We start from the raw sequence: 113,730 nt of genomic DNA on the forward strand, positions 1-113,730 counted from the left end.
GCGCTGGAGCTCCAACTGGCGCTCCGGCTCTTGCTGTTGGCCGGGGAGTAATCAGGGTGCGAAACCGGGGGCGCGGAGAACTGTGCGAAGCGGAAGGCGAGCGTCGGCAGGATCGCGCCCCCGACGGCCAGTTGCGTGCGGGCGCGACCAACGTGCAGGAAGGTCGCGCCCGAGCGCAGGCGTACAGTGGCGAGGTTGGGCTGAGCCGGCCGGCAGGGAGCATGCAGTGAGCGAGAACGTGCGGTTCGTGCGGATGGGGATAGGCGAACGGACCGTCCCCTACCAGGAAGCGTGGGCGGAGCAGCAGCGGCTGCACGCGTTGCGGGTCGCGGACGAGATTCCGGACACGGTGCTGCTGCTGGAGCACGACCCGGTGTACACGATGGGCAAGCGCACCAACCCGGAGGACCTGCCGCTGGACGGGACGCCGGTGGTGGAGGTGAACCGTGGTGGGGAGATCACCTGGCACGGCCCGGGCCAGCTGGTGGGGTACCCGATCGTGAAACTGCCGGACCCGATCGACGTGGTGGCGTACGTGCGGCGGCTGGAGGAGGCGCTGATCCGGGCGTGCACCGAGTTCGGGGTGGAGACCACCCGGATCGAGGGCCGCAGCGGGGTGTGGAAGCTGGGCGCGGAGATCCCGGGCGCGGTGGTGGACCCCTCGCAGGTGGTGGAGATCGGCAAGCTGACGCTGCGGATGGGCCTGCCGCTGGGCATCGACCCGCGTCTCGCGGGCCCCGAGTACGCCCCGTCCAACGCGGGCCAGCGCGGCGACGACCGCAAGCTCGCGGCGATCGGCGTGCGGGTGGCGCGCGGCGTGACCATGCACGGCTTCGCGCTGAACTGCGACCCGGACATGACGTACTTCGACAAGATCGTCCCGTGCGGCATCCGGGACGCCGGCGTGGCCTCGCTGAGCGGCGAGCTGGCCCGTCCGTTCGCGGTCGCGGACGCCGTCGGGACGGTGGAGCGGACGCTGACCGAGGTGTTCGCCGAGCTGCCCGAGCCGGCCGTCAAGGTCTGATCGCGGGCCGGTCGCGGAATCGGCGCGCCGCGCCCGGTGTTGCCTTCCGAATAAAGGCCCGGGGCCGGGCGCAGGCCATCGAAGCAACGGCGTACCCTTTGGGGTACCCCGTCTAGTTCTAGGAGTCGCACGTGTCCGCTGTCGCACCCGACGGCAGGAAGCTTCTCCGCCTGGAGGTCCGCAACAGCGAGACCCCCATCGAGCGGAAGCCCGAGTGGATCAAGACCAGGGCGAAGATGGGGCCGGAGTACAACGCCCTGCAGTCCCTGGTGAAGAAGGAGGGGCTGCACACGGTCTGCCAGGAGGCGGGCTGTCCCAACATCTTCGAGTGCTGGGAAGACCGCGAGGCGACCTTCCTGATCGGCGGCGACCAGTGCACCCGCCGCTGCGACTTCTGCCAGATCGACACCGGCAAGCCCGCCGAGTTCGACCGGGACGAGCCGCGCCGGGTCGCCGAGTCCATCGTCACGATGGACCTGAACTACGCCACCATCACCGGCGTCGCCCGCGACGACCTGGAGGACGGCGGCGCGTGGCTGTACGCGGAGACCGTCCGCCAGGTGCACGCGATGACGGCGGCCCGCGAGGCCGGCCGTACCGGCGTCGAGCTGCTGATCCCGGACTTCAACGCGGTGCCGGAGCAGCTCGCCGAGGTGTTCTCGTCCCGTCCCGAGGTGCTCGCGCACAACGTCGAGACGGTGCCGCGGATCTTCAAGCGGATCCGCCCCGCGTTCCGCTACGAGCGCTCGCTGGACGTCATCACCCAGGCCCGGGCGGCCGGGCTGGTCACCAAGTCCAACCTGATCCTGGGCATGGGCGAGACCCGCGAGGAGGTCAGCGAGGCGCTGGCCGACCTGGTCGACGCCGGCTGCGAGCTGATCACCATCACCCAGTACCTGCGGCCCTCGCTGCGCCACCACCCGGTGGAGCGCTGGGTGAAGCCGCAGGAGTTCGTCGAGCTCCAGGAGGAGGCCGAGGAACTGGGCTTCGCCGGTGTGATGTCCGGGCCGCTGGTGCGTTCCTCGTACCGGGCCGGCCGGCTGTACCGGCAGGCGCTGGAGCGTCGCGAGCAGGCGGCGGTCTGAGCACAGTGCTTCTGAAGGGCGGGCCCGATCGGGCCCGCCCTTCGGCGTGCGGGGAGGTACCCGCGGGCCCGGGCGCGGGCGGGGCCGACCGGACTAACCGCCGACGTTTCACGTGGCATTGACGGTCGGGTCACCGTACGGTAACGGACGTCCGGGACGCTCGAGCGGTACCCGGGTCGAGGAGTTGGTGTGGTCATGCGTACCGGACTCAGGACCGCCCTGCGGCGGGCCGAACAGCTGTTGCTGATCCGCGGCGCGCGCCGCAACGCGTGGGCGGCGGTGTGCGAGAACCGCCGGCTGGCGGGCGAACGCGAGCGGTCCGAACGGGTGCCCGAACGCAGCGCGTGAACCGCTGGTGACGCCGGGGTCGGCATCCGGGAGAGTCCAGGGTCACGGAACCGGCACCGCTTGGATGATCGCCCCTTATGCCACGTACCATGAGCGGTATGGCGAGGCAAAAATCCGATACTCCTGGGCGGCTCGCACAGATCCGCCAGGCATATGTCATGACCAAGCAGGTCGACTCCAAAATCGGCCTGATCATCGCCGGCGTCGGCCTGCTGACCTTCGGCGTGTTCCTCGCCATCGGCTTCGCCCTGGATCACCCGGTCTACCTGGGCATTCTCGGCTTTGTGGTGGCGGTGCTGGCAGTCGCGATCGTGTTCGGCCGTCGCGCCGAGCGGGCCGCGTTCGGGCAGATGGAAGGCCAGCCGGGCGCGGTCGCCGCGGTGCTGGGCAACATCCGCCGCGGCTGGAGCGCCAACCAGACCCCGGTCGCGGTCACCCGCAGCCAGGACGCGGTCTACCGCGCGGTCGGCCGGGCCGGCATCGCGCTGATCGGTGAGGGCAACCCGAACCGGGTGCGTCCGCTGCTGGCGTCCGAGAAGAAGAAGATGTCCCGCGTCGTCGGCGACATCCCGGTGCACGACATCATGGTCGGCAACGGCGAGGGCGAGATCCCGCTGAAGAAGCTGCAGATCCACCTGATGCGACTGCCGCGGTCGATCTCCGCCGCCCAGGTCACCGAGACCAACGACCGGCTGCGGGCGCTCGGCGACCTGCTGTCGAAGGCGCCGATCCCCAAGGGCCCGATGCCGAAGGGCGCCCGGATGCCCAAGGGCGGCGCGCGCTAGCGTTCACTCCCCCGTAGGACACCACGGCCCCGCTCGCGAGATTCCTCTCCGCGAGCGGGGCCGTTCGACGTTCCATGGCCTTGGCGGGCCTTGTGGCGGGCCTTGGCGACGTTCTATCGCTCTGGCGGCGTCAGATCCGGACCTCGACGGTGCCGACGGCCTTGTCGTGCAGGCCGCGGGTGTCGCGGTCCCAGACGGCGGCCGGGATGATCAGGCACAGCAGGAAGGTGCGCAGCAGCACCTGCGGGATGGTCGCGCGGCGGCCGTCCAGCCGGACCACCCGCAGGCCGAACAGGCGCTTGCCGACGGTGGTGCCGGTGGTGGCCAGGAACAGCACGGTGACGGCATAGAACAGCGGGGTGGTCCACAGGTTGGCCGAGCCCTGGTCGCCGTGCGTGATCAGGCCGTAGGCGACCAGGCTGACCAGCCAGCCGTCCACGAACAGGGCACCGATCCGGCGGCCGGGGCCGGCCATCGAGCCGGGGCCGGAGCGCGGCAGGCCGAGGCGCTCGCCGCGGTAGCCGAAGTCGGCGCCCATCTTCTCGGCGGCCGCTTTCGGGCCGTCGATCCACGATCCGAGTGCTTCTCTGGTGTCCACGGACCCACCCTAACCGGGCTTACCCGCCGATCCGGCGGCGGGCCCGCGGGCGGGACGCGCCGGGGCGGGCTCCCGCCGGGGTGAAACGGATTCCGCCGACTGCCGTGAATGGTCTCGACATGTCGGGGTACACGGGCGCTGCTGACACCGGCGATTTGCCCGGGACCGTACCGCTTTGCGGCCCGCCCGAGCGGCCTGGTTAACATGTGGGAAACAGTCGAGTCACGATCGGGAAACGGCCGATTCCTATCGTGAGCCCCTGCGCGGGGGCTCCCGTCGCCCCTGACGGAGGCTCGGACCGCACGTCGAGGAGGAGTACGGATGTTCACCAACGCCGACGAGGTCAAGCAGTACATCGCGGACAACGACATCAAGTTCGTCGACGTCCGGTTCTGCGACCTGCCGGGCGTGCTGCAGCACCTCGCGGTCCCCGCCGACACCTTCGACCCGACCGAGACCCTGATGTTCGACGGCTCCTCGATCCACGGCTTCCAGGCCATCCACGAGTCCGACATGGCCCTCGTCCCGGACCTCGCCACCGCCCGGCTGGACCCGTTCCGCACCGAGAAGCACCTCAACATCAACTTCTTCATCCAGGACCCGATCACCGGCGAGGCCTACAGCCGCGACCCGCGGAACGTGGCCCGCAAGGCAGAGGCCTACCTCGCCTCCTCCGGCATCGCCGACACCGCGTACTTCGGGCCCGAGGCAGAGTTCTACGTCTTCGACTCGGTGCGCTTCGAGACCAGCGCCAACGCGTCCTACTACCACATCGACTCGGTGGCCGGTGCCTGGAACACCGGCTCCGCCGAGGGCGACGTCCGCGGCTACAAGGTCAAGTACAAGGGCGGCTACTTCCCCGTCCCGCCGGTCGACCACTTCGCCGACCTGCGCGCCGAGATGTCCCTCGAACTCGGCCGCGCCGGGCTCACCGTGGAACGCCAGCACCACGAGGTCGGCACCGCCGGGCAGGCCGAGATCAACTACCGGTTCAACACCCTGCTGCACGCCGCCGACGACCTGATGCTGTTCAAATACATCATCAAGAACGTCGCCTGGCGGGCCGGCAAGACCGCCACCTTCATGCCCAAGCCGATCTTCGGCGACAACGGCTCCGGCATGCACGTCCACCAGTCCCTCTGGACGGCCGGCACCCCGCTGTTCTACGACGAGCAGGGCTACGCGGGCCTGTCCGACATCGCCCGCCACTACATCGGCGGCATCCTCAGGCACGCCCCCTCACTGCTCGCCTTCACCAACCCCTCGGTGAACTCCTACCACCGCCTGGTCCCCGGCTTCGAGGCCCCCGTCAACCTGGTCTACTCCCAGCGCAACCGCTCCGCCGCCATCCGCATCCCCATCACCGGCTCCAACGCCAAGGCCAAGCGCATCGAGTTCCGCGCCCCCGACCCGGCGTCCAACCCCTACCTGGCCTTCTCCGCCATGCTGATGGCCGGCCTCGACGGCATCAAGAACAAGATCGAACCCGCCGAGCCCGTCGACAAGGACCTCTACGAACTCGCCCCCGACGAACACGCCGCCGTCCCTCAGGTCCCCGCTTCCCTCCCCGCCGTCCTCGACGCCCTCGAAGCCGACCACGAATACCTACTGGCCGGCGGCGTCTTCACCACCGACCTGATCGAAACCTGGATCGACTACAAGCGCACCCAGGAAATCGCCCCGATCGCCCTACGGCCGCACCCGCACGAGTTCGAGCTGTACTACGACCTGTAGGAGCCCCGGACCAAGCTCGTTCGGGTGATCACTCTGCGGTCGCCGCACACGAGAAGGGCCTCCTGCGCAGTTCGGTGATATCGAGTCAACGAACCATCAGGAGGCCCTGGTGCCCCACTGCGGCATGTCCACCCCGACCGGCGATGCGGTCGGGGCCTCGACAGCCTCCTCGCGGGCACCGGTGGGGCCAGCCTGCCTCCCAACGCCGACCACATACCTGACCTGCAAAAGGGAATCGCTTCTTACCCCACCCGCACCCCGTCCACATGGGTCCGTGCGGGGTCCAGGCATCTGGCGGCCTGGGTCACCACCTGCTGGAGAGTGGGGATGAGCTCCTCGCCCAGGGCGTAGACCAGGGTCTGCGCCGCGTGTTCGAGTGCCGCCATGATCACGTGCCAGCCGCATTCGGCGGCGCGGCGCACGAGCGCGGGCAGGCGCTCCGGGGCGACAAATGGGGCCATCCGCAGCATCGACGAGAAGCACTCCACACTGAAGACGGTCTCGTCGAAGTCCAGGCCGGGGACCCCGGGGCCGGGCGCGGCCGCCTCCAGTTCGTCCAACAGGTCCCGGCTGGCGAAGTTCTCGGCAAGGACGAGCATGGCGCGACGACGCTGATCGCCTTCGGCTTCGGAGGCGATCCGCCAGGCGTCCTCGAACAACTGCTCCGACATGGCGTCGGAGGTGAGGAACGCCAGATTGGTCGCCACCTTGACGAGGTGCCAGGGCTCGGGCTCGGGGCCGAGGGTCTTGAAAGCGCCGGCTACGGCAGCGTCCGGGTCGGGCTGAAAGGGCGCCAGCCTGACGCGCGCGACGGCCCGGTAGACCGGTACGTCGATCAGCTCAGTGAGCCTCCACGCTTCCTCGGCATCGATCTCGGCCATCACCGGAAGGATCTGGCACAGTGCGACGGCAGTGTAGTGACGGTTTCCACTCCCCACCGCCCGTTCCACCTGCCGCAGCACCCCCGGGCGGAACTCCTGCGCGTCGTGCTTGGTGCTCCGGTTTCTGATGGAGAGGGCGACAGTCTGCGGCAGGGCATCCGCGAAGAGCCCGGGAAAGAGTGCTGCCGCATCCTCTTCCGCCAATAGCCGCCGGGCCAGTTCCGGATCCTCGGGGCAGACGACCGCCGCAAACTCCGCGGTGGTCCGGCAGCGGGGGTCCCACAGCGCTCTCAACTGAGAGGTCCTCAACGGATCGTCGTGCCCCAGCACCCACTCGTGTACGGGGACCTCGGCAAGGGCAACCCCGGCCGCTGCCCGCAGGGAGCCCGCCGCCGGATGTCCGGCGCGCGCTGCAAGCACGGAGATCTGGGCAAGGCCCACGGCCCGCTCGGCGGGGTCCAGGAGGCGCTCCAGGTGGGCTGCCGCCGCTACCGGGTCGGTGGGTGTGCAGCCGGCGAGGAAGCGCAACGCACGCCCCCAGCCGGCGGTGGTGAGGCGCGGCCCCGGCGGGGGCTGAACACCGGAATAGAAGTCGTTGACCGTCGAATACCACCTCTTGTCGGCGTTTTCGACGAAGCTGTTCCACACAACATGCACGTAGGCGACCTGATCAAGAAGCCAGTTGTGAAAAGCACGTTCACCGCTGGGGGGCTGCCAGCCACTGAGCTCGTAGCCCGGGCCGGTGGCGGTGACGGCTTCGCGGCCGAGACGTTTGTCAACCGGATGGCCGACGATCTCGCCCAGAATCGCCTCGGCCCGCGTCGGCTCGGTGTCAAGGAGAGCGAGGCCGACACGGGCCATCAACGAGGCCCGGTCGACGTTCCGTTCAGGCCACCTGATACCGAACGGCGTCCAGGAGGGTGCTTCTCGGGCGATACGCAGAGCCCGCTCCGGCTGCCAGTCGGCCAGCGCGCGCACGATGTCGAGCGAACCATCTGCCGCGTGACCAAACATGTCCGGAGTCTCACGCACCGCTACCAGCGCCTCTTCCGCCAAGGCGAGAGCGCGGTCCACCAGGGCCTCGGCCTCTTCATGACGGCCCGCCCCGCGATGCAGCAGCGCCAGTCGGCAGAGCCCCTCGATGACAGCCGGCCGCTTCAGCCCCTCAAGGGCCGCCTCTCCTCGCCGCAGCGCCGCCTGCGCCAGTTGAGGGTGGCCGAGCTCCTGCCAGCAGCGGGAGACCGGTTCCCACAGCGAGGAGTCGCTCTCCTCCAATGCCTCCAGCACCTGGACGGAGAAATCCGCCGCTACCCCATGGAGCACCTCAACCACCGCGCACCACTGGCTCTCCAACGGTTCCGATAGCCCCGTCTCGGCCTGCGACTCATGACGGCTGCTTCGGGCAGCGTTCCAGGCCTCGAACCGGAGCTCCAAGAGCCGCAACCAGTACGCGAATTCCTGGCGGTCGCGCGGAAACGCCAGGCGCGCCATGGCTTCCAAGGTCCGCCACACGCCGTGGCTGTCCCAGGCATGATCCAGCGGCCGCGACGGCACGGGCTCCGCCGCGGTCAGCAGTGCGGCAGCTTGGCGCAGCAGGCCAACAGCGAAGACCTCGTCCCGCTGCGCCAGTTCCAGAAGTACGAGTGGGGCATGTGAACCGCATTCCATGGCCAGACGGCATGCGTCGGGGAGCGGCGCGCGCCGCGCGACAGCCGCCAGTGCCCTCTCCCGCGTCCCCGGGTCGCTGTTGGGCGGGAAGGGGATCTCCTCGAACAACCGCAGCAGCTCGGCCATGTCCTCAGTGGGCAGAACAGCGGCCAGTTCGACCACAAGCTGCGCAGCCGGAACGGTCACGGCTTCGGGTTGTGACATCAACTCCCGGGCCAACGCCAGCAGCCGTGGCGTGCCTAGGCGACTACGATGCGCTTCCCGCTCCTGCTCACTCGCCCGAGCGTAGATGCGGAGCAGGCCGTGCCACTGATCCTGCACCGGGACGATCGTCTCAAGTTGGTCCAGCGCATGGTCGACCTGGCCGAGAGCCGCCATCAGCTCCAGGGCGTGGGGAGCCAGCGCGCCATCCCTCCGCTGCAGGTGGGCGCGGAGTGTACCGGTGAGGAAGGCGGTCCCCACGGCCCCGAGCAGGTCCCCGGGTTGGGCCGGGAACTCGTCGGCAAGGTTCAGCAGGTCATGGAAGGCTCGGTCACCGCCGGTAGCGCGGCGAAGGGCTTGGCGGTACCCCTCGCAGGCCAGCTCACGCACCTGATGGGCTGCGCTCGCGTCCCGCAGCACCAGATGCGAGGGCAGGTGCGCGAGGCCGTACTCGTCCATCACCGCCCAGTCAGCCTCCGCCCAGGAGGGCGCTTGAGCGCGGTAGTGCCGCACGATCCGGCCGTGCCAGTGCGGGCAGTCGACGGCATCCTCGGCCAGCGGCTCGGCGGCCTGCGCCGAGCCGAGGTACTCGGAGAACGAGGAATGGAACCACTGGACCCCCGCAGGCCCGTTGTCCAGCAGGGAGGCAAACCGGTTGAGGACGTTCAGTGCGTCGCTGCGGGAGACCTGCAGACCCGCCAGGCGGAACAGCGCCATCGACGGCAGTGGAGCACGCGCCACGGTCAGGAGGGCGAGGATCGGTTGGCCGACGCCCTCCCACGCGGGCACCCGGCCCACTCCATCCGCGTTCGCCGCCGGCAGGAAGGTACCCAGGCGCTCAACCCGGCTGCGCACCACGCCCACCAGGAACCGGTACAGGCTCTGCAAACTGTCCGGGACCTCGCTCAGCGTCAGCAACCGCACCAGAGCATCGTCGTCGGGAGCGGCAGCCTGGTCCATCACCGCTCGGGCGTAGGCGACGAGGTAGGCGAAGTTGCCGCGTGACCGGTCTGCCAGTTCGAGAGCGAATCCCTCCACGTCGAGTCCATGACGGGCCAATGCCCCGGCCGTCCGCGGTTCCGCGAACGTCGCCGCGAGATAGGCCCGCGCGTCCGCGTGCACCCGTGGGTCAAGGGGGTCGATCCGGACTTCACGCACGCCGCCGGACCGACTGTGGCGAAGGCGGTCCAGGGTGCGGTGGGGGCGGGAGGCGACCACGAACCGAACATTGGCCGGCAACTGCGGGCCATGCACCAGCCAGTCGAGCAGCCCGCCGTGGTGGTTGTCGGCGACCTCGTCCACCGCGTCGAGGACTACCACGATGCGGTCTTCGGGGGCGGTTGCCGCGAGGACCGTCGCCGGGCCGAACAACGCGAGCCAGGCGAGGTTGTCCGGGTGCAGGAGTCTGGGTTCCACCGTGATCCGGCCTGCTCGGACGGCGGTCATCTCGCCGTCCAACCGGTCGGCTCGCTGCCGTACCGAGACCGCTGTCCGCAGGAACGGAGAGGCTACAAAGTCGTCGACGGAAAGACCGACCATGCGCCCGCCGGGGCCGACCTCCCCGCTGACCTGCTCGATCTCGATGGCCAGCCGCTGCGGGTCAAACAACTCAGGGCGCTGGAAAGCCAGTTGATGTCCAACGGCCAACAGGAAGCCTTCCAGGTCGCCACCATGAAGAGCCGACCGGCTCCCGGCGCGAAGGAAGTGGCACACCCACCCGGGGTGCGCCTGGGCCAGCTGCGCCACAAGTCCGCTCTTTCCGGCCCCGGTTGCCGCCTCCACCACGATCCATTGCTCGTCGCCGGAGACCGCTTGCTCCACCAGGTCGGCCAGCCAGGCACGGTGAACAAAGTACGGGTCGTCCACGTACTGGGAGATCACCGCCGACGTGGCCGGCTCCCCTGGAATCGCTGTTCGGTTCCAGCCGTCGTCCGCTGCGGCGGTCATGTTTCGGCTCAGCCCTGGATGTCGTCGAGGTCCACGCCGATCACTTCGGCTCCCGAGCCGACGTGCTCGGTGTCGGTTCTGACCCGCAACTGTGCGCCACCGGACAGCTTCTTGGCTCGGACTGCTGTCAATCTCCCTTCGACCTCCCGGGCCACCGCCTCAACATCGATGGTGGAGCCGGTCTTGCCGCGCGACTCGCCACGAAACGCGATCCGCTGCCCATAGAGAAGCTCCAGCAGGCCCCGCAGTGCTTCTACTTGGTCCCGCAGCGCGGCATCCCGAGGGTCGGCTGCCAACTCGCCGTGGACGTAGGGCGTCAGGACAGTGCGCAGTCCCTCCAGCGCCGCCGCGTTCCGTTCGACCACCGCCGATTCCACCGACGCTGCAGCCAACTGGCTGCCCAGCACCGGGTCCTGAGCGGCCTCCAGCTCCAGCGCCTCCGACCGGCGGGCCGCCCGGCGCTCCCGGGCACGGTCAAGGATCCCACCGGCCCTGTCATAGAGGAATTTGATGCCCTCGGTGAGCGTCACGCTGCTCAGCAAGGCAAGGCTCAACGGATCCGCCATCCCCACCCCTTGGTCCCTGCACGGCTACAGCCGCGCACACCTTGTCCACAGGATGCCCAAACTGCCGCCACTATGCTTACCACATCGGATCCCGGTGGCGGATCCACCAGGCATCAACTCAGCCCTGTCGTGATCCTGGCCGCCCCGGCGAGGCAGCCGTTGACGAGGCACGAGCGGTACTGGATCTACTCGAGCCGGCCGGAGCCCTTCTCAGCCATCGACGGATGGAAAACGAAGTCGGGCAGCCCCCAGGTCGCCGCAGCCGCGTGGGTCGCCAGTTCCGCGCCCTTGCCCGGATCAGTGTCAGGCGGCAGGGGCAGCGCGTCGGGGATGTGGCGGATGCAGACGCCGGCCGGGTCTCCATGATCAGGGTGACCTCGGCGCCGCCGTTCACCGGGCGCCACGTCGTTTGGGGCTGCGGGTCGTCCATGGGGCCATTGGACACCGAGGCGATGACATCGGGCGGAGCCGAGGCGGCGCTGGGCATCGGCGCCCCAGTGTCAGGCCCGAGCACCTTGATCTACTCGACGGTCGGCGTCTTCCCGGACCTGGTCCTCCTTCCCGCGCTCGCGGTGATCCTGCTCGTGCCCGTGCTCAAACTCGCCCGTCACAGCTGATCCCGGGTGCAGGCCCCGACGAACGCGGTCACGCCCCGGCAGGCCCCGGCTGCGAGGGAGGTCTGGAAGCGGTCCGACGCCAGGGAGCGGCGGGGTCGCGGAGGGTGTCGAGCATCAGCTCGCACCAGGTGATCGCCGCGTTGGCCGCAAGGTGTGCGTGCCGCACACCCAGACCGGTCGGGGCGCTGGCCTGGCCGTGGCCGGTGCCGTAGCCGCGGTTGCGCAGTTCGGCGATCCCGATCGCGATGGCCGCCGCTCCACCAAGGATCTTCTTCACCGCGTCGGTCCCGTCCGGGCCGGGGATGGCGGCGGAGGCGTCCAGAGCGAGGGCTTTCTGGGCCTGCTTGATCAGGGCGGGCATCTTGGCGTTCTCGTCGATGGGTAAGCCGCGTTCGCGCAGGACTGTCTTTGCGGTGGCCTCGATCAGCTGCTTGGCACTGCCGATGGCGCCGGCGGGGTCGTCTGAGAGGTCGCGGTGGACGCGGTCGAGCTCGACGAGGATGCCCGAAGGGTCGCGGAGGCCGCTCAGGTCGTGGGTGCGAGTCGGCGGCCTGGTCCAAAGGATCCGGCCTCGTTCGTCGACTCTCAGGCCGTCCCGCTCCAGCGGGACTGTGAGGTCCTCCAGCCACTTGCCCTGCCACTCGTCACGCCGGGCGACCCGCATCAGGTCCTCGAAGACCAGCAGCGCCCGTTCCACGTGGCCCCGGTCGCTCCAGTTGACCGCCTGGGCGTAGGACTGGAACGAGGAGCGTCGTGCGCCCGTGTCCTGGTAGTTCAGCTCGTCCGGGGCGACGGGCGCGAAGCCCTGCCCTTCCCAGGCCGCTGCGATGTCTCGGAGGTTGATGCCGGTGCAGTGCGATCGGAAGGCGACCCGGGTGGCGGGGCTGATCAGCTCGGACCTGGTGGTTGCGGCCATGAAGGGACGGTACTCCCCTGCTCCGCAGGGTGGTTGGGGACTTTCCGGGATCGGCACAGAGCCGCTGCACGGGTGCTGGTCACGGTGTGATCGAGCGGATCTGTTCGACGGCGGTGCGAGCGGTGCGGCCACGCCGATGAGGGTGGCGGAGGCAGGGCCGGTCCAGCCGCCGTAGCCGAGCAGGTCGATACGCGGGCCGGCGAGGGCGGGTGCCGTCGGTGGGGATGCGGCCGGCCAGCAAGGCCAGCGTCCCGGGCGGCGCGCACCGGTGGGGTGGCGACGATGTCGCCCAGATCGGAGATCTGCGGACCGCCGCCCCGGACGCGGCAGGTCGCGATCTCGAACAGGGCTCGGCCGTCGATCTCGTCGGGCAGGAATCGCGGTGGACGCAGAGTGGTCCAGCGGACCGCGGCGGCGTAGCCGGTGAGGTCGGCGGCGATCTGCGCCCCGAAGTTCCCGCCGCCCACCACGATGACGCACTGTCCGGCGAAGTCGGCGGCAGTGCGGTAGCCGTGGGTGTGGGGCTGGCGCCCGGTGAACAGCTCCTGTCCGAGGACAGCAGGGACGAGGGGCCGCGACCAGGTGCCGGTGGCCATGATCAGCGCCCGGGTGTGCCAGGTGCCGGAGCTGGTGCGGGCCAGCAGGCCGCGGTCGGCGGTCGGCGATCTCCTCGGCTGCCTCGACTGCCTCGACGGTGAACGGGCAGCTCGTACCGCTTCTCGTACTCGGCCAGGTACGCGGTGACGTGTTCGGCGTCCGGATAGGTCCGCTCGGCCTGCTGCGGCATCGGGCGGCCGGGCAGTGAGGATAGGCGGCCGGGGAGAGCAGGCGCAGGCTGTCCCAGTAGTGCTGCCAGGCCCCGCCCGCAGCGGCGGAGGCATCCAGGTCGAGCTTCGCGCGGCGCAGGTAGTAGCCCACAGCAAGTCCGACCTGCCCGCCACCGACGACCAGGACGTCCGTACAGTGCTCGGTGGTCGGGGTGTGCCTGTTCTGCATGGACGGTCCTTCCGGCTGCGGGACGCGAGCCGCCGCGCAGGTCGGGGCGCGGCAGCTTCGGCAGCGGGTGGTCAGGCAGACGGGGCGGTGCGGAACTTCTTGCGCCAGGCGAGGGAGACGTACACCAGGGCGATCAGTACCGGGACCTCGATGAGCGGGCCGACGACGCCCGCCAAGGCTTGGCCGGAGGTGACGCCGAAGGTGCCGATGGCGACGGCGATGGCGAGTTCGAAGTTGTTGCCGGCGGCGGTGAACGCGAGGGTGGCGGTGCGGTCGTAGGTCAGGCCCACGCCCTTGCCGAGGGCGAAGGTGCCGAACCACATGAGGGCGAAGTAGGCGAGCAGCGGCAGGGCAATGCGGGCGGCGTCCAGTGGCTGCAAGGTGATCGTCTTCTCCTGGAGGGCGAAGAGGGTGACGATGGTGAACAGCAGGCCGTACAGCGCCCAGGGGCCGATGCGCGGAAGCAGGTCGGCCTCGTAGCGTTCGCGGCCGAGCTTCTTCTCCCCGATCCGGCGGGTCAGGAAGCCGACGATCAGCGGGATGCCGAGGAAGACGACGACGTTGAGGGCGATCTTCCCCATGGAGACGTCGAGGTGCTCGCCCTCGCCCAGGCCCAGCCAGCCAGGCAGGCAGCCAGGCAGCCAGGCAGCATCAAGGTAGAACCAGCCGAGCACGCCGAACATGACGACCTGGAACACCGAGTTCAGGGCCACCAGGATGGTGGCGGCCTCGCGGTCGCCGCATGCCAGGTCGTTCCAGCGCCTGAAGGGCGGGTCGGCTACGATCAGGCCACACCATCCACACCACTCCCCCACGGCAGGTACGGTCCCATCGACCAGCTAGCCACCCTCTGGGGGATGTTGAACGTGCGCCGAACCACCAGCATCGTGCTGCTCCTCGCAGCAACTGCTCTGACCGCCTGCGACCCAGCCGCCACCAGTACGAGCAGCGGCTCGACCACGCCCGCCGCAGCACCCCCGCCCGTATCCCAGACCGCAGCCCCAGCCACCTCGCCCGCCGAAGTACTATCGGCCAGCCAGGCGCAGGCGAAGACCGCCGACCTCCCCGACTTCACCGGCATGGGCCTGCAAGCCGCACAGGACAAGGCCCAAACCGCCGGCTTCTTCGGCCTAAAGTCGCACGATGCGCTGGGTAGGTCTCGTAACCAGATCCTGGACCGCGACTGGAAGGTGTGCTCGCAGTCACCGGCCGCCGGCCAGCAGCCGACCAGCACGGTGGTGGACATGGCGGCGGTGAAACTCGACGAGCAATGCCCGGCCGCGGATCAGGGCGCAGCGACGATGAAGGCGGGGGCGTCGATGCCGGACGTGAAGGGGAAGGCGGTGTCGGCGGTGCGGGACATGCTGCCGCGGAACGTGTCGTTGTCGTCGAAGGACGCGTTGCAGTCGCGGATGATCGTGGTGGAGTCGAACTGGCAGGTGTGTTCGCAGGATCCGGCGGCGGGTGCGGCGTTGAACGGGCAGCCGGTGGTGTTGAAGGTCGTCAAGTTCGGCGAGTCCTGCCCCTGACCCCGGGCATGCGTGTGCCCCGCCGCGAGCAGCGGGGCACACGTGTTGTTGCTACTGGGCAGGCCTCTGGTCGTCCGGGTGGCGGCCGGTCTGGTCGTTGAGCAGGCCCGTACCGGCGGCGAGCGCGTCGAACACCGAGTGGACCACGACGTTGGCGAACTCCTCGGTTGTGGAGCTTCCGCAACCCCAGTACCGGCCGTGACGGAACGTCAGGCCGGTGATCTGCTCGACGAAGGTCCGCTTCCCGCACTCGACCTCGTCGCAGAGGAACCGACGGACCCGCAGGTGCAGGACCAGTTCCCGGCCGGAGACCGCAGCGTCGGCGACCCGCCGCTCGTAGCCACTGTGAACACGCTCGGACCAGGTCTCACAGCTCGGGCGCGTCGCGCCGGCCGGCCTCCCTCGGGCATGAACACGCACCAAGCGGCCGACCGCCCTGACCAACTCGACGCGCAGCAGCGCGAACTGAGGGAACAGGACCGCCAGAAGATCACCAATAGGCACCCGCCATGATCACCGCCCACGGCGGCCCATGTACAGCTTTCACGGAACCCGCGCCAGAGCCAGCTTTTCATGGCCGCCGAACAGGGCCGGCCCGACCGGCTCCCGGCGACCTACACGCGCACCCACGGCGTCGCCTACTTCCACGGCTGCTACTCGGTCGGCGACGACACCCTGTGGGGTGTCAACCGGCGCCGCAAGGGCGCCCTGAACACCCCGGCGGCGCTCAGCGCGATGATCACAATGCTCGGCCACCAACAGATTCGAATCGGCACCCTATTAGCGTCGAGCGCACTGGCGAAAATTATCGCCTCTCCTGAAATAGGCCAGGCACACGCAGATCCATCCAGCCCAAGAGTTACATTAACTGGAATAGCTAGCTGCGCACCCCTTGGCGGCTCCGCCACAGACTACTGGACCCCCGCGCACATGCGGATGGCCGCGATCGCAACCCAGGAGCTCCAAGGGGTGGACCTGACTTCAGAAATTCAGGTCCCGCATCAGCCGTCCTCACATGCTCACACCTCGGAACCGACAAAACACTAACTTGGACGGCTTCAACATCACCGACCCCGCCCTTTGTTGGAGTCCAGATCACGAACCTTCCGAGCGTATCTGGCTGAACTATGCAAGACTCCTTCGGCCAGCAATTTTATCGGTGAACCGAGACGCCTCATTCCATGGAGTATCGGCGTTCGAACCAATTGACACGAGCTACTAGCTTTCCACGTCCGGGCCACAGTTGGGCGTGCAGCTTTGCGGACACTCAGGGTCTACGATCTCAATTTCCACCCCTTCCACGTCCGGGCCACAGTTGGGCGTGCAGCTTTGCGGACACTCAGGGTCTACGATCTCAATTTCCACCCTTTCCACGTCCGGGCCACAGTTGGGCGTGCAGCTTTGCGGGCACTCAGGAAGATTTTCACCTTCATCCGGAGACTGGGGCTCGTCACCACTGCCCGGCTCGCCTTCGACAGCGTGACCGTCCCTGGCCCGCCCCGCCGCGCGCTTGGGCAGCCACACCGTTTCATGGATTATCGCGCGGATATCCCTTAGTGCAATGCTGTGCACGATGCTAGCCAACGTGGTTTCAAGCACGTTTCCGACTTGCCACTGACGCGCCATCACACATGGAAACGCCTTACCATCAGGAGCGATGCAAAGCCGCCCGGCCCAGCAGTGGCCACACAACTCCGACATATTCGATGGTCTCGACCCCAGGTCCTCGCCTCGCCCAAAAGCACGTACGTACGACGATCGGACGCGCCGCACGCCAAGGCGAGTGAGGAAGCGCTTCGTATTTTCAATATCTGACAGCTCCTGATTAATGCAGAGCACCGCGGCACGGGTCTCGATACCATTTTCGATAAGACGTTTGAGATTTCCAATGGTTCGAGCGTGACTCGCTCTGTTCCTGGTCACAGCTCCATGCAGCTCGGGATTTTCGGAATAAACCGACGTCGCGAAGTGGATTTTAGCACTGCGAGCGAACTGCAAAGTCTTCTCGTCCAGATGAGTGAGGTTGGTAAATACCTCAATGAACTCAAACCCGATCTCCTTCGACGCCTCAAGCAAGCGCTGAAAGTCGGGGTTGAGCATCGGTTCGCCGCCAATGAACTGCATCTTACGGCAGCCCAGGGCATATGCTTGAGTCATTACCGACAAATAGTCGTCGGCCGTCAATCGATCGCTATCTCCAGTTTGTGGGCCCGACTCCGTGTAGCAGTGAACGCACTGTAGATTGCAGCGGTTTGTCAACTCCAGCCACAAGAAATCCAGGCCCACATCGACCGGCTTGCGTTCGCGTCGAATGGGCACCTCAGAAGGATTTTCGGTCTTCATGACATACCACCGTCCCTAAAATTCCCTGCCTTGCATCGCCTTGTCGGGGCTAGTTTTTGCATCCATACCGTGCATGAGCCGGAATAGCACTCGCTGGTCGCGAACTTCGTCCACCCGAGCGTGCAGTTCACGCATTCGGGGGCACTCGAGCCAGGAGACGCACCCAACCAGCCCCTACGAGACGTGGGTCGCGCTTGGTGGCAAGTCACCACTGACAGTGACTCGGCGATTCTGTGCTATTGAACTTGAATTCGTGATGCCGGTCAGCCGTCCGTGATCAGTCCTGTGCCGACCAGGCAGCCGTCGACCAACTCCGAGCGGTACTGGATCTGTTTGAGCCTCCGCTTGACGGCCCGGGTGATCTGGCCGAGGTCGGCTGCGGCGAGGTTGCCGATGTCGCGCTTGACCAGCGACCGGATGCCCTCCTGTGGATTCAAATCCGGTGAGTAGCGCGGTAGTTGGAAGACGGTGAGCCACTCTGCGTGGTCGGCGATGAACTGGCGCATCGGTTCGGCCAGGTGCATGCGCAGGTTGTCCCGGACGAGCACGATCGGGCCGCCGAGCTGGATGTGCGCTCTGACCAGCAGGTCGCGCAGGTCGCGCCAGCCGATGCCCTTCGGCTCGCCCTTGCGGCCCCGGTACTCGCGTACGGAGTAGAACAGCGGGAGTGAGGAGCCGGCTCGATGTCGTGGTCTCCGCTCAGCGCTTCTCGCCGTGCCTCATCGTCATCACCGCCGCATGTGCACCGGTTGTGAAATGATCTTCCTTGAGAGCTACGTTTCCGCAGGTCAGAGGCATGTTCGATCAGAACTACGACCTGTAGGACCCCCTCTGACCTGCGGAAACACAGTTCGATCTCTCAACGTTTCCGCAGGCCGGAGCCCCTCCTGACCTGCGGAAACGCTGCTTCCGAACCCACCGAAACGGCGGCACTGTCGATTCAGCCGGGGCAGCGAGGGCGCGCGGCGGTGTCTTCGGGCTCGTGAGTGACCAACGGCGCCGGTGCGCCGAGTGTGCGGCTCAGGGCCTCGGTGCGGTTTGGGCTGTTACGGATTGATCCGGGGCCGGCAGCGTGGTCAGGACCCGGCAGGGGTCCAGTCGGCGGGCAGGCCGGACTGGGCGAGGACTGCGTTCAGGCTGTAAAAGTCCTGGTCGGAGGTGATCTGTCGGCCGTTGGTGTCGAGCAGGGTCGCCACCGGCACCGCGAAGGACTTGGGTGCGCCCTTGATGTGGCCAGCGTGGACGCTCTCGATGGCGATGCGGGCACCACAGTGCGAGGCGTGGTTCACGGTGACCTGCACGTTCTCGATCCCGGGTCGGTACGGGCCTTCCAGCCGGAGAACTGCTCGCGGCCGGTCATGGTGACGTCGATGCCCTGGTCGGTGTAGGTGGCGTTCGGGGTGAACAGGGCGCCCAGGGCGGTCGGGTCGGTGCCGTTCCAGGCGGCTGCCCAGGCGGCGACGATCCGGTCGAGGTTCATGGCAGTGCCTTTCAACAGGTGGTTTGGTGACAGGGGTTCAGGGGGTGAGTGACGGTTCCGGGTTTCGGGCCTGCAGCGCCTGTGCGGCCTGGGCACGCGGAAACTCTGGGGCGAGCCTCAGCGGCGTCGGAGCCTTGGGCAATGAGGGAGGCCACGCGGACCGTTGCGTGGGCGGGCAGGCGGGACACGATGGACGGCCGGGACGATCGCACGCATGCGTAATTGCCTTGTGACTCAAGCCTCATGGCGTGGTGGAGGGCGCGGGTCAGGCGTCAGGGGTGGCGGTGAGGGGGCACATGATCCGAGGACGGCGGGCTCGGCGATCACTGGTTCGGATCGGAAACGATGACGACTTGCCGGCGACCGTGCGGGATTCGGCGAGCGCCAGCGCCGCGCCTGCCTCGGCCAGCGGGAACTGGGCGGCGATCTGCGGGGTGAGAGCCCCGTCGGCCAGCAGTTGCAGTATGGACTTCGCGGACCGGCACCCCGGCCGCTACCGCACAATGTTCGGCGGGGCGCGGATGCCCAACCTGGGCAGCAGCTCGGTGACCGAACGCGACGTTTCATCGTTGGGCGGGGAGAGCCTGACACTGCTCGCCGACGCTCTCGACAGCTGCGTCCGCGCGGGCTGCGCAACCAGCAGCGACCCGGCCGCCGACGCCGTTGCCCTGTGGCTCGGCCTGCACGGGCTCGCCCACCAGCGGCTGGTGACCGTCGCCTTCCCCTGGCCGGCGGACATCGCCGAACGACTCATCACCACGCTCGCCCACCTGAACAACGCGTAGCCGCAGGGCAGTCAGGCCGCAGCGGGCGCCAACTCGGTGCCCATCCCGGCATTCAGGCGGCAGCGTCCGCCGTTCATTCGGACCGCGCCGAAGATCGGCTGGGGGAAGTGGGCGCCCAGCAGCAGGATGCCAGTGTTCGCCAGGAAGTACGTCGAATCGCCGTCATCGATCCGCCCCAGGCTCGAAGCGGAAGCCGTACGGCACGGCAGGTTCCCGGCGTCGACTTCTCCACCCATGTCCTCTACCGGGCCGCCGGGCACACCCCCGCCGATCTGGCCGGACGCACGACCTGGCAGTAGGCGGACAGCCGCGACTGACCGCCCGACACAACCGGTGAACACCCGCACCACCGACAGGAAGCACCTTCATGATCAAGGATCTCGCCCAGCAGACCGCCTTGGTCAGTAGAACGACGTGGCACCTTCACGATCTGTAGCGCCGCGTCGCGCCACGTGGTGGGCAGCCGGCTCCGGCATCGTGGGGCCTCCGCTCGACGCTTCTCACTACATCTCATCGTCGTCGCCGCCGCGTGTGCACCGGCTGTGAAACGATCTTCTGCGAGACCCACACTCCCCTAGGCCAGAGGCATGTTCGATTAGAATTACGACCTGTAGGACACCCTCTGACCTGTGGAAACTCAGCCTGATCTCTCCTCGCTTCGGCAGGTCAGCGACTTGATGACCTGCCGAAACACCTACGTGAAGGCTGGCGTCGAACGCTCATGGGCCAGTTCGGCGCCCCAGCTCATGGCAGAGACGATCGAGGCGGTAGCCGATCCAGCCCCCTGGCCACTACAGCTGCCAGCGCAGCCTGGGCTTGCCCGGCGCTGCTGTAGCAGGCCGGCGACATGCATGCCCCACTGCCAAACCATAGTTCACTCGATTGAGTCAAAAGGATCGGCGTACATCTACCCGGCTCGGCACGTCGGCCAAAATCATTCGAACGAGCAACTTTCGTGATGAGGCCCAGGGAATTATCGTTCCCTTGCCCCGTGACACGGATGGGCCGATCCTACAGGGTGCCCGTGAAGGCGTTCATGGCGAGCCTGGGAATCCCGGACTCCATCCTCCACCCGGATGATGTCGAGAACGGAGCCGGCCATGCTGCCAAAATCGTCAGCGGGATCGATATAGCGGAATTCCCCCAAGGTCTCGACTGCCCCGACTTCTGATCACTCTCGGGCTTATGCACTTCGTGGATTCACATCGAAAACGGCGCCCTCCGTGCGAGCGGCGCCTTACTGTGAGCATCCCAGGCGAAGCACAAGCGTGGAGCGCCGTACACCAGCCAACAAGATCTCAGCCCGCAAACGGATCGATGATTCGCATCGGAGTACGTGCCACGCTTAGTGCCCGCTCCGGGAAGCGCGGCCCTGCCGTGTAATACCTGGCCCGAGTGCGACCGACCGGCTCAAGTATCTGAGCGGTGACCAGTTCACGAAGATCCCGCTGCGCTTGCTGCAGACTCAGCCTCTCCGCGTGTTCGTAACGCGAGCGCCGCACCCGACCGGCCATGGCAACGTCGTGCAGAGCCGTCACCATCCGCTCGTCCATGCTCGCGCCCTCGACAAAGTCCGCAAGCAGGCCCCAGACCTGTCCGGACCTGTCCATGCGGCCTTGCACGGCCTGCGCCTGCTGATGGTAGGCCATCAAGTTGAAGCGGACCCACCCGGAGACATCCTGATCGGGCAGGTATTCGGAGCCGCAGCGCCCCAGTTCCCGGTAGTACTCCCAGGTGTTGCCCGGGCGCCCCAGCCAGGCCTCGATCGAGGAGAACTCCGGGGCGAGGACACCCTCCCGGGCGATCATGAGAGTCTGCAGCGATCGCGACATCCGACCGTTCCCGTCGGCCCAAGGATGGATCGACACCAGGTGCAAATGCGCCATCGCGGCCCGCACCAGTGGATGCGTGTTGTCGCCGATATTCAGCCAGTTCACCAATTCCTCCATCAGTGAAGGAACATCCCCCGCGTCAGGTGCGGTGTAGGCGGCAATACTCGGATCGCGGGCATCGGTCACATACACCGGTCCACGGCGCCACTGGCCGGCAGGCTTCCGCACTGCGTGGCGATGGCCCTGCAGCATCCAATGCAACGCATTGAGCAGCCCGTTACTGTAGGAGAAGTCATCGACGTCGTGCAGTGTCTGGATGTACGTCATCATCCGCTGGTAAGCGAGCGTCTCCTCGCGATTCTCTTCCGACACCTCCACATCGCGCTCACCCTCCAACAGGTCCTCAACGTCAACAGTGGACACCCTGAAGCCCTCGATGGAGTTCGAAGCTGCCACGGCATCGGCCGTCAGGAACTTGCGCAGGCCCTCGGTCCACTTGACCGGGGCCATACGAACCTGGTGCCGCAATGCGAGGCGCATGCGCTCGATCTCGTCGAGTACCCGCTCGTCGTCGACGGCAAGAGAAGGCGTAGGGAACAGCATGCATCGACGATAGATTGACGCAATCACCACGTCAAGCATCATCTCCAGGCGAGGCAGTCCGGACCGGCTCGATGGGCACGCAAGTTACCGAGCCCGGCGAACAATCACGCACCGCACGCCTCCGGTGCCGATGATGACGAGCTCCGGCGCCGGCACCGAGTAGCGGTCCTCTGTCACCCGACAGCGGTGAAGGCCCGATCACAGAGATCGACACCAACGCTCTCCGCAGGGCTGCGGTGCCGGACGGGGTGTCCGGCACCGCAGGGGCTGTGGGGGATCGGTCAGCAGGTGAGGACCGGGCCCGCCCAGTCGGCGTGGTCGCTGTTGTTGCCGTCGCCGCCGTCGGTGACGACGAGGTGGAGCTCGTTGGCGCCGGTGAGGTCGGCGGTGAGGTGCTTGGCGCCGGCGGTGGCGTTCAGTACGCCGCTGTCGGCGACCTTGGCGCCGTCCTTCCAGATCTGGAAGGCGACGGTGCCGCGGCCCATGGCCTCGGCGTCGACGCCGACGTCTGTGGTCAGCGAGGTGCAGGTGCCGCCGAGGTAGTAGACGATCTCGCTGAACGCGTTGGTGCCCAGGCCCTTGGCGTAGGTCGCGCCGTTGATGGTGATGGTGTGTCCGTCGCCGGACTGGTTGTCGCCGTTGCTCATGTCCTTCTCGACCTGGCCCCAGCCGTTGCTCGCGGAGGTCCAGGTGAGGTCGGAGAGCTGGTGGGCGCCGGCGGTGGGGCCGTTGCCGCAGGCGATCTTGGCGTCGGCCCAGTCGGCGTGGTCCCAGCTGGTGCCGTCACCGCCGTCGGTGACCGCCAGGCGCAGGGTGGTGGCGCCGGTGAGGTCGACGGTGAGCTTCTTGGCCGGGTCCTTGCCGGTGAGCTTTCCGCTGTCGGCGGCGAGGGTTCCGTCCTTGAATATCCGGAAGACGGCGGAGCCGTTGCCGGACGTCTCGTCGTCGATGCCGACGCTGGTCACCAGGTTCTTGCAGGTACCGCCGAGGTTGAAGCTGATGTCGCTGGCGGCGTTCGTACCGATGCCCTTGGCGTACGTGGTGCCGCGGATGGCCAGGGTGCGGCCGTCACCGGCGGCCCAGTCGCCGTTGCTGTGGTCGCGCTCGGCCGGGCCCCAGCCGTTGGCCTGGGCGAGGAACGGCAGGTCGCTCAGGTAGCTCATGCCGGTGGGCGGCGGGACGGGCACGCTCGGGGTGACCCGGAACATCGCGGTGCCGTGGCCGGGGACCGTGGCGCTGATCGTCCCGGTGCTGATGGTGGTCTTCTTCGCCCACAGGTCCTTGACCGTGTACGAGGGCGCGCCGGCGATGCCGACGGCCTGCACGGTGGTGGTGATGGTGGCGTCGTAGGAGCCCTCGTTGGTGAGGGTGACCGCGCGGCTGCCGTCGGCCAGCGGCTTCGACATGACGACCAGGCCGTTGTCGCTGGAGACCACCGAGCCCTGCTTGCCCAGCGGATCCTGGTCGATCGCGATGACGTCGGCGTTGGTGAGGATGTCGAACGTCTCCTGCTTGGCGGTGCGCAGGTCGGCGCCGATCAGCAGTGGTGCGGCCATCTCGGCCCAGAGGCTGAAGTGGGTCCGGTACTCGGTGCCGGTCATGCCGCCGTTGCCGACCTCCAGCATGTCCGGGTCGTTGAAGGCGCCGGGCTTGGCGTAGGCGGACAGTCCCTGGTTGGCGTGCGCGATGGAGATCATGCTCTGCCAGGTGTCGCTGATGTCGCCGGTGGTGCGCCAGGAGTTGCCGACCGGCTGGGCCCAGTTCCACGGGCCGCTGGAGCCCCAGTCGCAGATGCTGTAGAGGATCGGCCGGCCGGTCTTCTTCAGCGCGTCGCCCATGGCCTTGTAGCGGGTCTGTGCGTCGACGCCCATGTTGTTGCAGTTGTCGTACTTGAGGTAGTCGACGCCCCAGGAGGCCCACAGGTCGGCGTCCTGCTGCTCGTGGCCGAGGCCGCCCGGGAAGCCCTGGATGTCGCAGGTGTGGATGCCGGCGCTCGAGTAGAGGCCGAACTTCAGGCCCTTGCCGTGGACGTAGTCCGCGAGCGCCTTGATGCCGTGCGGGAACCGGACCGGGTCGGGCACCAGGTTGCCGGACAGGTCCCGGGAGGGCATCGCCCAGCAGTCGTCGAGGTTGATGTACTGGTAGCCGGCCGCCTTGAGGCCCTTGCTGACGAACAGGTCGGCCATGCCCTTGACCAGGTTCTCGTTGAACTGGGATCCGCACCAGGTGGTGTTCCAGTTGTTGAAGCCCATCTGGGGGGTCAGGTTGATGCCGTTGTCGAGCGCCATCGCCGGTGGGGCGGTGGCGAGTTGGGCGCCGGCGACGAGCGCGCCGCCACCGGTCAGCAGGGTGAGGGACGTTAACGCCGCGCTGATGCGGCGGGACAGTTTTGCGCGTACGGATTGCAAGGTTCCTCCCCGGGAACGGACATGCGGGACTCGACCACACGGAAAGTGGATCGCTGTGGGTCCGGCGCGTCAGGACAGCAGGCTCCAGGACTGGCCTGCGGCCGATCCGTCGGGCTGGTCGAGGACGACGGCGGACGTGGGTGTGGACTGCGGGGCGTCCAGTGCGAGGCCGGTGGCCACGTTGGTGATGGTCAGCGCACCGGTGGCGGTGTTCTGGACGACGCGCCACTTCTGGTGCGGGCTGTTGGGGTCGTAGCTGTTCAGGACCCACGCCGGATTGCCGGGCGTGGCCGGCCCGGTCAGGGTGCCGTGGACCTGGGTGCCGGTGTAGCAGTCGTCGGTGATGTGCACCGTGCCGTCACCGTTGGCGTCGAAACGCCACCGCTCCGAGGTGTGCCAGTCCCACCAGGTGTTGATGTCGGTGGTCGAGCCGTCGGGGGCGCTGCACGTGCCCCGGACCTCCAGGACCTGGCCGCCGGTGCCGCCGGCGCTGATGCCGTGGTAGCGGCCGTCGCCGATCACCGTCGCGGGGACGGTGACGGGCAGGGCCTTGAGCCGGTACATGGCCACGCCGTGCGGGGCGACCGAGGCGCCGAGCGTGTCGGTGACGTTGCCGGTGGCGCCGGTCCACAGCTCCTTGGAGGAGTAGCCGGGGCCCGTCAGTCCGAGTGCGCTCAGGGTGGTGGAGACGGTCCGGGCGGAGTTCGGGTCCTGGTTGACCAGCAGGACGGCGGTGTCGCCGTTCGCCAGCTGCCGCTTGAGGACCAGCGGGGCGGTGGGGCTGTTCGGCGGGTTGCCGACCAGGGTGGCGGGCTTGGCGAGGCTGTCCTGGTCGACGGCGATGACGTCGGCGTTCTTGTAGATGGCGAGCGCGGAGTCGCTGATGCCCGTGGACCAGGTGTAGCCGCGGTCGCTGTGCTGGGATTCGGCGGCGGTGCGCAGGTCGGCGCCGGAGATCAGCGGGGCGGCCGCCATGGCGAGGATCGACATCTCGCTGCGCGATTCGGTGTCGTTCATCGGCTTGTGGCAGGTGCAGGTGTCGGTGGTGCCGTAGAGGCCGTAGGGGTCGAGCCAGCCGGCGAACATCATGTCCATGTCGTTCCAGCTGCCCGGCCGGACGTTGCCCGGATACTGCAGCGCGGTCTGCAACTGGCCGTTGTAGAGCACGCCTTCCAGGTCCGGACCGCGGTCGCCGCCGATCCGGCAGAGGTTCGCGACCTGACCGCACCAGATGCCGGTCGGCGCGTAGCCGGGGGCCTGCCGGGCGGGGGTACCGGCCGCCCGGATCACCGGGTCGGTGCGGGCGGGGTCGTCACCGGCCAGCAGGTACGGGAGGCCGGTGTGCACGGGCTGCGCGGACACGCTCAGCGTGACGCGCGGTCGGCCCCGGGCGGCGGAGGCCGCGTCCAGGGCGCGCTGGAAGTCCTGGGTGCGGGCGTAGATGGAGCGGGTCAACTCCCGGCCCTCGCCCTGGGTTCCGTAGTTGTACCCGTCCGGACCGGTGATCGGCGGGCCGTAGGGGCAGTCGTCGTACTTGACGAAGTCGACACCCCAGGCGACGAAGTCGGCGGCGTCGGTCGACTCGTGCCCGAGACTGCCCGGGTGCCCCTGGCAGGTGGTGTAGGTGCCGGTGGCGTAGAGGCCGAACTTCATGCCCTTGCTGTGGGCGTACCACGACAGGTACTGGATGCCGTTCAGGGTCTGCCCGTTGACGGTGTGCGCCGGGAAGTGGTTCGGGTCCGGTATCAGGTGTCCCGTCGTCAGGTCGAAGCCGTTGCCGTCGGTACCGCTGACGGGGTTGCGGTTGGCGTCGTACAGCTGCATCGCGCCGTAGGAGTTCTTGACGAGGTCGGTGGTCTGGCCGTCGCGGTGGGACAGCGACCAGCCGTCGTCGATGGTGACGGTGTCGTAGCCGGCCGCCACCAGGCCCTTGGACGACATGAAGTCGATGGTCTGGACGACCTGCTGCTGGGTCACCGCGGTGCCCAGGATGTTCCAGGAGTTCCACCCCATCGGCGGAGTGAGGGCGTTGCCGTTGTCGAGGGCCGCGGCGGGGGCGGAGCCGGCGACGACGGCCGTGAGGCCGGATGCCGCGAGGGACAACGCCGCGAGGGCGTGCAGCAGGGTGCGGGGCATGGATGGACGCATGGGGGCGCTCCAGGTGAGCCTGCGGGGGTGTGACATGCCGGTGGGTTCTGTTGAATCCATCTCCAGAGATCGACGGCTGGAGGAATTTTCAAACAGAAAGCAACGCATGGTAGCCAGATCGGAAACAAGCACTCAAGACCTCGAACACGCCGTCTTCAGGAAGCTTCAGGCCGAACTGCCGTTGAATGCAACGGATAACCTCACGGGCGGATGTCCACGCACCCGCCCTCTTGACATGCCCGTGCAATGGCACTGAGATATGTCGGGTCGCGTTTGAGCATGTTGGTTTCTGGTGGTTTGACGGGCCGCCGGAGCCTGTGCGCGACGGAGTCAGGAGCCCCCTCCCCCTCTCGCGTCCGACGAAAAGGAGCCTCCCCTCATGTCCCGTGCCATCAACTGCCGTGCCGCCGCAGGACTCCTGCTCGCCCTGGGCCTGACCACCACCGCCTGCTCCACCGGCCAGGAGTCCACCTCCGGCGCCCCCGCGGTCGCCCCGGTCGGCGGAAAGATCTCGATCACCTACCTGCAGAAGCAGGGCGACCAGGAGTACTTCGTCGGCGAGGCGGCCGGCGCGAGAGCGAAGGCCGCCGAACTGGGCATCGACATCAAGGTGGTGAACCTCGGCAACGACGCCAACAAGACCATCAGCGAGGTGCAGTCCGCGATCGCGCAGAAGACCAACGGCGTCATCGTGGTCGTGCCCGACCCGGCCGTCGGCCCGCAGGTCGTGCAGACCGCGCGGGACGCGAAGATCGCCCTGCTCACCTCGGACGACCAGGTCTGCGCCACCGGACCGGACCCGGCGAAGTGCGCCAAGTCCGACCTGGTGCCGCGGATCGGCTTCTCCGGCGCGCAGATGGGCGGCGAGGTCGGCAAACGCGCCGCCGAGGAGTTCAAGAAGGCCGGCTGGAACGCCGCCGACACCCGGATCATCTCCGCCTGGAAGCAGGACGTCACCGTCTGCGGCGACCGGGTCAAGGCCGCCAAGGAAGCCTTCGACTCCGCCGTCCCCGGGGTCCGGAACATCGACGTCGCCACCGACAACACCCCGACCGGCGCACAGGACAAGGTCGCTGCGACGGTCACCGCCAACGCCGGGGTCAAGCACTGGGTGGTCTGGGGCTGCAACGACGAGAACGTCCAGGGCGGCGTCACCGCCCTGCAGAACGCCGGCGTCAGCCCCGGCGACATCGATGGCGTGGGCCTCGGCGCCTACCTCGCCTGCAAGAGCTGGACCGGCGGCAAGCCCTCCGGGATGAAGGCCGCACTGTTCATCAACGGCAAGGACGTCGGCGCACTCGCCGTCCAGACCATGTACGACCGGCTGAAGAACAACAAGGAGATGCCCGCCGAGGCGTTCGCCCGCACCACCATGGTCGACGCCGCCACCTGGCAGGGCGCCGGCGTCACCTGCAACTGACCGTCGTTCCCCGCGGTCGCCGGTGGGGCCGGCGGCCGCCTCCACTCCTCCGCTCCACTCCTTCGCTCCATTCCTGAGGTGACCCAGTGAACAGAGCACGCCCCTCGACCCCGATCTCCCGACCGCCCTCCACCGCCGGGGCGCGGGTCGAGGGGATCACCAAGCGATTCGGCGCGGTGCAGGCCCTGAGCGACGTGACCCTCGACCTCCCCAGCGGCAGAGTCACCGCCCTCATGGGTGAGAACGGGGCCGGCAAGTCCACTCTTCTGAAGATCCTCGCCGGCGACCACCGGCCGACCGAGGGTCGCGTCCTCCTGGACGGGCGACCGGTCGACCTGCGCTCCCCGGCCGACGCACGGGCCGCCGGCATCCGGATCATCCCGCAGGAACCCGAGATCATCCCGCACGTCCCGGTCGCCGAGAACGTCTACGCCGGGTCCCTGCCCCGCCGGGCCGGCCGCCGACTCGACCGGGCCGAGCTGCGCCGCCGGATCACCGCGGACCTCACCCGGTTCGGTTTCGCCGACGTCCTGGAACCCGATCTGCTCGGATCGCAACTGACGGCTGCCCAGCGCCAGTTGGTCGAGATCATGCGAGCGCTGACCGGCGGAACCGCCGCCCGGGTCATCGCGTTCGACGAGCCGACCTCCTCGCTGTCCGAGCACGAGGTCGACGCGCTGTTCGCACTGATCAACCGCTTGCGCGACCAGGGCGTCGCCGTCGTCTACGTATCGCACCGGATGCAGGAGATCTTCCAACTCGCCGACCGCATCGCCGTCCTGCGCGACGGAGCCCTGGTCGGCGTCCAGGACGCCGGGACCACCACCGAAGGCGACCTGGTACGCCTGATGGTCGGCCGCGACCTGTCGGCGATGTCCGTCCGCCGGTCCGTCGTCACCGACCGGGTCGTCCTGGACGTCCGTGACCTGACGACGGACCGGGTCCACGGCATCGGCCTGCGGATCCACGCCGGCGAAGTGGTCGGCCTCGCCGGACTGATCGGCGCCGGACGCTCCGAACTCGCCCTCGCGCTCGCCGGGGACCTGCCCGTCCGCTCCGGCAGCGTCACCCTGGACGGGCAGCCGCTGCCGTCCGGCAACCCCGGAGCGGTGATCCGCGCCGGCCTCGGCCTGGCCCCGGAGGAACGGAAGGCGCAGGCGCTGTTCCTGCACCGCACGATCCGGGACAACACCTCCATCGCGGTGCTGGAGCGACTGCGCCGCTTCCGCTTCGTCAGGCGAGGAGCGGAACGCGACCTCGCCCAGGAGTACACCGACCGCCTGCGGGTCCGCGCACCGTCCGTCGAGCACGAGGTCCGCAAGCTCTCCGGCGGCAACCAGCAGAAGGTCGTCCTCGCCCGCTGGCTCGCCCGCAAACCCAAGCTGCTGATCCTCGACGAACCCACCCGCGGCATCGACGTCGGCGCCAAGGCCGAGATCTACCGGATCATCGCCGACCTCGCCGAACAGGGCATCGCCCTGCTGGTGATCTCCTCCGAACTGCCCGAACTGCTCGGCCTCGCCGACCGGATCGTCGTCATGCAGAACGGCCGCACCACCGGCGAGCTGAACCGCGCGGAAGCCACCGAGGAGGCCGTCCTCGCCCTCGCGATGGCCGATGACATCAGCACGAGCGCCCCAGGAGCAGCCTCATGACAACCGCCACCACACCGCCTGCCGTCTCGGACGACGGAGGCCGGCGCCGGCCCTCCGCGAGGATTCCCGTCCTGGGCGCCGTCGGCGGGCAGAACCTCAGCCTGATCGGCGCCCTGGCCGCGGTCCTCACCGTCTTCGGCCTCCTCAACGACAACTACCTCAGCCTCACCAACATGCAGGTGATCGCCGAGGCCGCCACCATCACCGGCCTGCTCGCCGTCGTCCAGACCGTCGTCATCATCTGCGGCGGACTCGACATCTCGGTCGGCTCCCAGGCGGGCGTCGCCTCCGTCGTCAGCGCCATGGCCTTCACCTCCGCCGGCTCCAACGCCTTCGCGGGCATGGCCGCCGCCCTCGCCGTCGGCCTGCTGATCGGCATCCTCAACGGCGCGGTCATCGTGTACGGCCGGGTCAACCCCACCATCGCCACCCTCGCCGGCCTCGCCGCCTACAAGGGCCTCGCCCAACTCCTCTCCGACGGCCGGGCCCAGGGCTACGTCCTCAACAACGCCTTCTTCGTCTTCCTCGGCCGGGGCAGGATCGCCGGACTCCCCGTCATGGTCTGGATCCTCATCGCCGTCGCCCTCACCGTCCACGTCCTGCTCACCTACACCGACATCGGCCGCAACATCTACGCCATCGGCGGCAACGACACCGCCGCCCGCCTCGCCGGCATCAACATCAACAAGTACCTGGTCGCCGTCTACGCCCTCATCGGCACCGTCGCCGCCATCGCCGGCATCCTGCTCACCGCCCGCACCGGCAGCGGACAGCCCACCTCCGGCAGTGAAGGCCTCGAACTCAAGGCCATCACCGCCGCCGCCCTCGGCGGCTGCGCCCTCAAAGGCGGCAAGGGCACCATCGGCGGCACCCTCCTCGCCGTCGCCCTCCTCGGCGCCCTCGAGAACGGACTCACCGTCCAGGGCATCAACTCCTTCTGGCAGAACGTCGCCCAGGGCGCGCTGCTCGTGGTCGCGGTCGTCATCCAGCAACGCCGCACCAGGGAACGCGCCGTCGGCCTCCCCGCCTGACGCGGAGGGCCGTCAGAGGCCGAGGATGCGGACGAGGCGGGCGGGAAGGTCGGGGTCGATGGGGAGGCCGGTGACGAGTTGGCGGTAGAAGACCGCGCCGGCCAGGGCGTCCATGAAGAGCTCGACGTCGGTGTCCGGGGGCAGGTCGCCCCGGGTGATGCCGCGGTGGATGACGGTGGCGCAGTTGGCGCGGCGTTCGGTGAGGAAGGCCGAGCGAAAGGCGTCCAGGGCGCCGGGGCGGCCGGCCAGGTCCGCGATCAGGGCGGGCATGGCCGCGCCGGCGGGGGTGGCCGTGTAGTTGGCGATGGTGCCGCGCAGCCAGGTGGTCAGGTCGTCGCGGGTGTTTCCGGTGTCCGGGAGCGGGCCGGTGTCCATCCGGGAGGCGAGGGCGTCCGCCACCAGGGCCGCCTTGTCGGGCCACCAGCGGTAGAGGGTGCTCTTGTGGACGCCGGAGGTGGTGGCCACGCCTTCGACGGTGAGTCGCGCGTAGCCGGTCTCGCTGAGCAGGGCGAGCGTGGCGTCGAGGACCTGGTCGCGGCTCCGGGGGCCTTTGGGCTGCGAGGGGGTGGGCGGTGGGGTCATGTGGTCCACCCTGCCATAATGCGACGCGACGTCGCGTCGCATTTGGAGGATTGATGCGCTTCGCAGTGTTCGCCGGATCCGCCACCGGCACCCGCACCGAGTGCGCCGCCCTGGCGGCCGCCCTGGGCACCACGCTGGCCCGCCGGGGCGTCGGCATCGTCTACGGAGGTGGAAAGGTCGGGCTGATGGGCGCGCTGGCCGACGCCGCGCTCGCCGCCGGCGGCGAGGTCGTCGGGATCATGCCGAAGGCCCTGGTGGACAAGGAGATCGCCCACCGCGGCCTGACCCGCCTGCGGGTGGTTGAGGACATGCACCGGCGCAAGGCCGCGATGGCCGAGGCGGCGGACGGGTTCATCGCACTGCCCGGTGGCGCCGGCACCCTGGAGGAGCTGTTCGAGGCGTGGACCTGGCAGCAGCTCGGGCTCCACACCAAGCCCGTCGCACTGCTCGGCCCGCCCGGTTTCTGGCAGCCGCTGACCGCGCTCGCCGACCATCTGGTCGACACCGGCTTCGTCCGCCCCACGTACCGGAACCTGATCACCGGGACGGACCCCGGGGCCCTGCTCGACGCCATGGCCCGGTGGCAGCCGCCGACGCCCAAGTGGGAGACCCCGTCGGCGGACGACGCGCTGCTGGACTCCGTGGGCTGGATCTGCGTCCGCGACCGGCGGCTGCTGGCCGTCCGGACACACGGCAAGGACGCCTTCTACCTCCCCGGCGGCAAGTTGGAGCCCGGAGAGACCCCGGCCCGGGCGCTGGCCCGGGAGCTGCGCGAGGAACTCGGCCTGACCTGCGCACCCGAGCGGCTCGCCCACGCCCACACGGTCGAGGCCCCCGCCCACGGCCGCCCCGGCGTCCGACTGCGCATGCACTGCTACACCGGCCCGGCCGACGGTATGCCCACCCCCGGCGCGGAGATCGCGGAACTGGCTTGGCTCACCGCCGCCGACACCGACCGCTGCGCGCCTGCGCTGCGGGAGGTGATGGCCCGACTCGATCTGGCCTCGTAGCGCGGGTCCGGGCCGCGGTGTCAGCGGCGGTGACGGGAGTGGCGGCTCGGGATCAGTGGGAGAGGCGGGCGACGAGTTCCAGTTCGTCCGCCAGGAGGGCCGGGTCGCGGGGGCCGAGGTGGGGGGCGCTCAGGGAGCGGACGCGGAAGCGGTTGTGGGGGGTGACCTCGTCGGCCTCGCGGATCATGAGGTCCTGGAGGGAGAGGGGGATGGTGTGGTCCTGGGTGTAGCGGACGAAGGTGCGGGGGACGCGGCCCCAGGTCGCCGGGAGGCCGCGGGCGTCCTCGGTCAGGCCGATGGACGCGGACTCGTCCGGCTCCAGGATGTTCATCAGGGTTCGGACTTCGGCGTCCGTGCGGTCGGCGGCGAGGGAGTCCTTGACGATCGCGAAGAAGGCGGGATCGGCGGAGCGCCAGTTGACCCGGTTGACGCCCAGCTCCGGCGGTGTCCGGACCGGGGGAATCCGGAACATGGAGCTGCCGGCCCCCTCGGGGGTCAGGACCAGTTGCAGCACCGAGGGGTGCTTGGTCGGGCAGAACGCGGAGGTGTACACCAGGTGCGCGATCAGCTCGGGCACCTGGTTGGCGACCGCGTTGAGAGTGGCGCCGCCGAGGCTTGCGCCGACCAGCACGACGGGGCCGTTGCGGCGCGCCCGCCGGACCGTGGCGATGACGTGGGCGGCGAAGTCGGCCAGCGTCACCTTGGACAGCGGGGACGGCTCGGTGCGCAGCCGGTCGAGGTCCTGCGGGGACTGGTAGGACTCGGGGAGGTACGCGCCGAGGCCGTGTCCGGGCAGGTCGACCGCGATCGCGCGGTGTCCGCGCAGTCCCAGTTCGCGCAGCAGGGGCTGCCAGGCGAAGGAGTTGCTGCCCGAGCCGTGGACGAGGACGAAGGTCGGGGCGCCGCGCCCGGGCCCGTCCGCGTGCGCGGCGGGGGTGGCTGCGCCGAGGGCGGCGATCGTCCCCGCGCCGGCCACGGCCGCCTTCAGCGCGCTGCGCCGCGACGTCCCACCGGCCTGCGCGTTGCTGTGCTGTTCCTTGGTCATTTACGGCCTCCCCCTTGAGAGTTGAAGGTTCTCGACGGATTCTTTCAGCCCTGACAGCAGAGAACCGGACGGGGGCTACCTCGCGTGCAGGGCGGCCACCACGGTCATGCGGCCGACGCGGCGGGCGGGGAGGACGGCGGCGGCGAGGCCGATCAGGACGGTCAGGGCGAGGGAGGCGAGGACGAGGGGGATCGGGGGGCCGCCGACGGTTCCGACGGTGGAGGTGACGGAGCGGGCGGCGGCCCAGCCGTAGGTCAGGCCGAGGGTGGTGCCGGCCAGGGCTGCGGCGAGGGAGAGGAGCAGGGCTTCCAGCGTGAGCATGCGGCGCAGCTGGCGGCGGGACATGCCGATGGCGCGGAGCATGCCGATCTCGCGGGCGCGTTCGCTGACGCTGAGCATCAGGGTGGCGGCGACTCCGAGGCCGGCGATGGCGACTGAGAAGGAGAGCAGGGCCATGCTGACCTGGGTCATCCGGTCGAGGAGGGTGCGGATGGTCTGGGCCTGGGCGGCGGTGTCGGTGACCTGGATCCCGGGGTGGCCGGCCAGTGCGCGGTCCATGGCGCGGCGGGTGGTGAGGTGGTCGGTGCCTTCGGCGGGGCTGATCCAGACGGTGGTGGTGGGTGCGCCGGGGGCGATGCGGTCGAGGGTGGCGGGGGTGACCAGCAGGTAGGCACCGCTCTGCAGGGTGAAGGGCAGGCTGCTGCGTCCGGGGGCGGCGCGGAGGGCGGTGGCGGGCTGCCCGGGGGCGGTGACGCGGATGTCCTCCGGTCCGCCGCCGAGGCCGCTGAGCGCCGTTCCGTCGGGCAGGGTCCGCGCTCGGTCGACGCCGTCGGCGCGGGGGTTGAGGCCGGTCGGGTCGACGGCCGCGAGCAGCGTCGGGTGTCCGTCGACGTCCACGGTGGTGGAGCGGACCCGGGTGACGGCGAGTTCGGGCTGTCGGCCGAGGGCGGCGAGTGTGTCGGCGGGCAGGGCGCCGCCGGCCGCGGGGGTGGCGGCGAAGACACCGGGCTGGCGGGCGGAGACCACCGGCACCAGGGAGTTGGAGGTGATGTCGAGGGCGGTGACGGCGCCGACCATGACGGTGACGCCGAGCAGCAGGGCGGATCCGGTGGCGCCGGTCCGGACCGGGTTGAGGCGCAGTTGCCGGGTGGCGAGCCGTCCGGCGGTGCCGCCGAGTCGGCGGGCCGGGGCGCCGAGGGCGGCGACCACGGCGGGCAGCAGTCGGTGGCTGAGTCGCAGCACTCCGAAGAAGCTGCTGATCGCGCCGAGGGTGACGGCGAGCAGCGACAGCGGCGGAGGTGTCAGCACGCCCAGCACCAGCGAGGCGGCGCCGGCCAGCAGCAGCGCCGCGGACCAGACCGCGGCGCGCAGCCGGGCTGCGGTGCCGCCGGTGGCGACGGCGCCGCCGAGTGCGGCCACGGGCGGCACCGCGGAGGCCTGCTTCGCCGGTCCGCGGACGGCCAGCAGGGTGAGCAGCACGCCGAACAGGCCGGCGAGCGCGCAGGTGGCCGGGGCGGGCAGCAGGTCCAGGCGCACCGGCCCGAGGTCGGCGTACCGGGCCAGGCCGGTCGCGGCGGCGCAGAGCCCGGCGCCGAGGAGTACGCCGACGGTCGAGGCGCCGATGCCGAGCAGCAGGCCCTGGCGGCGGATCAGTCGGCGGATCTGGGCCCGGTCGGCTCCCACGCAGCGCAGCAGGGCGAGTTGGCGGGTGCGCTGCGCCAGCATGACGGAGAAGGTGTTGCTGACCACCATGCGCGCCACCGCGAGCGCGATCAGGACGAAGGACAGTGCGGCGATCAGGACCACGCCGTAGAGGGTGGTGCTCTGCCGGGTCGCCTCGGTCACGGAGGCCGCCCGGGTGCGGATCACGGGTGCGTCGCCGAGGGCGGCGCGCAGTGCCTCGGTGGTGTGCGTGCGGGAGGCGCCGGGCTGGAGTCGGACGTCGAGTTGGGCGGCGGTGACGGCGGCGGCGTACTCGCCGACGGCAGCGGCCGGGACGGCGATGATCGGGTGCCCGGCGAGGCTGGGTGCGCCGCGGCCGTCGAGGGTGCCGACCAGGCGGGCGGTGGCGGTGGTGCCGTCGGGGCGGGTGAGTCGGATGTCCGAGCCGGGTGCGGCGTCGAGGCGGTGGGCGGTGTCGCTGTCGAGCAGTGCCTCGCCGGGGGCGTCCGGCCATCGGCCGTCCTTGAGCAGTTGCCAGCGCAGGGCCGGGTCGGCGGCGACGGCGGTCACGGTGGCGGCGTCGAGGGGCTGCCCGTCGGCGGCTTGCAGTGCGCCCTGGCCGGTCAGTCGGAGCGCCACGGCGGCGACTCCGGTGGCCTGTTGGGCGTGGGCGGCCGCGGTGGCGTCCAGGCCGCCGTTGGTGGCGGGCCTGGTGACCTGGATGTCGCCGGGGCCGACCTCGGTGGCGGCGGTCTGGCTGAAGGAGTCCACCAGGGCGCCGCTTCCGCCGACGGAGGCGATCAGGAAGGCCACGCCCAGGGCGATCGCGGCTCCGCTCAGCACCAGCTGCCGCAGTTGCCCGCGCAGCTCGGCCACGGTGTATCGGTAGGTCGTCATCGTTCCTCGGTTCGCACGCCCCTGACCAGTGGTGATGTGGCGTCAGGTGGCCGTCTCCGAGCCTATGGAGGGCGGTGGCGCGGGCCGTAGGCACCAGGTCGTGATCTTGATCGATCCGCAGGGTGAGGGCTTCGTCGGCGCTCTCCTCCTGTGGAGGTACGCCGACCCCGAACGGGTCCCGCGCCCGGCTTGTTGCACACTATGTGCAACTGCAAGTCTGATGCGAGAGTGGTGCGGGCCGATGCCGGAGTCGCCGGTGGTGCTGGGAATCGAGTCGTCGTGCGACGAGACGGGGGCGGGGCTGGTCCGGGACGGGGTGCTGCTCGGGCAGGCGGTGGCGTCGAGCATGGACGAGCACGCCCGGTACGGCGGGGTGGTGCCGGAGATCGCCGCGCGGGCGCATGTGCACGCGATGGCGCCGGTGGTGCGGGAGGCGCTGGGGCGGGCGGGGCTGACACTGGGGGACGTGGGGGCGGTCGCGGTGACGACGGGGCCGGGGCTGTCGGGGGCGCTGCAGGTGGGGGTGGCCGCCGCCAAGAGCTACGCGTTCTCGCTCGGGGTGCCGCTGTACGGCGTGCACCACCTGGCCGGGCATGTGGCCGCCGCCGGGCTGGTGGGCGGGCCGCTGCCGGATCCGTGCGTGGTGCTGATCGTCTCCGGCGGGCACACCTCGCTGCTGCTGGTCCGCGATCTGGCCCGCGACCCGATCGCGCATCTCGGCGACACCCTGGACGACGCGGCCGGCGAGTGCTTCGACAAGAGCGCCCGCATTCTCGGCCTGCCGTACCCGGGCGGGCCGGCCATCGACCGGGCCGCCCGGGACGGCGATCCGGCCGCGGTGCGGCTGCCGCGTCCGCTCACCGGGGCGGGCGACGACCCGTACGCGTTCTCGTTCTCGGGGCTGAAGACCGCCGCCGCCCGTTGGGTGGAGGGCCACCGCGCGGCCGGCCGCGAGCTGCCGGTGGCGGACGCGGCGGCGTCGCTCCAGGAGGCGATCGCCGACACGCTGACCCGCAAGGCCGTCCGGGCCTGCGTCGACCACGGCGTCGGGACGCTGGTGGTGGTCGGCGGGGTCGCCGCGAACTCGCGGGTCCGGGCGCTGACCGAGCAGCGCTGCGCGGCCGCCGGGATCACACTGCGGGTGCCGCCGCTGGGGCTGTGCACGGACAACGGCGCGATGGTCGCCGCGATCGGCGACCTGCTGGTCCGTGCCGGTGCCGAGCCCGCGCCGCTGGACGTGTCGATCGACCCGTCCGCGCCGCTGGAGTTCGCCGCACTGACGCCGCGGGCCCGGGCAGCCGCCTGACGACCGTCAACTCTCGTACTGCGCCCTGATCTTCGGGGCCTCGACGGCGAGGAACCGGGCCCTGCGGGCAGAGCGGTTCGGGGTCGAGCGATCGTTGAAACACCAGTGCGACAATGGGCCGGGCCCTGGAGGTGCCGGGCGGGAGTGCACAGGAGGGGTCGGGGTGGCGTACGAGCTTGCCGGGCGGCTGGTGGTCGGCGTCGCCTCCAGCGCGCTGTTCGATCTGACGGACTCGGACCGGGTGTTCCGCGAGGACGGCGAGGACGCCTACCGGGCGCACCAGGAACGCCACTTGGACGTCACCCTGGCGCCCGGGGTGGCCTTTCCGTTCGTCAAGCGACTGCTGTCCCTGAACAACCTGGGCCCGGAGGACGATCCGCTCGTCGAGGTGATCGTGCTGTCGCGCAACGACCCGGACACCGGGCTGCGGGTGATGCGGTCCATCCGGGCGCACAAACTGCCGATATCCCGGGCCATCTTCAAGCAGGGCCGCGCCCCGTACAGCTACATGCCGGTGCTCAACATGTCGCTGTTCCTGTCCGCCGACGAGGACGACGTCCGCGAGGCGGTGGCGGCGGGGCTGCCGGCCGGGCGGGTGCTCGGGCCGATGCAGCAGGACGACGAGGACGACACTGACCTGCGGATCGCGTTCGACTTCGACGGCGTGCTCGCCTCCGACCAGTCGGAGCAGGTCTACCAGCGCGAAGGCATCGAGAAGTTCCGCGACTACGAGGTGGCCCACGCGGACGTCCCGCACGACGCGGGACCGCTCAAGGACTTCCTCGCCGGGATCAACCGGATCCAGCAGCGCGAGGAGGACCGGCGCCGCACCGACCCCCGCTACCGCCTGCGGGTGTCCGTCTCGATCGTCACCGCCCGCAACTCCCCCGCCGACGAGCGGGCCGTGAAGAGCCTGAAGCGCTGGGGCGTCCGGGTCAACGACGCGTTCTTCCTCGGCGGTATCGACAAGGGCCGGATCATGGAGGTGCTGCGTCCGCACATCTTCTTCGACGACCAGCGCGTCCACCTCGACAGCACCGCGCGCACCACGCCGAGCGTGCACATCCCGATCGGTCAGATGAACGAGCCGGCGCGGACCGACGAACCGTCGCAGCTGGACGAGCCGGCGAACGCCGGCGGTGCGGTCGGTTAAGGCCCGGGCACGACAAAGCGCCGGCCGAGGTGGCCGGCGCTGAGGTGGTGCGGGGAGGAGGGCTGGGACGGCCCTCCTCCCGTTCAAGCGTCAGGCGTCGGTCTTACCAGTTCGCGCCCGCGTCAGTGGCGCCACCGAAGACGCCCTCGTCGCTCGCGACGACAACGCCGCTGGCGTGCTCCACACCGTCCGGGGTGACGAACGAGGCGGTGAAGGCGAGGGCGGCAACGTCCTCGTTGGCGGCGAAGTCGAAGTCGACGAAGTGCGCCTCGGGCCGGTCGCCCATTTCGTCGATGCCTCCGCCGTCCCCGGCGAAGGCCAGGCCCGCGCAGCCGAGCAGGACGGGGGCGGCGAGGCCGAGGGCGGCAACAGTACGAGTCAGAGCACGCATCAGAAAACAGTCCTTCCGAGAACGGAACTTGAGTCGGGAAGCAGTGGGCTTCCCTGCACTCAAAGAGAAACGACAGCGGCCGCGGCTGCCAGTCGGTACGAGTCCGATTGCTCCCCATGGCCGAGCAGCCCGATCTGGGGGTTTCCGGCCCGCCCACCCCCGTCGCGGCCCGCCGGAAGGCGCCTCGGACGCTCCCGCTCCCCAGCCTCAAGGCCGCTTCTCCGGACGGGAGTTGGCGCACGTCGCGGTCCGGGCCCGGAGGGGAAACCGGTTGGCGTGTCGACAAGCCTAGGATACCTTGGCTCAAAACTAGGACTCCTAGGGATGGGTGGGGAAGACATGCGGGCACTGACCGACGCGGAGATCCGGGCGTCGTTCGTCAACTGCACGAAGGGGGAGGCAAGTCGGGCCTGGCTGCCACGCGGGCTCGGCGAGCTGGACTGGGCCGGACTCGACTTTTTGGGATGGCGGGAGGCAGGGGCACCCGAGCGGGGGTACTTGGTCGCCGAGTTCGAGGGACGGACGGTCGGGGTGGCCCTGCGCCTGGCGCAGCGGCCGGCGGCGGGGCGCGGTGGGGCGATGTGTTCGATCTGCCTGACGGCGCATCCGGCCTCGGGGGTGGCGCTGATGACGGCGCGCCGGGCGGGTCGGGGGTCGGCGGAGGAGTACGCGTCGGCGGGCGAGTACTTCTGCGGCGACCTGGCGTGCCCGCTGTACGTGCGGGGGCGCAGGCGGGTGGCGGCGGGCGGGGCGCGGATGACGGAGAGCCTGGACGCGGAGGCGCGGGTGGCCCGGATGCGGGCGAACCTGGCCGGGTTCCTCGGGCGGGTCGTCCGATGACGGGCCGGGAAGGCCGCGAGGGCCGGGAGCCGCTCGGCGGGCCGGTGGTGCGGGCGGCGCTGGTGCTGGCGGCGGGGGCGTTCGTCGCGCTGCTGGACACCACGGTGGTGGGGGTGGCACTGGAGTCGTTCGCGCGGCGCTTCGACGCGGGCCTGGCGCAGGTGCAGTGGGTGGCGACGGCGTACCTGCTGGCGATGTCGGCGGTGATCCCGGCGACGGGCTGGGCGGCGCGGCGGTTCGGGGCGGTGGCGTGCTGGACGGCGTCGCTGGCGGTGTTCCTGCTGGGGTCGGTGCTGTGCGGGCTGGCCTGGTCGCTGGGGTCGCTGGTGGCGTTCCGGGTGGTGCAGGGGCTGGGCGCGGGGATGCTGTTCCCGCTGATGCGGATCCTGGTGGTGCAGGTGGCCGGCCCGGCGCGGATGGGGCGGACGATGGCGTTGATCGCCGTGCCGATCCTGCTCGCGCCCGTCGCGGGGCCGGTGGTGGGCGGGGCGCTCGTCCAGGGCCACTCGTGGCGGTGGCTGTTCCTGTTGAACGTGCCGGTGTGCCTGGCGGTGGTGGTGCTGTCGCCGCTGCTGATGCGCAACCAACGGGAGGGCGATCCGGACGAGTTGGACCTGGCGGGGCTGGTGACGGTGAGCGGCGGGCTGACGGCGGCCGTCCTCGGGTGCGTCCGGCTGGGCGGGGGCCGGGCGCCGGGCGACCCCGGGGTGCTGCTGCCGCTGCTGGTGGCGATGGTGCTGCTGGCGGCGCACGGGCTGCTGGCGCGGCGCCGGCGGGGCCGGGCGCTGCTGGACTTCGGGCTGTTCCGGGACCGCGCGTTCGCCGCGTCGACCACCGTCTCACTGTTGAACAGTTTCGGCCTGTACGGGGCGGTGGTGCTGGTGCCGCTGTTCTTCCAACAGGCGGGCGGGCGCGGCCCGTTGGCGGCGGGTCTGGTGATGGCGGCGCAGGGGGCGGGCGCGGGCGTGGCGGTGCTGCTGGTCGGGCGGGTGATCGACGCCCGGAGCAATCCGCGGGCGCTGGTGCTGGCCGGGCTGGCGCTGGTGGGCGCGGGCCTGGCGGTGTTCGCCCGGGCCGGCAGCGCGGAGCCGGGCCCACTGCTGCTCGGCGCGCTGTTCGTGCAGGGGGTGGGTCTGGCGCTGGCAGCGTCGCCGGTGATGGTGACGCTCTACCACTCGCTGCCGCCGGCCTCGGTGCCCGCCGCGACCACCGCGAACGCGGTCGCGCAGCAGCTGGGCGCGGCGGTGGGCACCGCGGTGGTGGCGCTGGTGCTGCAGCACGCCTCGCACGGGGGCGCGGGGACGGTCGGGGCGTTCCGCGTGGTGTTCGCGGTGGCGCTGGGGTTCGTGGTGCTGACGGCCGTTCCGGCCGCGTTCCTGCCGGCGAAGCAGCGGGCCTGAGCAGCCCCTGCCGACGCGGTAGAAAGCCTAGGCCCGGGGCCAGTTCTCCAGCAGTTGGTGCAGGCCGGTGACGATCCGCTGCCAGGAGCCGTCGATGCCGCGCGGGTGGTGGAAGCCGCCGTTGGCCTCGATGGCGATGAAGCCGTGGAAGGTGGAGCGCAGCAGCCGGACGGCGTCGGTCAGTTCGGGTTCGTCCAGCCGGTAGTGGCGCATCATCGCGTAGGTGAGTTCGACGGACCGGGCGAGGGCGTCGGTGTCGGCGAAGTCGGCCGGGTCCAGGCGCAGTTGGGTGGCGGCCCAGCGGCCGGGGTGCTGCTGGGCGTAGGTCCGCTGGGCGTCGGCGAAGGCGGCCAGGGCATCGGCGCCGGAGCGGCCGGCGACGGCGGTCGCGATGCGGTCGTTGATCTCCTCGGTGGCGAGCAGGGCGACCCGGGTGCGGATCTCCTGGAGGCTCTTGACGTGCGAGTAGAGGCTGGCGTCCTTGACGCCGAAGCCGCGGGCGAGGGCGGAGGCGGTGACCTTGTCGATGCCGACCTGGTCGGCGAGTTCGGCGGCGGCGCGGGTGATCCGTTCGACCGTCAGTCCAGCGTGCGCGCCCATGTTTCCCGTCCCGAACGTTGACCTGCCGAAGCCCGCGTCAGTGTATCCGGGCAGATCCGGCGGCTTTTGGGGTGCGACGTTTCGGAAGGTCGGCGCGTCTAGAAGGAGGGACCCCAAGGAACCAAGGGGGAAGATCATCTGATTTGCCATCAGATGATAATGTCCCGGACAAACGGGGGCGTTGGTGACGCGCGCACCCCGGCCGATCCGCACTCTGGAGCCACCCGTGTCCGCACGCACGTACCGCCGCAGCCTGCCGCTCGCGGCCGCGGTCCTCGCCGCCTCCCTGCTCGCCGTCTCGGCGCAGGCCGACGACCCGGCGCCGGCCGACGCCACGCTGACCGCCGACCTGAACACCCTGCTCGCCGACCCCCGGCTGGCGAGCGCGCAGGCCGGCGTCGTGGTGCAGGACGCCACCACCGGCGAGGTGCTGTACTCGCGGCAGCCGCAGGCGCTGTTCACCCCGGCGTCCACCCTGAAGACCGTGACCTCGACGGCGGCGCTCGACCTGCTGGGCGCGGACTACCGGTTCACCACCGAGGTCCGCTCCACCGGCAAGATCTACGGCGACACCATGACCGGCGACCTGGTGCTGCGCGGCGGCGGCGACCCGACCCTGCTGGTGCAGGACCTCGACGACCTGGCCGCGAAGGTCGCGGCGTCCGGCGTCACCACCGTCACCGGCCGGGTGCTGGCGGACGGCAGCCGGTACGACTCGACGCCGCTCGGCCCGGGCTGGGCCTGGGACGACGAGGCGTACTCGTACAGCCCGCAGATATCCGGGCTGACCGTCGCCAACGACGCCGAGTACATGATGGACACCGTGCAGGTCACCGTCACCCCGGGTGCGGCGGGCGAGAACGCCAAGGTGACGCTGAACCCGGCCGAGGCGCCGATGAAGTTCACCGGCACGGTCGCCACCGGCGCGACGGGCAGCGGGTCGAGCGTCGGCGTGCAGCGGCGCCGGGGCAGCAACGAGCTGGCGCTGTCCGGCAGCATCCCGACCGGTGCGGCGCCGGTGACCTCCTGGGTGACGGTCGAGGACCCCACCACGTACGCCGGGAAGGTGTTCGCGGGCGCGCTGGCCAAGCACGGCGTGAAGGTGCTGCGCGGGGTGCAGACCGCGAGCGGCTCGGAGACCTCGGAGCCGATGGCCTCGCACGAGTCGAAGCCCCTCACCGAGGTGATCGTCCCGATGCTGAAGATCAGCAACAACGGCATCGCCGAGCACCTGACCAAGGAGATCGGCAAGGTCAAGGGCGGCCGCGGTGACTGGGCGACCGGCATCAACCAGGTCAACGCCTTCCTGAAGGCGAACGGCGTGACCGGCCCGACCACCCGACAGGTGGACGGCTCCGGCCTGTCCCGCTACGACCTGATCACCCCCGGGAAGATGGCCGACCTGCTGAAGGTCGCCCACACCAAGCCGTGGTTCGACGCCTGGTACAACGCGCTGCCGGTGGCGGGCAACCCGGAGCGGATGACCGGCGGCACCCTGGCCGCCCGGATGCGCGGCACCAAGGCCGAGAACAACGTGCACGCCAAGAGCGGTTCGATGGGCGGCGTCGACAACCTGGTCGGCTTCGCGACCGCGCCCGACGGCCGCAAGCTGTCGTTCGTCGTGCTGGTCAACAACTTCGCCGGCACCAGCCCGCGCCCGGTGATCGACGCGATCGCCGTCCGGCTCGCCGCCGGCCCCGCCGCCACGGCCCAGCTGAAGTCCAACAAGCTGGTCGCGCCCGGTGGTTCCGGTGACGAGTACACCGGCACCCGCTGGGAGGACTGCGAGACCCTGGCGCACTGCTGACGATTCGTCATCACGGGCCCCGTCGCACCTGCGGCGGGGCCCGCGGCCGTTTCCTGCGCCCGAAAATTCTCTCCATCAAGCGCTTGATCGGTGACCCGGGCCGCGCGTACGCTCCCCGCCATGAGCCAGCACCGGACGGCCGCCGAGGCGAGCCGGGAACGGATCCTCACGGCCGCCACCGCCCTGTTCGCCGAACACGGCTACGACGGCACCACCACCCGGACGATCGCCGGCGCGGCCGGGCTGAACGTCGCCACCGTCGCCTACCACGTGGGCACCAAGGCCGACCTGTACCGCGAGGTGATGCGACGGGCCCACCAGGCCGAACGGGCCGCCGTGGACGCCGCGTTGGCGGAATTCGCGGTGGCCGCACCGGACGATCCGGCCCGGGCGGCGGCCCGCTTCGCCGACCGGTACCTGGACTTCTGCCTGGAGCAGCCGCACGTCCCCGCGCTGTGGATGCGCCGCTGGATGGCCGACGCCGCCGAGTTCGCCGACCTGGAGGAGCGGTACGCCCGGCCGCTGCTGGAGGCGGTTGCAGGTGAACTCTCCTCCGCATTGCCACAGTTGGGGCGCGACCGGGTCGAGTTCGCGGTGTGGACGGTGCTGTGGACCACGCACGGCTTCTGCCGCTCGATGATCCGCGCGCAGGTGCCGCGCTTCCGCACCCACCTGCGGGCGCTGGTGCTGCGCGAACTCGGCCTCGACGGTGCGATATGACGGCCGGTCGGGGCCTGTCGCGGCGGGAGCTCGCCGGGTACGCGGTGGGCTCGATCGGCACCGGCATCCACTCCACCGTCCCCGGCCTGCTGCTGCTCTACTTCATGACCGACGCGCTCGGCGTCCCGGCCGGCCTGGCCGGTCTGGTGGTCGCGCTGCCGAAGGCCTGGGACGCGCTGTTCAACCCGCTGGTCGGCGCGGCCAGCGACCGGGAGGCGCTGCGCACCGGGCGCCGCACCCGGATCCTGCTGGCCGGCACGCTCGCCCTGCCGGTCGCGTTCGCCGCGATGTTCCTCTCGCCGCTCACCGGCTCCGGCGCCGCCGCCTGGGTGGCCGGTACCTTCGTTCTCGCCTCCAGCGCGTTCGCGCTGTTCCAGGTGCCGTACGTGGCACTGCCCGCCGAGATGTCCGATCAGCCGCGCGTCCGCACCCGGATCATGGTGTGGCGGATCGTCTGCCTGACCGTCGGCATCCTGGTCGCGGGCGGCCTCGCCCCGGCCGTGGTGTCGCTGGCCGGCGGCGGGCGCGGCGGCTACGCCGTGATGGCGGGGGTGGTCGCCGCGCTGTTGCTGGTGACGCTGCTGATCCCGACGCTCGGCGCCCGCCGGGTGCCCGCCCGGCCGGGGGCGGAGCCGCTCGGGCTGCGGGCGGCGCTGCGCACCGCGCGCGGCAACCGGGCGTTCTTCGCGCTGCTCGGTGCGTTCGTGGTGCAGGCCGCCGCGGTGGCGATCATGCTGGCGGCCGCGCCGTACGTCGCCACCTACTGGCTGGGCGGGTACGGGCTGACCTCGGTGCTGTTCGTCTGCCTGGTCGCGCCGAGCGCCGTCGCCGTCCCGCTGTGGGGCCGGGCCGCCGCCCGCTGGGGACGGCTGCGCTGCCTGGCCGCCGCGACCGGACTGTTCGCCCTCACCTCGGCCGCGCTCTGGCCCGCGGCGCACGCCGGTGGCGGACGGGTCGGGCTGGTGCTGGCGCTGTGCGCGCTACTGGGCGTCGCGTACGCCGCGTTGCAGGTGCTGCCGCTGTCGCTGCTGCCGGACACCGTGCACGCGGACGCGGCGCGCACCGGCCGCCTCCAGTCGGGGGCGTTCACCGGCCTGTGGACCGCCGGGGAGACCGCCGGACTGGCCGCCGGACCCGGCCTGTTCTCGCTGGCGCTGGCCGCCGCCGGATTCGTCTCCTCCACCACCGACCACCCCGTGGCGCAGACCGACGCCGCCCGGGCCGGGGTGCTGCTCGGCTTCAGCCTGGTGCCGGCCGCGCTGATGCTGCTCTCGCTGCCCGCCCTGCGCGCGTACGGCCGGCGCCGCCAACTCCCGCATTGGAGCTGAGTCATGACCACCGTTCACCCCGGGCTGCCGCAAACCGGGCGCCCCGCCGAGGAGTTGCTGGCCGAGCTGCACGCACTGACCGCCGGAGACCTGCCCACCCGGGGCGGGCGCACCACCGCGTACACGTACGACGCGGGCCGGCCCGAGGTCCGGGAGGCCGCCGAACGCGCGTACCTGGCGATGCTGGAGGTCAACGGCCTGGACCCGACGGCGTTCCCGAGCATCGTCGCGCTGGAACGCCAGGTGGTCGGCGCGGTCGCCGCCCGGCTCGGCGGGGACGACACCACGCCCGGGATCTTCACCAGCGGCGGCACCGAATCGATTCTGCTCGCCGTGAAGGCCGCGAGGGACTCCCGCCCCGGGATCGCCGAGCCGGAGATCGTCGTCCCCGCGACCGCGCACGCCGCGTTCTTCAAGGCCGGACGCTACCTGAAGGTCAAGGTGGTGGCCGTGCCGGTCGACCCCGCGACGTTCCGGGCGGTGCCCGCCGCGATGGCCGACGCGTGCACGGCGAACACCGTACTGGTGGTGGCCTCCGCGCCCTCGTACGCGCACGGCGTGGTCGACCCCGTCCACGAGATCGCCGCCGACGCGGCCGAACGCGGACTGCCCTGCCACGTGGACGCCTGCGTGGGCGGCTGGCTGCTCCCCTGGCTCGCCGAAGCGGGCGCCCCCGTACCGGAGTTCGACCTGTCGGTGCCCGGAGTGACCTCGCTCTCCTGCGACCTGCACAAATTCGGGTACACGCCCAAGGGCGCCTCCGTCCTGCTGTTCCGCGACCGGCCGATGCGGCTCGCCGCGTACTTCGCCTGCGCGCAGTGGCCCGGCTACCCGGTCGTCAACTCGACGGTCCAGAGCAGCAAGGGCGCGGGCCCGCTCGCCGCCGCATGGGCCACTTTGCAGGCCCTCGGGGCGGACGGTTACCGGGAGTTGGGGCGGGCGGCGCTGGCCGCGACGCGGCGGCTGATCGCGGGCATCGACGCGATCGACGGGCTGCGGGTGCTGGGCTCCCCCGACGCGACGCTGGTCGCGCTCGGGGCGGATCCGGACGGCGCGGCGCTGGATCTGTGGGAGCTGGCCGACGAGACGCGTGCCCGCGGCTTCTTCCTGCAACCGCAGTTGAGCGTGGCCGGACTGCCCGCCAGCCTGCACCTCACCCTCACCGGGGTCAGCGAGCAGGGCGTGGACGAGTTGCTTTCGACGCTCCGCGAGGCGGTTGCGGTCGTTCGGGGGCGCGGGCCCGTCGCTCCTCCGAGTGAACTGTTGGAGCTGCTCGGGCAGTTCGACCTCGCGGAGCTCGACGACGCGACGTTCGCTGAGCTACTGCCTGCGGCGGGCTTCGCGCCCTCCCGGATGGCCGGGGTCAACCGGCTGCTCGACGCGCTGCCGCCGGAGCTGCGGGACCAGTTGGCGACGCGGTTCCTGTCGGTGCTGTACAGCCCCTACCTCTGAGGGTTCGAAACGCAGGTGGGTGCGAAACCAGGGGCGCAGGGAGACTCGCGCGAGCTGGCGGGCAGCCCATCACACCCGCTCGCGCCCCCGGTGGTGCTCTCCCTGGTTTCGCGCCCGCTCACTCTCGCCGTTCCTGAAGCAAGAGCACCGCAAGGCCGTCCGCGAGGAGACTTGCGCGAGCTGGTGGGCAACCCATCAGGGGCGCGGGGAACTGCGCGACAAGCGCAAGCCGCGTCCGCAAGGTCGCGATCAAGTGCAAGTCATTGTCCTGCGTCGCGATCTTGCTGACGGGCGCGTTCCCCTTCGCGCAGTTCCCCGCGCCCCTGGTTTCGCACCCGCACAGTTTTCGCACCCCTGGTTGTGCTCTGTCTGGTTTCGCGCCCCTGGTTGTGCTCTGCCTGGCTTCGCGCCCGCTACGCGAAAGCGTTCTCCGGGGGCAGCAGGACCGCAAGGCCGTCCGCGAGGCGCTGGAGCCCGAATTCGAAGCGGGTTTCCATGTCGGGGTTGGTGAGGTCGTCGGCGAGGGCGACCAGGTTGGGGAAGGTCTCGGCGGGGAGGGCGCGGAAGGCGTCGCCCGCGGCGCGGGCGACTTCGCCGCGGCCGGCGCCGGCGGCTTCGGCGGCGGAGAGGGGGGACTGTTCCTGGAGGACGAAGCCCTGGACGTACGCGGACAGCAGGTAGGAGGCCATTGCGGCGTCGGCGTCGCTGAAGCCGGCGTTGCGGAGGCGGTCGAGTTGGTCCTCCAGGATGGCGAGGGTGTGCGGGCCGGTGGTGAGGCGGCCGGAGAGGACCTTGGCGGCGTCGCGTTTGGCGAGCAGCAGGGCGCGGTAGCGGCGGCCGTACTCGAGAAACTGTTCGCGCCAACTGCCTTGCCGGGGTGGGAGTTCGGCGCCGGCCAGGAGGGCGTCGGTGAGCAGGTCGAGCAGTTCTTCCTTGTTGCGGACGTGCCAGTACAGCGAGGCGGCTTTGACGCCGACCTCGGCGGCGACCTTGCGCATGGAGAGGCCGGCCAGGCCGTCGCGCTCGAGGACGCGCAGGGCGGCAGCGGCCAGGTTCTGCCGGGTGAGGGCGGGGGTGGGCTCGGCCATGGCGGTTCCTTGGGTGGGCGGTCCGGGGCGCTGAATCGCACTTGCAATCTAACACCGTTAGAGACATCCTGGCTGCGCACCAGCAGTCCCTAACGCCGTTAGGGGCTATCTCGGCACACCCGGAGGGGGACGGTTTCGGTGGAAGGTTCGGTCGGCACCCGGCACAAGTGGCAGGCGCTCGCCACGCTCTGCGTCACGATGTTCATGGCGATGCTGGACAACGTCATCGTCAACATCGCGCTGCCCCGGATCGGCCGGGATCTGGACACCGGCATCAGCGGGCTCCAGTGGGTCGCCGAGGGCTACAGCCTGGTGTACGCGGCGCTGCTGCTCACCGGCGGCACGCTCGGCGACCGGTTCGGCCGGACCAGGGTGTTCCGGGTCGGGCTGGCGCTGTTCACGGTCGGGTCGGCGGCGGCCGCGCTGGCCGGTGACATCGGGGTGTTGGTCGCCGCCCGGATGCTGCAGGGCGTGGGCGCGGCGCTGCTGACGCCGGGCAGTCTGGCGATCCTGGGCCAGGTGTTCACCGACGAGAAGGAGCGGGCCCGGGCGATCGGCCTGTGGTCGGGGGTCTCGGCGCTGGGCCTGTCGATCGGTCCGGTGATCGGTGGCCCGATGGTGGACGCGTTCGGCTGGGCCAGCGTGTTCTGGATCAACGTCCCGGTCGGGCTGGTGGCGCTGGTGCTGGCGTTCCGGGTGCTGCCGGTGATCGCGCCGCGTGAGCGCCGGATCGACCTCACCGGGCTCGCGCTGTCGGCGGCCGGTCTCGGCGCGCTGGTCTACGGCCTGATCGAGGGCCCCGGCCGGGGCTGGACCGATCCCGTCGTGCTGGCCTGCGGGGCGGCCGCGGTGGTGCTGCTCGCGGTCTTCGTCGCGGTCGAACTGCGGTCGGCGGAGCCGATGTTGGAGCTGCGGCTGTTCCGCGACCGGGTGCTCGCCGGGGCGCAGTTGAGCGGCCTGATGGTCAGTTTCGGGATGTTCGGCGCGCTGTTCTTCCTGCCGCTGATGCTCCAGGGCGTGATGCGCTGGTCCCCCACCGACGCCGGGTACGCCGGGCTGCCGATGACGGCCGTGATCATGCTGGCCGCGCCGCTCTCCGGCCGGCTGACCGCCCGTCACGGGACGCGCCTGCCGCTGGTGCTGGGCATCTCGCTGTGCGCGGTCGGCCTGGGCGGGCTGTCGCTGTACGACGGGCACGCGCACTACTGGTCGTACGTGTGGACGCTGGTGGTGCTCGGCTTCGGCATGGGGCTGACGTTCACGCCGGTGTCGATCGCGGTGCTGCAGCGGGTCGCCCCGGCGCAGACCGGCATGGCCTCGGCCACCATCAACACGCTGCGCGAACTCGGCGGCGTGCTCGGCATCGCGGTCCTCGGCGCCGTCCTCACCAACCGGCTGACGGGCGCCCTCACCGACTCGTTCCGCCGGCTCGACCTGCCCACCGACGGGGTCTCGCACGCGGTCTCCGCGCTCACCGGCCACGGCACCGGCCCCGCCGCCGCTCCCACGCCCGCGCCCGTGCAGGCGGCCGTCGACAGCGCGTTCGTCGACGCGCTGCATCTCGCCCTGCGCTGCGGCTCCGCAGCGCTGGCCGTGACCGCCGTCCTGGTCGCCGTCCTGCTGCACCGCTCCGCCGCCCGGCACCCGGCCCCGGCGCCGGTCGCCCAGCCGGAACCCGTGGCATGACCAACAACGCTCGGTGTCCACAAGGTTGACGGCCCGTTCGCTGTGCTGTTCGGTAAAGGAACGTCAAAGTCGGGACCAAGTAGGGTGACCGGCGACAGGACGCGGATCGCGCGGAGATGTGATGAACGGCGCTGGGTTCGGCGGCCGTACTTCGCTAGCATGACCCGCTCAAGCGGTCGGACCGACACCGGTGTTGGGGGATGGCGTGCGCGACGTGGGCCCAGGCGGGAGCGGCGGCGGGTTCCAGGTGGACCCGGACGTGCTGGAGGCGGCGGGGCAGACCGCGACGGTGGACGCCGAGCGGGTGCCGGCCGCCACCACGCGGGTGCTCGGCCCGTCGGACAGTGCGGCGGACGGACTGCGCGGCTGGCAGACCGGCAGCGAGCTCACCGCCTGCACCGCGGAGTGGAAGGGCATGCTGGACAAGCTGTCCGCGGAGATGGACAAGCAGGGCGGCAACCTCCGGCAGACCGCGGCGAACTACCGCAACGCCGACCAGGTCGCGAGCGGCACCGTCACCTCGGCCGGGCGGTGAGCATGGACGTCCCCATGCTCCGCGACGCGGACCCGCGGCGGCTGTTCGGCGCCGCCGACGCGTACGCCGCACTCGCCGACGCCATCGGTGACGACACCGAACAGTGGCGGGCCGGCGTGGACAACCGGGTGCGGGACTCCGGGTGGACCGGCCAAGCGGCCGACAACGCCCGGCAGTCGCTCGCCCGGACCACCGGCAAACTGACCGCCGCGCACCTGGAGTTGGCCCGGATCGCACCCGTCCTGCGGGAGGGCGCGGAGGCCTTCGTGCTGGCCCAGGCGGACCTGCGCCGGGCGCTGGACGAGGCGCGGGCCGGCGGCTTCGAGGTCGCCGACGACGGCGGGATCTCCTGGCCCCCGGCCAGTCCGGGCGAGCGGCACGACCCGGACGCGCCGGACCGCACCCGGCAGGGCACCGACCTGCGCGACCGGATCGGCGAGGCGCTGAACAAGGCCGCGCACGCCGACCAGGTGACGGCGCAGCGGCTGCGCCAGTACACCACCGACGCCCGCACCGGCGCCGGCCTCGACCCGTTCGGCTCCGCGATGCGGCTGAACAGCGCGGTACTGAGCGCGGTCGCCGGCGAGGACCTGGTGCTGTCGGGCATGCCGGGCCAGAACGCCTCGCCGACCGAGGTGAACTCCTGGTGGAAGGGGCTGCCCGCGGACGAGCAGCAGCGGCTGATCAAGGAGCACCCGGACCGGATCGGCAACCGCGACGGCATACCCACCCCGGCCCGCGACCAGGCCAACCGGATCCACCTCGACCAGATGGTGAACGACCTGTCGTCCCGGCAGAACCTGTCGGACTGGGACAAGAAGAAGCTGGAAGGCTTCCGGTCGATCCAGGGCCGCCTGCGCGACGACCAGGGCAAGCAGCCGCCGTCCTACCTGATGGTAATCGGCGACCAGGGCCAGGGCCGGGCCGCGATCGCCTACGGCAACCCGGACACCGCGGACGACGTGGTGGCGTACGTGCCCGGCCTGAACACCGAGGTCAAGAACATGGGCGCCGGTGACGCCAACCGGGCCCGCGACCTGTGGCAGTCCGCGCACGACATCGACCCGACCCGCAAGACCGCCTCGATCGCCTGGCTGGGCTACGACGCCCCGCAGGCCAAGGGGATCAGCCCGGACGCGCTGGCGGTGGCCGGTGACGCGCGGGCCAAGCAGGGCGGCGAGGCCTACCAGGGCTTCCTGCAGGGCCTGCGGGCCTCGCACGAGGGCCAGCCGGCGCACCTGACGGCGCTCGGCCACAGCTACGGCTCGTTCACGGTCGGGCAGGCGGCGCAGCGGCCCGGCGGCATCCCGGCGGACGACATCATCCTGGTGGGCTCCCCCGGCACAGGCGCGCAGAAGGCCTCCCAGCTGGGCGTGGACGGCTCGCACGTGTGGGTGGGCGCGGCCGAGCACGACCCGGTCTCGCACCTGCCGAGCCACGCCGAGGCGAAGGGCATCGGCATCGGCGCGGGCATCGGCGGCCTGCTCGGCGGCCCGCCGGGCGCGGTGCTCGGCGGCTTCATCGGTGACAAGATCGCAGGGCACAGTGATCCGCACGAGCTGTGGTTCGGGCAGGACCCGGCGAGTTCCGAGTTCGGCGCGCACCGCTTCGACGTGGCCGACGGCCCGCGGGGCTTCCAGTCGCACTCGGACTACTGGAACCAGGGCGACGGCCGGGACGGCCACTCGCTGCGCAACATGGGCATGATCGTCTCCGGTCACGGTGACCGGGTGATCGGACAGGACCGGCGATGAACGACTTCGCGGCACCCCACCCGTCGGCCGCGCTGCTGGCCGCGAAGGCGGCGGTGGACGAACTGCTGGACTCCGCCCCGGCGGCGCTGAACCCGCCGGCCGACTGGGCGGACGGCCCGTACGTGGCGGTGGAGCACGAGCACCCGTACACCCGGGAGCCGGACGGCACCGCGCACCTGGAGAAGCGGCGCTACCTGATGACCCGGCTGTCGGCGGACCGCTATCCGGAACTGCTCTCCCAGCTGGCCCGGGCCTGGCAGGCCCGCGGCTGGCGGGTGGACGGCGAGAACGACCCGGTGCTGCCTCTGCTGCGGGCCGAATCGGCGCTCGGGACGGTCGAGTTGAGGATCGGCATACCCGGCAACGCGACGCTGCTGGCGCGGGTGCAGGGCGTGCCGCCGAGCGGCACCTCGTACCCGTTCGGCGGCGACAGCACCGTCCCGCTCGGGCCGGACGGCGTGATGGACACCATGCCGCGCCGGCACGACCCGTTCTGGTCGGTGTGACCTCCGATGGGTAGCCGGAGGGGACTACGGGCGGCGGGCGCCGTCGCCGCGCTGCTGCTGGGGCCGGTGCTGGCGGGCTGCGGCTCGTCCGGCGCGGCGGCGGGCGGCGCGGCGCCGGCCGCCGACCTGGCCAGGGGCCGGATCCAGGAACTGGTGGACGGCACCACCTCGGCGCTGACCCCCGCGGTGCGGTTCGCCGACGACGCCTACCGCTCGGTGCCGCACGAGAACGCCCGCCGGGACAACGACGGCACCGCACAGCTGACGCTCCGCCGGTACGTGCTGACCAAGGTCGCGGAGGCCAACCGGCCCCGGCTGCTGGAGCAGGTCCGGGCGTACTGGACCGGCCGCGGCTGGACCGTCACCGAGAACACGGCCTTCGAGGCGGGGGCGCGCACCCCGGACGGCACCGGCGTGACGGTCAGCATCGGCGTCCCCGGCAACGTGACGGTGACGGCCACCGCCCGGGTCCGCGACCCGGGCGCCACCGAGCCGTTCGGCCCGGCCCCCAGCCCGCTGCCGACCGGCGCCGACGGCGGACCCGACACCCTGCCCCGCTTCGATGACCCCGGGTGGTCCTGACCTGCCGGGACGAAACGGGCGGGACCGGTGCTGATCGGACGTCAGAGCGGGTGAGCCGGGCGGTATTTGCCGGGGCACCCTAGGGAGACCCGACCTGACCTGGCTATAGTCGCCCGTGATCTAGCCGGAACGGCGGCCGGCCGAGGGGTTTCCCCGGCATTGGCATGCCCGCCTGCCGCCGTGCCGTCCGGAGCCCCGAAGCCGTCGCGTGTTCCGCCGTTGACCACGGGGAGAGACGACGACCATGGCACACACGACCGGGCGGGGGCGCACCGCGCTCGTCGCCGTCATCGGTGGAACGCTGCTGCTGGGCGGCTGCGGCATCGTAGGCTCTCAGGGCAAGAAGGACGACCTGCACGCGATGCTGCCGGAGTCGATCCGCAAGGCCGGGGTGCTGACGGTTGGCGCCTCGTTCACCGCCGCGCCGGTGGTGTACCGCAACGACCGCAACGAGCCGGAGGGCCTGGACCCGCACCTGGCCCAGAAGCTGGGCGAACTGCTCGGCGTCCGGGTCGAGTTCCAGGATGCCGGACAGTTCTCGAACGTGCTGCCGGGCCTGATGAAGCGCCAGTACGACATCGCGATGTCCGGCATCACCGACACCCGCGAGCGCGAGGAAGGCCTCGACAAGGACGGCAAGCAGGCCGGCCCTGGCGTCGACTTCGTCGACTACTTCATGGCGGGCATCGGCATCGCCGTCAAGAAGGGCACCACGCAGAACGTCGCCGACATCGACCACCTGTGCGGGCGCACCATCGTGGTCAAGAAGGGCACCACCCACGACGACCTGGTGCAGCGTCAGGCGAAGGTCTGCGAGCACGACGGGAAGCCGCTGAAGATGGTGCAGACCGACACCGACACCGCGGCGCTGGACAAGCTGAAGGGTACGGCGGACGCGTTCGTCACCGACTACCCGAAGGCCCAGTACGCGGCGCAGACCGTGGACAACGGCAACGCCTTCCAGATCGGCGGCCCGCAGATCCAGCCCCGGCCGTTCGGCATCGCGGTGCGCAAGGAGGACTCGGCGCTGCGCGACGTGCTGATGCGGGCGATGAACCGGCTGATCACCGAGGGCGGCTACGACCAGGTGCTGTCCGACCACGACCTGACGGTCGGAGCGATCCAGAACTCGGTGATCAACGGCTCGTCCTGACCGCCCGCCTCAGGCCGCGCGGGCGGGCGCGGGGCGGCTCAGGCCGCGCGGGCGAGTGCGGGGCGCCTCAGGCCGCGCGGGCGGGCGCGGGGCGGCTCAGGCCGCGCGCAGGGCCAGCACCGCGACGTCGTCGGTGAGGGTGCCGGCGTGGCGGCGGACGTCCCGCTCCAGGAAGGCGACCAGGGTGTCCGGGTCGGTGCCGGGCAGGGTGCCGAGCCGGGCCGCCAGCGGGTAGAACTCGCCGTCGCGGTCCCGGGCCTCGGTGACGCCGTCGGTGCACAGCAGCAGGCTGTGCCCGGACGGCAGCGGCACGGTGGTGGGTTCGGCGGCCGGGCCGAGGGCGAGGTGGCCGAGACCGAGCGGGAGGTCCTCGGCGCAGCGGACGGCGGCGACCGTGCCGGGGGCGACCAGCAGCGGCGCGAGGTGGCCGCGGTTGACCAGGTCGAGCCGCCCGGTGTGCCGGTCGTGCTGGAGCAGCACGGCGGTGACGAACAGTTCGCCGTCGCCGCGCTGCTCGGCCGCCCGCCGTACCTGGCGGTCGAGTTGGGCGGCGAGTTCGCCGAGGTCGGCGGTCTCGTGGGCGGCGATCCGGAACGCGCCGATGACGTCGGCGACGGTGCGCACCGCCTCCAGGCCCTTGCCGCGCACGTCGCCCAGCAGGATGCGGGTGCCGTGCCGGGTCTCGCACACGTCGTACAGGTCGCCGCCGATGCCGAAGTCGGCCTCCGCGGGCCGGTACAGCCCGGCGGCCCGCAGTCCCCCGACCCGGGCGGGGACGGGGTGCAGCACGGTGTGCTGGAGGGTGTCGGCGACGGCCCGCATCCGGACCAGGGCGCGGGCCTGGCGGCGGCGCTGGGTGGCCAGCCCGGTGCCCATCACGCCCGCCAGCACGGTGGCCAGGTACGTCCACAGGTGGTGCTGTTCGTGCAGGTGGCCGGAGCGCAGCGCGAGCAGCGCCTGCAGGCCGACGGTGAGGACGGTCGCGAGGGCCACCATGACGGGGCCAGCGCTGAACGCGGCGACCACGGGCAGCACGGTCAGCAGGAAGCCCGCGGCGACGGACCGGGGGACGGACTCCTCCAGCGCCAGATCGGCGACCAGCAGCAGGGCCGGCAGGGCGCGCGCCCAGGTGGGGGTGCGCAGCGCCTCGGCCATCGCGGCCTCCCAGCGGGCGGTGGCCTCCCGGCCGTGCTGGTGGTCGCGGTCCTCGTCGCGGTCCTCGTCGGCGGCGACGCGGACGGGCGTTGCGGTGGGCGCGGGCATGCTGACCTCCTCAGGCGGGCGCCCGGGGTGGGTGCGTCTCCGCAACCATCGTCCCGTGCCGTCCGTCGGGACCACCCCTTGCCAAGGTCCCGACGGGTTGGGCCGTTCGGCCCGATTCGATCATATTTCAACCACTTGCGTGACCTGTGTCACCGCCGACGGCAGGTCAGCGGCGGGTCAGCGGCCGGTGAGCGTGACGGGCAGCGTGCGGAAGCCCCGCAGCACCAGCCGCTCGCGGCGGACGGCCGGACCGGCGGGGGCCAGCGCGGGGAAGCGGCGCAGCAGGGCGGGCAGCGCGGTGACGGCCTCCAGCCGGGCGAGCTGGGCGCCGAGGCAGTAGTGCGGGCCGCCGCCGAAGCTGAGCAGCCGGCCGCCGCCGCGGGTCGGGTCGAAGCGGTCGGGGTCGGGGAAGCGTCGCGGGTCGCGGTTGGCGGCGCCGATCAGCAGCATCAGCCCGGTGTCCCGCGGGACGGGCTCGCCGCCGACGGTGGTGCCGGTGAGCGCGATCCGGGAGGTGAGCTGGACGGGCGAGTCGAACCGCAGCACCTCCTCGACCAGCGCGGCCGGGTCGAGCGTGCCGTCGCGCAGCTGCGCGGCGGTGCCGGGGTGCTGGAACAGCAGGGCGAGGGCGTTGCCGAGCAGGTTGCCGGTGGTCTCGAAGCCGGCCACCAGCAGCAGCGCCAGGTTGGCCAGCAGTTCGGTGTCGGACAGCCGCTGCTGGTCGGCGTCGGCGGTCGCGACCAGCGCGCTGACCAGGTCGTCCTTCGGGTCGGCGCGCCGGAGGGCTGCCAACTCGGTGAAGTACCGGGAGAGTTCGTCGGCTGCGCGGTCGGCGGCGGCCAGCTCCTCGTCCCCGACCAGGAACTCCAGGGTGGCGGTGAGGTCGGAGGCCAGCGGGCGGAACAGGTGCCGGTCCTGCTCGGGGACGCCGAGCAGTTCGCAGATCACGCCGATCGGCAGCCGGAACGCGAAGGCGTCCAGGAAGTCCACCGGGCCGTCGCCGTGCTCGGCGAGTTCGTCGAGCAGCTGCTCGACGGCGGCGGTGACGGCGGGCGCCAGGGCGGCGACCCGGCGCGGGGTGAACAGCGAGGAGATCAGCGAGCGCATCCGGCCGTGGGCGGGCGCGTTCCGTTCCAGGATCGAGTCGCCCAGCAGGGTCTGGCCCGGGTGGTCGAGGTAGTCGGGTTCGAACTGGACGCGCACCTCCGGCTCGATGACGCCGAAGGCGGGGCTGCGCAGGATCTCGTCGATCTCCTGGTGGCCGGTGACCATCACGATGTACTCGTCGCTGCGCACCGTCGGCCCGAACGCGCGCAGCCGCTCGTACAGCGGGTACGGGTCGCGGCAGCCCTCCGGGCCCATCAGCTCGTTGACGATCGTGGCGACGTCCATGCAACTCCCCCGGCAGCAGTCGTACTTATCTGTCCGCTGCGGAACGGCTGGGCGGCGCGCCCGGGTTCCCGCCGCCCGGGCCGGGCCGGTCGGTAGGGTGGCCGGTCATGGAGATCTGGATCAACCCGCGGTGCAGCAAGTGCCGCACCGCCCTGGGCGAACTCGACGCGGCGGGCGCCGAGTACACGGTGCGCCGCTACCTGGAGGAGCCGCCGACCGCCACCGAACTGACCGAGGTGCTGGGCCGCCTCGGCCTGGAGCCGTGGGACGTGGCCCGGCCGGACGAGCCAGTCGGCAAGGAGCTCGGCCTGCGCTCCTGGGGCCGGGAGGACGCCGACCGGGCGCGCTGGGTCGAAGCGATGGCCGCGCACCCGGCGCTGATCCAGCGCCCGATCATCACCGCCGACGACGGCTACACGGTGATCGGCCGCACCGAGGAGGCGCTGAAGGACGTGCTCTCGCACTGACGGGTTTTGCCGGCCGGGGCGCGGTGACAGCCCGCTGACAGCGTGCTGTGAGCGGGCCCCGGCAGGCTGGCCCGGCCACCTCCGATCCGACAGGAGCCCGCCGTGTCCGACCTGCCGATCCGCCGCCTGACCGTCACCGCCGTCCGCCGCCCCACCCCGCGCACCGTCCGGGCCAGTTTCGCGCTGCCGCCCGGCGAGTTCGCCCTGGCCGGGCCCGACCAGCAGGTCAAGCTGTACTTCCCGCGCCCCGGGCGGGACTCCCCCGAGCTGCCCGCGGCCGCCCCCGGGCAGGACCTGATGGACTGGTACCGGGCCTGCCACGCCGTCCCGGAGCACCGCCGCCCGTGGATGCGGTCCTTTACCGTCCGCGCCCACGACGCCGAACTGCACACCGTGGACGTCGACTTCGTGCTGCACGGCGACGGCCCGGCGGCCGACTGGGCGGCCCGCGCCCGGCCCGGGCAGGTGCTGGCCATGTTCGGCCCCTCCCCCGAGTTCGCCCGCCCGTTCCCGCTGGACGGCGGCCGCCCGCTGCTGTTCGCCTGCGACGAGTCGGCGCTGCCCGCGCTCGCCACCCTGGTGGAGGCCCTGCCGGCCGGGGCCCGGGCCCACGCCTGGATCGAGACCGCCGGCCCCGAGGAACAGCAACCCCTGCGCGGCTTCGGCGAGTTGACCGCCCACTGGGTCCACCGCGACGGCGCCGCCCCCGGCGAACGTCTGCTCGCCGCCGTCCGCACCGCCGAACTCCCCGCCGACCTGGAGCACGCCTGGCTGGCCGGCGAGGCCGGCACCGTCCGCGCCCTGCGCCAGCACCTGCTGACCGAGCGCCACTTGGACCGCGCGAACATCCACTTCACCGGCTACTGGCGCCACCGCCTCACCCAGGACGACGCCCCCACCCCCGAAGACCTCGCCGACGCCCAGGAGTTGCTGGCCCAGTACGGGAGCTGACCGTAATCCGGGCGACCGCGCCGCCGGGCGCCTGTTACCGTCCGCCCGATGACCACCAGCCTGCTCCAACCACCGCTGCTCACCCGCCTGCTCGCCGCCGAGCGGATCCTGATCGCCGGCGCGGGCGGCGGCCACGACGTGTACGCCGGGCTGCCGCTCGCCCTCGCGCTGCGCGCCGCCGGACGCGAAGTGCACCTGGCGAACCTGGCGTTCACCCACCACTACGGCCTGGACGCCACCGCCTGGGAGGGCCCGCAACTGGCCCGGATCACCCCCGACACCCGCTCCGCCGAACCCAAGTTCCCCGAACGCGCCCTGGCCCGCTGGCTGCGCGCCCACCAACAGCCCGACACCGTCTGGGCGTTCGCCTCCACCGGGGTGAAGCCGCTGCGCGCCGCGTACCGGACGCTGGTGCGCCGGCTCGGCATCGACGCGATCCTGCTGGTTGACGGCGGCACCGACATCCTGCTGCGCGGCGACGAGGCCGGACTCGGCACCCCCGAGGAGGACATGGCCTCGCTCGCCGCCGTCGCCGGGCTGCGGTCCGTTCCCGAACGGCTGGTCGCCTGCCTCGGCTTCGGCATCGACGCCCACCACGGCGTCAGCCACGGCCTGGTGCTGGAGAACCTCGCCGCCCTGCAACGCGACGGCGGATACCTCGGCGCGTTCTCGCTCCCCGCCGACGCGCCCGAAGCCGCCCTGTACCTGGACGCCGTCGAGCAGGCCCGGGCCGCCGCGCCCGACCGTCCCAGCATCGTGCAGGGCAGCGTCGCGGCCGCGCTGCGCGGCGAGTTCGGCGACGTCGGGCTCGCCGAGCGGGTGCCCGGCAGCGAGCCGTTCGTCAACCCGCTGATGACGCTGTACTTCGGCGTCACCGTCGAGGCCCTGGCCGCCCGCAACCTCTACCTCGACCGCCTGGAGGGCACCACCCAGACCCGCCAGATCGCCTCCGCCATCGCCGACTTCCGCGAGGACCTGCCCGCCCTGCGCCCCGCCCGGCCGTACCCGCACTGACCGACAGCCGCCGGACGCGCCGCAGCCGCGAACGCGACGGCTGTCCGATAGGCAAGGCGGCAGGTCGCCTCGACCGCGGCCGGGCAGGGTCCTCGGGGAATCCGAGAGCCCCGCCCGCTCGTACCCCCTCAGTGTGCGATCAGCTCGCGAACTGCGTCACTCACCTCGGGCAGCTCACTCGGGAGTGCCCACTGGTAGGCGTCGTGCTCGGTGAGGACCACCGGTTCGGTCCTCTCCACGGTGACGGCGAAGTTGAACTGGCGGGTGATGCCGCCGCGGCTGTTCCGGTAGTCGAAGTGCCCGAGGTAACCGGTGACCTGGTTGATGGTCAGGCCGGTCTCCTCGCCGGTCTCGCGACGCAAAGCGTCCAGGACGGTCTCCCCGGACTCGACCGTCCCGGAGGGGATCTCCCACAGGCCGCCCATGTAGTCGTCCGGGTTGCGGCGCACGAGCAGGACCCGGCCGTCGTGGTTGATCACAGCAGCGGCGACAAAACCGATGATGCCGGCGGCTTCGGCCTCGACCGCCAGGCCGGCGGCGAACTCGGGGGAGGTGACGGTCACAGCAGCTCCTTGTGATGGTCGCTGATCTTGATGGCCGCGCGAACGTACTGCTCGGCCAGATCCAGATCCTGCTCACGATGCCAGACCGGGAGCTTGACCACGCTGGCATGGGCACGCTCGGCAACGGGGAAGTCCCCCGCCTTGTACCGGCGGTGGGAATGCGGGTGACCGGGGAACAGCATGCCGGGCTGCTGGTACAGCGGCAGCTGATTCATCGGCCAGGTGGAGCCGGGCCGGTCGAACTCGGTGGCGCCCTCCGCGATCAGTGCCTGGTGGAACCTCTCGATCGGCAGGCCGCCGAGCTCGTCCGGCCTGTACGTGAGCGTCAACCCGTACCAGGAGGAGACCACCCCTTCGGGCAGCTCGGCCACCTCCAGACCAGGGACCCGGGCGAGCTGTCCGGTGAGGTGGCGTGCGATCTCCGCCCGACCGGCGAGGTAGCCATCCAGTCGACGCAGCTGGTCGTGGGCGATGGCTGCGGCAAGGGGATGGATGCGGAGCTTGAGACCGGCGCCGGTGACCGCGTACCGCGCGAGCGGATGGCCTTCCGGGATCTCGGTCTTGGCCCGCTTGTTGTAGTGCGCGAGCGTGATGACCCGGTGGTACGTGTCGTCGTCGTCCGTCAGGACGAAGCCGCCCTCGCCACCGGACAGCGGCTTGGGACCGTTGAGGGAGAAGGCCGAGGCGAGGCCGAACGTGCCGACCTTCTGCCCGGCGATGCTCGCGCCGTGCGCGTGGGAGCCGTCCTCCAGCACCACCAGGTCGTGGGCATTGGCGACGGCGACGAGGTCGGTCATGTCGGCGGGCTTGCCCCACAGGTGGGTGACCATTACCGCCCGAGTACGGGGAGTGATCAGTTCCTCGATCCGGTTCGGGTCGATGTTGCCGTCCGGCCCGGTCTCGCACAGCACCGGCACCGCGCGGAGGTGGAACAGTGGGGAGGCGGTGGCGTGGAACGTCCAGGCCGGGACGATGACTTCGTCGCCGGGCTTGATCCTCGCGGCCCAGTAGGTGGCGTGCAGGGCTGCGGTGCCGGAGCTGGTGGTGACCGCGTGCCGGACGCCGAAGTACTCCTGGAGGCCGTCCTCCAGTTCGGCGACGATTCCGGACCGGCCGGGGATGGAGATCGCTTCGTCGAGCTGGGCGGCGACCTTGGCGCGGGTGGTGTCGTCGATCGGCGGCCAGGTGAAGTGCGGGCCGTCGGCAGTGACGGCGGGCTTGCCTCCGAACACGGCAAGGGTGCTGGTCACAGCATCTCCTTCGGGTCGATGTAGCGCCCTGCTGCCTTGGACTGGTAGCAGGAGGCGACGAACGCGGCGTGTGCGAGGTGCTGGTCGGGGCCCGAGGTGTTGGGCCTCTCGCCGTCCAGGACCCGGCAGAAGTAGTCGATCTGCGCGGCCGACGCCGAGGCCGGCGCGTGGGGGCGGGTCAGCTCCTCCACGACGGTGCCGCCGAGGTCGAGTCGCTGGACCTGGCCCTTGGTCAGCAGCACCGAGCCGCGGGTGCCGACCACGTGCAGGCGTTCGGTCTTCGGAGCCACCCACCGCGACAGCAGCACCGAGCCGTACAAGTCGCTGTCGTAGCCGAGTTGGATGACAGCGGTGTCCTCGGCGTCGTAGCTGCCGCCGGGGACGGCCGTGGTGGAGAACTCGGCGATGACCCGGCTGGGCAGGCCGAAGTACCACAGCAGCAGGTCGATCAGGTGGTAGCCCATGTCGATGATGCAGCCGCCCCCGGCCTGGCGGAGGTCTCCGCGCCACCCGCCCCCGGGGTCGTCGGTGTGGAAGGTGTACTGGCCGTCGATGAGGAACGGGGTGCCGATCTGGTCCAGCAATCCGGCGACGCTGGTGTAGATCGGGTTGAACCGCCGCTGAAGGGTGACCATCAGCTCGATCCGCCCGGCTCGGCAGATCTGGGCGAGGTCCTGGGCCTCCGACACCGAGGTGGCGAACGGCTTCTCCTTGAGAACATGCACGCCCCGGGCGGCGCACTCCTGGACGACCTCCCGGCCGGCGTGGTGCGGGACGGCGACGACCACGAAGTCCGGGGCCACCGCGTCCAGCAGCTCACCGGCGCGGGTGAATCCGGGGACCTGGAGAGCCTCCTGCCGCTGCCGCAGGGTGTCGGGGTTGTTGTCGCAGATCGCGACGAGCTCGGCCCGGCTGGAGCCGAGCAGGCCGGGCAGGTGGTCTTCGAGCGCCTGGTGGCCGAGGCCGATGACCGCAGCGCGTCGTTTCATGTGCGGACTCCTTCCGCATAGTTGCGGGAACTTGTCGGTGCACGACGAGTAGAGCCCAACTCGCGTTCATCAACCAGGCGTTGCCCGTGGTCCCGGGGTAGTCCCGCCCGTACACGCAGTACGCTCACTGTCACCGTCGATGATGGGATTGACCCCGTGGACGACCAGATCCGGCACCCCCTCGCGTACGCCCGCGCGCTGCGCGGCTGGTCCCAGACCGACCTCGCGGCCCGAATCCACCGTGCTGCCAGGAACCGGCCCGAGGGTCTTCGCTCCGGCATCGACAAGGCCGCCGTCAGCAAGTGGGAGAACGGGCGCAAGACGCCCAGCATCGATTCCCAGCTCCTGATCGCCGAAGCCTTCGACGTCCCGATCGGCGACCTGGGGGCCTTCGAGTGGCCGCACTGGCTACCCGGCCAGGAACAACCGGTGCCGCTCGGGGTGGCGTTCACCGTCCACGCACTTCGAGACGCACAGAGAGCCACCATGGACCACCGCCGCCGCACCTTCATGGCCTTCAGCGCGCTCGCGCTGGCCGGGCTCTCCGCCCAGTGGGCCACCCTCGAACCCGACCGGCTCACCACCGCCCTGAACGGTAAGTACGTCGACGGTGAACTGGTCGACTGGCTGGAGGACACCAGCGCCAAGCTGACCACCATGCCCACCGAACAGCGCCAGCACACCGCGAAGTTGATGAATGCCCAGCTGGAGACGGTCACCGACCTGCTGGCACGGGGCCGGTACACCGAACCGGTCGGCCGACGACTCCACCAGCTGGCCGCCTCCCTGGCCAGCACCTGCGGCTGGCACCGCTTCGACCAGGGGCACCACCACGCGGCGGGCAAGCTCTGGAACGCGGCCCTGTCGAACGCGCACGCCGCCCGCGACCGCGACCTCGGCGCCGGCATCCTCTCCGACTTCGCCTACCAGTCGATCTGGCTCACCCAGCCCGACGCCGCTGTCGAGCCCCTCAGCCAAGCCCTCGTCCACACCCGGCACCCCACCGCCCGGTCCCTGCTTCATCTTCGCCGGGCCCGCGCACACGCCGCCCTCGGCGCCGCCTCCGCCTGCCATCACGACCTGGCCGCCGCCGAGACCGCTCTCCTGACCGACAGTCCCGACCCGGCACCGGCCTGGTGCCGATGGATGAGCACCGCGGACCTCGCCGTTGACTCCGGCCAGTGCATGCTCGACCTCGGCCGCACCGACGAGGCCCACGCTCGTATCGACGAAGGCATGAACCTGCTGCCGCGCTCCCGCGACAAGACACGAGGGATCTTCCTGACCTACGAGGCCCGCAGCCTCCTACAAGCCCGCGAGGTCGAACAGGCCCTCGCCGTTGCCAACCAGTCCCTCGACCTCGCCACCCGGATCGGCGCCGAACGGTGCATCACCCTGGTGCACGAACTCGCCCCGGCATTCCAGCCCTACCGCCAGGTCGATGGCGTCTCCGACCTCACGGACCGTCTCAAGGCGAGCTGACGACATGGGATCGGAGCAGCACCTTCCAGCCTGCACAATCCGGTCGGATGGACGACCAGGCTCCGGGGCCGGCCGTCGATCCGGTGCAGGAGCGAGCGGCAAGGGGTGAGCGGTCGGCAGTCACTTCGCTCCGATCTCGGACCAGGCGATCTTCCGAACGGGGCCTCGTCAGCGCCCCACCTGCGACTGGGTGAGGGCCGGTTCGCCGTCGAGGACAGCGGAACCGGCCCTCGTCGCATTCGCCTTCGGCTCCTTGCCTGAACACGCGTCACCTGGACCGCGAGCACGTCCACTTCACCGGCCACGGGCGCACGGCGGGAGCCGGCCGCCTGGTACCGTCCGCCCGGTGACCACCAGTGTGTTTCAGCCGCCGCTGCTCACCCGCCTGCTGGCCGCCGAGCGGATCCTGATCGCCGGCGCGGGCGGCGGCTTCGACGTCTATGCGGGGCTGCCGCTCGCCCTCGCGTTGCGCGCCGCCGGGCGCGAAGTGCACCTGGCGAACTTCTCGTTCAGCAATCTGTACGGCCTCGACCTGGACGTCTGGCACGCCCCCGAGCTGGCCCGGATCACCCCCGACGTGCGCAGCGCGGACGTCTACTTCCCCGAACGCTCGCTGGCACGCTGGCTGCGCTCGCACCAGCAGCCGGACACCGTCTGGGCGTTCCCGTCCACCGGCGTGCAGCCGCTGCGGGCCGCGTACCGGGCGCTGGTCGAGCACCTCGGCATCGACGCGATCCTGCTGGTCGACGGCGGCACCGACATCCTGCTGCGCGGCGACGAGGCCGGACTCGGCACCCCCGAGGAGGACATGGCCTCGCTCGCCGCCGTGGCCGGCCTCACCGAGGTGCCCACCCGGCTGGTCGCCTGCCTCGGGTTCGGCATCGACGCCTACCACGGCGTCAACCACGCGCTGGTGCTGGAGAACCTGGCCGCCCTGCAACGCGACGGCGGCCACCTCGGCGCGTTCTCGCTCCCCGCCGACGCGCCCGAGGCCGCCCTCTACCTGGACGCCGTCGCGCACGCCCGCCAGGAGTGCCCCGAGCATCCGAGCATCGTCCACGGCTCGATCGCCGCCGCCCTGCGCGGCGAGTTCGGCGACGTCCGGTTCACCGAACGCACCGGCAACAGTGCGCTGTTCATCAACCCGCTGATGACGATGTACTTCGGCGTGACGGTGGAGGCGCTGGCCGCCCGCCACCTCTACCTCGACCGGCTGGAGCACACCGTGCTGATGCGCCAGGTCGCCACCGCCATCGGCGACTTCCAGGACTCCCTCCCCCGGCAGCGCCCGCCCCGCGTCTACCCGCACTAGCGAGTAATCAGCCCTTGCGGGCGGCGGCGGCGATCTTCGCGGTGGTGTGGAAGAACCGCGAAGTCGCCTGCCCCTGGTAGGACTTGGGGAAGGCGGTGGCCGGGTTGCCGGTCATCCGGCCGCCGCGCAGGTGCATCACCACGAACGCCGCGCCCGCACTCGCGCCGATCAGCTCCCAATCGCCCTTCGGTGAGGCCACCGGCAGGGCCAGCTCGGGCGGCAGCGGCTCGGAGAGGAACAGCACGCACAGGCGGTCGTTCTCGGTGACCTCCACGCCCGCGAACGGGTCCAGCGCGACCACGGCCTCCACCTCCTCGACCGTCCGCAGCATCACCGGCACCGGATACCCCAGGCCCTCTGCCAGCCCCGCCTCGATCCGCGCCGTCAGCGCCGCCCGGTCGGTCTCCGCGCTGCGGAAGAACACGTTGCCGCTCTGGATGTACGTCCGCACGCCCTCCAGCCCGAGGCCCGCGAACAACTCCCGCAACCGGTCCATCTTCACGGTGCGGCCGCCGACGTTGATCGCCCGCAGGAAGGCGATGTAGGTCTCCATGCGCGGAGTCTAGGACGGGCCGCCGACAATCAGCGGTTCTCCCCACCCGGCGGCCTACACTCCGCGCATGACGACCTGGCAGGACTTCGAGCAGCAGGCTCCTGATCTCGCCCCGCGCATCCGCGCCCGCTTCGAGGCGTACCGGCACCATGTGCTCGCCACGCTGACCAGGGACGGTTCGCCCCGGGTGAGCGGCATCGAGGTGGACTTCCTCGGCGCCGACCTGTACCTCGGTTCGATGGCGGGCGCGGTCAAGGCGCTCGACCTGCGCCGCGACCCGCGCTGCGCCCTGCACTCGAACCCGGGGCCGGACACCAGTCTGACCGGCGGGGACGCGAAACTCGCCCTGTACGCCGTCGAGTTGACCGACCCGGACGAGCTCGCCGCGTACGCCGCCGAGCTGCCCGAGCCGCCGCCCGGCCCCTTCCACGCGTTCCGGCTGGAGCTGCGCCGCGCCACCCTGACCGAGGTGGCGGAGGACCACCTGCTGATCAGCACCTGGCAGCCGGGCGGGAACGTCAAGGTGATCCAACGCCGGTAGCGGCCCCCTTCGCCGGAGAAGGAGACCGCCACCCGACGGAACCTCAGCCGTTCGGCAGGATCACCGCGCGCCCGTTGATCTTCCCGGCGTGCAGGCGCTCGTAGGCGAGCGGCGCCTCGTCGATGCCGTACGTCTCGACGTGCACGTCGATCGCGCCGGCCCGGGCCAGGTCGAGGACCTCGATCAGCTCGGAACGGCTGCCCCAGTACGGGGAGCTGACGCGGGCGTCGTAGGGCAGCGCGCCGAAGCCGACGGCCAGCGTGCCGCCGCCCAGGCCGACGATGCTGACGTCGCCCTCAACGGCGACCAGCTGCCCGGCCAGCGCGGTGGTGGGCGGGGCGCCGACGAAGTCGAAGACGGCCTGCGCGCCGAGCCCGGCGGTCAGTTCGCGGACCTTCGCGGCGGCGGCGCCGTCCGAGAGCACCGCCTCGTGCGCGCCGACCGCGCGGGCCAGTTCGAGCTTCTCCGCGGAGACGTCCACGGCGATCACCCGGGCCGCGGTCATCGCGCGCAGCAGCTGGACGGCGACGTGCCCGAGGCCGCCGGTGCCGATCACCACCGCCGTGGAGCCGGGGACGAGCTTCGGCAGCGAACCCTTGATCGCGTGGTACGGCGTCAGCCCGGCGTCGGTGAGCGGCACGGTCCGCACCGGGTCGAGGTCGCCGAGCGGGACCAAGTGCCGCGGGTCGTCGACCACCATGTACTCGGCCATCGCGCCGGGCGCGCCCAGCCCGGGCGGCCGGATGCCCAGCTCGTGCGCCCGCAGGCAGTAATTCTCCTTGCCCTCGGCGCACTTGGCGCAGCTGCCGCAGCCCCACGGACCGTACACCGCGACCGACTCGCCCTCGGTGAAGCCGGTGACTCCGGCGCCGAGCGCGGCGATCGTGCCGACGCCCTCGTGGCCGAGGGTGAGCGGCAGCGGGAACGGCAGCTGCGCGGCGGGCCAGCTCATCACGGCTATGTCGGAGTGGCACACACCGGCGGCGGTGACCTTCAGCAGCACCTGTCCGGGGCCGGGTTCGGGGTCGGGGACGGTGACCACCTCGGGGTGGCTGCCGACGGTGCGGTACTGGACTGCCTTCATGGCTGGAAAACCCTCTCTCTCGTGCGGGCCCCCGTACGACGGACGGTCAGCGGGCGGAGTAGCCGCCGTCGACCAGGTGGTAGCTGCCGGTGATGAAGGACGCCCGCTCGGAGAGCAGGAACGCGGTGAGTTCGGCGACCTCCTCGGCGCGGCCGAGGCGCCCGGCGGGGTGCAGCGCGATCAGCGCCGCGCGCGCGGCCGGGTCGGCGTCCTTGAGCAGCGGGGTGTCGACGAAGCCCGGGCCGACCGCGTTGACCCGGACGCCCTGCCCGGCGTACTCCAGCGCGGTGGACTTGGTCAGGCCGACCACGCCGTGCTTGGCGGCGACGTACGCGGGCGAGCCGGCGAAGCCGTTGGTGCCGAGGATGGAGGACATGTTGACGATCGCGCCGCCGCCGGCGGCGAGGATCTCGGGCAGTTCGTAGCGCATCGAGTAGAAGACGCCGTCCAGGTTGGTGGCGAGCACCCGCCGCCAGTCCTGCGGGTCGTAGCCGCCGGTGGGGGCGACGGCGCCGCCGATGCCGGCGTTGTTGACGGCCAGCGAGAGCGGGCCGAGGCCCTGCACGGTGGTGCGGACGGCGGCCTCGACGGAGGCCGGGTCGGTGACGTCGACCTGCACGGCGAGGGCCTCGGCGCCGATCGCCTCGAGGGCGGCGACGGCCTCCCGGGCGGCGTCCAGGCGGAAGTCGGCGACGGCGACCTTCGCACCGCGCCCGGCGAGCATGGTGGCGACGGCCAGACCGATGCCGGAGGCGGCGCCGGTGACGAGAGCGGTGCGGCCGGTGAACTCCTGGGTGGTCATGGGTGGTCTGTCCTTTCGTGCGCCGCCAGGGGCGGACGCGGGTGGTGCGGGGTGTGCCGACAAGGGGGGTCAGCGTGGGGGTTCGACCGCGGCCAGGTCGAAGGCGCGGTCGATCAGGGCGGGCAGGTCGCCCGCCGGGTCGCGCACCCAGGTGCGGGTGGCGGCATGCAGGGCGGCGACGCCGAGGCCGACGGCGACGGCGGGCCGCAGGTCGGTCTCCGGGTGCAGGCCGAGCCGGGCGGCGACCAGCCGGATCGACTGCTCCTCCTCGGCGACGGCGATCCGCCGGTAGGCGGCGGTCAGCGCGGGCTCCTCGTCGATCAGCACGAACAGCGCCCGCATACCGGGGCGGCGGTGCCAGGCCGGGTGGTCGGCGTCGTGCAGCCAGGCGGTGACGGCGGCGCGGTAGGCGGCGACCGGGGTCTCGGCGGCGGGCCGGGCGGCGAGTTGCGCGTTGATCCGGGTGAAGTCGGTGCGCAGGGAGTCGAGGACGGCGTCCTCGCGGGACGGGAAGTAGCGGCTGAAGGTGCGCCGGGAGACGTCGGCGGCGTCGGTGACGTGTTCGACGGCGAGGGCGGCCAGGCCGTGTTCCAGGGTGAGGCGCAGCGCGGCGTCGGCCATCGCCTCGCGGGTGCGGCGGGACTTGCGGTCGCGCCGTCCGAGCGAGACCGGCGGCTGCCACTGGTCGGTGCTCATGTGATCACCGTACTACCGAAAATGTCCCGACGGGACATGAGTCCCGCCGGGACATCCGGGCCCGGGTCGCGCTGCTCACGTCCCGGACGGATCCGGGACGGTCTCATTGTCCGGCGGGGCCCCAGAGACGGTCGGTGCAGCGGGCGTAGGTGTCGCGCCAGTGCGGCCAGTGGCGGACGGTCTCGTCGTCGCAGTCGGCCAGCAGGCGGTCGATCTGTATCGGGTCGACGCCTTCGAGCAGCCAGACCAGGGCGTCGGACGCGGACGGGCCCTCGGCGAGGCGCAGCAGGTCGAGCAGTTCGGGCAGGGTGCCGATCCGGGAGCCGGGCTGGAAGACGTCGGCCATCCGCGGCAGCAGCTGGCGCTCCTCGATCCGCAGGTGGGTCTCCACCCGGGCGGCGAGTTCCTCGACGGCGTAGGAGACCGGCCAGGAGCTGGCGGGGTCGCGGGTGGCGATGCCGACCAGGGTGGTGGTGCGGGTGAAGCACTGGTCGAGGTTGTGGTGGTCGGACTCCAGCCAGTTGAGCAGCAGCCGCAGCTCGGGCGAGAAGCGGCGCAGCAGCGGCCACAGCCGGGTGTCCTGCTGCTCGTGGTGGCAGGTCACCATGGCGGTGACGAAGTCCCAGTGCCGCTTGAGCGCGAGCGCGCTCTCGTGGTCGTCGGGCTGGAGCAGTCGCAGGGCCTGCGGGATCCGGGCGAGGTCGCGGCGGACGGCGGCGTGCACCAGGCGCAGTCCGGCGAACGGCAGGAGTTCGGCCACGGGCGCGGCGGGCAGCTCCTCGCACGGGGCGGGAATGGTCGTCGGGCCGACGGACAGCAGGTGACGGGACATGGCGCTCTCTTCACGACTGGCTGGGGCTGGCCGGAGCGGGGGCCGCGGTTGCGGCGCCCCGGTCCAGTTCTCCGGTCCACGGGGTCCAGGGTGGGAGCAGTGCATCAGGGTCGAATGAACGACCGATTGATGTGCAGGTCAGCGCGTTTTCGGAGCCGTTTCCGACCTCGGTCAGTCGGATTCGGGTCCGGCGGTGTTGGCGGTCAGCCATTCCAGAGTGTGCGGGATCATCTTCTTGAAGTCGGAGGTGAGGTGCTTGCCGCCGGGCTGCTCGTAGTACTCGACGGTGGTGGGGGCCTTGGCCTTCTCCACCCAGTTCTTCACCAGCTTGGTCTCGTACGGGTTGGCGCCGCCCGCGGTGGCCAGCATCCGCACGTCGGCGGCGCCCTCGGCGATCAGCTTGTCGGGGCTGTTGGCCTGGCGCTCCTGGTCGTGGCCCTTCCACAGCGGCGAGTCCGGGTTCCAGTAGCCGTCGATCGGCACCGCGGCCTTGAACACGTCGGGGTGCTGCAGGGCGAGCTTGGCGCTGCAGAACGCGCCGGTGGAGGCGCCCATCACGGCCCAGCCGTCGCGGCCCTTGACGGTGCGGAAGTTGGCGCGGATGAAGTCCGGGATGTCCTCGGCCATCCAGGTGCCCATCTTCGGCTGGCCGGGGATGTCGGCGCACTCGAGGGCCTTGGACTCGTTGGAGTCCAGGTTCTGCACCGGCATGATCATGATGAACGGGTGGGCCTTGCCCTGGGAGACCATCTGCTCGTCGATCTCCTGGATCGGCAGCTGGTTGTCGGTCCAGGTGTTGTAGCCGGCGCTCTGGCCGCCCGCGTACAGGGTGAGCACCGGGAAGCCGGTCTTCGCGTACTTCGGGTCGTTGTACTGCGGCGGCAGCCAGACCCACACCTTGCCGCTGACACCGGACTTGGGGCCGGCCAGGGTGGTCATCATGATCGGCCCGGCGGCGGTGTCGCGGACCTTGGACAGCTGCGCGGCCGGGCCGGTCGGCATCAGCACCTTGGACGGCTTGGGCGGGGCGCTGCTGCTCTGCGCGGCGGACGGGGACGAGTGGCCTGCGGCGCTCGCGCCCTTGGCGTCGCCGGAGGTCCCGGTGTTGCTGCCGCAGGCGGCCAGCGGGGCGGCGAGGGTGAGCAGGGCGGCGGCGGTCAACAGACGGCGGGCGGCGGAACGGGGCTGCGGCAGCACGGGGCGGTCTCTCCGGGCGGGGGCCGACCCGGCAGCCGGGAGGGGCCCTGGTCATTGGGCTTGGCCGGGGCCGCCGCGCGCTGGTGACGGCCGGCGCTCCCCGGGAACGGCCGCGACCGCACAAAGGTGCGGCGATTGGGCCGTTCGAGATCCTATGACGTACCGCCCCGGGCCCCGGTTGCGGAGGGGTGAACAACCCGCCGCACGGCGGGGGCGGCCCCCGCCGTTCGACGGGGGCCGCCTGTTTCCGGGAGCGGCGTCACGGACGCCAGGTGTCGTTCAGGGTGATCCTTCCGCTCGCCGGGACGGTCGCGGCGCGGTTGGTACCGCTCTCCCAGGTGACGGTGCCGGCGGCGTCCTTGCGCAGGTACTTGTACTGAATCGCGGTGCCGCCGGGCAGCGCCACGTCCAGCTTCCACACCGGGTAGGAGGCGGAGCCGAGCAGCAGCGCCTTCGAGGTGTCCCAGCCGCCGAGCGCGGCCGCGTCGCCGACCACGTAGAGGTTCTGGCCGGGCGAGGTGGTGCCGTTGACCGCGAACGAGGCGCCCGGCGCGGTGCCGGCGGCGGTGGCGCCGACGTGCAGCGCGACGGCGTCGTTGGCGCCGACCGAGGCGGTGAACCTGCCGTCCGCGCCGACGGCGTAGGTCGGGCCGGAGCAGCCGCCGCTCACCGGGTCGCCGTGCTGGACGTCGCAGTAGACGCCGGCGGGCAGCGAGGTCTGGAAGGTCTGGGTGATCGCCGAGCTCTCCCGGTTGATCGCCACGTAGCCCTTGGTGCCGCGGCCGAAGGCGATCGCGTTGTTGCCGTTGGACCACCAGTTGGTCATCGCGGCACCGGCCACCGCGTTGCGGAAGCCGACCATGTTTGCGACCTGCCGCCAGGCGTGGACGCAGTTCCAGCCGTTCTGGTAGCAGGCGGTGACGGCGCCGGCGTTCGGCGGGCCGTCGTCGTTGCTGCTGAACGCGTAGCCGGAGTAGACGTTCGGCGAGCCGTACGGGTGGGCCAGCATGAAGACGTTGGCCAGCGTGTAGGTGGAGCCGTCCTTGTAGGTGAGGGTGGAGCCGTTGCGCTCGGTGTCCCAGTTGTCGACGAAGGTGCGGGCCTGGGCGGAGGCGAGCAGGCCGCTGCCCCAGCTCTGCAGGTCGGATATCTTGCCGCCCTGGAAGGAGCTCTTCAGCCAGGTGCCGGAGCGGAACTCGTCCACGTCGCCGGTGCCGGTGTACTCGGAGGGCTGGATCGGCTCGCCCGCGCCGTAGATGACCTCCTGCACCCAGTAGGCGTTCGGGTTGCTCATCTTGGCCTTGATGGCGGCCAGGTCGGTGGCGGCCATGTGCTTGGCGGCGTCGATCCGGAAGCCGTCCACGCCGAGCGAGAGCAGGTCGCTGAGGTAGTTGGCGATGGTCTGCTGGACGTACGCGGAACCGGTGTTGAGGTCCGCGAGGCCGACCAGCTCGCAGTTCTGGACGTTGGCGCGGTCGGCGTAGTTGGTGATCGACGTCCGGCAGGAGTGGAAGTCCTGGTCCTGGTAGTAGCCCGGGTAGTTGTACTTGGTGTAGACGGTGCCGCCGGTGCCGGTGCCGCTGCCGGCCGACATGTGGTTGATCACCGAGTCGGCGAGCACCTTGACGCCCGCCGCGTGGCAGGTGGTGACCATGTTCTTGAACGCGGTGCGGTCGCCGAGCCGGCCGGCGATCTTGTAGCTGACGGGCTGGTAGGACGTCCACCACTGGGCGCCCTGGATGTGCTCCTGGGGCGGGGAGACCTCGACGAAGCCGTAGCCCTTGGGGCCGAGGGTGTCGGTGCAGGCCTTGGCCACCGAGTCGAACTTCCACTCGAACAGGGTGGCGGTGACGCCCTTGGTGCCGGGCGGGGTGGCGGCGGCGGTGGGCGCCAGCGAGAGCCCGGCGCCGGCCGAGAGGCCGAACGCCGCGAGGGCGGTGCAGGCGGCGACGGCACGCTTCCTGCGGGCGGGGGCGAGGGTGGGCAAGGGAGCGCTCCTGGGGGAGGCCCGGTCCGCGGACGCAGGTCGCGGACCGGGAGGCGGCTGGGTGGGGCCGCGACGGCTGGGGTGTTGGGGCCGTCCGCGCGGAGGGGAGAGGTGCCACTGCAAGAGACTGCAAGGCGGGGTGAAACTTGCAGGAAATTTGCAGTGGCATGACCATATGGTCGGCCCGGACGGCCGTCAAGGGAGCCCGCGGCCCGCTCCGGGGCCGGTAAAACGGCGGCGCCGGCCCGCCGCTGACAGTTCGTCAACGGCGGACCGGCGCTCGGCGGGCGGGATCCGGAGGAGGAGCCTCAGCCCAGCTGCTGCTCGATCACGTCACAGGCCCGGGCGGTGCCGCCCTCGCCCCTCGCGCGGGCGCTCAACTCCCGCAGGCGGGCGGCCACTTCCTCGCTCCCGACCAGCTCGGTGAGCGCCGACCACAGCGCCTCGGGCGTGGCGTCGGCGGTGTCCAGCCGGCGGGCCACGCCGAGCTCGACCAGCCGGTCGGCGTTCATGAACTGCTCGGCGGCCTGCGGCACCGCGATCATCGGCACGCCTGCCAGCAGCCCTTCGCCGCAGCCGCCCATCCCGGCGTGGGTGACGAAGGCGTCGGCCTGCTCCAGGACCGCCCGCTGCGGCACCCAGGAGTGCACCTCGACGTTGGCCGGGATCTCCCCCAGCTCGGCCGGGTCGACGTGCTTGCCGATCTGCAGCACCAGGTGCCAGCCGGGGCGGCCGCCGAAGGCCGCCAGGCAGTTCCGGTAGAACTCGGGCTGCCGGGTGAACGCCGAACCGAGCGACACCAGCAGCACCTTCTCCGCCCCGGCCGGACGCCGCCAACCGCCCTGCTCCGCCCGCAGGTCGAAGCACGGCCCGACGAACTCCACGGCCTTGCGGTCCACCCGGTCCGCGTACGGCTGCATCGCCTCGGTGATCATCGCGACGGCCCGGGCCGGCCGCCCGGAGAACGCGTCCACGTCCACCGTGGTGGCGCCGGAGCCGGCCAGCCACTCGGCGAAGAGCCCGAAGTAGCCGTCCGCTCCCGGCAGTTCGCGGATGGCGGCACCCACCTCCTCCTGGTAGCCGTCCCAGGCGACCAGGGTCGGCGAGAGCTGGACGATCGGCCGGCCCTGCGCCTCGGCGAGCGCCCGGGCGGCGTACGCGCCGATGTCGTACAGGTAGAGGTCGGCCGGGTCGGCGTCGTAGTGCGCGTGCAGCCGGGGGAGCATCGCGATCGCGTCCTCCAGGAAGACCCGCATCTGGCCGATCGGGTCGTCCGGCCAGTCGTGATCGGCGACCGGCAGGGTGGACGGGTACGGGACGAGCTCGGCGCCGGTCGGGGTGATCAGCCCGGCCGCCGACGGGTCGTTGAAGTACGTCACCCGGTGGCCGCGGGCGACGAGTTCGCGGATCACTTCGAGGCTCGGGCGGACGTGGCTGACGGCCGGAATGCCGATCATGGCGATATGGGCACGACGGGTCATGCGAAAGCACCTGCTTCCGGTCTACGGGGCTGGGAAGGGAACACCGCACCGCCGGCGCGCCGTCAGGGGGCGCCGTGGCGTGCGGGACGCGAGGCTCGGGGCACTGCCCCGGCCGCGTCAGCCGTAGATCTGGTGGAAGAAGGACATGCCGGGACCTTAACCCGCCCGGCCCGTCGCGCGCATCCGAATTAAATCCGGCTCCCGTAAAGGTACTTGACTGATCATCATGCGAACGCGCCGGTGCCCGGAAGCCGAAGCGGCTGCCGGGCACGGGCACTACCGAAGGAGCGTCAGCTGGTCTGGATCGCGGTGTCGTCGACCACGAAGGAGGTCTGCAGCGAGACGTCCTCGACGGCGTTGAACTTCACCGTGACGGTCTGACCGGCGTAGGCCGACAGGTCGATGGTCTTCTGCGCGTAGCCGGTGTTCTTGTCCAGGTTGGAGTACGTGGCGACCGAGGTGCCGTTGACGGTCACGGTCATCTTGTCGTACGCCGTGCTGGTGGTGGTCTCGGCGGTGTCGATGTGCAGCCAGAAGCTCAGCGACGCCTTGCAGCCCGACGGGATGGTGACGGTCTGCTGGATGCTGTCGGTGTGGCTGGAGCCGTAGCCGTCCATCCACGCCTTCCAGGAGCCGCCGTGCGCGGCCTGCGAGGCGGAGTTGTCGACCACACCGGAGGTGGTGGTCCACGGCGCGGCGCTACCGGTCTCGAAGCCGGGGTTGCCGAGCAGCTGGGCCGGGGTGCAGCTGCCGCCGCCACCACCGCTGACGGTCCAGGTGAAGGAGACGGAGCCGGTCTTGGCGGCGGCGTCCTTCGCGGTGACGGTCACGTTGTAGGTGCCGGCCGCGGTGGCGGTGCCGGTGATCTTGCCGGTGGCGGCGTCGATCGACAGGCCGGTGGGCAGGCCGGTGGCCGTGTAGGTGAGCGGCGCGGTGCCGCCGGTGGCGTTTATCTGCAGGCTGACCGAGGAGTTCAGCGCGGTCGACTGGTTGCCGGGGCTGGTCACGGTCGGGCCGCCGGTGCTGGGCACCGAGCCGACGTTGACGGCCGCCCAGGCGGTCGCGGTGGCGTTGTACTCGGCCGAGTTGGCGCCGTACAGGTCGGTCGCGGCGGACAGCATGCCGGCCCGCGCGCTCGCGTAGTTGGTGGACGAGGTCCAGTAGGTGGTCAGCGCCCGGAACCAGATGGCGGCGGCCTTGTCGTGGCCGATGCCGGTGACCGGGATGTTGTTGTAGGTCGGCGAGTTGTAGCTCACGCCGTTGACCACCTTGGCGCCGCTGCCCTCGGACAGCAGGTAGAAGGCGTGGTTGCCGACGCCGGACGAGTAGTGGACGTCCTTGTTGCCGACCGTGGAGGACCAGTAGTCGGCGGACGCGCCGTCCTTGGACGGCTGGTCCATGTAGCGCAGCGGCGTGCCGTTGCCGTTGATGTCGATCAGCTCGCCGACCAGGTAGTCCGGGTTGTCCTTGGAGTTGTTGGCGTACCACTCGACCATGTTGCCGAACACGTCCGAGGTGGACTCGTTCAGGCCGCCGGACTCGCCGGAGTAGATCAGGCCGGCCGTGTTGGAGGTGACGCCGTGCGTCATCTCGTGGCCCGCGACGTCGAGTTCGGTCAGCGGGTGGGTGTTGCCCGAGCCGTCGCCGTAGGTCATGCAGAAGCAGCTGTCGTCCCAGAAGGCGTTGACGTAGTTGCTGCTGTAGTGGACCCGGCTGTAGGCGCCGACACCGTCGTTGCGGATGCCGTTGCGGCCGAAGGTGTTCTTGAAGTAGTCCCAGGTCATCGAGACGCCGTAGTGGGCGTCGACGGCCGCGGACTCCTTGTTGGCGGCGGTGCCGTCGCCCCAGGTGTCGGTGGACTTGGTGAACAGGGTGCCGTTGCCGCTGGTCCCGTTGTTCATGTTGGTGGTGTACATCCCACCGCGGGTGGCGTCCTTCAGCTGGTACGTCGAACCGGACAGCGTGGTGCCGACGTTGACGGTGCCGACGAAGACGCCGGTGCCGGTGCCGGTCTCGATGCCTTCCCACTTCTGGATGACGTCGCCGCTGTTGGCGTCGGTCACCACGTGCAGCTTGCTCGGGGTGCCGTCCTTCTGGGTGCCGGCGACCACGGTCTCCCAGGCCAGCCGCGGGCTGTTGTCGGCGGCCCACACCACCAGGCGGGGCGCGGTCTCCAGCGCGGAGCCGGACTCGGCGGCCAGCGCGGTCGCCTGGCCCTTGGCGGCGGCCAGCTTCGGGGTGGTGGACAGGCCGTTCAGCGACGCGGTGGAGGCCCGGTCGACACCCTTGGTGGTGCCGTTCGCGGCCTGGTGGACGACCATGTCGCCACCGAGGACGGGGAGTCCGTTGTAGGTGCGCTCGTAGCGGAAGTGCTGGGTGCCGTCGGCGTCCTTGAACGCGTCCTTGACCACCAGCTTCTCGGCGGAGCCCATGCCCAGGTTCTGCGCGACCTGGGGGGCGCGGGAGCCCGCGTCCGAGAGCAACTGGGCGCGCCCGGCGGCCACCTGCTGGCCGGCGACCTGCGAGGCCGCGGACGGGCCGGCGGGGGCGGCCTGGGCCACCACCGACGGGATCGCGGTCACCAGCAGGGCGGTGGTGGCCGCGAGGGCGGCCATGCTCACGCGGGCATGCGTGTAGCGAGACATTCGGGACTCCTTTACCGACCGTCGCGGGGTCACGAGCGGTGAAGAGAATCTGGCCGCGGTTGCGGCGCAGCGGGGGCCCCGGCCGCCTGTCGCGGCGAGGGTGCGGTGCACGTGCGCGGTGCGGGCTGCGGGGCTGCCGGTGGCCTGGGGAGGGCTCCACCGGCGGGAGTTGGGGCTACCTGTCTTCGCAGCGAGGGGAATCGTGGCAGTAAACACCTGCCGAATGACAGATGCATGCCACGGATTGACTCATTTATGACCGCCCTACAAGTCCCTCAAGAGCCCCCCATGGTCCGGCATTTGGGATGCCGTCAGCTAAACATGGCGGTTGACCGTACCGCACCGATGCTTTCCGGCCAACCCCGCAAGGGGCCCCACCCGGAGGTGAGACCCCAGTTACCGGCGGGGAACCATTACTTCTGGACGAACACCGCCACCGTCCGGCCCGGCACCGTGAAGGTCCCCGAGGCCGCGTCGAAGGCTGCCTGCCTGACCACCGGATCGGTGCCCGAGGCCTGCACCTGGTGCAGCGCCTGCGCCGTGCCGCGCAGGCCCGCCACCGTCTGGGTCTGTGCGGTCGGGGTGGCGTTGAAGACCACCGTGAGGCCCTTCTCGGCGCCCGGCAGCCCCGTCCCGTCCAGGTGCATGGTGATCACACCCGGGTTCTCCCCCGCGGTGCCGGACAGCGGGAAGGACAGCCGGCGCTGCACCTCGGCCGTGCTCGCCAGCGAGAACAGCGGCGAGGACTGACGGATCCTCAGGAACTGCTGGTAGAGCGCCGTACTGGCACCCATCTCGTTGCAGCCCATCCGCAGCTTCGGGTCGGCCAGCAGCTGCTTGTCGCGGGCCCACATCTCCTGGTTGTCGGCGGCCATCGGCAGGCCGCGGCCCCAGCCGTTGCCCAGCTTGCAGTCCCAGTTGACGGCGTTGAACCAGTCGCCGGAGTCGTACGAGTTGGCGTCCAGCGACTTGGAGCGCAGCAGGTCGCTGCCGGCCTGGGCGAAGCCCGGGCCCTGGGCGAGCGCGGTCAGCGACAGGCCGAGCGCCTGCATCCGGGCCCGGTCGGCGGGCGAGGTGCCCTGCGGCAGCTTGAACGCCAGCGCGTCGTACAGGTCGGCGTTGTCGTGCGCGTCCAGGTACTCCACCGCCTCGCCGGGGTTGGCCGCGTAGCCGGTCGGGGCGCCGTTGTAGTCGACTCCCTTGCCGGTGACGGACTTTCCGGCGGAGTCGGTGAACGCGTAGCCGGCCAGGTTGCCGGTCAGACCGACCTTGATCTGGTCCATCTGGTGCAGCAGCCGGGCCTTCTGGTCCTCCGAACTGCCGTTGTCGGCCGAGCCGTTCGGGTCGGTGTACAGGCCGGAGGCGAAGCCCTGCTGCGGGGCCGAGGACAGCATGTAGTTGCCGCCGCGCCCGGCGTCCCGGATCCGGTCGTTGAAGGTGGCGATGCCCGTCCCGGCCATGTTGGCCTGGGTGGCCTGGACGAACCGGGCGTCGTTCGCGACGGTGCCGAAGTTCCAGCCCTCGCCGTAGAGGAAGATGTTCTTCCCGTCCACGCCGTCCCGCTGCGGGGTGAGCCCGCCGAGCGCGGACCGCACGTCCAGCATGGTGGACTTCGGGTCCAGGCCCATCAGGTCGAACCGGAAGCCGTCCACCCGGTACTGCCTGGCCCAGGTGAGCACCGAGTCGACCACCAGCTTGTTCATCATGGCGTGTTCGGGCGCGGTGTCGGCGCAGCACGAGTCGGTGGTGACCTTGCCGCTGTCGCTGAGGCGCTGGTAGTAGCCGGGGACGACCTTGTCCAGCACCGAGTGCTCGTCCTGCCCGGCCGCCGCGGTGTGGTTGTAGACCACGTCGAGCACCACCCGCAGGCCCGCGTCGTGCATCGCCTGCACCATCTCGCGGAACTGCACGGTGCGCGCCGTACCGTTCGGATCGGTCGCGTAGGAGCCCTCGGGGACGGTGTAGTGCAGCGGGTCGTAGCCCCAGTTGTAGGCGTCGTCGGCCTTCACCGCCGCCACGCACTCCTGCTGCTTGCCCGAATCGGCGGGCAGCGCGGCCAGGTCGCAGGCGGGGAGCTTCTGGTCGGCCCGGTTCTCCCGGATGGTGGCGATGTCGAAGGTCGGCAGCAGGTGAATGGTCGTCACCCCGGCCGCGGCGAGCTCCTTCAGGTGCTGCATGCCCGCGGACTTCGACTGCGTGAACGCCAGGTAGGTGCCGCGCTCGTCGGCCGGCACGGTGGTGTCGGCGGCCGAGAAGTCCCGCACGTGCAGTTCCTGGATCTGCTGCTTGGTGGCCGGGATCGCCGCCGGGCTGCGGTGCTGGTCCCAGCCCTTGGGCTTGGTCGCGGCGGCCGACAGGTCGGCGACCAGGCTGCGCTTCGAGTCGGTGGCCAGCGCGGTCGAGTAGGGGTCGGTGACGGTGTTGGTGACCATCTTCTGCACGCTGGGCGCCCACACCTTGACCTGATACAGGTAGTACTTGCCGTCCAGCTCCTTGGCGTCCTTGGTCAGCGACCACACGCCCGACGCCTCGTCGCGCTTCAGCGGCACGGTCTTCGGGGTGCCGCCGCTCGCCCTGTCGAACAGCTGCACCGCCACCTCGGTCGCGGTCGGCGCCCACAGCGAGAGCGTCACCTGGCGGTTGCTGCCGTTGCCCCGGCCCGGGCCCGTGTACACCGGGCCGAGCTGGGCCTTCGCGGCCTTCCCCGCGTACAGGTCGTCCAGCACGCCGGGAATCTGCACGCCGGTGGCGGCCAGCGCCGCGCCGTTCGGCAGGTGCTCGGCGAAGACCAGCTGGCTGCGCAGCGCGGCGGTGATCCGGCCGGCGTCGCGCGCGTCCACGGTGAACGCCCGGTAGCCCGCCAGGTGCGGGAACTTCGCCTTCTGGGCGTCTGTCAGGCCGGCCGCCGGGGTGAGCCGGATCCAGTGGCCGGGCTTGGACAGCACGCCCTGCTCGACGCTCAGCCCGCCGGCCGGGTCGTAGATCAGCTGGGCGCTGGTGCCGCCCTTCAACTGGGCGTCCGCCGCACCGTAGTTGGCGGGCACCACGACGGTCTTCGCGTCGATCCACTGGGCCTTCGCGGAGCCCAGGTCGAGCTGCGAGGAGGCGCCGGCGGTCTGCGGCAGCAGGTAGCCCTCCTGGCCGCCGATGATCCACACCTCGCGGCCGGAGGTGGCGAAGTTCAGCGACTGGTCCTGCGGCAGGTCCTTGTCGTTGCCGTTGTGGATGATGTAGCTGAGGCTGCTCGCCCCGGCCGCCAGCGGCACCTCGAACACCGCGCCGAACGCGTCCTTGCGGGCCGGCATCAGCGGGTTGCCCCAGTCGGTCGGGGTGGCCGCGCCCGTCCAGTCGTGCAGGCCCCAGCCGTCGTAGTTGCCGTCGGCGCGCCGGTAGTGGATGACCGCCTTGCCCTCCGGCACCGGCTGCGCCCCGTCCGGGTTGGCCGTGCGGACGGCCGGGTCGCCCTCCTTGATCCACACCTCGCCGGTGGCGGAGATGTCGATGTGCCGGTCCTGCTCGACGTCCTTGGTGCCGTTCTTCTCCACCACGAACCCGACGTCGGACGCCCCGCCCTTCAGCTTCACGTACGCGAACGCGCCGTACGCGTCCCGCCCGACGAAGCCGTGCCCGTCCGGCCAGGTGGTGCCCTCGCCGTCGGCGATGTCGCCCCAGGTGTACAGGTTCCAGCCGTCGTAGTTGCCGTCCTGGCGCTGGTAGTGCACCACCGCGTACGGCCGCGTCACCGCGCTCGGCGCGGGCACCGGCGCCTGCTGTCCGGTGGTGAACTGCCCGCTCGCGGAGGCCAGTCGGCCCGCCGAGTCCTGCACCACGGCCTTGAACCGCACCACGGTGCCGGGCGCGACGCCGTCCAGGTTCTGCGTGACGCGGTACACCCCGTTGTCGGCGGTGCCCAGCGTCCGCCACGGCCCGTTGCCGACCTGCGCGGCGAACGTCACCCGGTTGAACCCGCCACCGGGCACGCTCGCGCCGAGCGCCACCGTCCCGTACGAACCGTCGGCCGGAGCGTTCACGGTGACCGACGGAGCCGCCGCCGGCTTGGCCAGCTTGTGCTTCGCCTTCAGCACCAGCGAGGACATCGCCGGGACGGTGACCGTCACCTTGCCGTCCGCGCCGCTGCTCACCCTGCCCTGGAACCCGTACAGGCCGTCGAAGTCCATGCCCGCCGAGAAGGTGTCCAGCGTGACGGTCTTCGCCCCGGCCGCGTTGTTCACCGCCACCAGGTACTCCACCTGGTCCTTGGCGTCGATCCGGGAGAACGCGTACACCCCCGGCCCGTCCGCCGCGTACCGCTCCACCTGCGCGCCGTCGGCCAGCGCCGGGTTGTCCTTGCGCAGCTTCGCCAGCCCGGCGATCCCCCGGTACAGCGCCCCGTCCCGGCCGTACCGGTCCTTCGAACCGGCGTCGCCGCCGATCACCGGGTCGCTGTTGTACGAGGGGGTCTTCGAGGCGAACATGTCCTGCCGGGCGTCCTTGTCGCCGCCCGCGCCGGTGAAGCCCTGCTCGTCGCCGTAGTAGACCACCGGCTGCCCGCGGGTCAGGAACTGCAGCTCGTTGGCCAGCCGGTCCTTGCCCAGCAGCGCCTCGTCCGACGCCCCCGGGTTGTCGCTCCGCAGGAACGACCCGAACCGGCCCATGTCGTGGTTGCCGAGGAAGGTCGGCAGCTCGTACGCGTCGGTGTCGGCCGTGGTGTACCGGTAGTCCTGCGCGTACAGCTCGCTCAGCGCCTTCGCCGAACCGTTCTGCGACACGTACTTCCGGGCCGCCTCCTGGAACGCGAAGTCCAGCGTCGCCTGCAGCTTGCCCTTGGTGACGTACGGCGAGGTCACCGCCGGGTCACCCGAGTACACCTCGCCGAACATGAAGAACTTCTTGTTCCCCTGCTGCGCCGCGAACTGCTTCAGCGCCGGCGCCCACTGCTCCCAGAACGCCATGTTCACGTGCTTGACGGTGTCGATCCGGAACCCGTCCACCCCGGTGTCGGCCACCCACTGCTGGTAGATCTTCTCCATCCCCGCGACGACCTTCGGGTTCTGGGTGTCCAGGTCGTCCAGGCCGGAGAAGTCGCCCTCGGTCGCGGACTCGCCGACGAAGGTCGAGTTGCCCCGGTTGTGGTAGAGCGCCGGGTCGTTCAGCCAGGACGGGGACTTCGCCTTCGCGTCCGCGGGCGCCCGGAACACCGGGGCATTGGGGAAGGAGTCCTTCGAGATGCCCGGCCACTGCGCCCGAGCGTCGGCGACCGCCGTCTCGTCCACCGGGTTCCCGTCGGCGTCCAGCGTCGGGTAGGCGCCCGTCGAGCGGTAGTCGTACGAGCCCTCCGCGTAGTCGATGACGTCCGCGGTGTGGTTGGTGATGACGTCGAAGAAGACCTTGAGGCCGCGCTTGTGCGCCTTGTCGATCAGCTCCTTGAGCTGCGCGTTGGTGCCGAAGTGCGGGTCGACCTGGGTGAAGTCGGTGATCCAGTAGCCGTGGTAGCCCGCAGATGCGTCCGCCCCCGCGCCCTGCACCGGCTTGTTCTTGAAGATCGGCGCCATCCAGATCGCGGTGGTGCCGAGGTCCTGGATGTAGTCCAGCTTGTCGATCAGCCCTTGCAGGTCGCCACCGTGGTAGAAGCCCTTGTCGGCCGGGTCGAAGCCGTTGTCCAGCCGCCCGCCGGTGACCCCACCGGTGTCGTTGCCGGTGCTGCCGTTGGCGAACCGGTCCGGCAGCACGAAGTAGAACTGCTCCCGGGTCAGGTCGTGCCGGGCCGCGGTCGAAGCCAGCGACGCATCCGACGGCGCGGCCGGCGGGGCGGACGGCGCGGCCGACGCGAGCGGCACGGCGCCCAGCGTCGCGGCGATCAGCGAGGCCGCCACCAGGACGGAGGCCCGTCCGGGACGGCGGTACGGGGTGGTGCGGCGCGGGGAACGGGCTTGGGCGTCGGCCACGACAGGGCTCTCCCTCTGGGGCGCTCGGGCAGGGTGGGTGGCGTGGAACCTAGCGCTCTGCAAGATGTTTCAGCAAGATGCGAAAGCCCTTCCGGCCGGGAGTCATATCGAGTCGTGACCTGCCCCGCTTGGGATCCGCGCACGAACGAGACCCCGGCTCGACCCCCGGTAACCCTCACGCCACAATGGACCCCATGCGCCTCGAGAACCGATCGACCCCTACCCCCGTAGGGGGACAGTCGGTGAAGAATCCCCGACCAGAGGATGAGCAAGCGGCCACACCTCTTCTGGCAGACTTCTCGTCCATGGGGGAACCGACCGAGATCCACGCACCCGGCGCCGACCGCGCCGAGCGGAGCGCACGCGACGGTTCCGACCCGGGCACGGACCACACCGCCCACAAGCCCGGCGGAGCCACCCGCGTCGCCCAGCCACCCGCCGCCGGCCTCCGCGCCCGCCTGCGCGAGCAGCGCCGCATCCCGCGCAGACCGCACCTGCTCTTCGAACTCGCCCTGATCGGCATCAGCTACTGGCTGTACTCGCTGGTCCGCAACGCGGTTCCCGAGCAGGCCGCGATAGCGCACAAGCACGCCAACTGGATCTGGGACCTCGAACACACCCTGGGCATCGCCGTCGAGCGCTCGATCAACCACGCCGTCAACTCGGTGACCTGGCTGATCGTCGGAATGAACTACTACTACGCCACCCTGCACTTCATCGTCACCATCGGCGTACTGGTCTGGCTCTACCGCTCCCACCCCGGCCGCTACGCAGCCGCCCGCACGGTGCTCTTCGTCACCACCGGCATCGCCCTGCTCGGCTTCTACTTCTTCCCCCTCGCCCCACCCCGCCTGATGGACGCCGGCTTCGTCGACACCGTCACCGTCCACCAGACCTGGGGCTCCATGGCCTCCGGCGCCGGCGCACACGTCTCCAACCAGTTCGCGGCCATGCCCTCCATGCACATCGGCTGGTCCATGTGGTGCGGCCTCACCATCTTCTTCCTGGCCCGCCGCACCTGGGTCCGCGTCCTCGGCCTCGCCTACCCCCTCGTCACCCTCAGCGTGATCATCTCCACCGCCAACCACTTCTGGCTGGACGCCGTCGGCGGCGAGATCTGCCTGATCATCGGCTTCGTCGCGGCCCGGTTCATCTACCACAACTGGGTCTACCGCCTCCCCCGCGACCCGGACGACCCGGCGGAGAACGCCCTGACGGTTCCGGTCTCCTGGGAAACCAAGGTCTCTGCCTAGGGAAACCAGGGGCGCAGGAAGACTTGCGCGAGCGGCCCGCCTGCGTTCGCCCTACTCCGTCCCGTAAAACAGCCGCTCGACAGCGTGTCGCGCCCGCCGCGTGACCCGACGGTAGTCGTCCAGCAGCTCGCCGGAGTGCCCGACCCCGTAGCCGAGGTAGCGCGCGACGCCCGCCAGTTCCCTCGCGTCGCCCGGGAAGCTGTCCCCGGCCCGGCCCCGGACCAGCATCACGGCGGCCCGTACCCGCGAGGCCAGGACCCACGCGGCGTCCAGCACCTCCGCGTCCTCCCGCTCCACCAGGCCGGCCGCCGTCGCGGCCGAGAGCGCGGCTCGGGTCCGGGTGGTGCGCAGGTCCGGGATCTCGTGGCCGTGCCGGAGTTGGAGAAGCTGGACCGTCCACTCCACATCCGCCAGCCCGCCGCGGCCGATCTTCGTGTGGGTGGTGGGGTCGGCGCCGCGGGGCAGTCGTTCGGCCTCGATCCGGGCCTTGATGCGGCGGATCTCCGTCAGGTCGCGTTCGGAGACGCCCCCGCCGGGGTAGCGCAGCGGGTCGATGAGGTCCCGAAAGCGTGCGCCGAGTTCGAGGTCGCCGGCCATCGGTTCGGCCCGTAGCAGCGCCTGGCTCTCCCAGGCGTGCGACCAGCGCGCGTAGTAGCCGGCGTAGGAGGCGAGGGTCCGCACCAGCGGGCCGTTGCGGCCCTCGGGGCGGAGGTCCGCGTCGACCTCCAGTGGGGGTTCGACCGAGGGCGCGGCGAGCAGGGTCCGCATCTCGCCGATCACGGCTTTCGCCGCGCCCGCCGCGTCGTCGTCCAGGACGCCGAGTCGCGGCTCGTGGACGAACAGCACGTCCGCGTCGGAGCCGTAGCCGAGTTCGTGGCCGCCGAACCGGCCCATGCCGATGACCGCGATCCGGGTGGGCAGTTCGCCGTTGCGGGCCTCCCAGCCGGCGGTCGCGGCGCGCAGCGCGCCCTGCAGGGTGGCGGCGTTGATCGAGGTGAGGGCTTCGCCGGCGGCGTCCAGCGCCTGTGCGGGGTCGTCGTCGAGTCGTCCGAGCAGGTCGGCGGCGGCGGTGCGGAACAGTTCGCGGCGGCGCACCGACCGTGCTGCCGCCACCCCGGCCGAGGGGCTGTCGGCGCGGCCGACGGCGGCAAGGATCTCGGACTCGAGTGCGGCCCGGCCGCGCGGCGCCAACCCGCTGGAGTCCCCGAGCATCGCGACCGCCTCTGGTGCCCGCAGCAGCAGATCAGGGGCGAATCGCCCGGCCGACAGCACCCGGGCCAGGTGTTCGGCGGCCGCGCCCTCGTCGCGCAGCAGCCGCAGGTACCAGGGGGTGCCGCCGAGCGCGTCGGAGACCTGCCGGAAGTTGAGCAGGCCGGCGTCCGGGTCGGCGGAGTCGGCGAACCAGCCGAGCAGCACCGGCAGCAGGGTGCGCTGGATGGCTGCCTTGCGGCTGACGCCGGAGGCGAGTGCGGAGATGTGCCGCAGCGCGGCGGCCGGGTCGGCGTAGCCGAGTGCGGCGAGGCGCTGCCGGGCGGCTTCGGCGGTGAGCCCGGCGGCGCCGGAGCGGGTGACCCGCAGTTCGGCGACGGGCAGTTCGGCGACGGCGTCGAGGAGCGGACGGTAGAACAGCCGCTCGTGCAGCCGCCGCACCTCGACGGCGTGCCGCTTCCACTCCCGTTGCAGGGCGGTGACGGGGTCGTCCCTGGTGTCGCCGTTGATCAGCGGGGCCATGGTGCGGGCCAGTCGGCGCAGGTCGGCCGGGTCGGTGGGCATCAGGTGGGTGCGGCGCAGCCGGTGCAGCTGGATGCGGTGTTCGAGGGTGCGCAGGAAGCGGTACGCGCCGTCCAGCGAGGCGGCGTCGGCGCGGCCGACGTAACCCCCGGAGGAGAGCGCGGAAAGCGCTTCCAGGGTGTTGCCGCTGCGCAGGCCCTCGTCGGTCCGGCCATGCACGAGTTGCAGCAGCTGGACGGCGAACTCGACGTCCCGCAGCCCGCCCGGGCCGAGTTTCAGCTGCCGTTCCAGCTCGCCCGCCGGAATCGTGTCGACCACCCGGCGGCGCATCTGCTGGACGTCCGCGACGAAGTGCTCACGGGCGGCGGCCTCCCACACCAGCGGGGCCACCGCCTCGGTGTACGCCCGGCCGAGTTCGGCGTCCCCGGCGACCGGGCGGGCCTTCAGCAGCGCCTGGAACTCCCAGGTCTTGGCCCACCGCCGGTAGTACGCGAGGTGGCTGGCCAGGGTGCGCACCAGCGGACCGTTGCGGCCCTCCGGGCGCAGATTGGCGTCCACCGGCCAGATCACGCCCTCGCCGGTGGTGTCCGAGCACAGCCGCATCAGCCGCGCGGCGAGGCGGGTGGCGGCCTGCATCGCGCGCTGCTCGTCCACCCCGTCCCGCGGCTCGGCCACGAAAATCACGTCCACATCCGAGACGTAGTTCAGCTCCCGGCCGCCGCACTTCCCCATCCCGATCACCGCCAGCCGGCACGCGGCGGCCGCCTCCGGGTCCTCGGCGGCGGCGATGTCCAGCGCGGTCTGCAACGTGGCACCTGCCAGGTCGGCCAGCTCGGCGGCGGCCTGCGGCAGGTCGGTGGTGCCGGACAGGTCGCGGGCGGCGATCGTCAGCAGGCAGCGCCGGTACGCGGCCCGCAGCGCATCGGCCGCCCCCGCCTCCCCCGGCTGAACGCGACGGGCCAGCTCGCCGAGAAAATCCCCACGCCCCGGGTGGATGTCGCGCAACTCGAACGTGACCAGCGCGTGCCAGTCCCGCGGATGCCGGGCCAGATGATCACCGAGCGCCGTCGACGCCCCCAGCACCCCCAGCAACCGGTCACGCAGCGGCTTCGACGTGGTGAGCGTGTCGCGCAAGGTGTGCCGCTCATGCGGATCCAGCGCCTCCAGCAACCGCGCCAACCCGAACAGCGCCTGATCCGGATCGGCCGCCGCCCCCAACGCGTCCAACAGCACCGGATCAGCAGCGAGCCCGCTCAACTCCGGCTCGTCCAACAACCGCACCGCCTGATCCGGATCGGAGAACCCCCGCCGCACCAGCCGAGTCTCCAACCGACTCACCCGACTCCCGGCCCGCTCCTCCACCGCCGCCTCCCGTGGGTTTCCCTCCCCGAAGCGTACGTTCCCACCGGGCCCCCGGACCGTTCGCCGCTCTCGCGGCAGCCCGTCCCCCACGCTGCTCGTCCGACCAAGTCCGGCCCGCGAAAGCCTGCTGTTCCACGAGGGCCGCCGCCATGCCCCGTGGCCCGCACCCGCCTGGCGCCGCGAGCAGCTGCGCCGCTGAGCGCACTCAGCCCGGCACTGCCCGTGCCTCCAGCAGCCGCTGCCGGAGGGCGGCCGCGTGCTCGGCGACGGACGGCATGACCTGGACCAGGGTGCCGAGTTCGATGTGCAGTTCGGCGAGCTGCCCGGCGGACGGCGCGGCCTGCAGGAACGCGTCCAGCACATGAGCGGCTTCGGCCGGATCGGACGCGGCGGTGTGGGCGAGCACCAGGTTGCTCAGGGTCGCGACAGTGCCGCCCGGTCGGAGGAGTTCGACGGCACGTGCGAAGCAGGCGTCCCCCTCGGGCCGGCCGAGCGCGTGCAGGACCACCCCCTTCTCGTAGTGGACCCAGCCCTTCTCCGGCTCCTCCTCGATCGCCCGGTCGAGGTCCGCCAACGCCTCCGCGTATCTGCCCAGCAGGCGGTACGTCAGCCCTCGCGCCGCCACCAGCCAGGCCGCCGGACTGGCCTCGACGGCCCGGTCGCAGTCGGCCAACGCTTCGTCGTACCGGCCGAGGAGCCGGTACACGACGCCCCGGAGCACACCGTGGGCCGGATCGAGTCGCACCGCGCGGTCGTACGCCGTCAGGGCCTCGGCGAATCTGCCCGCCATCCGGTGGGCGAAGCCCTGCGAACCGGCGAGCAACGCATGGTCGGGACCGAGTTCGAGCGCCCGGTCGTAGTCTGCCAACGCCTCGTCGTACCTGCCCATCGCCAGGTGGGCGTTGCCCCGCTGCTCGACCGCCCAGCCGCTTCCGGGGGCGAGTTCCACGGCCCGGTCGAAGTCGGCCAGTGCTTCCGTGTGCTGTCCCATCGCCACGTACTGGTGGCCACGCGCCGCCAGAGTCCTGGGCTCGTCGGGTTCGAGGGCGAGCGCCCGGTCGAAGTCGGCCAGCGCCTCCGGGTGGTCTCCCATCGCCTGGTGAAGGCTGCCGCGGGTGACGAACAGCGTCGCCGCCTCGGGCATCAGCCGAATGGCCCGGTCGAGACCGTCCAGCGCGTCCTGATGACGCCCCAGGTCCCGGTACATCCACGTACGTGCCAGCACCGTCCACTGGGAGTGCGGGTCGAGTTCCACTGCCCGGTCGTACGAGGCCAGCGCCTCCTCGGGCCGCCCAAGCTCCCGGCAGGTGTCGCCGCGCGCGGTGAGGGCCACCACGTCCCCGGGATCGAGCTCGACGGCCCGGTCGTAGTCCGCCAACGCCTCCTCGAACCGGCCCAGCTCCCGGTAGGTCCCACCCCGTACGTGGAAGGCCCACCCGTACTCGCCGTCGATCTCGATCGCCCGGGCGAAGTCGGCCAGCGCCTCCTCCAGCCGGCCCAGCTCCCGGTAGGTCAGACCTCGGCGGACCAAGGCCGGCGCATTGTCCGGATCGAGCTCGAGCGCCCGGTCGAGATCCCTCAGTGACTCCTGGTGACGCCCCAGGTCCCGGTTGGCGTGGCTCCTGAAGCTGAGGGCCAGGACGTACTCCGGGTCGAGCTCGATCGCCCGGTCGAGGTCGGCCAGCGCCACCTCGGGCCGCCCCGACTGCCGGTGGATCTCGCCCCGGACGGTGAGGGAGAACAGGTCCTCGGGATCGACCTCGATCGCTCGACCGAAACTGGCCAGCGCCTCCTCGGTTCGCCCTCTCCCCCAGTAGGTCTGCCCCTGGCCGATGAGAGCCCGGCGGTCGTCCGGATCGAGCTCGACGGCCCGGTCGTAGTCCGCCAGCGCCTCCTCGTGCCGTCCCAACTCCTGATGGGTGTCGCCGCGACGCCCGAGGGCCCAGCCGTGGCCGGGGTCGAGCTCGACCGCCCGGTCGAAGTCGGCCAGCGCCTCCTCGTACTGTCCCATCAGACGCCGGGCCTCCCCCCGGGTGGCAAAGGCCGCGGCGTAGTCGGGATCCAGCTCGACGGCCCGGTCGAGATCGGCCAGCGCCTCCTCGTACCGCTCCGCCGTGATCAGGGCGCGCCCGCGACTGTGCAGCGCCTCCGGCCGGTCGGGGTCGAGCGTCACCGACCGGTCGAAGTCCGCCAGCGCGAGGTCGTGCCGGCCCTGCCCGTGGTGTCCGATGCCGCGCCGCCGGTACGCCACGGCCCGACCCGGGCGGTCGAGGACCCTGCCCGACAGCAGCAGCGTCGTCGCGGCGATCCCCGGCTCCGGTTCGGCCATCGCCGCCACCAGCCGATCACCCCACTCCTGGAGCTCCCCCGTGCCCGTGTCCCGACCTGCCCGGGCGAGCATCTGCACCCAGCGGAGCAGCGTCGCAGTGCTGTGACTCCAGGCGTCGAGCAACTCCCGCAACGCGAGCGGCAGCGCCCGGTCGGGGTCGGCGCACAGCCGGTGGTACGTCTCCTGGAGGCGGTACCCGCACCAGCGTTCGTCCCGCCAGCGGCCTCCCGTCTCCTCTGCGTCGCAGGCGAGTTGAGCCCGCCACTCGCCGAACGTCGTCGCCAGCCGCTCGTGCTGCCGCCGCCACCGCACCGGCGACTGCTGGCGCTGCAAGCGCAGCATCGCCGTCCGCACCACGTCGTGGTAGTGGCAACGGCCCGACCGGTCGGTGACGAACGGCATCGACCGCAGCCACTCGAACAGCTCCCGAGCCTCCTCGTCCTCAACGGCCGCCCGGTACACGTCCTCGTCCAACTCCTGCGGCAGCGCACAGGCCAACGCGGCCGCCCGCCGCTCGGGCCGGGTCTCCCACTTCAGGAAGCGTTCAACCGCTGTGCCGACCGGGTCGCCGACCTCGGCCGCCGCACTCGGCTGCGACTCGGCGAGAGTGGAGACCAGCAGCGGCAGCCGACCGGACAGCCGCAGCACCACCTCGATCACGTGCTCGTCCGTGACGCCCTTGGCGGCCAGCAGCTGGCGAGCCTCGGTCTCGGTGAACACGTCCAGCGGCAGATCCGCGACCAGGTCCAGCCAGTCCCCCCAGCACTGCGCGTCCAGCCGCCTCTGCCCGGCCAGCACCACCAGCACGTTCGCAGGCAACTCGCCGTAGCGGTCGCTGAGCAGCACGTCCCGCAGCCAGGTGTCGAGCATCGGCCCGGTGCGCTCGTAGGTGTCGAAGAACAACACCACCCAGCTGCGCCGCTGCGCGATCTCCGTCAGCTCCTGAAGGAATACCGGTGCCAGCGCCTCGACGGGCGACAGCACCAGCTGCACGTCCTCGTGGCTACGGAACCGTGCGCTGAGCATGCCCTTCAACTGCTCGGCGCCGGCAGCGACTTGATTGGCGTCCAACGCCCCCGTGAATGCTCCGACCCCGGGGATCATCCCCAGCCCGACCAGGCCGACCCTCGACGCGATCACACTTCCCGGAGACGGGGACGCGCTCTCCCCCGCCACCACCAGACCGGCGTCCGCCTCGTGCCGCCGCTGCTGATACGTGTTCAGCAGCCGCTCCAGCGACTTCATCGGCGCACCCTGCTGCGCGAACTGCCCGGCGAGCGCCTTCATCGCCTCGACGGGATCGGCCACCGCCTCGTCCACGTACCCGGTCGCGGCCCGTGCGTCCCGCGCCGCCGTCTCCATCTGCCGCACCAGCGTGGACTTCCCCACCCCGCCGGGCCCGTGCACATGGAACAGGAACTGTGCCGCGTCCTCCGGCACCTGCCCCAACACCTCGGTGAACACAGCCAGTTCACTCCGCCGCCCGACGAACCCGCTCCGCCGCCGACGCCGGATCAACTCCTGCCGCGAAGGCCCCCGCCCGCCACTCACCTCGGCGACCCGCCGTCCCGCTGCTGCATCTCGGCCTGCGACTCGCGGCGTTCGTGGAACACGATCGCCTCCTGCTCGACCACCCGCAATTCACGCACCCCGGCCACGCCCGCCCCCAGATCGCTCCCCGGCGCGGCAGCCCAGCAACTGGAACCGCCCGCGACCAACTGTCGACACAACCCGCCACTACCCCGTCGACGGCGGTCACTCACGGAGGATGTCGGGGTACGGGCAGGCCTCCAACGGCTCACCCGGCCGGTCCAGCCACCCCCACCAGACGTGCCGCTGGTCGCACTCCCACACGCCGCGACAGGTCCGCTTCCCGTCGTCCTCGCGCTCGAACAGCACCATGGCGCCGCATGACAGCGGACGATCGCACTCGGGGCAGCTCGGCCGGTTCTCCTCGGATGACATGGCGCGCACTGTACCGATGCGACACCGGCCCCCGGGGCCCCGGGGCGGCAGTACGTGCCACCGGCCCGGAACCCCCAAGACCCGCAGGGCTACAGCACCTGGAGGATCTTCTTCAGCTCGAACGGAGTAACCTCCGAGCGGTACTCCTCCCACTCCTGCCGCTTGTTGCGCAGGAAGAAGTCGAAGACGTGCTCGCCCAGCGTCTCGGCGACGAGTTCGCTGCGCTGCATGAGGTCGATCGCTTCGCCGAGGTTCTGGGGCATGGGCTGGATGCCGAGGGCGCGGCGTTCGCCATCCGTCAGGGCCCAGACGTCGTCGTCGGCGCCGGGGGGGAGTTCGAGGTTGTCCTCGATGCCCTTGAGGCCGGCGGCGAGGGTGACGGCGTAGGCGAGGTAGGGGTTGCAGCCGGTGTCGAGGGAGCGGACCTCGATGCGGGTGGAGCCCTGCTTGCCGGGCTTGTACATGGGGACGCGGATGAGGGCGGAGCGGTTGTTGTGGCCCCAGCAGATGTAGGAGGGGGCTTCGCCGCCCGCGCCGGCGGTGCGCTGGGAGCCGCCCCAGATGCGCTTGTAGGAGTTGACCCACTGGTTGGTGACGGCGGCGGTCTCGGCGGCGTACTTGAGCAGGCCGGCGATGAAGGAGCGGCCGACCTTGGAGAGCTGGTACTCGGCGCCGGATTCGTGGAACGCGTTGCGGTCGCCCTCGAAGAGGGAGACGTGGGTGTGCATGCCGGAGCCGGGGAAGTTGGAGAACGGCTTGGGCATGAAGCTGGCGTGGACGCCCTGTTCGAGCGCGACCTCCTTCATGACCAGGCGGAAGGTCATGATGTTGTCGGCGGTGGAGAGCGCGTCGGCGTAGCGGAGGTCGATCTCCTGCTGGCCGGGGGCGCCCTCGTGGTGGCTGAACTCGACCGAGATGCCCATGGATTCGAGCATGGTGATGGCTTGGCGGCGGAAGTCGTGGCCGATGCCGCGCGGGGTGTGGTCGAAGTAGCCGGACTGGTCGGCGGGGGTGGGCGGGGTGCCGTCGCCGGGGAGGTCCTTGAGCAGGAAGAATTCGATCTCGGGGTGGGTGTAGAAGGTGAACCCCTGGTCGGAGGCCTTCTTCAGGGTGCGCTTGAGGACGTAGCGCGGGTCGGCGTAGGACGGGGAGCCGTCGGGCATCCGGATGTCGCAGAACATTCGGGCGGTTCCGGGGTTCTCGGAGCGCCACGGCAGTATCTGGAACGTGGTGGGGTCCGGCTTGGCGATCATGTCGGACTCGTACACCCGGGCGAAGCCCTCGATCGCGGAGCCGTCGAAGCCGATGCCCTCCTCGAAGGCCTGCTCCAGTTCCGCGGGGGCGACCGCCACGGACTTGAGGAAACCGAGGACGTCGGTGAACCACAGCCGGACGAACCGGATGTCACGCTCTTCGAGTGCGCGAAGCACGAACTCCTGCTGCTTGCCCATGGGGACAGTCTCACCTCTGCTCTTTACGCCCGTGTTACGCCTGACACGCCCTGAACCGGACGAACCGGATGCGTCGCACCGAACCGCGCCGCGTCGGACCGCATCGCGCCGTGACCCATCATGGCGGATCCCGGTCCGCTTGCCGACCGCGCGGACCGTGCGGGCAACCCACCCCTCGCGACATAACGTCAGTTAGACGATTACACTCAGGGGCATGCCGAATCTGCGTCTCGCCCTGTGCCAGATCGACCCATGGGTCGGTGACCTCGCCCGCAACAGCGAGGAGGTGCTGCGCTGGTCGAAGCGGGCCGCCGAGTCCGGCGCGGACCTGATCGCGTTCCCGGAGATGGTGCTCACGGGCTACCCGGTCGAGGACCTGGCGTTCCGCGACTCTTTCGTGGAGGGCTCGCGCGCCGCCCTGGTGGACCTGGCGGCCAAGCTGCAGGCCGAGGGCCTGGGCGAAACTCCGGTGCTGGTCGGCTACCTGGGCCGGGGCGAGCCGGGCAGCAAGTACGCGGGCAAGCCGCAGAACTGCGCGGCGGTGCTGCGCGGCGGCGAGGTGGTGACCAGGTTCGCCAAGCACTTCCTGCCGAACTACGGCGTGTTCGACGAGTACCGCTACTTCGTGCCGGGCGACCAGCTGACGGTCCTTCGGCTGCACGGCGTGGACGTCGCGCTGGCGATCTGCGAGGACATCTGGCAGGAGGGCGGCCGGGTCGCCGCGACCGGTCAGGCCGGCGCGGGGCTGCTGCTGTCGATCAACGGTTCGCCGTACGAGCGGGACAAGGACGACGTCCGGCTGGAGCTGGTCAAGCGCCGTGCGGCCGAGGCTGGTTGCCCGCTGGTGTACCTGAACATGGTCGGCGCGCAGGACGAGCTGGTCTTCGACGGCGAGTCGCTGGTGGTCGACGAGAACGGTGAACTGCTGGCCCGCGGACCGCAGTTCGAGGAGGCGCTGCTGGTCATGGACCTCGACCTGCCGGCCGCGTCCGAGCCGGGCCTGCCCGACGGCACGGTGCTCGCCGACGGCCTGCGGCTGACCCGGGTCGACCTGGGCGGCGAGCCGAAGCCCGCGCCCGCCGAGATCGAGTCCCCCCACATCAACCAGCGGCTGGACGACGAGGCCGAGGTGTACGCGGCGCTGGTCGAGGGCACCCGGGCGTACGTCCGCAAGAACGGCATGCGCTCGGTGCTGATCGGCCTGTCCGGCGGCATCGACTCGGCGCTGGTGGCGGCGATCGCGGTGGACGCGATCGGCGCGGAGCACGTGTACGGCGTCTCGATGCCCTCGCGCTACTCCTCGCAGCACTCCCGCGACGACGCCGCCGAGCTGGCCCGCCGCACCGGGCTGCACTTCCGCACCGTCCCGATCGCCCCGATGTTCGACGCCTACATGGGCGCCACCGAGCTGACCGGCCTGGCGGAGGAGAACCTGCAGTCCCGGCTGCGCGGCACCCTGCTGATGGCGATCTCCAACCAGGAGGGGCAGATCGTCCTCGCCCCGGGCAACAAGAGCGAACTCGCGGTCGGCTACTCGACGTTGTACGGCGACTCGGTCGGCGCGTACGGCCCGATCAAGGACGTCTACAAGTCGCTGATCTTCCGGCTGGCCCGCTGGCGCAACGCGCAGGCCGAGGCGCGCGGCGAGGTGCCGCCGATCCCGGAGAACACCATCAGCAAGCCGCCGTCCGCCGAGCTGCGCCCCGACCAGGTGGACACCGACTCGCTGCCGGACTACGACCTGCTGGACGCCGTCCTGGACCGGTACGTCGAGGGCGACCAGGGGCGGGACGCGATCGTCGCCGAGGGCTTCCCGGCCGAGGTGGTGGACCGGGTGGTACGCCTGGTCGACCTGGCCGAGTACAAGCGCCGGCAGTACCCGCCGGGCCCGAAGGTCTCGCCGAAGAACTTCGGCCGCGACCGCCGGCTGCCCATCACCAACCGCTGGCGGCAGGGCTGACAAGGGGCTGACAGGACGGGCGGCAGGGGTTAGGGTGAGCGCCGCGATACGCGCCCGATCATGGACGGCGCGCCGGCCGAAGGAGGTGGGAGAGATCACCGTGCAGGTTGTCGAGGTGCTCCCCCGCCGTCCGGCCGCGGCCTGACCGGACGGGGAGCCCGCAAGGCTTTCCGAGAGGTCTCCGTGTCGTTCCCCCTTTCCCCCGCCCAGCTGACCGACCACGTCACCGACCGGCTGCGGGCGGCCGGCTGTGTCTTCGCCGAGGACGAGGCCCGGCTGCTGCTGTCCGCCGCCGACCGCCCCGACCGGATCGCCGAGATGCTCGAACTGCGGTGCGCGGGGCACCCGTTGGAGCAGGTGGTGGGCTTCGCCGAGTTCGCCGGGCTGCGCATCGCGCTGACCCCGGGTGTGTTCGTGCCGCGCCGGCGCAGCGAGTTCCTGGTCGAACGGGCCGTCGCACTGGGCGCGCCCGGCGCGGTGGTGCTGGACCTGTGCTGCGGCTCCGGCGCGATCGGCGCGGCGCTGGCCGCCCGGCTCGGCGGGGTCGAGCTGCACGCCGCCGACGTCGACCCGGCCGCCGTCGCGTGCGCCCGCCGCAACCTCGCCCCGTACGGCGGCGTGGTGCACCTGGGCGACCTGGACGCCCCGCTGCCCGCCGACCTGCGCGCCCGGGTCGGACTGCTGGTGGCCAACGCCCCGTACGTGCCGACCGGCGAAATACCGCTGCTCCCGCCGGAGGCCCGCGACCACGAGCCGCCGGTGGCACTGGACGGCGGCGCCGACGGCCTGGCAGTGCAGCGCCGGGTGGCGGCCGCCGCACCGCGCTGGCTGGCGCCCGGCGGCCACCTGCTGATCGAGACCAGCGAACGGCAGGCCCCGGCGACGGCCGCACTGATGTCCCGCCAGGGCCTGACGGTCCGGATCGAGCAGGACGAGGAGCGGGACGCCACCGTGGTGATCGGCAGCAGTCCGGGCGGGCCCTCCTAGTACTTGTACGCGGCGGTCAGCGCCAGGTGATCGCTCGCGTCCGCCGGCAGGGTGCGGGAGTCGGTGGGGACCAGCCCGCCCTTGCTGAGGATCTGGTCGATCCGGGCCATCGGGAAGGACGCCGGCCAGGAGAAGCCGAAGCCGTCGCCGGCCGCGCCCTGGGCGGAGCGCAGCTGGGAGGTGATGGGGGCGAGGCTGCGGTCGTTCATGGTGCCGTTGAGGTCGCCGAGCAGCAGCACCTTGCCCAGCGGCTCGTGCTCGATGGCGTCGCCGAGGGCCTGCGCGCTGACGTCGCGGCGGCCGGCGGTGAAGCCGCTGTCGAACTTGACCCGCACCGAGGGCAGGTGGGCGACGTATACGGCGAGCGGGCCCTTGGGGGTGGTGACCTGGGCGCGGAAGGCCCGGGTCCAGCCCATTTTGAGGTCGACCACGGTGACGTCGTCGATCGGGTAGCTGGACCACAGGCCGACGGTGCCCTTGACCACGTGGTACGGGTACGCCTGCTCCAGCCCGGCGGCGTAGACGGGCGCGACGGCGCCGGAGATTTCCTGCAGGGCGACGATCTGCGCGCCGGAGCCGTTGAGCATCCGGATGGTGCCCTGCGTGTCGTCGTTGGCGGCGGACACGTTGTGGGTGAGCACGGTGAAGTCGCCGGGTCCGCTGCTCTTGTCGACCAGCAGCGCGCCGAACAGGTTCAGCCACACCGCGGCGGGCAGCAGCGCGGCCACCACGGCGACGCCGGAGCGCCGCCACAGGGCGAGTACCAGCAGCACCGGTACCGCCAGGCCCAGCCAGGGCAGGAAGGTCTCCAGCAGGCTGCCGAGGTTGCCGAACCGGTTGGGCAGCTGGGCGTGGGTCACCAGCAGCACCGTGAGCAGTACGCCGAGCGCGGTGAGCAGCCAGGCGCGCCGCCAGTCGAACCAGCGCTGCAGCCGGCCGCGCCGGGTCGGCGCCTGCTCGTCCGCCACAACCGCCGGGCCGTCCGCCCGCACCATGCCCGCTCCTTGCCGCCGTGTCCGTCGACTCCCTGCCGACCCGCCCGACCTGCTCCGATCCGATTCTCGGCTCAGCCTATGACGGGAGGGACGCGACAATGTGTGCGAGGAGTTCCACGCCCAGGCCGATCTAACGGGCGGCGATGCCCTCCAGGACGGCGTCGATCATCTGGCGGGGCAGGTCGGGGTCCTCCAGCGGTGCGTCGTCCCACAGGACAGTGCGCAGCAGGATCGGTCCGATGAGCATCTCGCAGAGCAGCTCGACGTCCACGTCGGAGCGGAGTTCGCCCGCCTCGACACCGCGGCGGACGATCTGCCGGATCAGTTCGCGGCGCGGATGGACCACCCGTTCGTGGTACGTCTGCTTGAGTTCGGGCCAGCTGTTCATCTGCCCGAGCGCGGACTTGACGATCCACCGGGAGCGCTTGATCAGGCCGCGCCGGCGCATGTAGTCGACGGCGCTGATCAGGTCGTCGCGGTAGGTGGGGCCGGCCAGCGGGGGCATCGGCTCCTCCAGCCGGGCGACCACGTCCACCAGCAGGGCTTCCTTGTTGGGCCAGCGCCGGTAGATGGTGGCCTTGCCGACGCCCGCCTCGGCGGCGATCCGCTCCATGGACAGCTCGGCCAGGCCGACGCCGTCCTCCATCAGCTTCTCGACGGCGCCGTAGATCGCCTGCTCGGCGGCCTCGCTGCGCGGGCGGCCCCGCCGCGGAGCGTCCTGCTCCGCGGCGGGGCCGTGGCACGGCTTGAGCGGAGTGTCGGCGCTTGTCATGGCCTTATTCTCCACCCTGCCGATCAGACCTTGGCTGGACTCGCGTCGGAGTCCGCCTTGCCCTGCGCGTCGGCCCGGCCGGCCGGGCCGCCGGGGGCGGCGGGGAGCTTGCCGGGCAGCAGCGCCATCGCGAGCACCGCGCCGAGCACGGTGACGCCGGCCGAGACCGCGGAGACCACGTGCATGGCGTGGATGAACGCGTCCTTGGCCGGGTCGACCAGGCCCGGCAGGTGCAGCTTCTCGGCCGTCCCGAGGGTGGACTCGATCGACTCGCCGGCCCGGTCGCGGAGCTGCTCCGGCACGGTGCCGAGGTGGTCCTCCATGCCGTTGCGGTACACGGTGGACAGCATCGCGCCGAGCACCGCGATGCCCAGCGAGCCGCCGACCTGGCGGAAGGTGTTGTTCAGCGCGGAGCCCGCGCCGGCCTTCTCGCGCGGCAGCGCGCCCATGATGGCGACCGTCACCGGCGGCATCACGTGCGCCATGCCGGTGCCCATCACGAAGCCGAGCACGATCAGCAGCCAGATCGGGCTGGTCGCGGTCAGGAACGCGTAGCCGAGGAAGCCGACCGTGACCAGCAGCATGCCGCCGGCGCAGGTCAGCCGGATGCCGATCCGGTCGACCACCAGCCGGGCCCGGGGCGCGAAGATCAGCTGGGCGACGGCCAGCGGCAGCATCAGCTCACCGGCCTGCAGAGCGCTGTAGCCGCGCACGCTCTGGATGTAGAACACGCCGAAGAACGAGACGCCCATCAGCGCGAAGAACACGATGCCGACCACGCTGATCGACGCGGAGAACACCTTATTGCGGAACCAGGTGACGTCCAGCGCGGGGTGGCTGGTGCGCTTCTCGAACAGCACGAACGCGGCCAGCGCGACCACGCCGATCAGGGTCGGCACCCACGCCTCGGGGGCGGTGAAGTCGGCGAGTTCGCCGCCCTTGATGATGCCGTAGATCAGCGCCACCAGGCCGATCACCGAGAGCAGCACGCCGACCGGGTCGAGCTTGCCCGGGTTGGGGTCCTTGGAGTCCGGGACCAGCCAGCCCATCAGGCCGAGCGCGAGGATCACGATGGGGACGTTCACCAGGAACACCGAGCCCCACCAGAAGTGCTCGATCAGCAGGCCGCCGGTGATCGGGCCGATGGCGATCGCCAGGCCCACCGCGCCGGCCCAGATGCCGATCGCCTTGGGCTGCTCGTGCCGCTCGAAGACGTTCATGATGATGGCCAGCGTCGCCGGCATCACGAACGCGCCGCCGAGGCCCATCACCGCGCGGTAGCCGATGAGTTCGCCCGGGCCGGCGGCGAACGCGGACAGCAGCGAGCCGAGGCCGAAGACCACCATGCCGGACAGCAGGGTCCACTTCCGGCCGAACCGGTCGCCCAGCAGGCCGGCGGTGAACAGCAGGCCGGCGAAGACCAGCGTGTAGGAGTTGATCGCCCATTCCAGGTCGCTCTGGCTCGCGCCGAGGCCCACCGGGGCGGGGGTGGCGATGGTCTTCATCGCCACGTTGAGGATCGAATTGTCGAGCACGACGACGAGCAGGGCGAGCACCAGGGTGCCCAGGATCCACCAGCGTCGGCGGTGTACGGCTTCCGGCACCCGAGGTGCCGGCGGCGCGGTCGGCGAGGTCATACGAGCAGACTAGCCGCCTATTCGATACGAGACGGTCCCGTATCGTAACGGTCGGGACACCGTACGGCAAAGACCTCCCCAAGAACCCCTCCGAACGGCCGGGGACGGCAGGACTCCCGCCCCTTTGCTGACGGCGCGTGGCATGCAAGCATGGAGCCAGATCCGGGGACGCCGCACGGCGCCACGAGACGACACACACCAGGAGTCTGTTCGATGAACGCCTCTCCGCTTCAGCCTGCCCAGCCGCAGGACGCGCCCGCCACCCTCTACGGCGGGGTCACCAACCGGCGGGTCACCGTCCGGGACCTCGCCAAGGCCAAGCGCAACGGCGAACGGTGGGCCATGCTCACCGCCTACGACGCCCTCACCGCCGGCGTCTTCGACGAAGCCGGCATCCCCGTCCTGCTCGTCGGCGACTCCGCCGGCAACTGCCACCTCGGCTACGAGACCACCGTGCCGGTGACCATGGACCAGATGGTGATGCTCTCCGCCGCCGTCGTCCGCGGCACCCAGCGCGCCCTGATCGTCGCCGACCTGCCCTTCGGCTCCTACCAGGAGTCCCCCGCCCAGGCCATGCACAACGCGGCCCGCCTGATGAAGGAGGCCGGCGTCCACGCCGTCAAGCTCGAAGGCGGCGAACGCAGCGCCCGCACCATCGAACTCCTCGTCGAGGCCGGCATCCCCGTGATGGCCCACATCGGCCTCACCCCCCAGTCCGTGCACGCCTATGGCGGCTACCCCGTCCAGGGCCGCGGCGACGAGGCCGCCCACCAGCTGCTCCGCGACGCGAAGGCCGTCCAGCAGGCCGGCGCGTTCTCCGTCGTCCTCGAAGCCGTCCCCGCCGAACTCGCCGCCGAGGTCACCACCCACTCCGCGATCCCGACCGTCGGCATCGGCGGCGGCCCCGGCACCGACGCCCAGGTCCTCGTCTGGACCGACTTCGCCGGCATGACGGCCGGCCGCGTCCCCAAGTTCGTCAAGCAGTACGCCAACCTGCGCGCGACGCTGGCGCAGGCGGCGAGCGAGTTCGCCTCGGACGTCCGCGAAGGCACCTTCCCGGGCCCGGAGCACAGCTTCCAGTAAGGCAAGCCAGGGGCGCGTGGGGGCACCTCCCAGCCCCCTGGGGCTGGGGGAGAACTGCGCGCAGCGGAAGGACCCGACCGCAAGATCGCGACGCAGGACAATGACTTGCACTTGATCGCGACCTTGCGGACGGGCTTTGCGCCTGTCGCGCAGTTCCCCACGCCCCTGTCATCGCAACCGTCTGCCTGACAGCGGGCTGACAGCCCCGTGACAGCCGGCCCCGGCACGGTGTTCCCATGACACGAAACACGGGGAACGCCGTGGAGGTCCACGGCATTGTGAAGCACTACGGGGAGACGAAGGCCCTGGACGGGGTCGATCTGACGGTGCGTGAGGGGACGGTGCTGGGGCTGCTCGGGCCGAACGGGGCCGGGAAGACCACGCTGGTGCGGGTGCTGTCGACGTTGATCAAGCCGGACGCGGGCACGGCGTTCGTGGGCGGGTTCGACGTGTTGCGGCAGCCGAAGCAGCTGCGGCGGACGATCGGGCTGACCGGCCAGTACGCGTCGGTGGACGAGCTGCTGTCGGGCTACGAGAACCTGTACCTGATCGGGCGCCTGCTGGATCTGTCCGCCAAGGACGCCAAGGCCCGGGCGGCCGAGCTGCTGGAGCGGTTCTCGCTCACGGAGGCCGCCAAGCGCCCGGCGAAGGGCTATTCGGGTGGGATGCGACGCCGCCTCGACCTCGCGGCGTCGATGATCGGCCGCCCGAAGGTGCTGTACCTGGACGAGCCCACCACCGGCCTGGATCCGCGGACCCGCAACGAGGTGTGGGACGAGGTGCAGCGGATGGTCGGTGAGGGGTCGACGGTGCTGCTGACCACCCAGTACATGGAGGAGGCGGAGCAGCTCGCCGACGCGCTGACCGTGATCGACAAGGGCCGGGTGATCGCCAGTGGCGGCATCCAGGAGCTGAAGACCCAGGTCGGCGGTCAGAGCCTGCAGGTGCGCCCGCTGCGGCCGGCGGAGCTGCCGGAGATGGCCCGTGTTCTGCGGGATGCCGGGATCCCGGCGGCCTTCTCCGAAGACTCCGGCCTGCTCGCGGTGCACCTCATCGACGAGGGCCAACTGACCACAGTGATAGGCGTGTTGGGCACCCGAGGGTTCGGGATCGCCGGTATCGACACCAAGCTGCCGAGCCTGGACGAGGTCTTCCTGTCCATCACCGGCAAGCCGTCCGTCCCCGCCCCGGCCCGTGACAAGGAGCCCGTCGCATGAGCACCGCCACCCTGAGCCCCGCCCCGGCCGCCGCGTCCGTGCGGTCCGCCGACGACACCCGGATCGGCCTGCGTTCGAACCTGCGCCACCTGGGTGCGCTGACCCGCCGGAACCTGATGCGGATCAAGGCCGACCCGGAGTCCATGCTGGACGCCCTGCTGGTACCGGTCATCATGATCCTGCTGTTCGTCTACGTGTTCGGCGGCGCGATGGCCTCCAATCAGCACGAGTACATGCAGTACATGGTGCCCGGCCTGCTCGGCACCACCGGCCTGAACCTCGCGATGGCGCTGGGCACCGGCCTGAACACGGACTTCCAGACCGGTGTGATGGACCGTTTCCGCACCCTGCCGATCGGGCGTTCGGCGGTGCTGCTGTCGAAGATGATCGCGGAGACGCTGCGGGCGGTCGTCGCCTTCGCGGTGCTGATCGGCTTCGCGATGATCCTCGGCATGGACATCAAGGGCGGCCCGCTGAACCTGCTGGCCGCGGTCGGCCTCTCGCTGGTGTTCGGCGCCTCGCTGATGTGGGTGTCGATGCTGCTGGGCATGGCGCTGCGCAGCGCCCAGGCGGTGCAGGGCATGGCCATGATCGTGGTGATGCCGTTGCAGTTCGGCAGTTCGATCTTCGCCGATCCCGCCACCATGCCGGGCTGGCTGCAGGCGTTCACCAAGCACAACCCGCTGTCCGCGCTGGCGGACGCCTGCCGGGCGCTGATCAACGACACGCCGGTCGGCAACTCGGCGGTGACGGTGCTGATCTGGTCGGCGGCGATCACCGTGGTGACGGCGCCGCTGGCGGTGGCCCGCTTCCGCAAGCGCACCTGAGCGCCGGTCGGCGGGGCACTCAGAACGCCCCGGGATCGTTCAGCAGGGCGGACGCCTCGCGCAGGGTGAGGCGTCCGCCCCGCCGGCGCGCCGCCAAAAACTCCTCCTCGCCGAGCAGTTCGCGCAGCAGGCCCTCGCAGCGGACGCGTTCGGCGCGTTCCATGAAGGAGCCGGAGGCGCCGCTGAGGCCGTCGTGCGCGCCGACCAGTTCCGCACCGCGCCGGGCGGCGGCCAACTCGCCTTCCTGCCGGGCGAGTTCGGCGAGGACGGCGGCCAGCGGGATCATCAGCATCATCGCCATGTGCTCGACGAAGACGGTGGCCCGGCCCTCCACCTCGGCCATCGCGCGGCGGCCCTGGCGGATCATCGCCAGGCCGGTGCGCGGGTCGCCCGCGCGGGCCGTCACCCAGCCCCGGATGCAGGTGACGATGCCGGAGAACACCCACGGCAGCGGGCCGCGGGTGGGTGCTTCGGAGGCCAGTTCGTCCAGCGCGGCCAGCGCCTCGGCGTACTGGCCGCGCTGCACGCACAGGTTGCACAGCACCAGCCGGCCGTACAGCCGCGCGCCGTCGGCGTCCCGGACGTCCACGGCGGCCTCGGCGATGGCGTCGCGGACCATTCGCTCGCCGGCCTCCGGGTCCGACTCGGCGATCACCTCGCCGAGCCGGGCGCGCAGCAGCGGCACCTCCTGGCGGGCGTCGAGCCGGACGGCCAGCTCGATCGCCTCACGGAAGGCCCGTTCGGCGAGTGCGCTGTCACCGGACTTGGTGGCGTTCTCGGCCTTCGCGGCCAGCGCGTCGGAGCTGCCCCACAGGTCGCCCTGCGCGGTGTACAGGGCGAGCGCCTCCTCGCTGTCGGCGATCGCCTGCGGCAGGCCGCCGGCCAGGTCGTTGAGCAGCCGGGCGCGCAGCTGCAGGGCGTAGGCCAGGTCGCCGGGGGCGCCGTGGCGGCGGGCGCCGGCCACCGCGTCGTCCAGTACCTCCCGGGTGCGGTCCATCTCGCCGGTGAGGAAGACCGCGAACACCCGGCTGAGCGCCGGCACCCGGTAGCCCTGCGGCAGGTCGGGGGTGTAGACGTCCAGCACCCGGCGGGCGATGTTCAGCGCGTGGGGGTCGTCGAGCATCCCCAGGTCGCCGGAGAACATGCCGATCAGCCGGTGCAGACCGAGCTGGCGGCGGCCCTCCTGGAGCTGCTCGGGCGGCAGCGGCGGCGGCTGGTCGAGCGGGCCGGCGGTGAGCGGGACGGGCGGCGGGGCGTCGTCGGCGAACGGGTCGGGGGCGAACGCGGTGACCGCGTCGAACCAGCCGCGGGACTCGGCGCGGTAGTCGCGCAGCGCCCAGTAGCCGGCCATCGACAGCGCCAGCACCAGGGCCTCCTGTTCCTGCTCGGCGTCGACGGCGCGGCGCAGCGCGGCCCGGACGTTCTCCTGCTCGCGGTCCAGCCGGGCGAGCTCGTCGAGCTGGCCGGGGCCGCGCAGGCGGAGGGCGGCGGTCCGGGCGACTTCCCGGTAGTGCCTGGTGTGGCGGTGGGCGACCTCGGGTTCGGCGGCCTCGGCAAGGCGTTCGGCCGCGTACTCGTGGATGGTCTCCAGCATCCAGTAGCGCGGCTGTTCGCCGAGCCCGGCCACCAGCAGGGACTTGTCGACCAGCGACAGCAGCAGGTCGGCGACCTCCACCCGGGGCACCTCGGCGTCCGCGAGCACGGCCTCGGCGGCCTCCAGGGTGCAGCCGCCGGCGAACACCGACAGCCGTCGCAGCACGGCGCGTTCGCGCGGGCCGAGCAGGTCCCAGGACCAGTCGACGACGGCGCGCAGGGTCTGCTGGCGGGGCAGCAGGGTGCGGGAGCCGGCGGTGAGCAGCGCGAACCTGGAGTCCAGCCGGTCGGCGAGCTGGCGGGGGGTGAGTCCGCGCAGCCGGGCGGCGGCGAGTTCGATGGCCAGCGGCAGGCCGTCCAGGCGGCGGCAGAGTTCGGCGCAGGCCTCCGGGTCCTGGTCGGTGCGGAAGCCGGGGCGGGCGGCGGCGCCGCGGTCGGCGAGCAGCCGCAGCGCGGACGGGTCGGGCAGCGGTTCGACGGGCAGCACGGTCTCGCCGGGGACGCCGAGCGGTTCGCGGCTGGTGGCGAGGACGGTGATGCCCGGGCAGTCGGCGAGCAGCCGGTCGGCGAGGTCGGCGGCGGCCTGGACGACGTGTTCGCAGTTGTCGAGCAGCAGCAGCAGGCGCCGGCGGCCGAGGTGGTCGACGACCCGGCTCACCGGGTCCTTGCGGCCGCCCTCGATCACCTCGGCGACGGTGCCGCCGGTGTGCAGCACGGTCTCGCGCAGGCCGAGCGCGGCGGCGACCGCGGCGGGGACGGCGGCGGGGTCGTCCAGTGGGGCGAGTTCGACCTGCCAGACGCCGCCGGGCCAGTTGGCGGTGCCCTGTTCGCGGCGGCCGGCCTCGACGGACAGCCGGGTCTTGCCGGAGCCGCCGGGGCCGGTCAGTGTGGTCAGCCGGCCGGCGGTCAACGCGCCTGCCACGGTGGCGAGTTCGCCCTCGCGGCCGACGAAGCTGGTGCGGCCGGGGCGCAGGTTGCCGGCGGCAGTGGTCGGCGCAGCGGGAGCGGTTTCGGGCGCGGTGGTGAGCAACTCGCGGTGCAGGGCGCGCAGTTCGGGGCCGGGGTCGGTGCCGAGCCGGTCGGCGAGGGTGTGGCGGATCTCCTCGTAGCGGGAGAGCGCCTCGGCGGTGCGGCCGGCCGCGCGCAGGGCGCGCAGCTGGAGGGCCTGGAGCTGCTCGTCCAGCGGGTGGTCCCGGCAGAGTTCGGCGAGTTCGGCGGTGACCTCGGCGGCCCGGCCGAGGGCCAGTTGGGCGGTCAGCCGGTGTCGGCGGGCGTCCTCGCGCTGGGCCTCCAGGCGGGCGGCGGGGGCGGTGCGGTCGGGCAGGTCGGCGAGCGCGGGGCCGCGCCACAGGGCGAGCGCGGCGGTGAGCCGGTCGGCGGCGGCCGCCGGGTCGCCGTCGGCGAGGGCGCGGACGCCGTCGGCGGCCAGCCGCTGGAATTCGGCGACGTCGGTGTGCGGGCCGGTCAGCCAGTAGCCGGCCGGCCCGGAGCCGATCTCGTCCCGGCCGACGGTGCGGCGCAGCCGGCCGACCAGCGTCTGCAGTGCGGCGGCGGCGTCCTGCGGCGATTCCTCCGCCCACACCTCGTCGGCGAGCAACTCGGCCGGGACGGGCCGGCCTTGGCGCAGCGCGAGCGCGGCGAGCAGGGCGCGCAGCCGGGCGCCGCCGAGCGCGATCGCCGTGCCGTCGTCGTGGTGGGCGGTGGTGGTGCCGAGGATGCCGTAATGCACCCGCCCATTCTGCGGGACGCGTCCGACGCCCCGGGCGCACACCCGTACGGAACGCACGGCTGCCGCCGTCCGTTCATCCATGGCCGCTTGTCGGGTGCGCCCGGTGCCCGGCATCATCGGACGTCCGCCCGACCCCCATGTTCCGGAGCCTTCTCGTCATGACCTACGCCAGCACCGGCCAGCGCAGCGCGGAGAGCCGGGTCAGCCCGATCTTCCTGGCGCTGGCCGGCACCTTCGTCGCCTCCGGCTTCGCGCTGGCCACCGGCTGGGGCAACGCCCGGCTGGGCGTGTTCCTGTTCGTGGTGGCGGGCTGGATGGTGTCGCTCTGCCTGCACGAGTACGCGCACGCGCGCACGGCGCTGGCGGGCGGTGACATCACGGTCGGCACCAAGGGCTACCTGACGCTGAACCCGCTGAAGTACGGGCACGTGGTGCTGAGTTTCGTGCTGCCGGTGATCTTCGTGATCATGGGCGGCATCGGTCTGCCGGGCGGCGCGGTCTACATCGAGCGGGACCGGATCTCCGGCCGCCTCAAGCACAGCCTGATCTCGGCGGCCGGCCCGCTGGTGAACGTGGTGTTCGGCGTGGTGACGCTGGTACTGGTCAGCCAGGGCTGGTTCGACAACCCGGACGTGCCGGCCGCCATCGGTGACACGCTGTACAGCGTCTCACCGCTGCCGGCCGCGCTGGCCTTCCTCGGCTACCTCCAGGTCACTGCGGCGATCCTCAACCTGCTGCCGGTGCCCGGCCTGGACGGCTACGGCATCATCGAGCCCTGGCTGTCATACAAGACCCGGCGGGCGATCGCCCCCTACGCGCCCTACGGCATGATGTTGCTGTTCCTGCTGGTGTGGCAGAGCGAGGCCAGGGTGTGGCTGCAGCAGGGGACGGCGTGGGTCTTCGACCTGTTCGGCGTGCGGCACGGGTACGTGAGCCTGGGCTACGACATGTTCACCTTCTGGGTCTAGCTCAGCCCTGTTCGACGGCGGCGCGGCGCTCGGCGCGGTCCTTGCGCAGGTAGTACCAGGCGATGTTGCTGGCCACGCCGGCCATCAGCACCCACACCACGCCGAGCCAGTTGCCCTCGACGAACGAGACCACCGCGGCGGTCACGGCCAGGGCCAGGACGATCGTGGCGTACAGGGCGTTGCGGGGCATGGCGGGACTCCTCGGGCGGGCGGTGTGGCTCCGCCATTCTCGCCGACCGAACAGCCCGCACCGGCCGGGGGTGGCCGGTGCGCGCCGCGGCGTGGGTCACACCGCGGCGCGCCCGGCTCAGACGTCGGCTCAGACGTCGGTGATCCGCAGGCCCGCGTGCGCCTTGTAGCGGCGGTTGACCGAGATCAGGTTGGCCACCAGCGCCTCCACCTGGTGGGCGTTGCGCAGCCGCCCGGCGAAGATGCCGCGCATGCCGGGGATCCGGCCGGCCAGGGCCTGCACGGTCTCGGTGGCGGCGCGGTCCTCGCCGAGCACCATCACGTCGGTGTCGATCGACTCCACCGTTTCGTCCTGCAGCAGCACCGCCGACAGGTGGTGGAAGGCGGCGGTGACGGTGGAGTCCGGCAGCAGCGCGGCGGCCTGCTGGGCGGCGGAACCCTCGGGGACCTGGAGCGCGTAGGCGCCCTGCTTGTCGAAGCCCAGCGGGTTGACGCAGTCCACCACGATCTTCCCGGCGAGTTCGGCGCGCAGCGAGGTGAGCGTCTCGGCGTGGCCGTCCCACGGCACCGCGACGATCACCACGTCGCTCTCCCGGGCGCACCGCGCGTTGTCGGTGCCACGGATGCCCAGGCCGAGCTGCGAGGCGCAGTCCTCGGCGCGCTCGGCGCTGCGGGAGCCGATGATCACCTGCTGACCGGCCTTGGCGAGCCGGTAGGCGAGGCCGCGGCCCTGGTCACCGGTGCCGCCGAGGACTCCCACCACGAGCTCGGAGACGTCCGGCAGCTGTCGGCCCGGTCCGGCCGTCGCGTTCACTGAATCGGGTTGCGTCATGCGGAAGATCCTGCCAAACGGCCTGCCCGGGCAGCATGCTGTCGCGCATGGACGCGGTGAGAGTTTCCGCACTCCGGCAGTCACTGTCCGGCACCGGCTGGCCCGAGCGGGCGGGCGTCTTCGCCTCCGCACTGCGCGGCTCGGTCACCCGGCGCCGCGCCACCGGCCTGCTGCTGGTCGGCACCCCCCACTACGAGCCGTGGCACCTGGCCGCGCACCTGAGCGACGAGGCCGCGTACAGCGGGGTTCCCGAGCTGGTCCCGACCCTGCTGCGGCACACCGTGCCGACGGGCGCGCCGAACCATCTGGCGTGCGGGCTGCCCCGGCTCGAGGAGGCACGCACCGGCGCAACGGTGCTGCTGATCGCCCCCGCGCCCGCCGACGAGCCCCTGCTGGAGCGCCTCGACGGTGCCCGCCGGGCCGGCGCGGTGCTGCTCGCCCTGGACGGCGGCGACCCCGAGCTGACGGCGCTGGCGCACGAGCGGCTGACGGTGCCGGACGCCGAACCCGAACCGTTCGAACTGGTCCAGCACCTGGTCAGCTCGGCCACCTCGACGGTGCCGCCGCGCTCGCGGCTGGCCCGGCTGGCGGAGCGGCTGACCGCCTCGCCGGTGCTGCGCTGGTGACGGCCCGACAGAAAAGCAGTTGCCCCGTTCCGTCCGCCTACCGCAGCATCTGACCATGTGACGTCTGCTGCCCGTTTCTTCCGCAAGCTCGCCCCGGATCTGACGCCCTGGCGCTCCTCCCGGGATTTCCGGCTGCTCTGGACGTCGGGCTGCATCACCGGCTTCGGCAGCTTCCTCACGTACGTCGCGGTGCCGATCCAGATCAAGCAGCTGACCGACTCGACCCTCGCGGTCGGCCTGGTCGGCGCGTTCGAGCTGGTGCCGCTGGTGGTGTTCGGCCTGTGGGGCGGCGCGCTGGCGGACGCGCTGGACCGCCGCCGCCTGGTGCTGCTCACCGAGGCGGGCCTGGCGCTGCTGGCCGCGCTGATGCTTGCCAACGCACTGCTGCCGCATCCGCTGCTGTGGCCGATCTACCTGGTGGCGGCGCTGACGGCAGCACTGGACGGCATGCAGCGTCCGGCGCTGGACTCGATGATCCCGCGGGTGGTCGGGCACGATCAGCTGCCCGCCGCGTTCGCCCTCAACTCGCTGTACCGCAACGTCGCTTCGGTGGCCGGCCCGCCGCTGGCGGGTGTGATCGTCACGCTCGCGGGGGCGCGCGTCGCCTACGCGCTGGACTTGACGACCTTCCTGGTCTCGCTGACGCTGATCGTCCGGATGCGCCCGGTGCCGCCCGCCGAGAGCGCCGACCGCCCGTCGCTGCGCAGCATCGGGCAGGGCCTGAGCTACGCGTGGAGCCGCAAGGACCTGCTGGGCACCTACGCGATCGACACGGTGGCGATGCTGTTCGCCTTCCCCGTCGCGGTGTTCCCGTTCCTGGCCTCGTCGCTGGATGCGGAGTGGGCGCTGGGCCTGCTGTACTCGGCGATGGCGGCCGGCGCGCTGGTGGTGTCGGCGACCAGCGGCTGGATGTCGCGCGTCCACCGGCACGGCCGGATGCTGCTGTTCGCGGCGCTCGGCTGGGGCGCGTCGATGGCGCTGGCGGGCCTCGCCGGAAACATCTGGCTGGTGCTGGTGTGCCTGGCGCTGGCGGGCGCCGCCGACGACATCAGCGGGGTGGCCCGGTCGACGATCTGGAACCAGTCCATCCCCGACGAGCTGCGCGGCCGCCTCGCCGGGGTGGAGGTGCTGTCGTACTCGGTCGGCCCGCAGCTGGGCCAGGTCCGGGCCGGCGGCATGGCCGCGATGATCGGGACGCGGGCCTCGATCTGGACCGGCGGCGTGATGTGCGTGCTGGGCGTGCTGGCGCTGACGGCGTCCATCCCCAAGCTGCTGGCCTGGGACTCCCGCACCGACCCGCACGCGCTGGCGGTGCGGGCCCAGCACGAGCGGCAGGCGGCGGAAGCGGCGAAGGCGGCGGGCGTCTCCGAGGGCGTGTCCTGAGCCTCCGTCAGCCTTCGGTGCGCGGCTCGTCCTCGTCGTTCCAGCGCGGGTCCTGCTTCCACTCCTGGTTGCGCTCGGCGGCGGTCTCCAGGGCGCGCGCGGCCTCCTCGCGGCTGGCGTAGGGGCCGAGCCGGTCCTTCGCGGGGCACTCCGGGCCTTCCTCGACCTTGCCGTGCTTGATGCAGTAGAACCACTCCCCCGGCTGCCCGGTGGGCTTGCTGCGGCCGAACACCATCGTCTCGTCTCCCGTCCTGGTGGGCCCCGCGGCGAGGGCCGCGGCGGTCAGCAGTGATCATTCCCGGTGGCCCGGCCGCGCACACGGCCCGGGGCGGGCGGATGGCGGCCGATACACTCGCGGTCATGGCTCTGGTACCCGGCACGCAGTCCCCCACCCGCAAGGTCCCCGCGCACATCGCGCGCCCGGAGTACGTCGGCAAGCCCGCGCCGACCCCGTACACCGGCCCCGAGGTGCAGACCGCGGAGACCGTCGAGAAGATGCGGATCGCCGGCCGGATCGCGGCGCAGGCGATGGCAGAGGCCGCGAAGCTGATCGCCCCCGGTGTCACCACCGACGCGCTCGACGCCGTCGCGCACGAGTACATGTGCGACCACGGCGCGTACCCGTCCGACCTCGGCTACCGGGGCTTCCCGAAGTCGGTCTGCACCTCGATCAACGAGGTGATCTGCCACGGCATCCCGGACTCGACCGTGCTGCAGGACGGCGACATCGTCAACATCGACGCCACCGCGTACATCCACGGGGTGCACGGCGACCTGAACGCCACCTACCTGTGCGGCGACGTGGACGAGGAGTCCCGGCTGCTGGTGGAGCGCACCCGGGAGTCCCTCGACCGGGCGATCAAGGCGGTCAAGCCGGGCCGGCAGATCAACGTGATCGGGCGGGTCATCGAGTCCTACGCCAAGCGCTTCGGCTACGGCGTGGTCCGCGACTTCACCGGCCACGGCATCAACACCTCGTTCCACTCCGGCCTGATCATCCCGCACTACGACAGCGAGCGGGCCACCCAGGTGATCAAGCCGGGCATGACCTTCACCATCGAGCCGATGCTCACCCTGGGCAGCTACGACTACGACATCTGGCCGGACGGCTGGACGGTCGTCACCAAGGACCGCAAGCGCACCGCCCAGTTCGAGCACACCCTGGTGGTCACCGCCGACGGCGCGGAGATCCTCACCCTGCCCTGACCTTCCCGGTACGCCGGAGCGGCCCGCCACCCCACCCGGGGGAACGGGCCGCTCCGTCGTTCCTGCTCCTGCTCCTGGACCTGCCCCGGCTCAGCCGATCAGCCACTGCTCCTCGGCGACGGCGCCGACCTCGGTGCACGCGTCGGTCAGCACGTCCAGCACCCGCAGCGGGTCCGGCAGCTGCTGGTCGGGGCCGCGCAGCCAGCGCACCCGGGAGCCGTCGGTCAGCGCGGCCGGCGGGACCAGGGTGTACGAGCCGCGGCAGTGCCAGCGCAGCCCGGGGTGCTCGGAGACCGTCTCGGGGGTGGAGTCCAGCGCGCTGGGCCACCACTCGTCCTCGTCCTGCGGGGTGCCGCGGGTCGCGGTGAAGAACAGGTACCGGTCGTTGCCGACCGCCGCCACCGGGCCGCCCACGCCGAGCGCGTCCAGCCGCCGCAGCGCCAGCACCCCGGCCTCGGCCGGCACGTCGAGCACGTCGTGCGCGCGGCCCGTCGCGGTGACGAAGTTCGCCTCCGGGTCGCGGGTCAGCCAGTGCGCCAACTGCTCGGCGTCGGTGGTGGCCTGGGACTGCCAGGCGAAGGAGACCGGATGCTGGGCCGGGGCCGGACAGCCGACCCGGTCGCACGAACACCGGTACCCCTCCGGGTGCGCCGCCGGCGCCACCGGGAACCCCGACCGGACCGCCCCCAGCAGCAGATCCAGCTTCGCAGCCGTGTCCTCTTCGGCGCCCGGGTCGTCCTGCTTCCGGTCCCGCCGCCACCAGGACGTCCACCTGCTGCTGGCTTCCATCTGGCCCCTTCCGCACCCGCTGAGCTGCCGCGCCTGGTACGGCACGACCACCTACGCAACAAACGACGCCAACACACGGAGCCGCTCGCTGCTTCCCTCATCGGTGCACCACGCGCGGGGGCGTCTGTCGTCGACCGGGGCCGGGTTCTCCGGCCGGCCGACGTTCCGGGGGCGGGTACGGAGTACGAGAGTCTCGCTCGGCGGGCGGGCGCACCTCGGCGCGCCCCACCCGGCCCGTACGGGCCCGCGGACCCGGGGCAACCCCCGGGGGCGTACGTAGCAGGATAAGGGTCCCGGAGCCCTCCGAATGACCGTTGGCGGTGCCGTCCCCGTCACACCTTCCGCCGCCGCGGCGGACACACCCGCCCGCACCGGACATCCCGCCCGTCGCCCTACCCTGGAGCGGTGAGAAGCGCCGACACCGCATTCCTCGGCGGCCCGCTGGACGGCAGGGTGCTGCCGATCCTGCTGAGCCCGCTGCAGTCCGTCCCGAAGGTCTACCGGGTGCCCGTCCCCGCGCACGGGGACACCCCGGCGGTCACGCTGGTCTACCGGCGTGCCAAGGAGTACAACGCCAAGGGCCGGTTCCGCTGGCGCTACGAGTACGACGAGGCCGCCAGCGGCTGACGCCCGCCGATCGCTCTCAGGCCTCTTCGGCCAGGATCAGGTACAGCTTCTTCTTCGTCTCGGCCAGCACGGCCAGGCCCTTGGCGCGCTGCTCCTCGGTGCCGGTCATCATGACCTGGCGCACCGCGTGGTCCACCGCCGCGAGCGCGGCGCCGACCTCCTGCACGGCCTCCCAGTCGCCCTGCCGGCCGGCCTCGTCCCACGGGGACTCGGGGCCCTGCTCGGCCTCGGCCCGGCCCTGCTCGGTCAGCTCGAACAGCTTCTTGCCGGACTCCTCGTTGGCCTTGATCAGCCCCTCCTCCTCCAGCAACTGGAGCGTCGGGTACACCGAACCCGGGCTGGGCCGCCAGACTCCGCCGGTCCGCTCGCCGATCTCGGTGATCATCTCGTAGCCGTGCATCGGCCGCTCCCGCAGCAGCGCGAGCAGCGAGGCCCGCACATCGCCCCGCCGGGCCCGCCCGCCGCGCCGGCCGCCGTGCCCGCGCGTCCCGTGGCCGCCGAAGCCGCGCCCGCGCGGCCCGAACCCCGGACCGAACGGCGGCATCGGCCGCCCCGGCGCCCCGAACGGCCCGAACGCGGCCCGCACCTCGAACTCCTCGCCCTCCCCGGCCCGCCGCGCCCCTTCGGCCCAGCGGCGCCGACTCTCCCCGCCGTGACGCTTGTCGTAACGCATGATCCACTCCCCATGGCTGTCGGACGCTCCATCGGTGAAGCATCTCGATAACTCGACGATATATCGGTAACTGTCGTTCGACAACCCCTTCCGATACCCGGCCGCTGAAATTGTCGAACGACGGCAGATCGTTCAGTCGCGCACTCAATCGTTCAGCCAGTCGTTCAGTTGCGCAGACGATCGTTCAGTCGCGCCTTCCCCGCACCTCCGCAAACTGGGTCAGCACGATCAGGGGACATGACGCCTTGGTCAGGTGTCCGCAACCGCCGGGCGCGCCAACGCGCGGAGAGATGCCGCCGTTGGGCAGACCTCGTATGAGGTATGGACCGGCCGCGTCAGGCAACGGACTTGGCACCATCGCGCTCACCTCGCACGAGGGAGAGGACCACAGCCGACTTCATCCGGGTCACCGGTCGTCACACTCGCACGGTCAAGGACTGCGGGTTCGACAGACGCCGGAACACCAGGCGATCAACAGGGGGTACCACGACCATGTCGTCAGCAGCCACAGCCCTGGGGCCGCGGTACGTCATGCGGCGACTGCCGTGTGCCCCCCCTTTTTCCAGCGAGTCCCTCGCTAGCTGGATCTTGACACTATCAAACAATCTCGACATTCCGATTTGGCGCATCCCAGCCATCATCGGATTCGGCTCACATCCGTTCAATCTCTTCCAGACGGGTAGATGGCCGCGTAAAGTCTCGCCGAGGCAGGTTGTCGCCATACGGAATTCAACCGGCCTTCACGTGTCGCGCATCATTGACATGACATTCAATCACCTATATTCCGGCATACCGTCATTGGAGCTTGCAGATGGCTCCAGAAGCATGTGGCGCTACAACTTCATAATGTCGCAACACGTTCGCATTTGCCCAGAATACCTGAGGGAAAGGCCATCCCGATGGCCCCTGGTTTGGCACCTCCCATGGGTTATCGCCTGCCAGATGCATATCCGCTATCTCGTCGACTCGTGCAAGTGTGGCGCCCCCGTCAAGACACCCGCTT

General features: G+C 71.3%; 94 protein-coding genes and 3 pseudogenes (2 of these 97 running past the window's edge). 47 read left to right on the plus strand and 50 right to left on the minus strand.

All coding sequences use genetic code 11. The features are described 5' to 3' along the window. The 5 genes from ACFYST_RS10050 to ACFYST_RS10070 form a co-directional block, all read left to right on the plus strand. Nucleotides 1-51: the 3' portion of a helix-turn-helix domain-containing protein gene (locus tag ACFYST_RS10050; RefSeq protein ID WP_387643570.1), read on the plus strand. Its footprint begins 1,842 nt before the window's first position; 51 of the gene's 1,893 nt are visible here — the last part of the coding sequence; its start codon lies beyond the left edge, outside the window; it ends in the stop codon at nt 49-51. Between the two features lie 202 nt (nt 52-253). Further along, the gene (gene lipB, locus ACFYST_RS10055; RefSeq protein ID WP_387643855.1) at nt 254-1,024 is read left to right on the plus strand and encodes a lipoyl(octanoyl) transferase LipB; all 771 of its coding nucleotides are present in this window, start codon (nt 254-256) and stop codon (nt 1,022-1,024) included. Between the two features lie 131 nt (nt 1,025-1,155). Further along, the gene (gene lipA, locus ACFYST_RS10060; RefSeq protein WP_387643568.1) at nt 1,156-2,109 is read left to right on the plus strand and encodes a lipoyl synthase; all 954 of its coding nucleotides are present in this window, start codon (nt 1,156-1,158) and stop codon (nt 2,107-2,109) included. 195 nt (nt 2,110-2,304) lie between these two features. Beyond that, complete coding sequence (locus ACFYST_RS10065) at nt 2,305-2,457, plus strand: hypothetical protein (RefSeq protein ID WP_387643566.1); 153 nt, start codon at nt 2,305-2,307, stop codon at nt 2,455-2,457. Nucleotides 2,458-2,534: 77 nt separating this feature from the next. Continuing rightward, nucleotides 2,535-3,242: a DUF4191 domain-containing protein gene (locus ACFYST_RS10070; RefSeq protein WP_387643564.1), complete on the plus strand. Its 708-nt coding sequence runs from the start codon at nt 2,535-2,537 to the stop codon at nt 3,240-3,242. A 130-nt stretch (nt 3,243-3,372) separates the two neighbouring features. Here the strand turns inward: ACFYST_RS10070 and ACFYST_RS10075 are convergent, their stop codons facing one another. Further along, nucleotides 3,373-3,840, minus strand: coding sequence for an RDD family protein (locus ACFYST_RS10075; protein ID WP_387643562.1), 468 nt, complete (start codon nt 3,838-3,840; stop codon nt 3,373-3,375). 321 nt (nt 3,841-4,161) lie between these two features. Here ACFYST_RS10075 and glnA (ACFYST_RS10080) point away from each other — a divergent pair, with 321 nt between their 5' ends. Further along, nucleotides 4,162-5,574: a type I glutamate--ammonia ligase gene (glnA, locus tag ACFYST_RS10080; RefSeq protein WP_387643560.1), complete on the plus strand. Its 1,413-nt coding sequence runs from the start codon at nt 4,162-4,164 to the stop codon at nt 5,572-5,574. A gap of 242 nt (nt 5,575-5,816) precedes the next feature. Here the strand turns inward: glnA (ACFYST_RS10080) and ACFYST_RS10085 are convergent, their stop codons facing one another. Together ACFYST_RS10085 and ACFYST_RS10090 are read right to left on the minus strand one after the other, a co-directional pair. Beyond that, nucleotides 5,817-10,271 (minus strand): hypothetical protein, encoded by a 4,455-nt coding sequence (locus tag ACFYST_RS10085; protein ID WP_387861201.1) that lies wholly within the window; start codon nt 10,269-10,271, stop codon nt 5,817-5,819. An 8-nt stretch (nt 10,272-10,279) separates the two neighbouring features. Further along, nucleotides 10,280-10,837 carry a hypothetical protein gene (locus ACFYST_RS10090; protein WP_387861203.1) on the minus strand — a complete coding sequence of 186 codons (558 nt, stop codon included), beginning with the start codon at nt 10,835-10,837 and terminating at the stop codon, nt 10,280-10,282. A gap of 224 nt (nt 10,838-11,061) precedes the next feature. On the opposite strand from ACFYST_RS10090, the gene ACFYST_RS10095 reads away from it, so the two are divergent. Further along, entirely contained in the window at nt 11,062-11,454 is a 393-nt protein-coding gene (locus ACFYST_RS10095; protein WP_387861204.1) for a hypothetical protein, read from the plus strand. A 28-nt stretch (nt 11,455-11,482) separates the two neighbouring features. On the opposite strand, the gene ACFYST_RS10100 is transcribed toward ACFYST_RS10095, so the two are convergent. The 3 genes and pseudogenes from ACFYST_RS10100 to ACFYST_RS10110 form a co-directional block, all read right to left on the minus strand. Continuing rightward, complete coding sequence (locus tag ACFYST_RS10100; RefSeq protein WP_387861570.1) at nt 11,483-12,370, minus strand: abortive infection family protein; 888 nt, start codon at nt 12,368-12,370, stop codon at nt 11,483-11,485. 120 nt (nt 12,371-12,490) lie between these two features. Next, nucleotides 12,491-13,366 (minus strand): annotated as a pseudogene (locus ACFYST_RS10105) (NAD(P)-binding domain-containing protein); the annotation flags it as partial. 71 nt (nt 13,367-13,437) lie between these two features. Next, nucleotides 13,438-14,124 (minus strand): annotated as a pseudogene (locus tag ACFYST_RS10110) (arsenic resistance protein); the annotation flags it as partial. A 99-nt stretch (nt 14,125-14,223) separates the two neighbouring features. On the opposite strand from ACFYST_RS10110, the gene ACFYST_RS10115 reads away from it, so the two are divergent. Beyond that, nucleotides 14,224-14,895, plus strand: coding sequence for a hypothetical protein (locus ACFYST_RS10115; RefSeq protein ID WP_387861205.1), 672 nt, complete (start codon nt 14,224-14,226; stop codon nt 14,893-14,895). Between the two features lie 51 nt (nt 14,896-14,946). On the opposite strand, the gene ACFYST_RS10120 is transcribed toward ACFYST_RS10115, so the two are convergent. Further along, complete coding sequence (locus tag ACFYST_RS10120; protein ID WP_387861572.1) at nt 14,947-15,315, minus strand: transposase family protein; 369 nt, start codon at nt 15,313-15,315, stop codon at nt 14,947-14,949. 159 nt (nt 15,316-15,474) lie between these two features. Between ACFYST_RS10120 and ACFYST_RS10125 the strand changes: the two are divergent. Further along, a pseudogene (locus tag ACFYST_RS10125) lies at nt 15,475-15,633 on the plus strand (IS630 family transposase); the annotation flags it as partial. 480 nt (nt 15,634-16,113) lie between these two features. On the opposite strand, the gene ACFYST_RS10130 reads toward ACFYST_RS10125, so the two are convergent. From ACFYST_RS10130 to ACFYST_RS10150, 5 genes are all read right to left on the minus strand, one after another. Next, nucleotides 16,114-17,238 (minus strand): radical SAM/SPASM domain-containing protein, encoded by a 1,125-nt coding sequence (locus ACFYST_RS10130; RefSeq protein ID WP_387861207.1) that lies wholly within the window; start codon nt 17,236-17,238, stop codon nt 16,114-16,116. Between the two features lie 263 nt (nt 17,239-17,501). Then, entirely contained in the window at nt 17,502-17,762 is a 261-nt protein-coding gene (locus ACFYST_RS10135; protein ID WP_387861209.1) for a transposase, read from the minus strand. Between the two features lie 552 nt (nt 17,763-18,314). Then, on the minus strand, nt 18,315-18,539 hold the full coding sequence (locus ACFYST_RS10140; protein WP_387861210.1) for a hypothetical protein: 225 nt from the start codon (nt 18,537-18,539) through the stop codon (nt 18,315-18,317). After that, the gene (locus tag ACFYST_RS10145; RefSeq protein ID WP_387861212.1) at nt 18,524-18,718 is read right to left on the minus strand and encodes a nuclear transport factor 2 family protein; all 195 of its coding nucleotides are present in this window, start codon (nt 18,716-18,718) and stop codon (nt 18,524-18,526) included. The genes ACFYST_RS10140 and ACFYST_RS10145 overlap by 16 nt, the downstream gene beginning before the upstream one ends. Nucleotides 18,719-18,983: 265 nt before the next feature. Further along, nucleotides 18,984-19,184, minus strand: a complete 201-nt coding sequence (locus tag ACFYST_RS10150) for a hypothetical protein (RefSeq protein ID WP_387861573.1) — start codon at nt 19,182-19,184, stop codon at nt 18,984-18,986. Between ACFYST_RS10150 and ACFYST_RS10155 the strand changes: the two genes are divergently transcribed. Then, the gene (locus tag ACFYST_RS10155) at nt 19,183-19,503 is read left to right on the plus strand and encodes a TetR-like C-terminal domain-containing protein (RefSeq protein ID WP_387861214.1); all 321 of its coding nucleotides are present in this window, start codon (nt 19,183-19,185) and stop codon (nt 19,501-19,503) included. The two genes, ACFYST_RS10150 and ACFYST_RS10155, sit on opposite strands and share 2 nt — an antisense overlap. Nucleotides 19,504-19,514: 11 nt before the next feature. On the opposite strand, the gene ACFYST_RS10160 is transcribed toward ACFYST_RS10155, so the two are convergent. After that, entirely contained in the window at nt 19,515-19,853 is a 339-nt protein-coding gene (locus ACFYST_RS10160) for a hypothetical protein (RefSeq protein WP_387861215.1), read from the minus strand. A gap of 674 nt (nt 19,854-20,527) precedes the next feature. Between ACFYST_RS10160 and ACFYST_RS10165 the strand changes: the two genes are divergently transcribed. After that, nucleotides 20,528-20,674 carry a hypothetical protein gene (locus ACFYST_RS10165; protein WP_387861217.1) on the plus strand — a complete coding sequence of 49 codons (147 nt, stop codon included), beginning with the start codon at nt 20,528-20,530 and terminating at the stop codon, nt 20,672-20,674. Nucleotides 20,675-20,801: 127 nt separating this feature from the next. On the opposite strand, the gene ACFYST_RS10170 is transcribed toward ACFYST_RS10165, so the two are convergent. The 3 genes from ACFYST_RS10170 to ACFYST_RS10180 all read right to left on the minus strand — a co-directional run bounded on the left by ACFYST_RS10170 (nt 20,802) and on the right by ACFYST_RS10180 (nt 26,494). Further along, complete coding sequence (locus ACFYST_RS10170; RefSeq protein ID WP_387861219.1) at nt 20,802-21,938, minus strand: Fic family protein; 1,137 nt, start codon at nt 21,936-21,938, stop codon at nt 20,802-20,804. 281 nt (nt 21,939-22,219) lie between these two features. Continuing rightward, nucleotides 22,220-24,346: an NPCBM/NEW2 domain-containing protein gene (locus ACFYST_RS10175; RefSeq protein WP_387861220.1), complete on the minus strand. Its 2,127-nt coding sequence runs from the start codon at nt 24,344-24,346 to the stop codon at nt 22,220-22,222. A gap of 69 nt (nt 24,347-24,415) precedes the next feature. Then, nucleotides 24,416-26,494, minus strand: coding sequence for an alpha-galactosidase (locus ACFYST_RS10180; protein ID WP_387643543.1), 2,079 nt, complete (start codon nt 26,492-26,494; stop codon nt 24,416-24,418). Nucleotides 26,495-26,873: 379 nt separating this feature from the next. Here ACFYST_RS10180 and ACFYST_RS10185 point away from each other — a divergent pair, with 379 nt between their 5' ends. The 3 genes from ACFYST_RS10185 (at nt 26,874) to ACFYST_RS10195 (ending at nt 30,600) form a co-directional block, all read left to right on the plus strand. Next, complete coding sequence (locus ACFYST_RS10185) at nt 26,874-27,914, plus strand: substrate-binding domain-containing protein (protein WP_387643541.1); 1,041 nt, start codon at nt 26,874-26,876, stop codon at nt 27,912-27,914. Nucleotides 27,915-28,000: 86 nt separating this feature from the next. Next, the gene (locus ACFYST_RS10190; protein WP_387861222.1) at nt 28,001-29,569 is read left to right on the plus strand and encodes a sugar ABC transporter ATP-binding protein; all 1,569 of its coding nucleotides are present in this window, start codon (nt 28,001-28,003) and stop codon (nt 29,567-29,569) included. Beyond that, nucleotides 29,566-30,600 carry an ABC transporter permease gene (locus ACFYST_RS10195; protein WP_387861223.1) on the plus strand — a complete coding sequence of 345 codons (1,035 nt, stop codon included), beginning with the start codon at nt 29,566-29,568 and terminating at the stop codon, nt 30,598-30,600. Before ACFYST_RS10190 ends, ACFYST_RS10195 begins: the two co-directional genes overlap by 4 nt. A gap of 12 nt (nt 30,601-30,612) precedes the next feature. Here ACFYST_RS10195 and ACFYST_RS10200 read toward each other — a convergent pair whose 3' ends face one another. Further along, the gene (locus tag ACFYST_RS10200; RefSeq protein WP_387861224.1) at nt 30,613-31,182 is read right to left on the minus strand and encodes a TetR/AcrR family transcriptional regulator; all 570 of its coding nucleotides are present in this window, start codon (nt 31,180-31,182) and stop codon (nt 30,613-30,615) included. A 53-nt stretch (nt 31,183-31,235) separates the two neighbouring features. On the opposite strand from ACFYST_RS10200, the gene ACFYST_RS10205 reads away from it, so the two are divergent. Further along, nucleotides 31,236-32,192 (plus strand): TIGR00730 family Rossman fold protein, encoded by a 957-nt coding sequence (locus tag ACFYST_RS10205; protein WP_387861226.1) that lies wholly within the window; start codon nt 31,236-31,238, stop codon nt 32,190-32,192. A gap of 52 nt (nt 32,193-32,244) precedes the next feature. On the opposite strand, the gene ACFYST_RS10210 is transcribed toward ACFYST_RS10205, so the two are convergent. Together ACFYST_RS10210 and ACFYST_RS10215 are read right to left on the minus strand one after the other, a co-directional pair. Beyond that, the gene (locus tag ACFYST_RS10210; protein WP_387643532.1) at nt 32,245-33,237 is read right to left on the minus strand and encodes an alpha/beta hydrolase; all 993 of its coding nucleotides are present in this window, start codon (nt 33,235-33,237) and stop codon (nt 32,245-32,247) included. 75 nt (nt 33,238-33,312) lie between these two features. Next, nucleotides 33,313-35,796 carry an ABC transporter permease gene (locus ACFYST_RS10215; RefSeq protein ID WP_387861227.1) on the minus strand — a complete coding sequence of 828 codons (2,484 nt, stop codon included), beginning with the start codon at nt 35,794-35,796 and terminating at the stop codon, nt 33,313-33,315. Between the two features lie 241 nt (nt 35,797-36,037). On the opposite strand from ACFYST_RS10215, the gene tsaD reads away from it, so the two are divergent. After that, nucleotides 36,038-37,102 carry a tRNA (adenosine(37)-N6)-threonylcarbamoyltransferase complex transferase subunit TsaD gene (gene tsaD / locus ACFYST_RS10220; RefSeq protein ID WP_387861228.1) on the plus strand — a complete coding sequence of 355 codons (1,065 nt, stop codon included), beginning with the start codon at nt 36,038-36,040 and terminating at the stop codon, nt 37,100-37,102. A gap of 163 nt (nt 37,103-37,265) precedes the next feature. After that, nucleotides 37,266-38,255, plus strand: a complete 990-nt coding sequence (locus ACFYST_RS10225; RefSeq protein ID WP_387861230.1) for a 5'-nucleotidase — start codon at nt 37,266-37,268, stop codon at nt 38,253-38,255. Between the two features lie 103 nt (nt 38,256-38,358). Here the strand turns inward: ACFYST_RS10225 and ACFYST_RS10230 are convergent, their stop codons facing one another. Continuing rightward, nucleotides 38,359-38,646, minus strand: coding sequence for a hypothetical protein (locus ACFYST_RS10230; RefSeq protein ID WP_387643526.1), 288 nt, complete (start codon nt 38,644-38,646; stop codon nt 38,359-38,361). A 339-nt stretch (nt 38,647-38,985) separates the two neighbouring features. Here ACFYST_RS10230 and ACFYST_RS10235 point away from each other — a divergent pair, with 339 nt between their 5' ends. Both ACFYST_RS10235 and ACFYST_RS10240 read left to right on the plus strand, forming a co-directional pair. Beyond that, nucleotides 38,986-39,486 carry an FBP domain-containing protein gene (locus ACFYST_RS10235; RefSeq protein WP_387861231.1) on the plus strand — a complete coding sequence of 167 codons (501 nt, stop codon included), beginning with the start codon at nt 38,986-38,988 and terminating at the stop codon, nt 39,484-39,486. After that, nucleotides 39,483-40,886 (plus strand): DHA2 family efflux MFS transporter permease subunit, encoded by a 1,404-nt coding sequence (locus tag ACFYST_RS10240; protein ID WP_387643522.1) that lies wholly within the window; start codon nt 39,483-39,485, stop codon nt 40,884-40,886. The genes ACFYST_RS10235 and ACFYST_RS10240 overlap by 4 nt, the downstream gene beginning before the upstream one ends. A gap of 27 nt (nt 40,887-40,913) precedes the next feature. Here ACFYST_RS10240 and ACFYST_RS10245 read toward each other — a convergent pair whose 3' ends face one another. Beyond that, entirely contained in the window at nt 40,914-41,486 is a 573-nt protein-coding gene (locus ACFYST_RS10245; protein WP_387861233.1) for a TetR/AcrR family transcriptional regulator, read from the minus strand. Nucleotides 41,487-41,712: 226 nt separating this feature from the next. Here ACFYST_RS10245 and dacB point away from each other — a divergent pair, with 226 nt between their 5' ends. The 4 genes from dacB to ACFYST_RS10265 all read left to right on the plus strand — a co-directional run bounded on the left by dacB (nt 41,713) and on the right by ACFYST_RS10265 (nt 46,793). Then, nucleotides 41,713-43,293: a D-alanyl-D-alanine carboxypeptidase/D-alanyl-D-alanine-endopeptidase gene (dacB, locus tag ACFYST_RS10250; RefSeq protein WP_387643519.1), complete on the plus strand. Its 1,581-nt coding sequence runs from the start codon at nt 41,713-41,715 to the stop codon at nt 43,291-43,293. A 120-nt stretch (nt 43,294-43,413) separates the two neighbouring features. Next, entirely contained in the window at nt 43,414-44,013 is a 600-nt protein-coding gene (locus ACFYST_RS10255) for a TetR/AcrR family transcriptional regulator (protein WP_387643517.1), read from the plus strand. Beyond that, nucleotides 44,010-45,341 carry an MFS transporter gene (locus ACFYST_RS10260; protein ID WP_387643515.1) on the plus strand — a complete coding sequence of 444 codons (1,332 nt, stop codon included), beginning with the start codon at nt 44,010-44,012 and terminating at the stop codon, nt 45,339-45,341. Before ACFYST_RS10255 ends, ACFYST_RS10260 begins: the two co-directional genes overlap by 4 nt. Before the next feature lie 3 nt (nt 45,342-45,344). Continuing rightward, on the plus strand, nt 45,345-46,793 hold the full coding sequence (locus ACFYST_RS10265; protein WP_387861234.1) for a pyridoxal phosphate-dependent decarboxylase family protein: 1,449 nt from the start codon (nt 45,345-45,347) through the stop codon (nt 46,791-46,793). Between the two features lie 413 nt (nt 46,794-47,206). On the opposite strand, the gene ACFYST_RS10270 is transcribed toward ACFYST_RS10265, so the two are convergent. Next, nucleotides 47,207-47,881 (minus strand): TetR/AcrR family transcriptional regulator, encoded by a 675-nt coding sequence (locus tag ACFYST_RS10270; protein WP_387861236.1) that lies wholly within the window; start codon nt 47,879-47,881, stop codon nt 47,207-47,209. Nucleotides 47,882-48,019: 138 nt separating this feature from the next. Between ACFYST_RS10270 and ACFYST_RS10275 the strand changes: the two genes are divergently transcribed. The 6 genes from ACFYST_RS10275 to ACFYST_RS10300 all read left to right on the plus strand — a co-directional run bounded on the left by ACFYST_RS10275 (nt 48,020) and on the right by ACFYST_RS10300 (nt 54,097). Further along, nucleotides 48,020-49,567: an MFS transporter gene (locus tag ACFYST_RS10275; RefSeq protein ID WP_387861238.1), complete on the plus strand. Its 1,548-nt coding sequence runs from the start codon at nt 48,020-48,022 to the stop codon at nt 49,565-49,567. A 205-nt stretch (nt 49,568-49,772) separates the two neighbouring features. Next, complete coding sequence (locus tag ACFYST_RS10280; protein ID WP_387861239.1) at nt 49,773-50,102, plus strand: type VII secretion target; 330 nt, start codon at nt 49,773-49,775, stop codon at nt 50,100-50,102. Nucleotides 50,103-50,104: 2 nt separating this feature from the next. Further along, nucleotides 50,105-51,856, plus strand: a complete 1,752-nt coding sequence (locus tag ACFYST_RS10285) for an alpha/beta hydrolase (RefSeq protein ID WP_387861240.1) — start codon at nt 50,105-50,107, stop codon at nt 51,854-51,856. Continuing rightward, nucleotides 51,853-52,362: a hypothetical protein gene (locus ACFYST_RS10290; RefSeq protein WP_387643503.1), complete on the plus strand. Its 510-nt coding sequence runs from the start codon at nt 51,853-51,855 to the stop codon at nt 52,360-52,362. Before ACFYST_RS10285 ends, ACFYST_RS10290 begins: the two co-directional genes overlap by 4 nt. Before the next feature lie 6 nt (nt 52,363-52,368). Next, nucleotides 52,369-52,944: a hypothetical protein gene (locus tag ACFYST_RS10295; RefSeq protein ID WP_387861242.1), complete on the plus strand. Its 576-nt coding sequence runs from the start codon at nt 52,369-52,371 to the stop codon at nt 52,942-52,944. Nucleotides 52,945-53,188: 244 nt separating this feature from the next. Further along, nucleotides 53,189-54,097, plus strand: coding sequence for a transporter substrate-binding domain-containing protein (locus ACFYST_RS10300; RefSeq protein ID WP_387643499.1), 909 nt, complete (start codon nt 53,189-53,191; stop codon nt 54,095-54,097). A 96-nt stretch (nt 54,098-54,193) separates the two neighbouring features. On the opposite strand, the gene ACFYST_RS10305 is transcribed toward ACFYST_RS10300, so the two are convergent. Both ACFYST_RS10305 and ACFYST_RS10310 read right to left on the minus strand, forming a co-directional pair. Beyond that, entirely contained in the window at nt 54,194-55,360 is a 1,167-nt protein-coding gene (locus ACFYST_RS10305) for a PP2C family protein-serine/threonine phosphatase (RefSeq protein WP_387861244.1), read from the minus strand. A gap of 177 nt (nt 55,361-55,537) precedes the next feature. Beyond that, nucleotides 55,538-56,752 (minus strand): cytochrome P450, encoded by a 1,215-nt coding sequence (locus ACFYST_RS10310; RefSeq protein WP_387861245.1) that lies wholly within the window; start codon nt 56,750-56,752, stop codon nt 55,538-55,540. 107 nt (nt 56,753-56,859) lie between these two features. Between ACFYST_RS10310 and ACFYST_RS10315 the strand changes: the two genes are divergently transcribed. The 3 genes from ACFYST_RS10315 to ACFYST_RS10325 all read left to right on the plus strand — a co-directional run bounded on the left by ACFYST_RS10315 (nt 56,860) and on the right by ACFYST_RS10325 (nt 59,184). Beyond that, nucleotides 56,860-57,219, plus strand: a complete 360-nt coding sequence (locus ACFYST_RS10315) for an arsenate reductase family protein (RefSeq protein ID WP_387861247.1) — start codon at nt 56,860-56,862, stop codon at nt 57,217-57,219. Nucleotides 57,220-57,321: 102 nt separating this feature from the next. Then, a complete protein-coding gene (locus tag ACFYST_RS10320; RefSeq protein WP_387861249.1) occupies nt 57,322-58,170 on the plus strand; it encodes a siderophore-interacting protein in 849 nt (282 codons plus the stop codon). Between the two features lie 48 nt (nt 58,171-58,218). After that, nucleotides 58,219-59,184 carry a DUF1152 domain-containing protein gene (locus ACFYST_RS10325; protein ID WP_387861251.1) on the plus strand — a complete coding sequence of 322 codons (966 nt, stop codon included), beginning with the start codon at nt 58,219-58,221 and terminating at the stop codon, nt 59,182-59,184. Nucleotides 59,185-59,312: 128 nt separating this feature from the next. Here ACFYST_RS10325 and ACFYST_RS10330 read toward each other — a convergent pair whose 3' ends face one another. From ACFYST_RS10330 to ACFYST_RS10340, 3 genes are read right to left on the minus strand one after another with little or no spacing between them, the layout of a single operon-like run. Beyond that, the gene (locus ACFYST_RS10330; protein WP_387861253.1) at nt 59,313-59,747 is read right to left on the minus strand and encodes an NUDIX domain-containing protein; all 435 of its coding nucleotides are present in this window, start codon (nt 59,745-59,747) and stop codon (nt 59,313-59,315) included. Further along, complete coding sequence (locus ACFYST_RS10335) at nt 59,744-60,997, minus strand: DegT/DnrJ/EryC1/StrS family aminotransferase (RefSeq protein ID WP_387861255.1); 1,254 nt, start codon at nt 60,995-60,997, stop codon at nt 59,744-59,746. Before ACFYST_RS10335 ends, ACFYST_RS10330 begins: the two co-directional genes overlap by 4 nt. Beyond that, the gene (locus tag ACFYST_RS10340) at nt 60,994-61,986 is read right to left on the minus strand and encodes a Gfo/Idh/MocA family protein (RefSeq protein WP_387643473.1); all 993 of its coding nucleotides are present in this window, start codon (nt 61,984-61,986) and stop codon (nt 60,994-60,996) included. Before ACFYST_RS10340 ends, ACFYST_RS10335 begins: the two co-directional genes overlap by 4 nt. Before the next feature lie 156 nt (nt 61,987-62,142). Here ACFYST_RS10340 and ACFYST_RS10345 point away from each other — a divergent pair, with 156 nt between their 5' ends. Beyond that, complete coding sequence (locus tag ACFYST_RS10345; RefSeq protein WP_387643471.1) at nt 62,143-63,468, plus strand: helix-turn-helix transcriptional regulator; 1,326 nt, start codon at nt 62,143-62,145, stop codon at nt 63,466-63,468. A gap of 346 nt (nt 63,469-63,814) precedes the next feature. After that, nucleotides 63,815-64,780, plus strand: coding sequence for a DUF1152 domain-containing protein (locus ACFYST_RS10350; RefSeq protein WP_387643469.1), 966 nt, complete (start codon nt 63,815-63,817; stop codon nt 64,778-64,780). Between the two features lie 7 nt (nt 64,781-64,787). On the opposite strand, the gene ACFYST_RS10355 is transcribed toward ACFYST_RS10350, so the two are convergent. Further along, a complete protein-coding gene (locus ACFYST_RS10355) occupies nt 64,788-65,333 on the minus strand; it encodes a DUF1697 domain-containing protein (protein ID WP_387643467.1) in 546 nt (181 codons plus the stop codon). A gap of 67 nt (nt 65,334-65,400) precedes the next feature. Here ACFYST_RS10355 and ACFYST_RS10360 point away from each other — a divergent pair, with 67 nt between their 5' ends. Beyond that, the gene (locus ACFYST_RS10360) at nt 65,401-65,874 is read left to right on the plus strand and encodes a pyridoxamine 5'-phosphate oxidase family protein (protein ID WP_387643465.1); all 474 of its coding nucleotides are present in this window, start codon (nt 65,401-65,403) and stop codon (nt 65,872-65,874) included. A gap of 43 nt (nt 65,875-65,917) precedes the next feature. Here ACFYST_RS10360 and ACFYST_RS10365 read toward each other — a convergent pair whose 3' ends face one another. The 9 genes from ACFYST_RS10365 to pulA form a co-directional block, all read right to left on the minus strand. Beyond that, nucleotides 65,918-66,958, minus strand: coding sequence for an NAD(P)-dependent alcohol dehydrogenase (locus ACFYST_RS10365; protein WP_387643463.1), 1,041 nt, complete (start codon nt 66,956-66,958; stop codon nt 65,918-65,920). Nucleotides 66,959-67,004: 46 nt separating this feature from the next. Continuing rightward, complete coding sequence (locus ACFYST_RS10370; RefSeq protein ID WP_387861256.1) at nt 67,005-67,760, minus strand: SDR family NAD(P)-dependent oxidoreductase; 756 nt, start codon at nt 67,758-67,760, stop codon at nt 67,005-67,007. 69 nt (nt 67,761-67,829) lie between these two features. Next, a complete protein-coding gene (locus ACFYST_RS10375; protein ID WP_387643459.1) occupies nt 67,830-68,456 on the minus strand; it encodes a TetR family transcriptional regulator in 627 nt (208 codons plus the stop codon). 103 nt (nt 68,457-68,559) lie between these two features. Next, a complete protein-coding gene (locus tag ACFYST_RS10380) occupies nt 68,560-69,288 on the minus strand; it encodes a hemerythrin domain-containing protein (RefSeq protein WP_387643457.1) in 729 nt (242 codons plus the stop codon). A 171-nt stretch (nt 69,289-69,459) separates the two neighbouring features. Beyond that, the gene (locus tag ACFYST_RS10385) at nt 69,460-70,485 is read right to left on the minus strand and encodes an alpha/beta hydrolase (RefSeq protein WP_387861258.1); all 1,026 of its coding nucleotides are present in this window, start codon (nt 70,483-70,485) and stop codon (nt 69,460-69,462) included. A gap of 259 nt (nt 70,486-70,744) precedes the next feature. Continuing rightward, a complete protein-coding gene (locus ACFYST_RS10390) occupies nt 70,745-72,472 on the minus strand; it encodes a carbohydrate-binding module family 20 domain-containing protein (RefSeq protein ID WP_387861259.1) in 1,728 nt (575 codons plus the stop codon). Between the two features lie 308 nt (nt 72,473-72,780). Beyond that, complete coding sequence (locus tag ACFYST_RS10395; RefSeq protein ID WP_387861261.1) at nt 72,781-73,953, minus strand: macrolide family glycosyltransferase; 1,173 nt, start codon at nt 73,951-73,953, stop codon at nt 72,781-72,783. Nucleotides 73,954-74,243: 290 nt separating this feature from the next. Further along, nucleotides 74,244-76,598, minus strand: coding sequence for a M4 family metallopeptidase (locus tag ACFYST_RS10400; RefSeq protein WP_387861263.1), 2,355 nt, complete (start codon nt 76,596-76,598; stop codon nt 74,244-74,246). A 413-nt stretch (nt 76,599-77,011) separates the two neighbouring features. Then, entirely contained in the window at nt 77,012-82,543 is a 5,532-nt protein-coding gene (pulA, locus tag ACFYST_RS10405) for a pullulanase-type alpha-1,6-glucosidase (protein WP_387861265.1), read from the minus strand. Nucleotides 82,544-82,848: 305 nt separating this feature from the next. Here pulA and ACFYST_RS10410 point away from each other — a divergent pair, with 305 nt between their 5' ends. Beyond that, nucleotides 82,849-83,796 carry a phosphatase PAP2 family protein gene (locus tag ACFYST_RS10410; RefSeq protein ID WP_387861266.1) on the plus strand — a complete coding sequence of 316 codons (948 nt, stop codon included), beginning with the start codon at nt 82,849-82,851 and terminating at the stop codon, nt 83,794-83,796. A gap of 51 nt (nt 83,797-83,847) precedes the next feature. On the opposite strand, the gene ACFYST_RS10415 is transcribed toward ACFYST_RS10410, so the two are convergent. From ACFYST_RS10415 to glnA (ACFYST_RS10430), 4 genes are all read right to left on the minus strand, one after another. Continuing rightward, entirely contained in the window at nt 83,848-86,889 is a 3,042-nt protein-coding gene (locus ACFYST_RS10415) for a bifunctional [glutamine synthetase] adenylyltransferase/[glutamine synthetase]-adenylyl-L-tyrosine phosphorylase (RefSeq protein ID WP_387861267.1), read from the minus strand. Nucleotides 86,890-87,094: 205 nt separating this feature from the next. After that, nucleotides 87,095-90,769, minus strand: a complete 3,675-nt coding sequence (locus ACFYST_RS10420) for a tetratricopeptide repeat protein (protein ID WP_387861269.1) — start codon at nt 90,767-90,769, stop codon at nt 87,095-87,097. Between the two features lie 204 nt (nt 90,770-90,973). Beyond that, the gene (locus tag ACFYST_RS10425) at nt 90,974-91,183 is read right to left on the minus strand and encodes a dehydrogenase (protein ID WP_387861270.1); all 210 of its coding nucleotides are present in this window, start codon (nt 91,181-91,183) and stop codon (nt 90,974-90,976) included. A gap of 89 nt (nt 91,184-91,272) precedes the next feature. Continuing rightward, nucleotides 91,273-92,634 (minus strand): type I glutamate--ammonia ligase, encoded by a 1,362-nt coding sequence (glnA, locus tag ACFYST_RS10430; protein WP_387643436.1) that lies wholly within the window; start codon nt 92,632-92,634, stop codon nt 91,273-91,275. 214 nt (nt 92,635-92,848) lie between these two features. On the opposite strand from glnA (ACFYST_RS10430), the gene ACFYST_RS10435 reads away from it, so the two are divergent. Then, entirely contained in the window at nt 92,849-94,594 is a 1,746-nt protein-coding gene (locus ACFYST_RS10435) for an NAD+ synthase (protein WP_387861272.1), read from the plus strand. A gap of 183 nt (nt 94,595-94,777) precedes the next feature. Continuing rightward, entirely contained in the window at nt 94,778-95,581 is an 804-nt protein-coding gene (locus ACFYST_RS10440; RefSeq protein ID WP_387861274.1) for a putative protein N(5)-glutamine methyltransferase, read from the plus strand. On the opposite strand, the gene ACFYST_RS10445 is transcribed toward ACFYST_RS10440, so the two are convergent. The 3 genes from ACFYST_RS10445 to ACFYST_RS10455 all read right to left on the minus strand — a co-directional run bounded on the left by ACFYST_RS10445 (nt 95,578) and on the right by ACFYST_RS10455 (nt 98,985). Further along, nucleotides 95,578-96,576: an endonuclease/exonuclease/phosphatase family protein gene (locus ACFYST_RS10445; protein ID WP_387861275.1), complete on the minus strand. Its 999-nt coding sequence runs from the start codon at nt 96,574-96,576 to the stop codon at nt 95,578-95,580. The two genes, ACFYST_RS10440 and ACFYST_RS10445, sit on opposite strands and share 4 nt — an antisense overlap. Nucleotides 96,577-96,706: 130 nt before the next feature. Continuing rightward, a complete protein-coding gene (locus ACFYST_RS10450; RefSeq protein WP_387643428.1) occupies nt 96,707-97,348 on the minus strand; it encodes a TetR/AcrR family transcriptional regulator in 642 nt (213 codons plus the stop codon). A gap of 23 nt (nt 97,349-97,371) precedes the next feature. After that, entirely contained in the window at nt 97,372-98,985 is a 1,614-nt protein-coding gene (locus tag ACFYST_RS10455; RefSeq protein WP_387861277.1) for an MFS transporter, read from the minus strand. A 213-nt stretch (nt 98,986-99,198) separates the two neighbouring features. Here ACFYST_RS10455 and panB point away from each other — a divergent pair, with 213 nt between their 5' ends. The 3 genes from panB (at nt 99,199) to ACFYST_RS10470 (ending at nt 102,112) form a co-directional block, all read left to right on the plus strand. Then, nucleotides 99,199-100,068 (plus strand): 3-methyl-2-oxobutanoate hydroxymethyltransferase, encoded by an 870-nt coding sequence (gene panB / locus ACFYST_RS10460; protein WP_387643424.1) that lies wholly within the window; start codon nt 99,199-99,201, stop codon nt 100,066-100,068. A 236-nt stretch (nt 100,069-100,304) separates the two neighbouring features. Continuing rightward, nucleotides 100,305-101,285, plus strand: coding sequence for an ATP-binding cassette domain-containing protein (locus tag ACFYST_RS10465; protein WP_387861279.1), 981 nt, complete (start codon nt 100,305-100,307; stop codon nt 101,283-101,285). Further along, the gene (locus ACFYST_RS10470) at nt 101,282-102,112 is read left to right on the plus strand and encodes an ABC transporter permease (RefSeq protein ID WP_387861280.1); all 831 of its coding nucleotides are present in this window, start codon (nt 101,282-101,284) and stop codon (nt 102,110-102,112) included. The genes ACFYST_RS10465 and ACFYST_RS10470 overlap by 4 nt, the downstream gene beginning before the upstream one ends. Before the next feature lie 19 nt (nt 102,113-102,131). On the opposite strand, the gene ACFYST_RS10475 is transcribed toward ACFYST_RS10470, so the two are convergent. Beyond that, nucleotides 102,132-105,434, minus strand: coding sequence for an ATP-binding protein (locus tag ACFYST_RS10475; RefSeq protein ID WP_387861282.1), 3,303 nt, complete (start codon nt 105,432-105,434; stop codon nt 102,132-102,134). A 158-nt stretch (nt 105,435-105,592) separates the two neighbouring features. On the opposite strand from ACFYST_RS10475, the gene ACFYST_RS10480 reads away from it, so the two are divergent. Further along, entirely contained in the window at nt 105,593-106,402 is an 810-nt protein-coding gene (locus tag ACFYST_RS10480) for a site-2 protease family protein (protein ID WP_387861284.1), read from the plus strand. A gap of 1 nt (nt 106,403) precedes the next feature. Here ACFYST_RS10480 and ACFYST_RS10485 read toward each other — a convergent pair whose 3' ends face one another. Both ACFYST_RS10485 and npdG read right to left on the minus strand, forming a co-directional pair. Then, complete coding sequence (locus tag ACFYST_RS10485; RefSeq protein WP_387861285.1) at nt 106,404-106,592, minus strand: hypothetical protein; 189 nt, start codon at nt 106,590-106,592, stop codon at nt 106,404-106,406. A 129-nt stretch (nt 106,593-106,721) separates the two neighbouring features. Further along, complete coding sequence (gene npdG, locus ACFYST_RS10490) at nt 106,722-107,423, minus strand: NADPH-dependent F420 reductase (protein ID WP_387643412.1); 702 nt, start codon at nt 107,421-107,423, stop codon at nt 106,722-106,724. A gap of 47 nt (nt 107,424-107,470) precedes the next feature. On the opposite strand from npdG, the gene ACFYST_RS10495 reads away from it, so the two are divergent. Continuing rightward, entirely contained in the window at nt 107,471-108,049 is a 579-nt protein-coding gene (locus ACFYST_RS10495) for a hypothetical protein (RefSeq protein ID WP_387643411.1), read from the plus strand. A gap of 57 nt (nt 108,050-108,106) precedes the next feature. Further along, nucleotides 108,107-109,432 (plus strand): MFS transporter, encoded by a 1,326-nt coding sequence (locus tag ACFYST_RS10500; RefSeq protein ID WP_387643409.1) that lies wholly within the window; start codon nt 108,107-108,109, stop codon nt 109,430-109,432. Between the two features lie 7 nt (nt 109,433-109,439). Here ACFYST_RS10500 and ACFYST_RS10505 read toward each other — a convergent pair whose 3' ends face one another. Further along, entirely contained in the window at nt 109,440-109,667 is a 228-nt protein-coding gene (locus ACFYST_RS10505) for a hypothetical protein (RefSeq protein ID WP_387861287.1), read from the minus strand. Between the two features lie 125 nt (nt 109,668-109,792). Between ACFYST_RS10505 and map the strand changes: the two genes are divergently transcribed. Further along, nucleotides 109,793-110,638: a type I methionyl aminopeptidase gene (gene map / locus ACFYST_RS10510; protein WP_387643407.1), complete on the plus strand. Its 846-nt coding sequence runs from the start codon at nt 109,793-109,795 to the stop codon at nt 110,636-110,638. Between the two features lie 90 nt (nt 110,639-110,728). Here the strand turns inward: map and ACFYST_RS10515 are convergent, their stop codons facing one another. Next, nucleotides 110,729-111,427 carry a bifunctional DNA primase/polymerase gene (locus ACFYST_RS10515; RefSeq protein WP_387861288.1) on the minus strand — a complete coding sequence of 233 codons (699 nt, stop codon included), beginning with the start codon at nt 111,425-111,427 and terminating at the stop codon, nt 110,729-110,731. A 405-nt stretch (nt 111,428-111,832) separates the two neighbouring features. Between ACFYST_RS10515 and ACFYST_RS10520 the strand changes: the two genes are divergently transcribed. Continuing rightward, nucleotides 111,833-112,054 carry a hypothetical protein gene (locus ACFYST_RS10520; RefSeq protein ID WP_380481373.1) on the plus strand — a complete coding sequence of 74 codons (222 nt, stop codon included), beginning with the start codon at nt 111,833-111,835 and terminating at the stop codon, nt 112,052-112,054. Between the two features lie 16 nt (nt 112,055-112,070). On the opposite strand, the gene ACFYST_RS10525 is transcribed toward ACFYST_RS10520, so the two are convergent. Continuing rightward, on the minus strand, nt 112,071-112,727 hold the full coding sequence (locus ACFYST_RS10525; RefSeq protein WP_387861289.1) for a PadR family transcriptional regulator: 657 nt from the start codon (nt 112,725-112,727) through the stop codon (nt 112,071-112,073). Nucleotides 112,728-113,258: 531 nt separating this feature from the next. On the opposite strand from ACFYST_RS10525, the gene ACFYST_RS10530 reads away from it, so the two are divergent. Continuing rightward, nucleotides 113,259-113,730: the 5' portion of a TniQ family protein gene (locus ACFYST_RS10530; RefSeq protein WP_387861574.1), read on the plus strand. It continues 686 nt past the right edge of the window; 472 of the gene's 1,158 nt are visible here — the first part of the coding sequence; the start codon lies at nt 113,259-113,261; the stop codon falls past the right edge of the window.

It is taken from the genome of Kitasatospora sp. NPDC004614 (assembly GCF_042873675.1).
In the GTDB taxonomy this organism is placed as follows: Bacteria; Actinomycetota; Actinomycetes; order Streptomycetales; family Streptomycetaceae; genus Kitasatospora.

Excerpts from the sequence above, each read along its gene's own strand:
- panB (WP_387643424.1), top strand. The coding sequence starts at position 99,199 with ATGAACGCCTCTCCGCTTCAGCCTGCCCAGCCGCAGGACGCGCCCGCC.
- ACFYST_RS10370 (WP_387861256.1), bottom strand. The coding sequence starts at position 67,760 with ATGACCACCCAGGAGTTCACCGGCCGCACCGCTCTCGTCACCGGCGCC.
- ACFYST_RS10400 (WP_387861263.1), bottom strand. The coding sequence starts at position 76,598 with ATGTCTCGCTACACGCATGCCCGCGTGAGCATGGCCGCCCTCGCGGCC.
- ACFYST_RS10245 (WP_387861233.1), bottom strand. The coding sequence starts at position 41,486 with ATGGGCGCGCACGCTGGACTGACGGTCGAACGGATCACCCGCGCCGCC.
- ACFYST_RS10365 (WP_387643463.1), bottom strand. The coding sequence starts at position 66,958 with ATGAAGGCAGTCCAGTACCGCACCGTCGGCAGCCACCCCGAGGTGGTC.
- ACFYST_RS10480 (WP_387861284.1), top strand. The coding sequence starts at position 105,593 with ATGACCTACGCCAGCACCGGCCAGCGCAGCGCGGAGAGCCGGGTCAGC.
- ACFYST_RS10240 (WP_387643522.1), top strand. The coding sequence starts at position 39,483 with ATGACGGGCCGGGAAGGCCGCGAGGGCCGGGAGCCGCTCGGCGGGCCG.
- ACFYST_RS10265 (WP_387861234.1), top strand. The coding sequence starts at position 45,345 with ATGACCACCGTTCACCCCGGGCTGCCGCAAACCGGGCGCCCCGCCGAG.
- ACFYST_RS10180 (WP_387643543.1), bottom strand. The coding sequence starts at position 26,494 with ATGCGTCCATCCATGCCCCGCACCCTGCTGCACGCCCTCGCGGCGTTG.
- ACFYST_RS10340 (WP_387643473.1), bottom strand. The coding sequence starts at position 61,986 with ATGAAACGACGCGCTGCGGTCATCGGCCTCGGCCACCAGGCGCTCGAA.
- ACFYST_RS10485 (WP_387861285.1), bottom strand. The coding sequence starts at position 106,592 with ATGCCCCGCAACGCCCTGTACGCCACGATCGTCCTGGCCCTGGCCGTG.
- ACFYST_RS10465 (WP_387861279.1), top strand. The coding sequence starts at position 100,305 with ATGACACGAAACACGGGGAACGCCGTGGAGGTCCACGGCATTGTGAAG.
- ACFYST_RS10085 (WP_387861201.1), bottom strand. The coding sequence starts at position 10,271 with ATGACCGCCGCAGCGGACGACGGCTGGAACCGAACAGCGATTCCAGGG.
- ACFYST_RS10065 (WP_387643566.1), top strand. The coding sequence starts at position 2,305 with ATGCGTACCGGACTCAGGACCGCCCTGCGGCGGGCCGAACAGCTGTTG.
- ACFYST_RS10455 (WP_387861277.1), bottom strand. The coding sequence starts at position 98,985 with ATGACCTCGCCGACCGCGCCGCCGGCACCTCGGGTGCCGGAAGCCGTA.
- ACFYST_RS10270 (WP_387861236.1), bottom strand. The coding sequence starts at position 47,881 with ATGGCCGAGCCCACCCCCGCCCTCACCCGGCAGAACCTGGCCGCTGCC.
- ACFYST_RS10230 (WP_387643526.1), bottom strand. The coding sequence starts at position 38,646 with ATGCGTGCTCTGACTCGTACTGTTGCCGCCCTCGGCCTCGCCGCCCCC.
- ACFYST_RS10130 (WP_387861207.1), bottom strand. The coding sequence starts at position 17,238 with ATGAAGACCGAAAATCCTTCTGAGGTGCCCATTCGACGCGAACGCAAG.
- glnA (WP_387643560.1), top strand. The coding sequence starts at position 4,162 with ATGTTCACCAACGCCGACGAGGTCAAGCAGTACATCGCGGACAACGAC.
- ACFYST_RS10305 (WP_387861244.1), bottom strand. The coding sequence starts at position 55,360 with ATGCCCGCGCCCACCGCAACGCCCGTCCGCGTCGCCGCCGACGAGGAC.
- lipB (WP_387643855.1), top strand. The coding sequence starts at position 254 with ATGGGGATAGGCGAACGGACCGTCCCCTACCAGGAAGCGTGGGCGGAG.
- ACFYST_RS10285 (WP_387861240.1), top strand. The coding sequence starts at position 50,105 with ATGGACGTCCCCATGCTCCGCGACGCGGACCCGCGGCGGCTGTTCGGC.
- ACFYST_RS10325 (WP_387861251.1), top strand. The coding sequence starts at position 58,219 with ATGACCACCAGCCTGCTCCAACCACCGCTGCTCACCCGCCTGCTCGCC.
- ACFYST_RS10185 (WP_387643541.1), top strand. The coding sequence starts at position 26,874 with ATGTCCCGTGCCATCAACTGCCGTGCCGCCGCAGGACTCCTGCTCGCC.
- ACFYST_RS10135 (WP_387861209.1), bottom strand. The coding sequence starts at position 17,762 with ATGCACCTGGCCGAACCGATGCGCCAGTTCATCGCCGACCACGCAGAG.
- ACFYST_RS10115 (WP_387861205.1), top strand. The coding sequence starts at position 14,224 with ATGTTGAACGTGCGCCGAACCACCAGCATCGTGCTGCTCCTCGCAGCA.
- ACFYST_RS10515 (WP_387861288.1), bottom strand. The coding sequence starts at position 111,427 with ATGGAAGCCAGCAGCAGGTGGACGTCCTGGTGGCGGCGGGACCGGAAG.
- ACFYST_RS10090 (WP_387861203.1), bottom strand. The coding sequence starts at position 10,837 with ATGGCGGATCCGTTGAGCCTTGCCTTGCTGAGCAGCGTGACGCTCACC.
- tsaD (WP_387861228.1), top strand. The coding sequence starts at position 36,038 with ATGCCGGAGTCGCCGGTGGTGCTGGGAATCGAGTCGTCGTGCGACGAG.
- ACFYST_RS10095 (WP_387861204.1), top strand. The coding sequence starts at position 11,062 with ATGGAAAACGAAGTCGGGCAGCCCCCAGGTCGCCGCAGCCGCGTGGGT.
- ACFYST_RS10425 (WP_387861270.1), bottom strand. The coding sequence starts at position 91,183 with ATGTCATCCGAGGAGAACCGGCCGAGCTGCCCCGAGTGCGATCGTCCG.
- ACFYST_RS10315 (WP_387861247.1), top strand. The coding sequence starts at position 56,860 with ATGGAGATCTGGATCAACCCGCGGTGCAGCAAGTGCCGCACCGCCCTG.
- ACFYST_RS10100 (WP_387861570.1), bottom strand. The coding sequence starts at position 12,370 with ATGGCCGCAACCACCAGGTCCGAGCTGATCAGCCCCGCCACCCGGGTC.
- ACFYST_RS10525 (WP_387861289.1), bottom strand. The coding sequence starts at position 112,727 with ATGCGTTACGACAAGCGTCACGGCGGGGAGAGTCGGCGCCGCTGGGCC.
- ACFYST_RS10395 (WP_387861261.1), bottom strand. The coding sequence starts at position 73,953 with ATGACCCGTCGTGCCCATATCGCCATGATCGGCATTCCGGCCGTCAGC.
- ACFYST_RS10145 (WP_387861212.1), bottom strand. The coding sequence starts at position 18,718 with ATGAACCTCGACCGGATCGTCGCCGCCTGGGCAGCCGCCTGGAACGGC.
- glnA (WP_387643436.1), bottom strand. The coding sequence starts at position 92,634 with ATGGGCAAGCAGCAGGAGTTCGTGCTTCGCGCACTCGAAGAGCGTGAC.
- ACFYST_RS10355 (WP_387643467.1), bottom strand. The coding sequence starts at position 65,333 with ATGGAGACCTACATCGCCTTCCTGCGGGCGATCAACGTCGGCGGCCGC.
- ACFYST_RS10380 (WP_387643457.1), bottom strand. The coding sequence starts at position 69,288 with ATGTCCCGTCACCTGCTGTCCGTCGGCCCGACGACCATTCCCGCCCCG.
- ACFYST_RS10435 (WP_387861272.1), top strand. The coding sequence starts at position 92,849 with ATGCCGAATCTGCGTCTCGCCCTGTGCCAGATCGACCCATGGGTCGGT.
- ACFYST_RS10410 (WP_387861266.1), top strand. The coding sequence starts at position 82,849 with ATGGGGGAACCGACCGAGATCCACGCACCCGGCGCCGACCGCGCCGAG.
- ACFYST_RS10205 (WP_387861226.1), top strand. The coding sequence starts at position 31,236 with ATGCGCTTCGCAGTGTTCGCCGGATCCGCCACCGGCACCCGCACCGAG.
- ACFYST_RS10155 (WP_387861214.1), top strand. The coding sequence starts at position 19,183 with ATGGACTTCGCGGACCGGCACCCCGGCCGCTACCGCACAATGTTCGGC.
- npdG (WP_387643412.1), bottom strand. The coding sequence starts at position 107,423 with ATGACGCAACCCGATTCAGTGAACGCGACGGCCGGACCGGGCCGACAG.
- ACFYST_RS10310 (WP_387861245.1), bottom strand. The coding sequence starts at position 56,752 with ATGGACGTCGCCACGATCGTCAACGAGCTGATGGGCCCGGAGGGCTGC.
- ACFYST_RS10360 (WP_387643465.1), top strand. The coding sequence starts at position 65,401 with ATGACGACCTGGCAGGACTTCGAGCAGCAGGCTCCTGATCTCGCCCCG.
- map (WP_387643407.1), top strand. The coding sequence starts at position 109,793 with ATGGCTCTGGTACCCGGCACGCAGTCCCCCACCCGCAAGGTCCCCGCG.
- ACFYST_RS10450 (WP_387643428.1), bottom strand. The coding sequence starts at position 97,348 with ATGACAAGCGCCGACACTCCGCTCAAGCCGTGCCACGGCCCCGCCGCG.
- ACFYST_RS10215 (WP_387861227.1), bottom strand. The coding sequence starts at position 35,796 with ATGACGACCTACCGATACACCGTGGCCGAGCTGCGCGGGCAACTGCGG.
- ACFYST_RS10295 (WP_387861242.1), top strand. The coding sequence starts at position 52,369 with ATGGGTAGCCGGAGGGGACTACGGGCGGCGGGCGCCGTCGCCGCGCTG.
- ACFYST_RS10255 (WP_387643517.1), top strand. The coding sequence starts at position 43,414 with ATGAGCCAGCACCGGACGGCCGCCGAGGCGAGCCGGGAACGGATCCTC.
- ACFYST_RS10470 (WP_387861280.1), top strand. The coding sequence starts at position 101,282 with ATGAGCACCGCCACCCTGAGCCCCGCCCCGGCCGCCGCGTCCGTGCGG.
- ACFYST_RS10235 (WP_387861231.1), top strand. The coding sequence starts at position 38,986 with ATGCGGGCACTGACCGACGCGGAGATCCGGGCGTCGTTCGTCAACTGC.
- ACFYST_RS10495 (WP_387643411.1), top strand. The coding sequence starts at position 107,471 with ATGGACGCGGTGAGAGTTTCCGCACTCCGGCAGTCACTGTCCGGCACC.
- ACFYST_RS10070 (WP_387643564.1), top strand. The coding sequence starts at position 2,535 with ATGCCACGTACCATGAGCGGTATGGCGAGGCAAAAATCCGATACTCCT.
- ACFYST_RS10445 (WP_387861275.1), bottom strand. The coding sequence starts at position 96,576 with ATGGTGCGGGCGGACGGCCCGGCGGTTGTGGCGGACGAGCAGGCGCCG.
- ACFYST_RS10260 (WP_387643515.1), top strand. The coding sequence starts at position 44,010 with ATGACGGCCGGTCGGGGCCTGTCGCGGCGGGAGCTCGCCGGGTACGCG.
- ACFYST_RS10505 (WP_387861287.1), bottom strand. The coding sequence starts at position 109,667 with ATGGTGTTCGGCCGCAGCAAGCCCACCGGGCAGCCGGGGGAGTGGTTC.
- ACFYST_RS10200 (WP_387861224.1), bottom strand. The coding sequence starts at position 31,182 with ATGACCCCACCGCCCACCCCCTCGCAGCCCAAAGGCCCCCGGAGCCGC.
- ACFYST_RS10210 (WP_387643532.1), bottom strand. The coding sequence starts at position 33,237 with ATGACCAAGGAACAGCACAGCAACGCGCAGGCCGGTGGGACGTCGCGG.
- ACFYST_RS10375 (WP_387643459.1), bottom strand. The coding sequence starts at position 68,456 with ATGAGCACCGACCAGTGGCAGCCGCCGGTCTCGCTCGGACGGCGCGAC.
- ACFYST_RS10195 (WP_387861223.1), top strand. The coding sequence starts at position 29,566 with ATGACAACCGCCACCACACCGCCTGCCGTCTCGGACGACGGAGGCCGG.
- ACFYST_RS10300 (WP_387643499.1), top strand. The coding sequence starts at position 53,189 with ATGGCACACACGACCGGGCGGGGGCGCACCGCGCTCGTCGCCGTCATC.
- ACFYST_RS10290 (WP_387643503.1), top strand. The coding sequence starts at position 51,853 with ATGAACGACTTCGCGGCACCCCACCCGTCGGCCGCGCTGCTGGCCGCG.
- ACFYST_RS10170 (WP_387861219.1), bottom strand. The coding sequence starts at position 21,938 with ATGCTGTTCCCTACGCCTTCTCTTGCCGTCGACGACGAGCGGGTACTC.